General features: G+C 65.8%; 107 protein-coding genes (2 of these 107 running past the window's edge). 46 read left to right on the top strand and 61 right to left on the bottom strand.

The window, feature by feature from the left end:
- A protein-coding gene (locus FDN03_RS11100; RefSeq protein ID WP_171021222.1) for an Lrp/AsnC family transcriptional regulator crosses the window boundary here: on the top strand, positions 1–354 show its 3' portion. The gene continues 99 nt to the left of window position 1, outside the view; 354 of the gene's 453 nt are visible here — the last part of the coding sequence; its start codon lies beyond the left edge, outside the window; it ends in the stop codon at positions 352–354.
- 151 nt (positions 355–505) lie between these two features.
- On the opposite strand, the gene FDN03_RS11095 is transcribed toward FDN03_RS11100, so the two are convergent.
- From FDN03_RS11095 to FDN03_RS11060, 8 genes are all read right to left on the bottom strand, one after another.
- Positions 506–1,291, bottom strand: a complete 786-nt coding sequence (locus tag FDN03_RS11095; protein WP_138177005.1) for an enoyl-CoA hydratase/isomerase family protein — start codon at positions 1,289–1,291, stop codon at positions 506–508.
- Between the two features lie 10 nt (positions 1,292–1,301).
- Positions 1,302–2,462: a 1,2-phenylacetyl-CoA epoxidase subunit PaaE gene (paaE, locus tag FDN03_RS11090; protein WP_138177002.1), complete on the bottom strand. Its 1,161-nt coding sequence runs from the start codon at positions 2,460–2,462 to the stop codon at positions 1,302–1,304.
- A complete protein-coding gene (gene paaD, locus FDN03_RS11085; RefSeq protein ID WP_171021221.1) occupies positions 2,459–2,962 on the bottom strand; it encodes a 1,2-phenylacetyl-CoA epoxidase subunit PaaD in 504 nt (167 codons plus the stop codon). The genes paaE and paaD overlap by 4 nt, the downstream gene beginning before the upstream one ends.
- A 31-nt stretch (positions 2,963–2,993) precedes the next feature.
- Positions 2,994–3,854, bottom strand: a complete 861-nt coding sequence (paaC, locus tag FDN03_RS11080; RefSeq protein WP_138176999.1) for a 1,2-phenylacetyl-CoA epoxidase subunit PaaC — start codon at positions 3,852–3,854, stop codon at positions 2,994–2,996.
- The gene (paaB, locus tag FDN03_RS11075; protein WP_138176996.1) at positions 3,851–4,144 is read right to left on the bottom strand and encodes a 1,2-phenylacetyl-CoA epoxidase subunit PaaB; all 294 of its coding nucleotides are present in this window, start codon (positions 4,142–4,144) and stop codon (positions 3,851–3,853) included. The genes paaC and paaB overlap by 4 nt, the downstream gene beginning before the upstream one ends.
- 3 nt (positions 4,145–4,147) lie before the next feature.
- The gene (gene paaA, locus FDN03_RS11070; RefSeq protein WP_138176993.1) at positions 4,148–5,134 is read right to left on the bottom strand and encodes a 1,2-phenylacetyl-CoA epoxidase subunit PaaA; all 987 of its coding nucleotides are present in this window, start codon (positions 5,132–5,134) and stop codon (positions 4,148–4,150) included.
- A gap of 285 nt (positions 5,135–5,419) precedes the next feature.
- The gene (locus FDN03_RS11065) at positions 5,420–6,178 is read right to left on the bottom strand and encodes an amino acid ABC transporter ATP-binding protein (protein ID WP_138176990.1); all 759 of its coding nucleotides are present in this window, start codon (positions 6,176–6,178) and stop codon (positions 5,420–5,422) included.
- Complete coding sequence (locus FDN03_RS11060) at positions 6,175–7,572, bottom strand: amino acid ABC transporter substrate-binding protein/permease (protein WP_138177583.1); 1,398 nt, start codon at positions 7,570–7,572, stop codon at positions 6,175–6,177. Before FDN03_RS11060 ends, FDN03_RS11065 begins: the two co-directional genes overlap by 4 nt.
- 303 nt (positions 7,573–7,875) lie before the next feature.
- On the opposite strand from FDN03_RS11060, the gene FDN03_RS11055 reads away from it, so the two are divergent.
- From FDN03_RS11055 to FDN03_RS11030, 6 genes are all read left to right on the top strand, one after another.
- Positions 7,876–10,041 carry a S9 family peptidase gene (locus FDN03_RS11055; RefSeq protein WP_138176987.1) on the top strand — a complete coding sequence of 722 codons (2,166 nt, stop codon included), beginning with the start codon at positions 7,876–7,878 and terminating at the stop codon, positions 10,039–10,041.
- Positions 10,041–11,108, top strand: a complete 1,068-nt coding sequence (locus tag FDN03_RS11050; RefSeq protein WP_138176985.1) for a GNAT family N-acetyltransferase — start codon at positions 10,041–10,043, stop codon at positions 11,106–11,108. Before FDN03_RS11055 ends, FDN03_RS11050 begins: the two co-directional genes overlap by 1 nt.
- An 84-nt stretch (positions 11,109–11,192) precedes the next feature.
- Positions 11,193–11,633, top strand: a complete 441-nt coding sequence (paaI, locus tag FDN03_RS11045) for a hydroxyphenylacetyl-CoA thioesterase PaaI (protein WP_054821979.1) — start codon at positions 11,193–11,195, stop codon at positions 11,631–11,633.
- A gap of 130 nt (positions 11,634–11,763) precedes the next feature.
- The gene (locus FDN03_RS11040; protein WP_054821471.1) at positions 11,764–13,083 is read left to right on the top strand and encodes an AMP-binding protein; all 1,320 of its coding nucleotides are present in this window, start codon (positions 11,764–11,766) and stop codon (positions 13,081–13,083) included.
- 109 nt (positions 13,084–13,192) lie between these two features.
- Positions 13,193–13,810: a TetR/AcrR family transcriptional regulator gene (locus FDN03_RS11035; RefSeq protein WP_138176982.1), complete on the top strand. Its 618-nt coding sequence runs from the start codon at positions 13,193–13,195 to the stop codon at positions 13,808–13,810.
- A gap of 179 nt (positions 13,811–13,989) precedes the next feature.
- Positions 13,990–14,670 carry a nicotinamide mononucleotide transporter gene (locus tag FDN03_RS11030; RefSeq protein ID WP_138176979.1) on the top strand — a complete coding sequence of 227 codons (681 nt, stop codon included), beginning with the start codon at positions 13,990–13,992 and terminating at the stop codon, positions 14,668–14,670.
- Positions 14,671–14,873: 203 nt separating this feature from the next.
- On the opposite strand, the gene paaZ is transcribed toward FDN03_RS11030, so the two are convergent.
- Positions 14,874–16,997 carry a phenylacetic acid degradation bifunctional protein PaaZ gene (gene paaZ, locus FDN03_RS11025; RefSeq protein ID WP_171021220.1) on the bottom strand — a complete coding sequence of 708 codons (2,124 nt, stop codon included), beginning with the start codon at positions 16,995–16,997 and terminating at the stop codon, positions 14,874–14,876.
- A 186-nt stretch (positions 16,998–17,183) separates the two neighbouring features.
- Here paaZ and FDN03_RS11020 point away from each other — a divergent pair, with 186 nt between their 5' ends.
- Positions 17,184–17,540 carry a hotdog fold thioesterase gene (locus FDN03_RS11020; protein WP_249354546.1) on the top strand — a complete coding sequence of 119 codons (357 nt, stop codon included), beginning with the start codon at positions 17,184–17,186 and terminating at the stop codon, positions 17,538–17,540.
- Positions 17,541–17,575: 35 nt separating this feature from the next.
- On the opposite strand, the gene FDN03_RS11015 is transcribed toward FDN03_RS11020, so the two are convergent.
- A complete protein-coding gene (locus tag FDN03_RS11015; RefSeq protein ID WP_249354515.1) occupies positions 17,576–18,322 on the bottom strand; it encodes a tyrosine-protein phosphatase in 747 nt (248 codons plus the stop codon).
- Between the two features lie 141 nt (positions 18,323–18,463).
- On the opposite strand from FDN03_RS11015, the gene FDN03_RS11010 reads away from it, so the two are divergent.
- Positions 18,464–19,345: an RIO1 family regulatory kinase/ATPase gene (locus tag FDN03_RS11010; RefSeq protein ID WP_212743902.1), complete on the top strand. Its 882-nt coding sequence runs from the start codon at positions 18,464–18,466 to the stop codon at positions 19,343–19,345.
- 92 nt (positions 19,346–19,437) lie between these two features.
- Here FDN03_RS11010 and FDN03_RS11005 read toward each other — a convergent pair whose 3' ends face one another.
- Genes FDN03_RS11005 through FDN03_RS10995 form a run of 3 tightly spaced genes read right to left on the bottom strand, consistent with a single transcriptional unit; the run spans position 19,438 to position 22,328 of the window.
- Positions 19,438–20,298 (bottom strand): 3-hydroxyacyl-CoA dehydrogenase family protein, encoded by an 861-nt coding sequence (locus FDN03_RS11005; RefSeq protein WP_138176970.1) that lies wholly within the window; start codon positions 20,296–20,298, stop codon positions 19,438–19,440.
- Between the two features lie 6 nt (positions 20,299–20,304).
- A complete protein-coding gene (locus tag FDN03_RS11000; protein ID WP_138176967.1) occupies positions 20,305–21,099 on the bottom strand; it encodes an enoyl-CoA hydratase/isomerase family protein in 795 nt (264 codons plus the stop codon).
- A 5-nt stretch (positions 21,100–21,104) separates the two neighbouring features.
- Positions 21,105–22,328 (bottom strand): acetyl-CoA C-acyltransferase, encoded by a 1,224-nt coding sequence (locus FDN03_RS10995; RefSeq protein WP_138176964.1) that lies wholly within the window; start codon positions 22,326–22,328, stop codon positions 21,105–21,107.
- Between the two features lie 395 nt (positions 22,329–22,723).
- Here FDN03_RS10995 and FDN03_RS10990 point away from each other — a divergent pair, with 395 nt between their 5' ends.
- The 4 genes from FDN03_RS10990 to FDN03_RS10975 all read left to right on the top strand — a co-directional run bounded on the left by FDN03_RS10990 (position 22,724) and on the right by FDN03_RS10975 (position 27,419).
- Positions 22,724–24,151 (top strand): MFS transporter, encoded by a 1,428-nt coding sequence (locus FDN03_RS10990; protein ID WP_054821644.1) that lies wholly within the window; start codon positions 22,724–22,726, stop codon positions 24,149–24,151.
- 186 nt (positions 24,152–24,337) lie between these two features.
- Positions 24,338–25,309, top strand: a complete 972-nt coding sequence (locus FDN03_RS10985) for a 1,4-dihydroxy-2-naphthoyl-CoA synthase (protein ID WP_138176961.1) — start codon at positions 24,338–24,340, stop codon at positions 25,307–25,309.
- 14 nt (positions 25,310–25,323) lie between these two features.
- Positions 25,324–26,454 (top strand): AMP-binding protein, encoded by a 1,131-nt coding sequence (locus FDN03_RS10980; RefSeq protein WP_138176959.1) that lies wholly within the window; start codon positions 25,324–25,326, stop codon positions 26,452–26,454.
- Between the two features lie 80 nt (positions 26,455–26,534).
- Positions 26,535–27,419, top strand: coding sequence for a 1,4-dihydroxy-2-naphthoate polyprenyltransferase (locus FDN03_RS10975; RefSeq protein WP_138176956.1), 885 nt, complete (start codon positions 26,535–26,537; stop codon positions 27,417–27,419).
- A 24-nt stretch (positions 27,420–27,443) separates the two neighbouring features.
- On the opposite strand, the gene FDN03_RS10970 is transcribed toward FDN03_RS10975, so the two are convergent.
- Entirely contained in the window at positions 27,444–27,725 is a 282-nt protein-coding gene (locus FDN03_RS10970) for a DUF4229 domain-containing protein (RefSeq protein ID WP_138176953.1), read from the bottom strand.
- Between the two features lie 52 nt (positions 27,726–27,777).
- On the opposite strand from FDN03_RS10970, the gene FDN03_RS10965 reads away from it, so the two are divergent.
- Positions 27,778–28,188, top strand: a complete 411-nt coding sequence (locus FDN03_RS10965) for a PLDc N-terminal domain-containing protein (RefSeq protein ID WP_138176950.1) — start codon at positions 27,778–27,780, stop codon at positions 28,186–28,188.
- Positions 28,189–28,210: 22 nt separating this feature from the next.
- Here the strand turns inward: FDN03_RS10965 and FDN03_RS10960 are convergent, their stop codons facing one another.
- The 6 genes from FDN03_RS10960 to FDN03_RS10935 form a co-directional block, all read right to left on the bottom strand.
- The gene (locus tag FDN03_RS10960) at positions 28,211–28,681 is read right to left on the bottom strand and encodes a hemerythrin domain-containing protein (RefSeq protein WP_138176947.1); all 471 of its coding nucleotides are present in this window, start codon (positions 28,679–28,681) and stop codon (positions 28,211–28,213) included.
- Between the two features lie 228 nt (positions 28,682–28,909).
- Positions 28,910–29,947: a c-type cytochrome biogenesis protein CcsB gene (gene ccsB, locus FDN03_RS10955; protein WP_138177577.1), complete on the bottom strand. Its 1,038-nt coding sequence runs from the start codon at positions 29,945–29,947 to the stop codon at positions 28,910–28,912.
- A 7-nt stretch (positions 29,948–29,954) separates the two neighbouring features.
- A complete protein-coding gene (locus FDN03_RS10950) occupies positions 29,955–31,535 on the bottom strand; it encodes a cytochrome c biogenesis protein ResB (RefSeq protein ID WP_249354544.1) in 1,581 nt (526 codons plus the stop codon).
- A 164-nt stretch (positions 31,536–31,699) separates the two neighbouring features.
- Complete coding sequence (locus tag FDN03_RS10945) at positions 31,700–32,461, bottom strand: cytochrome c biogenesis protein CcdA (protein WP_138177575.1); 762 nt, start codon at positions 32,459–32,461, stop codon at positions 31,700–31,702.
- A 2-nt stretch (positions 32,462–32,463) separates the two neighbouring features.
- Positions 32,464–33,084: a TlpA disulfide reductase family protein gene (locus tag FDN03_RS10940; RefSeq protein ID WP_138176941.1), complete on the bottom strand. Its 621-nt coding sequence runs from the start codon at positions 33,082–33,084 to the stop codon at positions 32,464–32,466.
- Between the two features lie 5 nt (positions 33,085–33,089).
- Positions 33,090–33,752, bottom strand: coding sequence for a histidine phosphatase family protein (locus FDN03_RS10935; RefSeq protein ID WP_138176938.1), 663 nt, complete (start codon positions 33,750–33,752; stop codon positions 33,090–33,092).
- A 178-nt stretch (positions 33,753–33,930) separates the two neighbouring features.
- Here FDN03_RS10935 and FDN03_RS10930 point away from each other — a divergent pair, with 178 nt between their 5' ends.
- Both FDN03_RS10930 and FDN03_RS10925 read left to right on the top strand, forming a co-directional pair.
- Positions 33,931–34,695 (top strand): hypothetical protein, encoded by a 765-nt coding sequence (locus tag FDN03_RS10930; RefSeq protein WP_054821902.1) that lies wholly within the window; start codon positions 33,931–33,933, stop codon positions 34,693–34,695.
- A 155-nt stretch (positions 34,696–34,850) separates the two neighbouring features.
- On the top strand, positions 34,851–36,845 hold the full coding sequence (locus FDN03_RS10925; RefSeq protein WP_138176935.1) for a KUP/HAK/KT family potassium transporter: 1,995 nt from the start codon (positions 34,851–34,853) through the stop codon (positions 36,843–36,845).
- A 17-nt stretch (positions 36,846–36,862) separates the two neighbouring features.
- On the opposite strand, the gene FDN03_RS10920 is transcribed toward FDN03_RS10925, so the two are convergent.
- Positions 36,863–37,546 (bottom strand): redox-sensing transcriptional repressor Rex, encoded by a 684-nt coding sequence (locus tag FDN03_RS10920; RefSeq protein WP_283205485.1) that lies wholly within the window; start codon positions 37,544–37,546, stop codon positions 36,863–36,865.
- Positions 37,547–37,590: 44 nt separating this feature from the next.
- Entirely contained in the window at positions 37,591–37,839 is a 249-nt protein-coding gene (locus tag FDN03_RS10915) for a glutaredoxin family protein (RefSeq protein ID WP_246049548.1), read from the bottom strand.
- A gap of 115 nt (positions 37,840–37,954) precedes the next feature.
- Here FDN03_RS10915 and FDN03_RS10910 point away from each other — a divergent pair, with 115 nt between their 5' ends.
- Positions 37,955–38,773, top strand: coding sequence for an HAD-IB family hydrolase (locus FDN03_RS10910; RefSeq protein ID WP_138176933.1), 819 nt, complete (start codon positions 37,955–37,957; stop codon positions 38,771–38,773).
- Between the two features lie 190 nt (positions 38,774–38,963).
- Here FDN03_RS10910 and FDN03_RS10905 read toward each other — a convergent pair whose 3' ends face one another.
- The 5 genes from FDN03_RS10905 to FDN03_RS10885 all read right to left on the bottom strand — a co-directional run bounded on the left by FDN03_RS10905 (position 38,964) and on the right by FDN03_RS10885 (position 42,842).
- Positions 38,964–39,062: an AURKAIP1/COX24 domain-containing protein gene (locus tag FDN03_RS10905; RefSeq protein ID WP_019174583.1), complete on the bottom strand. Its 99-nt coding sequence runs from the start codon at positions 39,060–39,062 to the stop codon at positions 38,964–38,966.
- 149 nt (positions 39,063–39,211) lie between these two features.
- Positions 39,212–39,436: a helix-turn-helix domain-containing protein gene (locus FDN03_RS10900; RefSeq protein WP_054822018.1), complete on the bottom strand. Its 225-nt coding sequence runs from the start codon at positions 39,434–39,436 to the stop codon at positions 39,212–39,214.
- A 273-nt stretch (positions 39,437–39,709) separates the two neighbouring features.
- Positions 39,710–41,053: an NADP-specific glutamate dehydrogenase gene (gene gdhA, locus FDN03_RS10895; protein ID WP_138176930.1), complete on the bottom strand. Its 1,344-nt coding sequence runs from the start codon at positions 41,051–41,053 to the stop codon at positions 39,710–39,712.
- A 159-nt stretch (positions 41,054–41,212) separates the two neighbouring features.
- Positions 41,213–41,680 carry a metalloregulator ArsR/SmtB family transcription factor gene (locus FDN03_RS10890; RefSeq protein WP_249354513.1) on the bottom strand — a complete coding sequence of 156 codons (468 nt, stop codon included), beginning with the start codon at positions 41,678–41,680 and terminating at the stop codon, positions 41,213–41,215.
- Positions 41,681–41,726: 46 nt separating this feature from the next.
- Complete coding sequence (locus FDN03_RS10885; RefSeq protein WP_138177570.1) at positions 41,727–42,842, bottom strand: acetoin utilization protein AcuC; 1,116 nt, start codon at positions 42,840–42,842, stop codon at positions 41,727–41,729.
- 253 nt (positions 42,843–43,095) lie between these two features.
- Between FDN03_RS10885 and FDN03_RS10880 the strand changes: the two genes are divergently transcribed.
- Both FDN03_RS10880 and FDN03_RS10875 read left to right on the top strand, forming a co-directional pair.
- Positions 43,096–44,529, top strand: a complete 1,434-nt coding sequence (locus tag FDN03_RS10880; protein ID WP_138176924.1) for a potassium transporter TrkG — start codon at positions 43,096–43,098, stop codon at positions 44,527–44,529.
- Positions 44,522–45,193, top strand: a complete 672-nt coding sequence (locus FDN03_RS10875) for a TrkA family potassium uptake protein (protein ID WP_054821453.1) — start codon at positions 44,522–44,524, stop codon at positions 45,191–45,193. Before FDN03_RS10880 ends, FDN03_RS10875 begins: the two co-directional genes overlap by 8 nt.
- Positions 45,194–45,298: 105 nt before the next feature.
- Here the strand turns inward: FDN03_RS10875 and proC are convergent, their stop codons facing one another.
- From proC to FDN03_RS10845, 6 genes are all read right to left on the bottom strand, one after another.
- A complete protein-coding gene (gene proC, locus FDN03_RS10870; RefSeq protein WP_138176921.1) occupies positions 45,299–46,141 on the bottom strand; it encodes a pyrroline-5-carboxylate reductase in 843 nt (280 codons plus the stop codon).
- Positions 46,142–46,148: 7 nt separating this feature from the next.
- Complete coding sequence (locus FDN03_RS10865) at positions 46,149–46,967, bottom strand: sugar phosphate isomerase/epimerase (RefSeq protein ID WP_138176918.1); 819 nt, start codon at positions 46,965–46,967, stop codon at positions 46,149–46,151.
- A gap of 52 nt (positions 46,968–47,019) precedes the next feature.
- Positions 47,020–48,042: a Ppx/GppA phosphatase family protein gene (locus FDN03_RS10860; protein WP_138176915.1), complete on the bottom strand. Its 1,023-nt coding sequence runs from the start codon at positions 48,040–48,042 to the stop codon at positions 47,020–47,022.
- 29 nt (positions 48,043–48,071) lie between these two features.
- Complete coding sequence (topA, locus tag FDN03_RS10855; protein ID WP_138176912.1) at positions 48,072–50,879, bottom strand: type I DNA topoisomerase; 2,808 nt, start codon at positions 50,877–50,879, stop codon at positions 48,072–48,074.
- A 140-nt stretch (positions 50,880–51,019) separates the two neighbouring features.
- Positions 51,020–51,670, bottom strand: a complete 651-nt coding sequence (locus FDN03_RS10850) for a helix-turn-helix domain-containing protein (protein WP_138176910.1) — start codon at positions 51,668–51,670, stop codon at positions 51,020–51,022.
- A gap of 23 nt (positions 51,671–51,693) precedes the next feature.
- Positions 51,694–53,265 (bottom strand): class I SAM-dependent methyltransferase, encoded by a 1,572-nt coding sequence (locus FDN03_RS10845; RefSeq protein WP_138176907.1) that lies wholly within the window; start codon positions 53,263–53,265, stop codon positions 51,694–51,696.
- 60 nt (positions 53,266–53,325) lie between these two features.
- Here FDN03_RS10845 and FDN03_RS10840 point away from each other — a divergent pair, with 60 nt between their 5' ends.
- Entirely contained in the window at positions 53,326–53,907 is a 582-nt protein-coding gene (locus FDN03_RS10840; RefSeq protein WP_138176904.1) for a GNAT family N-acetyltransferase, read from the top strand.
- 66 nt (positions 53,908–53,973) lie between these two features.
- Here the strand turns inward: FDN03_RS10840 and FDN03_RS10835 are convergent, their stop codons facing one another.
- Entirely contained in the window at positions 53,974–54,879 is a 906-nt protein-coding gene (locus FDN03_RS10835) for a rhodanese-related sulfurtransferase (RefSeq protein ID WP_138176901.1), read from the bottom strand.
- Between the two features lie 138 nt (positions 54,880–55,017).
- Between FDN03_RS10835 and FDN03_RS10830 the strand changes: the two genes are divergently transcribed.
- Entirely contained in the window at positions 55,018–55,674 is a 657-nt protein-coding gene (locus FDN03_RS10830; protein ID WP_138176898.1) for a GNAT family N-acetyltransferase, read from the top strand.
- A 166-nt stretch (positions 55,675–55,840) separates the two neighbouring features.
- Complete coding sequence (locus FDN03_RS10825) at positions 55,841–58,174, top strand: DEAD/DEAH box helicase (RefSeq protein WP_138176895.1); 2,334 nt, start codon at positions 55,841–55,843, stop codon at positions 58,172–58,174.
- 138 nt (positions 58,175–58,312) lie between these two features.
- Here the strand turns inward: FDN03_RS10825 and FDN03_RS10820 are convergent, their stop codons facing one another.
- From FDN03_RS10820 to FDN03_RS16950, 3 genes are all read right to left on the bottom strand, one after another.
- Positions 58,313–58,513 (bottom strand): hypothetical protein, encoded by a 201-nt coding sequence (locus FDN03_RS10820; RefSeq protein ID WP_138176892.1) that lies wholly within the window; start codon positions 58,511–58,513, stop codon positions 58,313–58,315.
- A gap of 227 nt (positions 58,514–58,740) precedes the next feature.
- A complete protein-coding gene (locus FDN03_RS16955) occupies positions 58,741–59,082 on the bottom strand; it encodes an antirestriction protein ArdA (protein WP_283205484.1) in 342 nt (113 codons plus the stop codon).
- Positions 59,067–59,273 carry an antirestriction protein ArdA gene (locus tag FDN03_RS16950; protein ID WP_283205483.1) on the bottom strand — a complete coding sequence of 69 codons (207 nt, stop codon included), beginning with the start codon at positions 59,271–59,273 and terminating at the stop codon, positions 59,067–59,069. The genes FDN03_RS16955 and FDN03_RS16950 overlap by 16 nt, the downstream gene beginning before the upstream one ends.
- 233 nt (positions 59,274–59,506) lie before the next feature.
- On the opposite strand from FDN03_RS16950, the gene FDN03_RS10810 reads away from it, so the two are divergent.
- Genes FDN03_RS10810 through FDN03_RS10785 form a run of 6 tightly spaced genes read left to right on the top strand, consistent with a single transcriptional unit; the run spans position 59,507 to position 67,730 of the window.
- On the top strand, positions 59,507–61,072 hold the full coding sequence (locus tag FDN03_RS10810) for a class I SAM-dependent DNA methyltransferase (RefSeq protein WP_138176889.1): 1,566 nt from the start codon (positions 59,507–59,509) through the stop codon (positions 61,070–61,072).
- Complete coding sequence (locus FDN03_RS10805) at positions 61,069–62,199, top strand: restriction endonuclease subunit S (RefSeq protein WP_138176886.1); 1,131 nt, start codon at positions 61,069–61,071, stop codon at positions 62,197–62,199. Before FDN03_RS10810 ends, FDN03_RS10805 begins: the two co-directional genes overlap by 4 nt.
- A complete protein-coding gene (locus FDN03_RS10800; protein WP_138176883.1) occupies positions 62,196–62,930 on the top strand; it encodes a TIGR02391 family protein in 735 nt (244 codons plus the stop codon). The genes FDN03_RS10805 and FDN03_RS10800 overlap by 4 nt, the downstream gene beginning before the upstream one ends.
- Positions 62,927–66,061, top strand: a complete 3,135-nt coding sequence (locus FDN03_RS10795; protein ID WP_138176880.1) for a type I restriction endonuclease subunit R — start codon at positions 62,927–62,929, stop codon at positions 66,059–66,061. Before FDN03_RS10800 ends, FDN03_RS10795 begins: the two co-directional genes overlap by 4 nt.
- Before the next feature lie 11 nt (positions 66,062–66,072).
- Entirely contained in the window at positions 66,073–67,251 is a 1,179-nt protein-coding gene (locus tag FDN03_RS10790; RefSeq protein WP_138176877.1) for a hypothetical protein, read from the top strand.
- A complete protein-coding gene (locus FDN03_RS10785; protein ID WP_138176874.1) occupies positions 67,248–67,730 on the top strand; it encodes a hypothetical protein in 483 nt (160 codons plus the stop codon). Before FDN03_RS10790 ends, FDN03_RS10785 begins: the two co-directional genes overlap by 4 nt.
- Here the strand turns inward: FDN03_RS10785 and FDN03_RS10780 are convergent.
- From FDN03_RS10780 to FDN03_RS10755, 6 genes are all read right to left on the bottom strand, one after another.
- Positions 67,675–68,007: a hypothetical protein gene (locus FDN03_RS10780; RefSeq protein WP_138176871.1), complete on the bottom strand. Its 333-nt coding sequence runs from the start codon at positions 68,005–68,007 to the stop codon at positions 67,675–67,677. The genes FDN03_RS10785 and FDN03_RS10780 overlap by 56 nt on opposite strands.
- Before the next feature lie 232 nt (positions 68,008–68,239).
- Positions 68,240–69,760: a recombinase family protein gene (locus tag FDN03_RS10775; protein ID WP_138176868.1), complete on the bottom strand. Its 1,521-nt coding sequence runs from the start codon at positions 69,758–69,760 to the stop codon at positions 68,240–68,242.
- Positions 69,761–70,050: 290 nt separating this feature from the next.
- Positions 70,051–70,587, bottom strand: coding sequence for a type II secretion system F family protein (locus FDN03_RS10770; protein ID WP_138176865.1), 537 nt, complete (start codon positions 70,585–70,587; stop codon positions 70,051–70,053).
- Positions 70,584–71,363, bottom strand: a complete 780-nt coding sequence (locus FDN03_RS10765) for a type II secretion system F family protein (RefSeq protein WP_171021219.1) — start codon at positions 71,361–71,363, stop codon at positions 70,584–70,586. The genes FDN03_RS10770 and FDN03_RS10765 overlap by 4 nt, the downstream gene beginning before the upstream one ends.
- On the bottom strand, positions 71,360–72,601 hold the full coding sequence (locus tag FDN03_RS10760) for a TadA family conjugal transfer-associated ATPase (protein ID WP_138176859.1): 1,242 nt from the start codon (positions 72,599–72,601) through the stop codon (positions 71,360–71,362). Before FDN03_RS10760 ends, FDN03_RS10765 begins: the two co-directional genes overlap by 4 nt.
- Positions 72,598–73,572, bottom strand: coding sequence for a hypothetical protein (locus FDN03_RS10755; RefSeq protein ID WP_171021218.1), 975 nt, complete (start codon positions 73,570–73,572; stop codon positions 72,598–72,600). Before FDN03_RS10755 ends, FDN03_RS10760 begins: the two co-directional genes overlap by 4 nt.
- A gap of 314 nt (positions 73,573–73,886) precedes the next feature.
- Here FDN03_RS10755 and FDN03_RS10750 point away from each other — a divergent pair, with 314 nt between their 5' ends.
- A complete protein-coding gene (locus FDN03_RS10750; protein WP_138176853.1) occupies positions 73,887–75,539 on the top strand; it encodes a bifunctional 3'-5' exonuclease/DNA polymerase in 1,653 nt (550 codons plus the stop codon).
- Positions 75,540–75,555: 16 nt separating this feature from the next.
- Here FDN03_RS10750 and FDN03_RS10745 read toward each other — a convergent pair whose 3' ends face one another.
- Together FDN03_RS10745 and nth are read right to left on the bottom strand one after the other, a co-directional pair.
- Entirely contained in the window at positions 75,556–76,233 is a 678-nt protein-coding gene (locus tag FDN03_RS10745; protein ID WP_138176850.1) for a CoA pyrophosphatase, read from the bottom strand.
- Positions 76,230–77,018 carry an endonuclease III gene (gene nth, locus FDN03_RS10740; RefSeq protein WP_138176847.1) on the bottom strand — a complete coding sequence of 263 codons (789 nt, stop codon included), beginning with the start codon at positions 77,016–77,018 and terminating at the stop codon, positions 76,230–76,232. The genes FDN03_RS10745 and nth overlap by 4 nt, the downstream gene beginning before the upstream one ends.
- 200 nt (positions 77,019–77,218) lie before the next feature.
- On the opposite strand from nth, the gene acs reads away from it, so the two are divergent.
- Both acs and aroQ read left to right on the top strand, forming a co-directional pair.
- Positions 77,219–79,195 (top strand): acetate--CoA ligase, encoded by a 1,977-nt coding sequence (acs, locus tag FDN03_RS10735; protein ID WP_138176844.1) that lies wholly within the window; start codon positions 77,219–77,221, stop codon positions 79,193–79,195.
- Positions 79,196–79,358: 163 nt separating this feature from the next.
- Positions 79,359–79,811 carry a type II 3-dehydroquinate dehydratase gene (aroQ, locus tag FDN03_RS10730; protein WP_138176841.1) on the top strand — a complete coding sequence of 151 codons (453 nt, stop codon included), beginning with the start codon at positions 79,359–79,361 and terminating at the stop codon, positions 79,809–79,811.
- Positions 79,812–79,865: 54 nt separating this feature from the next.
- Here aroQ and FDN03_RS10725 read toward each other — a convergent pair whose 3' ends face one another.
- Positions 79,866–81,056: a MarP family serine protease gene (locus FDN03_RS10725; RefSeq protein ID WP_138176838.1), complete on the bottom strand. Its 1,191-nt coding sequence runs from the start codon at positions 81,054–81,056 to the stop codon at positions 79,866–79,868.
- 206 nt (positions 81,057–81,262) lie between these two features.
- On the opposite strand from FDN03_RS10725, the gene FDN03_RS10720 reads away from it, so the two are divergent.
- Positions 81,263–81,940, top strand: coding sequence for a Crp/Fnr family transcriptional regulator (locus FDN03_RS10720; protein WP_054820866.1), 678 nt, complete (start codon positions 81,263–81,265; stop codon positions 81,938–81,940).
- 97 nt (positions 81,941–82,037) lie between these two features.
- Here the strand turns inward: FDN03_RS10720 and FDN03_RS10715 are convergent, their stop codons facing one another.
- The 3 genes from FDN03_RS10715 to FDN03_RS16815 form a co-directional block, all read right to left on the bottom strand.
- Positions 82,038–82,934 carry an NUDIX hydrolase gene (locus FDN03_RS10715; RefSeq protein ID WP_138176835.1) on the bottom strand — a complete coding sequence of 299 codons (897 nt, stop codon included), beginning with the start codon at positions 82,932–82,934 and terminating at the stop codon, positions 82,038–82,040.
- A gap of 61 nt (positions 82,935–82,995) precedes the next feature.
- Positions 82,996–83,472, bottom strand: a complete 477-nt coding sequence (locus tag FDN03_RS10710) for a RidA family protein (RefSeq protein WP_138176832.1) — start codon at positions 83,470–83,472, stop codon at positions 82,996–82,998.
- A gap of 21 nt (positions 83,473–83,493) precedes the next feature.
- Positions 83,494–83,649, bottom strand: coding sequence for a DUF4177 domain-containing protein (locus FDN03_RS16815; RefSeq protein ID WP_246049554.1), 156 nt, complete (start codon positions 83,647–83,649; stop codon positions 83,494–83,496).
- Between the two features lie 175 nt (positions 83,650–83,824).
- Between FDN03_RS16815 and FDN03_RS10705 the strand changes: the two genes are divergently transcribed.
- From FDN03_RS10705 to FDN03_RS10690, 4 genes are all read left to right on the top strand, one after another.
- Positions 83,825–86,068, top strand: a complete 2,244-nt coding sequence (locus tag FDN03_RS10705; protein ID WP_249354511.1) for a transglycosylase domain-containing protein — start codon at positions 83,825–83,827, stop codon at positions 86,066–86,068.
- A gap of 109 nt (positions 86,069–86,177) precedes the next feature.
- Positions 86,178–87,128: a metallophosphoesterase gene (locus FDN03_RS10700; RefSeq protein WP_138176826.1), complete on the top strand. Its 951-nt coding sequence runs from the start codon at positions 86,178–86,180 to the stop codon at positions 87,126–87,128.
- A 289-nt stretch (positions 87,129–87,417) separates the two neighbouring features.
- Positions 87,418–89,154: an ABC transporter ATP-binding protein gene (locus FDN03_RS10695; RefSeq protein WP_138176823.1), complete on the top strand. Its 1,737-nt coding sequence runs from the start codon at positions 87,418–87,420 to the stop codon at positions 89,152–89,154.
- Positions 89,151–90,959 (top strand): ABC transporter ATP-binding protein, encoded by a 1,809-nt coding sequence (locus tag FDN03_RS10690; protein ID WP_138176820.1) that lies wholly within the window; start codon positions 89,151–89,153, stop codon positions 90,957–90,959. Before FDN03_RS10695 ends, FDN03_RS10690 begins: the two co-directional genes overlap by 4 nt.
- Positions 90,960–91,051: 92 nt before the next feature.
- On the opposite strand, the gene FDN03_RS10685 is transcribed toward FDN03_RS10690, so the two are convergent.
- Positions 91,052–91,957, bottom strand: a complete 906-nt coding sequence (locus FDN03_RS10685; protein WP_138176816.1) for a phosphoribosylaminoimidazolesuccinocarboxamide synthase — start codon at positions 91,955–91,957, stop codon at positions 91,052–91,054.
- Between the two features lie 2 nt (positions 91,958–91,959).
- Positions 91,960–93,246 (bottom strand): phosphoribosylamine--glycine ligase, encoded by a 1,287-nt coding sequence (gene purD / locus FDN03_RS10680; RefSeq protein WP_138176813.1) that lies wholly within the window; start codon positions 93,244–93,246, stop codon positions 91,960–91,962.
- A 142-nt stretch (positions 93,247–93,388) separates the two neighbouring features.
- Here purD and FDN03_RS10675 point away from each other — a divergent pair, with 142 nt between their 5' ends.
- From FDN03_RS10675 to purM, 4 genes are all read left to right on the top strand, one after another.
- Positions 93,389–93,796: a sterol carrier family protein gene (locus tag FDN03_RS10675; protein WP_138176810.1), complete on the top strand. Its 408-nt coding sequence runs from the start codon at positions 93,389–93,391 to the stop codon at positions 93,794–93,796.
- A gap of 4 nt (positions 93,797–93,800) precedes the next feature.
- Positions 93,801–94,154: a hypothetical protein gene (locus FDN03_RS10670; protein ID WP_138176807.1), complete on the top strand. Its 354-nt coding sequence runs from the start codon at positions 93,801–93,803 to the stop codon at positions 94,152–94,154.
- Between the two features lie 98 nt (positions 94,155–94,252).
- Entirely contained in the window at positions 94,253–95,776 is a 1,524-nt protein-coding gene (purF, locus tag FDN03_RS10665; RefSeq protein ID WP_138176804.1) for an amidophosphoribosyltransferase, read from the top strand.
- A 105-nt stretch (positions 95,777–95,881) separates the two neighbouring features.
- Positions 95,882–97,021: a phosphoribosylformylglycinamidine cyclo-ligase gene (gene purM / locus FDN03_RS10660; RefSeq protein ID WP_138176801.1), complete on the top strand. Its 1,140-nt coding sequence runs from the start codon at positions 95,882–95,884 to the stop codon at positions 97,019–97,021.
- A 35-nt stretch (positions 97,022–97,056) separates the two neighbouring features.
- On the opposite strand, the gene FDN03_RS10655 is transcribed toward purM, so the two are convergent.
- Entirely contained in the window at positions 97,057–97,977 is a 921-nt protein-coding gene (locus FDN03_RS10655) for a Sir2 family NAD-dependent protein deacetylase (protein WP_349291714.1), read from the bottom strand.
- A gap of 164 nt (positions 97,978–98,141) precedes the next feature.
- Positions 98,142–98,369, bottom strand: coding sequence for a DUF3073 family protein (locus tag FDN03_RS10650; RefSeq protein WP_054821086.1), 228 nt, complete (start codon positions 98,367–98,369; stop codon positions 98,142–98,144).
- Positions 98,370–98,580: 211 nt separating this feature from the next.
- Here FDN03_RS10650 and FDN03_RS10645 point away from each other — a divergent pair, with 211 nt between their 5' ends.
- Positions 98,581–99,165 carry a septum formation family protein gene (locus tag FDN03_RS10645; protein ID WP_138176797.1) on the top strand — a complete coding sequence of 195 codons (585 nt, stop codon included), beginning with the start codon at positions 98,581–98,583 and terminating at the stop codon, positions 99,163–99,165.
- Between the two features lie 90 nt (positions 99,166–99,255).
- On the opposite strand, the gene clpB is transcribed toward FDN03_RS10645, so the two are convergent.
- The gene (clpB, locus tag FDN03_RS10640) at positions 99,256–101,841 is read right to left on the bottom strand and encodes an ATP-dependent chaperone ClpB (RefSeq protein WP_138176794.1); all 2,586 of its coding nucleotides are present in this window, start codon (positions 101,839–101,841) and stop codon (positions 99,256–99,258) included.
- A gap of 228 nt (positions 101,842–102,069) precedes the next feature.
- Entirely contained in the window at positions 102,070–102,468 is a 399-nt protein-coding gene (locus FDN03_RS10635; protein ID WP_138177566.1) for a YccF domain-containing protein, read from the bottom strand.
- A 146-nt stretch (positions 102,469–102,614) separates the two neighbouring features.
- Between FDN03_RS10635 and trmB the strand changes: the two genes are divergently transcribed.
- Positions 102,615–103,469, top strand: coding sequence for a tRNA (guanosine(46)-N7)-methyltransferase TrmB (trmB, locus tag FDN03_RS10630; RefSeq protein ID WP_138176791.1), 855 nt, complete (start codon positions 102,615–102,617; stop codon positions 103,467–103,469).
- A gap of 91 nt (positions 103,470–103,560) precedes the next feature.
- Complete coding sequence (locus FDN03_RS10625; protein ID WP_138176788.1) at positions 103,561–104,166, top strand: GNAT family protein; 606 nt, start codon at positions 103,561–103,563, stop codon at positions 104,164–104,166.
- Here FDN03_RS10625 and FDN03_RS10620 read toward each other — a convergent pair.
- From FDN03_RS10620 to dnaK, 4 genes are all read right to left on the bottom strand, one after another.
- Positions 104,163–104,591, bottom strand: coding sequence for a MerR family transcriptional regulator (locus FDN03_RS10620; protein WP_138176785.1), 429 nt, complete (start codon positions 104,589–104,591; stop codon positions 104,163–104,165). The two genes, FDN03_RS10625 and FDN03_RS10620, sit on opposite strands and share 4 nt — an antisense overlap.
- A 98-nt stretch (positions 104,592–104,689) precedes the next feature.
- Complete coding sequence (locus FDN03_RS10615; RefSeq protein ID WP_138176782.1) at positions 104,690–105,670, bottom strand: DnaJ C-terminal domain-containing protein; 981 nt, start codon at positions 105,668–105,670, stop codon at positions 104,690–104,692.
- An 88-nt stretch (positions 105,671–105,758) separates the two neighbouring features.
- Positions 105,759–106,334 carry a nucleotide exchange factor GrpE gene (locus FDN03_RS10610; RefSeq protein ID WP_138176779.1) on the bottom strand — a complete coding sequence of 192 codons (576 nt, stop codon included), beginning with the start codon at positions 106,332–106,334 and terminating at the stop codon, positions 105,759–105,761.
- A 13-nt stretch (positions 106,335–106,347) separates the two neighbouring features.
- Positions 106,348–108,198, bottom strand: a complete 1,851-nt coding sequence (gene dnaK, locus FDN03_RS10605; RefSeq protein WP_138176776.1) for a molecular chaperone DnaK — start codon at positions 108,196–108,198, stop codon at positions 106,348–106,350.
- Between the two features lie 354 nt (positions 108,199–108,552).
- Here dnaK and FDN03_RS10600 point away from each other — a divergent pair, with 354 nt between their 5' ends.
- A complete protein-coding gene (locus tag FDN03_RS10600) occupies positions 108,553–108,774 on the top strand; it encodes a hypothetical protein (RefSeq protein ID WP_138176773.1) in 222 nt (73 codons plus the stop codon).
- 152 nt (positions 108,775–108,926) lie between these two features.
- On the opposite strand, the gene FDN03_RS10595 is transcribed toward FDN03_RS10600, so the two are convergent.
- Positions 108,927–110,390 (bottom strand): DEAD/DEAH box helicase, encoded by a 1,464-nt coding sequence (locus FDN03_RS10595; RefSeq protein ID WP_138176770.1) that lies wholly within the window; start codon positions 110,388–110,390, stop codon positions 108,927–108,929.
- A 337-nt stretch (positions 110,391–110,727) separates the two neighbouring features.
- Entirely contained in the window at positions 110,728–112,848 is a 2,121-nt protein-coding gene (locus tag FDN03_RS10590) for an MMPL family transporter (RefSeq protein ID WP_138176767.1), read from the bottom strand.
- Between the two features lie 111 nt (positions 112,849–112,959).
- On the opposite strand from FDN03_RS10590, the gene FDN03_RS10585 reads away from it, so the two are divergent.
- Entirely contained in the window at positions 112,960–113,445 is a 486-nt protein-coding gene (locus FDN03_RS10585; RefSeq protein ID WP_138176764.1) for a MarR family transcriptional regulator, read from the top strand.
- A 25-nt stretch (positions 113,446–113,470) separates the two neighbouring features.
- Positions 113,471–113,715 carry the start of a LysE family transporter gene (locus tag FDN03_RS10580; protein ID WP_138176761.1) on the top strand. It continues 373 nt past the right edge of the window, so only the first 245 of its 618 coding nucleotides appear in the window; it begins with the start codon at positions 113,471–113,473; the stop codon falls past the right edge of the window.

Below are 113,715 nucleotides of genomic sequence, written 5' to 3'. Positions count from 1 at the left end.
CGGGTGCACGTCTCGCGGGCCCACGCCTATTCACGCATTGCCCGCCTGCAGGACGCCGGGGTGATCACCCGGTACACGGCGGTCATCGACCCGGTCAAGGCGGGTCTGAAGGCCAGCGCCTATGTCACCCTGAAGCTGCGCCAGCATTCGTGGCGGGAGCTGCGGGACCATCTGGCCTCCATCCCGGAGGTGCACCACGTGGGCCTGGTGGGCGGGAACTTCGATGTGATCCTGCTGGTGCGGGCCAAGGACAACCTGGACCTGCGCCGGGTGGTCTTTGAACGCCTCCAATCCCTGCCCACCGTGCTTGACACCCAGACGCTGCTGATTTTCGAGGACGCCGACACCAGGTAGGTGGTGGCCCGCAGCCCCCTGGGCTGGCCGCTGTTCCGGCGCGTTGCCCCTCCGGCTGGGCGCGTGCCGGTCAACGCAGGCAGCCTCCGGGAAAAGACGGTGTCTTTTCCCGGAGGCTGCGTGCGGTCGGTGGCGGTGTTCGCCAGTGCTGTCAGCCGCGGCCGGTGAACCGCGGCGCGCGCTTTTCCTGGAAGGCCTTGAAGCCCTCGCCGTAGTCGGCGGTGTCACACAGGGCCGCCTGGGCCTTGTTCTCGGCGCGCATGGACGCCCACAGCCCCACCCGCTCGTCACGGATCTGGGCGACCAGTTCTTTGGAGGCCACGAACGCCTGGGTGGCGCCGTTGGCGACCCGGGCCACGATCTGCCCGGTCTGCTCCAGCAGCTGCTCCGCGGCGAAGGCCCGGGAGAACAGCCCGGAGCGCACCGCCTCGGTGCCGGAAATCAGTTCGGCGGTATAGATCAGATCCAGGGTCCGGTGGGCGCCGAGCCGTTCGGTGAACAACCAGTGTCCGCCCGAATCCAGGGTGGCGCCCAGATTGGCGAACGGGGAGCCGATCTTCGCGTTCTCGGCCACGTACACCACGTCGGTGGCTACGGCCAGGCCCAGCCCGACGCCCAGGCAGGCGCCGTGCACCGCGGCGAACGTCGGGGCGGGAAACGCCGACATCTTCTGCAGCAGCGGCTGCACCTTGCCGTCGAGGTAGCCCATGACGTCATCGTCTGCCGGGTTCACCCCGGAGATGTCCCGTCCGGCACAGAACCCGCGGCCCTCTCCGCGCAGCAGCAGGGCGCGCACCTGACCGGACTGCACCTGGGCGGCCGCCTGGTCATAGGCCTCGGACAGTTCGGCCAGGGCCGCCTCGTCCAGCGCGTTCATCTTCTGCGGTGCGTTCAGCACCACGGTGGCCACCGAATCGGCAATGTTCAGTTCGATCATCGGGCGGCTCCTAGGCGTCGAAGTCGACGGTGACTTTGTCACTGGTCGGATGGGACTGGCAGGTCAGCACGTAGCCGGCCTCGATCTCGTCCGGCTCCAGCGCGTAGTTTTCGGCCATCTTCACGCTGCCGCAGGTGACCTTCGCGCGGCAGGTGCCGCACACCCCGCCGGCGCAGGCGAACGGAACGTCCGGGCGGACCCGCAGCGCGGCGTTCAGCACGGTCTCATTGGTGCGCACCGGGGACTTGACCTCACCCTGCAGTCCATCGAGCTTGAAGGTGATTTCGTAGCTTTCCTCGTTCTCATCCACCTCGACCGGGCGGCCGATCTGGCCCTGCGGCCGGTTCGGCTCACCGGTGGTGAACAGTTCGAAGCGGACCTTGTCGGCCGGGACCTGCAGTTCGGAGAGCTGGTCGCGCACCAGCTGGACCAGTTCGAAGGGACCGCACAGGAACCATTCGTCCACATCGTCGTGCGGGATGACGGAGTTCAGCAGGGCGGTGAGCTTCTCGGCGTCAATGCGCCCGGAGAGCAGCGGGGAGATGCGCTGCTCCCGGCTGAGCACGTGGTGCAGGGCCATCCGTGAGGGGTAGCGGTCCTTCAGGTCCGCCAGCTCCTCCAGGAACATCACGTCCATGGCGGCCTTGTTCGCGTAGATCAGGTCAAAGCGCGTGTTCTCGTTGGCTTCCAGGATGGTGCGGGCAATGGCCAGCACCGGGGTGATCCCGCTGCCCGCGGCAACGGCTACGAAGTGGTCCTGGGTGAGCGTATCCACACTGGTCGGGTCGTTCATCCCGGTGAGCTTGTGCTTGGAGATGAAGGCGCCGGCCGGGCTCATCACATCGATCTGCTCGCCGGCCTCCAGTTCCTCGTTCGCCCAGGTGGAGAACACCCCGCCCAGGTCGCGCTTGATCGCGACCTTGATCTCGCTGCCGGTCGGTGCGGCACAGATCGAGTAGGAGCGGCGCACTTCCTGCAGCTCGCCCTCGGCGTTGGGCAGTTCCTTGCGCAGGGCCACGTACTGCCCGGCGACGTAGTCGTATTCCTCGGACAGCTCCGGCGGGATCGCGAAGGTCACCTCGATGGAGTCCTTGGTCAAGCGGCGGACCTCGGAGACGGTCAACCGGTGGAAGGTGGCCCGCCGGCGCGTCGGTGTGGTTTGTTCAGTCATGAAAGCACCTTGAAGTAGTCGAAAGGTTCCAAACAGTCGCTGCAGGTGTACAGCGCCTTGCACGCGGTCGAACCGAAGCGGGCGAGTTCACGGGTCTTCAGGGAGTGGCAGCGCGGGCATTTCACGCTCAGCCCCAGGGTCACCGGGCCGCGGTGGCCGGTGCCGGTGGGCGGGGCAATGCCGTATTCGCTGAGTTTGCGTTTGCCGTCCTCGCTCATCCAGTCGGTGGTCCAGGCCGGTGAGAGCACCAGCTTGACGTCCACCTTCTGGTAACCGGCGTCCTCGAAGGCGTGGTGCAGGTCCTGGGTGATCACGTCCATGGCCGGGCAGCCGGAGTAGGTCGGTGTGATGGTCACCTGGACGGTGCCATCCTCCAGCTGCTCGACCCCGCGCAGGATCCCCAGATCGGCGATGCTCAGCACGGGGATCTCCGGGTCATTGACCTTGGAGGCGATGTGCTGCAGCTTCTCGTGATCGGTGCTCATGCTTTGCTTCGTCATCTCTGCTCACCCATTCGGTTCGAAAAGATTGCTACCAGGTCGCGCCCGGGTGCTTGCGGGCCAGGACCTGCATTTCGGCCAGAATGTAGCCCAGGTATTCCGAGTGTTCGCCCTGGCGTCCGCGGCACATGGCCTGCGGCACCTGCGGGGCTTCCAGTCCGGCGGCGTCCAGGACGCGGGTGATTTCCGCATCCCAGGCTGCGCGCAGGGTGGAGGGGCGCACGGCGATGCCCTCAAGCTCATCGTGCAGCGGCTCGTCGGCGAACATCTCCGAGACGTAGGGCCACATGATTTCCAGTGCGTGGCGCATCTTGGCGGCCGATTCCTCGGTGCCAAGGCCCAGGCGGATGGTCCACTGCTCGGCGTGGTCGTGGTGGTAGTGCACTTCCTTCTCGGCCTTGGCGGCGATGGCCGCCAGGGTTTCATCCGAGGAGTTCATCAGCTCACGGTAGAGCAGCATCTGGAAGGTCGAGACGAACAGCATCCGGATGATCGTCACCCCGAAGTGCCCGTTGTCCTGCTCCACGATGTGCAGGGAGGTGAAGTCCTCTTCCTCACGGAAGTAGGCCAGCTCATCCTCGGTCTTGTCCCACGCCAGCCCGGCGTAGGTCAGGAACGAGCGGGCGTGGCCCAGCAGGTCCAGGGTGATGTTCCCCAGTGCCACGTCCTCTTCGAGTTCCGGGGCGCGTGAGACCCAGTGGGCCATGCGCTGGGAGAGGATCAGCGAGTCGTCCCCCAGGCGCAGCGCGTACTGGGCGACCGCCTCGGAGGGCTTGACCCCATCCTGGGCGATGTCCTCCGGACGCAGCGCGTTGCCTGGGGTAACCCGGGTGGCCGAGGCCAGCGCGTCGCCGAAGCTGTCCAGGGTGGCGTCCAGTTCATCGGACTTCACAGGTGCTTCACCCCTTCGCTGGCCTTGTAGTAGGTGGCGTGGCGGTAGTCCTTGCCCTTGGGCGATTCAAAGAATTCATCCTTCGCCCCCGGGTCGGAGGAGATGATGTCATCGGACTTCACGACCCACAGCGACACACCTTCGTTGCGCCGGGTGTACAGATCCCGTGCATTGCGCACGGCCATCTGGGCGTCCGGTGCGTGCAGCGATCCGGCATGTACGTGGGACAGGCCACGGGAGGAACGCACGAAGACTTCCCACAGCGGCCACTGGTTCTTCTGGGTGCTCATCGTTTAGGCGACCTCACTTTGTGCTTGCTTGTTGGCGTATGCGGCGGCGGCTTCGCGCACCCAGGCACCTTCGCGGTGGGCGGCGCGGCGGCGCTCCATGCGGTGGGCGTTCATCGGACCGCCACCCTTGATCACGCTCATGAACTCATCCCAGTTCAGATCCTTGTGAATCCACTTGCCCGACTCCTGATCGAAGCGCAGTTCCGGGTCCGGCAGGGTCAGGCCCAGCACCTTGACCTGTTCGGCGATCATGCCCACGAAACGCTGGCGCAGGTCGTCGTTGGAGAAGCGCTTGATCTTCCAGGCCATGGACTGCTTGGAGTTCGGGGACTGCTCATCCGGCGGACCGAACATCATCAGCGAGGGCTCGTAGAAGCGGTTGATTGCGTCCTGGGCCATCTTCTTCTGCGCCTCGGTGCCGCGGGAAAGGGCCAGCAGGATCTCGAACCCCTGACGCTGGTGGAAGGACTCTTCCTTGCAGATGCGCACCATGGCGCGGCCGTACGGGCCATAGGAGGCGCGGCACAGCGGCACCTGGTTGGCGATGGCCGCACCATCGACCAGCCAGCCGATGGCCCCCATGTCCGCCCAGGTTCGGGCCGGGTAGTTGAAGATCGAGGAGTACTTGGCCCGGCCGGTGAGCAGCTGCTCGTTCAGCTCATCGCGTGCGGTGCCCAGGGTCTCGGCCGCCGAGTACAGGTACAGGCCGTGGCCCGCCTCGTCCTGCACCTTGGCGATCAGGATGGCCTTGCGCTTCAGCGACGGGGCGCGGGTGATCCAGTTGGCTTCTGGCTGCATGCCGATGATTTCCGAGTGCGCGTGCTGCGAGACCTGGCGGGTCAGGGTCTTGCGGTAGGCCTCGGGCATCCAGTCGCGGGGCTCGATGCGCGAATCGTCGTCGATGATGGCATCGAAACGGGCCTGCGACTGCTGTTCCTCATAACTGGGAACGGCGCTAAGCTGCGAATCATTCTGTGTGGTTGCGGCCATGGTTCACCTCACTGATGTCAAAGATATTTACCGACCGTTCGTTCAGTATATTGGTGAGTCACGCATCACGTCAACATGAGTCGCCGCTTACAGCACAAGCTGCGCCGCACGGCCCGCTCCCCCGCCCAATGGCCGGAAGCGGCCGGCGAAATCCGCAGGTTCTTCCGGCCCCTTGCCCTCCCGCCGGCGGTAGTCGCCTCCCAACACGAAGGCGCCCGCCCCGGTCTCCGGCCCCAAGGGCCAGGACACCGGAACGGGCGCCGTCTGTGTGGCGGCAGCCAGCCGTTAGAGCACCTTGGACAGGAAGTCCTGGGTGCGGGCCTGCTGCGGGTTGCCGAACAGCTCGGAGGGGACGTTTTCCTCGCACACCACTCCGTCGGCCATGAACACCACCCGGTCGGCCACCTCGCGGGCAAAGCCCATCTCGTGGGTGACCAACACCATCGTCATGCCCTCATCGGCCAGTTCCTTGATCACCTGCAGCACCTCACCGACCATTTCCGGGTCCAGGGCGCTGGTGGCCTCGTCGAAGAGCATGATGCCCGGGCTCATCGCCAGCGCGCGGGCAATCGCCACACGCTGCTTCTGCCCACCGGAGAGGGAGGCGGGGCGGGCATCGGCCTTCTCCTCCAGCCCCACCCGGCGCAGCAGCTCCAGGGCGCGGGTGCGGGCCTCGGAACGCGACATCTTGCGCAGCTCCACGGGGGCGAGCATGATGTTCTGCGCCACCGACATGTGCGGGAACAGGTTGAAGTGCTGGAAGACCATGCCCACGTGGCGGCGGACCTCATTGATGTCCACCTTGGGGTCGGTGACGTCAAAGCCATCGACCACCACGGTGCCGCCGGTGATTTCCTCCAGCTTGTTCAGGCACCGCAGCAGCGTGGACTTGCCCGACCCGGAAGGCCCGATCACGCAGACCACCTCGCCCTCGGCCACCTGCAGGTCAATGCCCTGCAGCACCTCGTTGCTGCCAAAGGACTTGCGCAGCCCCTCGACCTGGATCTTCGGTTGGCGTGACCGCTTTTCGCTGACTTCACTCACTTGTTAAACCTCCGATCGGCGAAGTTCGCCAGTTTGGTCAGGGCCAGGATGGCCACCAGGTAGATCACGGCCACGATCAGCAGCGTCTCGGTGACCCGGAAGTTGGCCGCGTAGATCTGCTGGCCCTGGTAGAGCAGTTCGCCAAAGCCGATGGCCAGCAGCAGTGAGGAGTCCTTGAGCATGATGATCAGCTGGTTGATCAGTGACGGGGTCATGATCTTGAAGGCCTGCGGGATCACGACCTTCTGCATTGACTTGCCGTATCCCAGGCCCAGCGAGCGGGAGGCCTCCAGCTGTCCGGGGTCCACCGACTGCACGCCGCCGCGCACGATTTCGGCGATGTAGGCCGCGCCGTTCAGGGACAGGGTCAGCACGCCGGCCACCCAGATGTTCACGCTCTGCCCGATCAGCTGGGCCAGACCGAAGTAGAAGAAGAACGCCCACACCAGGATCGGGGTGCCGCGGAAGAGGTTGATGAAGCCGGTGGCCAGTCCGCGGGCGAAGATGTTGCGTGAGATCTTCAGGAATCCAAAGAGCAGACCCAGCGCCATCGCCACCACGAAGGAGATCCCGGTGACCACCAGGGTGTTCTTTAGACCCATCATCAGGGCCGGGAAGGACTGCTTGAGCAGATCGAAGAAGCCGCCGGAACTGGAGGCGGCCGGATCGGCCAGGTAGGAGTCCAGGATCTTGTCGTACTCCCCGCTGTCCTTCAGCTTGGCCAGCCCGTCATTGAAGGCGGCCAGCAGCGCGGAGTTCTTGCCCTTGTTCACCGCGAACCCGTAGGATCCGGCCGGCTCCTTCTCGGTCACGGTCTTCAGCCCGTTGCCCTGGGCGATGCCGTAGGCCAGCACCGGATAGTCATCGAAGACCGCCACCGCGGTGCCGGCCTTGACCGACTCATACATGGTGGCCGACTGGTCCAGCGACTTGACCTCGAACCCGTATTCGTCGGCGATCGACTTGGCGAAGGTTTCCCCCTCGGAGCCGGTCTTGGCGACCACGGTCTTGCCCTTGAGGTCCTCGTAGCCCTTGATGTCCTCGTTGCCGCGTTCGATGGCCATCTGGATGCCGGACTCGAAGTAGGGTTCGGAGAAGTCGTAGACTTCCTTGCGCTCGTCGGTGATCGACATGCCGGCGATCACGCCGTCGACCTGGTTTGAGCTCAGCGCCTGCAGGGCCGCGTTGAAGCCCAGAGAGCGGATCTCAACATTGAACCCCTCCTCCTCGGCGATGGCGCGCAGCAGGTCCATGTCGATGCCCACCAGATCCCCGCCCTGGCGGAACTCAAAGGGGGCGAAGGTGGTGTCGGTGCCGATGACGAAGGTTTTGCCCTCGACGCCGTCCTCGGGCTGGGCCACGGCGCCGGGGACGCCGATGACCAGGGCCAGCATGGCCAGTAGGGTGCTGGCCAGCCAGCGGCGCCACTGCCGCGGGCCGCTGGCCCGGCGCGGTCGCAGTTGCTCTGGCCGCGCAGAATTCTGTGTAGTTGTCACCAAGTTTCACTCTTTCTTCCAAGGTGCGGTTCCAAGGTGTTGTGCTTGTTAGCTGGGTCATACCTCCTTGCTTTAGCCTAAAGCCATCGGTGAGTAGAAGGTACCCGCCGCGCTTTGGCGTTCCTCCCGCCGGGGCGACGCGCCGGTTCGCGCAGGGCTAGATCCATCCCCGGCAGGGTGATGGTGGGTTTAGATGGGATCATGCATTCCGAATCGAAGATCCCGTACCCCCCGGTGGCCGCCAAGCGCCCCACCACCCGCACCCACCACGGTGATACCTTCACCGATGACTATGAATGGCTGCGCGAGAAGCAGAACCCGCAGGTCATCGAGCACCTCCAGGCCGAGAACCGCTACACCGAGGCGATCAGCGCAAACCAGGAGCAGCTGCGCCAGGAGATCTTCGATGAGATCAAGTCCCGCACGGTGGAAACCGACCTGTCGGTTCCCACCCGGCGCCGCGGCTGGTGGTACTTCACCCGCTCCGTGGAGGGCCAGCCCTACCTGATCCACAGTCGGGTCAAGGCCACGGACACCGGGGACCTGGAGGCGGACTGGACCCCGCCGGTGATTGACCCGGCCGCCGAGCTGCCCGGGGAGCAGGTGCTGGTGGACGGCAACCGGCTGGCCGAGGGCGAATCCTTCTTCGCCCTGGGCGGGATGGCCATCAATGAGACGAGCAACCTGCTGGCCTACTGCGTGGACACCACCGGGGATGAGCGTTTCACCCTCTACCTGAAGGACCTGCAGACCGGGCAGCTGCTGGCTGACACCATCGAGGGCGTGTTCTACGGGTTGGCCTTCTCCCCCGATTCGCGCCGCGTGTTCTACACCGTGGTGGATGAGACCTGGCGCCCCCACCAGATCCGGGCGCACGTGCTGGGCACCGACCCGAGTAAGGATGCGGTGATTTTCCAGGAAGATGACCCGGGCATGTGGCTGGGCTTTGAGCTCAGCGCCGACCGGGAGCACCTGCTGATCTCCAGCGGCAACTCCGAATACTCCGAGACCAGCGTGCTGGATCTGCGGGATCCGGCCGCCGAGGTCCAGCTGCTGGTGGACCGTTCCCTGCGCCTGCTGCACGCGGTGGACCTGCTGCCCGGCGAGCGCGCCGACGAGGTGCTGATTACCCACGACCACCAGGCACCGAACAACCGGATCTCCCTGGTGCCCCGCGATCAGCTCGGTGCCGCAGCCGATCCCGGGCAGTGGCCCGATGTGGTGCCGCACCGGCCCACCGTCAAATGCGAGGGCGCTCTGATCACCGCCACCCACCTGGTGCTCTCGGTGCGCCGGGACACCTGCGAGCGGGTGGAGCTGCTGCCGCTGCAGGGGCTGGGCACCGACGCCCAGCAGCCGGTGCTGGAGCCGCAGTTCGAGGAACAGCTGTTCACCGCCTCCCCGGTGTTCGCCTCCCTGGAATCCCCGGTCGCGCGCATCGCCTACACCTCGGACTTCACTCCGGCCCGGGTCTATGACCTGGTCCTGGAGGACCACCGGCTGCTGTTGCGCAAGCAGACCCCGGTGAACAACTATGACGCGGCCAACTACCGGGCCACCCGGCACTGGGCCAGCGCCGCGGACGGGACCCAGATCCCGCTGACCGTGATGCACCGGGTGGATGTGGATCTCTCCCGCCCGCAGCCCACCCTCATCTACGGGTACGGCTCCTATGAGATGTCCATGGACCCGGGCTTTGGCATCCCCCGGCTGAGCCTGCTGGACCGCGGGGTGGTGTTCGTGGTGGCCCACGTGCGCGGCGGCGGCGAACTGGGACGCGACTGGTACCTGCAGGGCAAGAAGCTGAACAAGAAGAACACGTTCACCGATTTCGTGGACGCCACCACCTACCTGATCGAGAAGGGCATCGCCGACCCGCAGCGGATCGTGGCGTTGGGCGGTTCGGCTGGCGGGCTGCTGATGGGCGCGGTCGCGAACCTCGCCCCGCAGCTGTACGCGGGCATCATCGCCCAGGTGCCGTTCGTGGATGCGCTGACCTCCATCCTGGATCCGGAGCTGCCGCTCTCGGCCCTGGAGTGGGAGGAATGGGGCAACCCGATCCAGGACCGCGAGGTGTACGAGTACATGAAGTCCTACTCCCCGTATGAGAACATCCGCCCGGTGCCCTACCCGCGCATCGCCGCGGTCACCTCCCTGCACGACACCCGCGTGCTGTATGTGGAGCCGGCCAAGTGGGTGGCGAAGCTGCGTGAGGTGGGCACCGGCACCAAGCCGATCGTGCTGAAGACCGAGATGGAAGGCGGGCACGGCGGTGCCTCCGGCCGCTACGAGGGCTGGAAGAACCGGGCGTGGGATTATGCGTTCGCCCTCGATGCCCTGGGGCTGAACCCGGCCGGGAACAGCTGATGAGCTCCCCGCGGCCGGTGGAACTGCAGTGGCTGGAGCATGCCCGGTGGTGCGCCGAACCGGCGTTCACCAGGCTGCTTGGACTGGCCGCGGACCCACCGGACGCGGCACGGCTGCAGGGCCTGGTGCAGCACTGCGCGCAGCTGCACCTGCTCGGGGCGTTTGCCTCCCCCGGAGAGTTGGTGGGCCTGGCCGCCTACCGGCGCCGTCCGGGGCAGTGTGTGGAACTGGAATACCTGGCGGTGCTGCCGCAGGCGCAGCACCGCCAGGTGGCTTCGGCCCTGGTGCAGGCGCTGCGCACGGCCGAGCAGGCCACGGTGGTGGCCGCCACGGATGATGACGCCATCGGCTTCTACCGGGCCCGCGGCTTTCTGGTTTCCCGGGCGCCGCGGGATCCGCGCTGGCCCGCGGCCACCCGCTACTGGTGCACGCTGGCGCACCCGGCCGCCCTGCGTCAGCGGCCCACCGGCGATCCGGGGCTTCAGTATCTTGACGGGGCACCGGCCCCGGGCAGCATCCAGGTGGTGCCCGCCGACCCGGGCTGGGCGCAGCACTTTGAGCAGCTGGCCGAGCGCCTGCGCCGGGCCCTGGGGGCCACCGCGCAGGTGGTTGAGCATGTGGGCTCGACCTCGGTGCCTGCGCTGGCGGCCAAGCCGGTCATTGACATCAACCTGCTGGTGGATGATCCGCGGGACGAGGATTCCTACGTGCCGCAGCTGCGCGCGGCCGGGCTGCTGTTCTGGTTGCGGGAGCCGGGCTGGCACCAGCACCGGTTGTTCAAGCAGCTGGCCACCGGCAGCACGCTGGAGGCCAATATCCACCTCTTCGCGCTGGGCAGCGCCGAGCACTGCCGGATGGTGCTGCTGCGTGACCGGTTGCGCTCCGACCCGGCCATGCGGCGGGCGTACGCTCGGGCCAAGCTCGACGCGGCCGGCCAACTCAATGAGCGCACCGCTCACCAGGGTCTGGTCATGGACTACAACCGGATCAAGGAGCCGTTCATCCTGGGCCTGCTGGAGCAAATCGTCCACGGATTCCCGGAAGACTCTTTGCCCACCACGGCGTGAAACAGTAGACACCCCGACTTGACTTGAGTCACAATTCATTATTACCTAATGATCGTTCGGTAAATAATTCCTGCAGGGGTGCCCATGAGCGAAACACAAGTCGAAAAGTCCCTCCCCCACGCCATCCTGGCCAATGACTACGCCACCGAATGGATGGGCATTGAAGTGCTGCAGCTGGGGGACGGCACCGCCACCATCACCATGCAACTGCGCAAGGAGATGCTCAACGGTTTCGGCATCGCCCACGGCGGGATGGTCTTCGCCCTGGCCGATACGGCCTTCGCCCTGAGCTGCAACCCGGCCGAGGGCAGCGACAAAACCATCACGGTGGCCTCCGGGGTGGACATCAACTTCCTCAAGCCAGGCATTCCCGGACGCACGCTGACCGCCCACGGACAGCGGGTCGCCCAACAGGGCCGCAGCGGCGTGTACGACATCCGAGTCACCCAGGACACCCCGCAGGGAGACGAGGAACTGCTGGCCGTCTTCCGCGGCCGTTCGCGCACCATCCCCAAGCCGGCCTGACACCGCGCCCGACCAGGCCCCGGGGCGTCCCACCCGAAGGCGGCGCAGCAAAAGCCCGGGCAGTCTGGCTCCCCCGCACCGGTCCGCCGGTGCGCACGGCCCCACCACATCACGAACGAAAGATTTGAGCATGACCCAGAACCCCGAACGCGAAGAGCTGCCCAACCCGCTGGATCCCGAGGAACTGATGAGCCGGGATGAGATCGAATCGATCCAGCTCACCCGGTTGCAGGAAACCATCGCCTACGCCTACCAGAATGTTCCGTACTACCGCCAGAAGTACGACGCGGCCGGTGTGCACCCGGGGGACATGAAGGAATTGTCCGACCTGGCCAAGTTCCCCTTCACCGAGAAGGAGGACCTGCGCAAGTCCTACCCGTTCGGGATGTTCGCGGTACCCCAGCACCAGATCGCCCGCCTGCACGCCTCCTCGGGCACCACCGGGCGGGCCACCGTGGTCGGCTACACCCAGAAGGACCTGGATGACTGGGCCCGACTCGGGGCCCGCTGCCTGCGCCTGTCCGGGGTCAAGCCGGGCTGGAAGGTGCACAACGCCTACGGCTACGGCCTGTTCACCGGCGGACTGGGCGCCCACGCGGCGGCCGAGAAGCTGGGCACCACGGTCATCCCGATGTCCGGGGGCCAGACCGAAAAGCAGATTACCCTGATCCACGACTTCCAGCCCGACGCCATCCTGTGCACCCCCACCTACCTGCTGACCATTGGCGATGCGATGCAGCGCATGGGCCTGGATCCGCGCGGCACCTCGCTGAAGGTGGCGGTGCTTGGCGCCGAGCCGTGGACCGAGGAGATGCGCCACGAGCTGGAGGAGATGTTCGGGCTAGACGCCTGCGACATCTATGGCCTCAGTGAGGTCATGGGTCCGGGAGTGGCCGGGGAATCCAATGAGCTCAAGGACGGCAGCCACATCTGGGAGGACTACTTCCGCCCGGAGATCCTGGACGCCTACGACGAAACCAAGGTGCTGCCCGACGGGCAGCACGGCGAACTGGTGTTCACCTCGCTGACCAAGCAGGCGCTGCCGATCATCCGCTACCGCACCCATGACCTGACCCGGCTGCTGCCCGGCACCGCCCGGCCCGGGCACCGCCGCATGGGCCGGATCACCGGGCGCAGCGATGACATGATCATCCTGCGCGGGGTGAACCTGTTCCCCAGCCAGATCGAGGAACTGATCCTGAAGGTCCCGGCCCTCTCCCCGCACTTCCAGCTGGTGCTCACCCGTCCCGGACGCATGGACCAGCTGGCGGTCAAGGTCGAGCGCCGCAGTGACGCGACCGCCCACGAGGTCTCCACCGCCGGGCAGGAACTGGCCTCGCTGATCAAGATCCACATTGGCTCCAGCTGCGCCATCGAGGTCGTTGAGCCCGAGACCCTGGAGCGCTCCATGGGCAAGCTCAAGCGCATCTACGACATGCGCAACCTGTAGCGTTCGCATCCGCCACCCGGCGGGTACGGCCACAACGGGGTGTGGGGGCAAACCGGTGTTTGCGCCCACACTCCGTTTTTGTCTTCCGTAATGGGATAATCGAGGAATCATGTCTGAAACCGAAACAGTTAACGTCTCCGCCCGTCGGGGCCGGCCCGGCTACGACCAGGACTCCGTGCTGGCGATCGCGGTGGAGCTTTTCAACCTCCACGGCTATGACGCCACCAGCATGGGCAAGCTCGCCGACCGGCTGGGGATCAGCAAGTCCGCGATTTACCATCACGTGCCCTCCAAGGAGGACCTGCTGCGCCTGGCCCTGGATGAGGCCCTGATCCCGCTGGAGGCGGTGGTCGAGGACGAGCACACCCACGGGCGCAGCGCCGACGAGCGCCTGGAATACTTCCTGCGCGCCACCGTGCGGATCCTGGTTGCCAAGCGCTCCTATGTCACCCTGCTGCTGCGCCTGCGCGGCAACACCGCCCTGGAACGCGCTGCCCTGGAGCGCCGCCGCGCGGTGGACCGCAAGCTGGCAGAACTGGTGACCCTGGCCCAGCAGGAAGGCTCCCTGCGCCAGGACCTGGAGCCACGCACCACCGCCCGCCTGCTGTTCGGCATGATCAACTCGGTCGTCGACTGGTACCGGGAGGATGGTGTGATCACCGCCGCAGGCCTGGAGCAGCACGCGATTTCCATGGTCTTTGACGGGCTGCACGTCCAGCGCCCCTAGCGCCCCGGGGTGCCAGCTCCCGGGTGGCCGGCTGAGATTGCTTCACAGGTTTCAGATATAGCATCGTGAAGGTGCATGGTGATGCGCTGGGCCCGGTCCCGGACCGGGTGATCCTCCGTGCCCCGCCGGCAGGCAGCGCCCGCCGACCCCTATCATTGCCGAACTAGCTAAGTAGTGTCGTGGAAGAACTATTCTTTAATCTTTTCTCGCAGCTGCCGGGCACCCAGTCCGGGACCCAGGTTGCCCTGTTTTCGCTCAGCGCCCTGCTCTCGGTGATTGCCTGCCTGCTGCTGGCGCACCGCAACGACCTGGGCTGGTGGGCACAGATGCTCTCGGTCTTCGCCGGGCCGCTGGTCATTGCCCTGCAGTACGACCTGAAGCTGCTGATCTACGCGCTGCCCTACTTCATCCTCGCGGCCTTCGGGCTGTGGCGCTTCTCCCGCTATGAATTCCAGGGAAAGTTCACCCGGAAGGTCACCCTGGGCACGTTTGGTCCCGGCGCCTGGGCGCTGAGCGTCGTCCTGGTGGCGGTGCTCACCGCGCTGCACCTGGGTGAGATGCTCACCAGCGGTTTTGCCTTTACCGCCGGCACCTCGGTGATCTGGGTCAGTTTCCTGGCCGAGGCGCTGGTGATCACCTCCTTCGTCCTGATCGCCTGCGGCTGGCGTCCGGGCTGGCTGCTCATGGCCCTTGGCTCGCTGGCCTACGTGGTGGCGATCTTCAGCAACAACCCGGCCCTAGCCCTGCTGGGTACCTGGGTGTTCATGGTCCTGGCCTCGCTCTACGGCTGGTGGGCATGGCGCAAGCTGCCGCGGCGCACCGACGCTGCCGCCGAGGCCGCGCTGGAGAGCCAACCCTAGCCGTTAGCGCCCAGGGAAAGAACTCCCCGTCGGAACCTGCTGCCCCTTGGGGGCGGCGGTTCTGGCGGGGAGTTCTTTGCATCAGCTCGTTGCGGATTCACCGCACCGCGGAAGACCAAAGCCCAGCGGCCCGCCACCGGCGCATGATGTGCCGGCGGCGGGCCACTGGGTGGCTGCCCCAGTTGGGCAGCCGGACCGGGGAACTAGTCGGTCCAGTTGGCGTAGGTGGAATTCTGCTTTTCGACCAGGGTCAGCACATCGTAGGTGGCCACGATCTCGTCATTCTGGTTGTGCAGCACCGCATCCCAGGCCACTTCCCCGTACTCGTCGGTGACGCGCGGGGTGATCCTCTTGGCGGTCAGGGTCACCCGAATCGAGTCCCCCGCCCCCACCGGGGTGATGAAGCGCAGGTTCTCCAACCCGTAGTTGGCCAGCACCGGCCCCGGCGCCGGTTCCACGAACAGTCCCGCGGCCCAGGAGACCAGCAGGTAGCCGTGGGCCACGATGCCCGGGAAGAACGGGTTGGCTTCGGCGGCCTTCTGGTTCGTGTGCGCGTAGAAGGTGTCCCCGGTTTCATTGGCGAAAGCGGTGATCTCCGCCAAGGTCACCTCCCGCAGGTCCGAGGCCAGCGCATCACCGATGCGCAGCTCGGCCAGCGACTTGCGGAACGGGTGCACATTGCCTGGCTGCGCCCCGTATTTGGCGCTGCCGGCGATCTGCCGGTCCGCCCCCGTGTGCCAGACCCCGGTCAGCGCGGTCAGCATGTTCGGCGAGCCCTGCACGGCGGTGCGCTGCATGTGGTGCATCACCGAGCGGATGCCGCCCAGCTCCTCGCCGCCGCCGGCGCGTCCCGGCCCGCCGTGGACCAGGTGCGGCACCGGGGATCCGTGTCCGGTGGAGGTGCGGGCGGTTTCCCGGTTCAGGATGTGCACGCGCCCGTGGTGGGCGGCGATGCCCAGGGTCAGGGCACGCATCGCCTCTGGGTCATTGGTGCACACCGTGGCCACCAGGCTGCCGGCGCCCTGCGCGGCCAGCTCCACCGCCTCATCCAGGCTGCGGTACCCGACCACGGAGGAGACCGGGCCGAACGCCTCACGCGAGTGCAGGATCGGGTTGGCCGGATCGGACCAGCGCAGCACCACCGGGGCCATGAACGCCCCGTCCTGAGCGATCTCGGTTCGTTCGCCGCTGGTGCGCACCCGCGGGGCATCCAGCGAGCCATAGGCCAGCTCGCCACCGGCGTCCAGCATGTCCTGCACCGCCTGGCGCACGTCGCGCAGCTGATCCAGGGAGGCCAGCGCGCCCATGGTCACGCCCTCCACGCGCGGATCGCCGATCACGGTGCGGGCCTCGATGCGCTCGCCGACGGCCTTGATGACGGCGTCAACCAGCTGCTCGGGCACGATGCTGCGGCGGATGGCGGTGCACTTCTGCCCGGCCTTGCTGGTCATCTCGCTGACCACGGCCTTGACGAAGGCGTTGAACTCCTCGGTGCCCTCGACCGCGTCCGGGCCGAGGATTGCGGCGTTCAGCGAGTCGGTTTCCGAGGTGAACTTCACCCCGCCATCCACCACGTTGCGGTGGGCCTTGAGCTTGTTGGCGGTCGCGGCCGACCCGGTGAAGGCCACCATGTCCCGGTAGTCCATGTGGTCCAGCAGATCCCGGGCCGAACCGGAAAGCAGCTGCAGCGAGCCGTCGGGCAGGAGTCCGGAGTCCAGCATCATGCGCACCACGGCCTCGGAGAGGTAACCGGTGGGGCTGGCGGGCTTGACTATGGTCGGGACCCCGGCGATGAAGGCCGGGGCGAACTTTTCCAGCATTCCCCAGACCGGGAAGTTGAACGCGTTGATCTGCACGGTCACCCCGGCCATGGGAGTGAAGATGTGGGTGCCGATGAAGGACCCGTCCTTGCTCAGCGGCTCGGTGGGCCCATCCAGGATCACATTGGAGTTGGGCAGTTCACGCCGCCCCTTGGAGGAGAAGGTGAACAGCACCCCGATGCCGCCATCGATGTCGACCATCGAGTCGATCTTCGTGGCACCGGTGCGGTAGGAGATCTCGTAGAGCTCTTCGCGGCGCTCGTTCAGGTAGAGCGCCAATTCCTTGAGCTTCAGGGCGCGCTGGTGCAGCGAGAGACCGGACAGTTCACGCTGTCCCACGGTGCGTCCGTAGTCCAGTGCGCCGGCCACGTCCAGCGCTCCGGCGCTGACGGTGGCAACGGGCTGGCCGGTGTTCGCATCGAGCACCTGCGTGCCGCCCTCGGCCTGCGGGCTGATCCATTCTCCGGCGATGAAACTAGGCACCACAGTGGCTTGGGCAGTCGACATCGACACAATTCCTTCCTGAACGATCGGTCAGTATTAGGATTAAGAGTAACAGTATTGCGTGATAGCCAACACTTTGAAAGGTCCGCCATGTCACAGAATGCGCCCCGCGCCACCCCTGCGCCCGGCTCGCCGCAACCCGAGGCGCAGGAGCCCTGGACGATCGAACTGGGCGAGCTGGATCAGAAGATGGGCGTGCGGATCATCGAGGAATCCGTGCAGCGCGTCGTGGGGCGCATGCCGGTGGCCGGCAACACCCAGTCCTTCGGCCTGCTGCACGGCGGGGCCTCGCTGGCCGTGGGCGAGGCGGTGGGCTCCTGGGCCGCCGTGAAGTTCGCCTCGACCTTCGGCAAGGTGGTGGTCGGCGTGGATGTCAATGCCACCCATCACCGCTCGGCCACCGGCGGCGAGGTGACCATCACCGCCACCCCGATCAAACTGGGGCGACGGCTCACCAGCCACGAGGTCATCATCACCGATGATCAGGACCGCCGGATCTGCACCCTGCGCATCACCAACCTGGTGGTGGACAGACCCGCCCACTAGACGCCTCTCGCCAATGGCCGGGGCGCCGGCGGCGGTTAGCGGCCAGGACGGGAGTCCGCCTGGGCCTGCGACACCACCTGGCGCAGCCGCTGCACCGTGGCTTCGGACAGGCCCAGGCGGAGCAGGAACTCCTGCGGATCACCCACCCAGCGCATGAACTCCTTGAGCGCCGCGGCCCGGCTGGCGAGGATCGGAGCCAGTTTTCCGTCGGGCAGGTGGCTTTCGTGCGGGTGGCGGTACCCGCTGACCCGGTGCCATTCATTGATGCCGCGGGTCGCCAGGGCGTCCTGCTCCAACACCTCATCGCCACGCCCGGCCAGGGCCAGCAGCAGGCTGGCCACCAATCCGGTGCGGTCCCGGCCCGCCGAGCAGTGCAACACCACCCCACCCTCGCCCGCGGCAAGCTCGGTGAAGACCTCCCGCAGCCGGTGGGGAAACTCCTCGCACACCAGGCGATACATCGACGGGTGGTTCATGTACGGAACGGCCACGGCCGCGAACCGCTCATTACCGGCATCCTCCAGGGGCAGGTTGACCACCCGGATGCCCTCCAGCGCATCGGGACGCACCCGCGGGTCCAGTGCCCGGGCCTTGTTTTCCCCGGGATTGCGCAGATCCAGCACCCGCCGCACGCCGGACTCCCGCAGCTGCCGCCAGCCGGCCTCGGTCAGCCATTCGCGCCGGCCCATCCGGTAGACCGAGCCGGCAATGCGCCGGGCATTGACCGATCCATCCCACGTTACATCCCCGGCGCCGCGCCGGTAGGTCCCTGGTTCCATCATGCTCCCATTGCACCACAACGCCGCCTCAGGCTACGCTATGAACTGATTGAGTTTCATCAATCGGTATTTGTTCCAAGGAGGGATCCCGATGGCTGTTCTGACTTCACCCCATGCCCCGTCCCGTCTTTCCAAGGACCGATTGTGTATCACTCTTCTGCCACAAACCGATTAGACCCCACCGCCGAACCTTTTGAACCCACCCGCCGCCGGCAGCGGCGCTGGGATGAATCCGGCCCGGAACCGCTGCCCGCCAGCCAACGCCACTCCACCTGGACCGGCATTGAGAAGGGTGCGCGCGGCCCGCGCCCGTATCCTTCCTGGCTGATCGAGGAGGCGGCCGCCATCGACACCGAGCTGGGCTTGATCAAGTCCGGCAAGGAGGCCGAGGTGCATCTGCTGGAACGCGCCACCGAGCAGCGGCGGGTCCTGCTGGCCGCCAAACGCTACCGCGCCAGCGAACACCGGCAGTTCACCCGCTCCCAGGCCTACAGCGAGGGCCGCGCCGCACGGCGTTCACGGGATAACCGCGCGGTGAGCAACAATTCCAGCTACGGCCGCCAGGTCGCCGCCGGACAATGGGCCGCCGCCGAATTCCACTACCTCACCCTTTGCCACCAGGCCGGGATCCCGGTTCCCTACCCGGTGCAGATCGATGGGACCGAGCTGCTGTTGGAATTCATCAGCGACCCGCAACACCCGCAGCTGGCGGCCCCGCGCCTGCAGCAGCTGCGCCGGGACGATGAGCGGCTGCCGCAGCTGTGGGACCAAGCCGTGCGGATCCTGGAGGGGTTCGCGGCGGCCGGCCTGGCCCATGGGGACCTGTCGGCCTACAACCTCCTGGTCGCCGGCCGGCGCCTGGTGGTGATCGACGTGCCGCAGTGCGTGGATTTGGCCGGCAACGCCAATGGCCTGGATTACCTGCACCGGGACTGCGTGAATCTGTGCGCCTGGTTCGCTTCGAAGAACCTGGAGCGTGATCCGGACGCGCTGTTCACCAGCCTGCTGGCGGTGATGTTCAGCTAAATCCGGCTCGCGGGCACCGGTTAAGCGCCGCAGGGGCGTGCCGCCGTAGGCAGCACGCCCCTGGTGGACCGTTTCCGGTGTCCTGGGCTCTTCTAGTCCTGGGACCAGTCGTAGAACCCCTGGCCGCTCTTGCGTCCCAGCTTGCCCTCGGCCACCAGCTCACGCAGGATCTGCGGCGGCTCGAAGCGCTCCCCCAGTTCCTGATGCAGGTATTCGGCAATGCCCAGGCGCACGTCCAGGCCGACAATGTCGGTGGTCTTCAGCGGCCCGGTCGGGTGCTTGTAGCCCAGCACCATGGCGTTGTCGATGTCCTCGGCGCTGGCCACGCCCTCCTGGACCATGCGCATCGCCTCCAGGGCGATGGCCACTCCCAGGCGGGAGGAGGCGAAGCCGGGGGCGTCATTGACCACCACTGCGGTCTTGCCCAGGGCGGCAACCCAGCCGCGGGCCTGGTCCACCAGTTCGGCGTCGGTCTGCTTGCCGATCACCACCTCGATCAGCGTCGAGGCCGGGACCGGGTTGAAGAAGTGCAGGCCCAGGAAGCGGGAGGGGCGGGACAGCTCTCCGGCCAGCCCGGAGACCGAAAGGCTGGAGGTGTTCGAGGCCAGCACCGCCGTGGGCGCCAGGACCTTTTCCACACCCTGCAGCGAGGAAACCTTCAGGTCCCAGATTTCCGGGACGGCCTCGACCACCAGCTGGCAGTCGGCAAACTGCTGGTAGTCGGTGCCCACGCTCAGCCGGGCCCCGAGCTGCTCACGGGTTTCGGACAGGGTGCCGCGGGCCAGTGACTTGTCCACCGAACCCATGACGCGTTCGCGGGCGGCGGCCGCCGAGGCCTCGTCGCGTTCAATGACGCGCACCTGGGCGCCGCTGATCAAAAATGCATGGGCGATGCCGGCGCCCATGCGCCCGCCGCCCAGCACGCCTACTGTTGCCGGAAGGGAATTGCTCATCGTCGCCTACTTCTTCTTTCGATCCAAAAACGCCTGCATGCGGTTAAACTTGGCCGGGGACTCAAAGAGCATCCCCTGGGCCAGGGTGTCGATCACCGGGTGCACCTCACGCGGGGTGTGGAACACGGCCTTGGTGATCCGCACCGCCAACGGGTCCTGGGCGCAAATCCTGTCGGCGAGCGCGTCCGCCGCGGCCTGCAGCTGCTGCGGGGCATGCAGTTCGGTGATCAGCCCGGCCTGCAGGCACTGGCTGCCGGTGAGCACCTTGCCGGCCAGCAGGATCTCCTTGGCCATCGGTTCACCTACCAGTTCCTTCAGCCGCCAGGTGGCCCCGGCGGCGGCCATGATTCCCAGGTTGGTTTCCGGGTTGCCCATGCGCAGCGCCTCGGTGCCGATGCGGAAGTCCGCCGCGTAGGCCAATTCCGCTCCCCCGCCCAGGGCGTAGCCATCCAGTGCCGCGATGACCGGCATCGGCAGCTTGGCGATCCGGTCAAAGATGGTGGAGTTGATCCCGGCCAGCGCATCATCACGCCGGCGTTCGCGCAGCTGGGCGATGTCTGCTCCGGAGGCGAAGATTCCCTTGACGCCCTTGGGGTGCTCTTCGCTGGGTTCCTGGCCGGGGGTACCGGCCAGGATCAGCACCTTCGGGGTGGCCTCCAGGTGGCTGCACACCGCGTGCAGCTCATCGACCATCACCTGGTCGATGGCGTTGCGCACCTTGGGTCGGTGCAGGCGCACCCACAGCCGGTCCTCGCGCTCGCTGATCTGTAAGGTGGTGAAGTCTGTGGCATTCAGGCTCACTGGGACTAGACCCCCTCAACCAAAAGCGCGGTGCCCTGTCCCACGCCCACGCACATCGTGGCCACGCCAAGCTTGCGCCCGGTTCCGCTCAGTTCGCGTTCCATGCGTCCCAGCAGGGTGATCACGATGCGCGAACCGCTGGAACCCAGCGGGTGGCCCAGGGCGATGGCCCCGCCGTCGTTGTTCACGATTCCGGCGTCCACGCCCAGTTCGCGCATGCTGGCCAGGGACTGGGAGGCGAAGGCCTCGTTGATTTCCATGGCTCCCAGCTCATCGATGCCGATTCCGGCGCGCTCGAGCACCTTGTTGGTGGCCGGCACCGGGCCCATGCCCATGATTTGTGGGGCCAGGCCGGCGGCCTGGCCGTCGATGATGCGGGCGCGCGGGGTCAGCCCGAAGCGTTCGATGGCCCGTTCGGAGACGACCAGGATCGCCGAGGCGCCGTCGTTCAGGGAGGAGGCGTTGCCGGCGGTGACCACGCTGCCGCCCTTGACCACCGGACGCAGCCCGGCCAGCGCGTCCAGGGAGGTTTCGGGGCGGGGCCCTTCGTCGGTGTCCACCACGTGTTCGCCCTTGCGGGTCTTGACGCTCACCGGCACGATTTCCTCGGCAAAGCGCCCGGCCTGGATCGCGGCGATGGCCTTCTGGTGGGACTGGTAGGCGAATTCGTCGCAGTCCTCGCGGGAGATGTTGTATACCCGGGCCACTTCCTCGGCCGTCTCGGGCATGGAGTAGGTGGCCTTGCCCTCGCGGGCCAGTTCCCCGGAGAGGAACCGCGGGTTGGTAAAGCGCCAGCCGATGGAGGTGTCGAAAGTGGCGCCGGGCTTGGCGAAGGCCTTGGTCGGCTTTTCCATGACCCACGGGGCGCGGGACATTGATTCCACCCCGCCGGCGACGACGATGTCCGCCGCACCGGCCTTGATCATGTGGCTGGCCATGGTGATGGCGCTCATGCCCGAGGCGCACAGCCGATTGACGGTGATGCCCGGTACGGTATCCGGGTACCCGGCCAGCAGCCAGGCCATGCGGGCCACGTTGCGGTTTTCCTCCCCGGCACCGTTGGCGTTGCCGTAGATGACCTCATCCACGGCCGAGGGGTCGATCCCGGCCTGTTCGATGACGCTGCGAATCGTCAGCGCCGCCATGTCATCCGGACGCACCGAACTCAGCGCTCCTCCGTAGCGGCCCACGGGCGTGCGCGCGCCACCGACCAAAAATGCCTCGGTCATGAAAACTCCTTTGTCTGCTGGCCCGATGCGCCCCGCCCGCCGTGCGGGCCGGACGCTGGGAATGCCGGACCGGACAGGGGCGGGAAACGCCCCTGAATACTTACCGACCATTCGTTCACTATTAGAATCCCATTGTGCCAATGTGGTGGTCAAGAACGCGAATGTGAACCAAGCAACAGTATAGGGCTAGTTAGTGAGGTCAGACGGGGTTTATCTGAATCCACAGGCAAAGAATTCCATGTCAAAGCCTTGATATCTTCCGCAACGCCAAGTAGTCTCTTCTGCTTGACCGACTCTGGACCTGATTCCAGATCGTGGACCGTTACCAAGGCCGTGCCGCGGGCACCGGTTTTGGGCATCCGGTCGACGGAAAGCTGAACGACGACGGAGCAGTAATGCCACCGGTAAGCAGCCAACCAGATAACTCCGATAATTCACCACATTTCACTCCCGATCTGGACCTGGACATTGGCCCAGACATGAACACTGCCGCCGGGCGCAGCGAGATCCGCAAGGCCACGGCCGCATCGGCGATGGGTAACCTGACCGAGTGGTTCGACTACGGCATCTACGCCGTGGCGGTCACCTACATTACTGCCCACTTCTTCCCCTCCGAGGGCGGCACCCTGATGGCCCTGGCCACCTTCGCCCTCTCCTTCCTGGTGCGCCCGCTGGGCGGGCTGGTGTGGGGCCCGCTGGGCGACAAGCTGGGCCGCAAGAAAATCCTGGCCCTGACCATCCTGATGATGTCCGGGGCAACCTTCCTGATCGGTGCGCTGCCGACCTTCCAGCAGGTGGGCGTGCTGGCACCGGTCCTGCTGGTGCTGCTGCGCATGATCCAGGGATTCTCCACCGGCGGCGAGTACGGCGGGGCGGCGACCTTCATGGCCGAATACGCCCCGGACCGCAAGCGCGGCTTCTTCGGCTCCTTCCTGGAATTCGGCACCCTGGGCGGCTTCGCCCTGGGTACTGCCGTGATGCTGGGCATGCAGCTGCTGCTGTCCGAGGACGCCATGATGGCATGGGGCTGGCGCATCCCGTTCTTCCTGGCCCTGCCCATGGGCCTGGTCGGGCTGTACCTGCGTAACAAGATCGAGGACACCCCGGTATTCCAGGAGCTGGAGGAGGCCGGCGAGGTCGAGCAGGGCAGCTCGCTGAAAGAACTGGTCAGCGAATACTGGCGCCCCATGCTGGTGATGACCGGCCTGGTCATCGCGCTGAACGTGGTCAACTACACCCTGCTGACCTACATGCCCACCTACCTGGAACAGCAGCTGGGGCTGAGCTCCAACGCCTCGCTGGCGGTCATCCTGATTGGTGAGGTCGCCATGATGGGCGTGATCCCGTTTGCCGGTTCCCTTTCCGACAAGGTGGGCCGCAAGCCGATGTGGTACACCTCGGTGATTGGCCTGTTCGTGTTGGCCCTGCCGATGTTCTGGCTGATGGGCCAAAGCTTCGCCTGGGCGATCGTGGCCTTCGCAGTGCTGGGCCTGCTCTACATCCCGCAGCTGGCCACCATCACCGCCACCTTCCCGGCGATGTTCCCCTCCCAGGTGCGCTTCGCCGGGTTCGCGATCACCTACAACGTGGCCACCGCCATCTTTGGCGGCACCGCGGCGATGGCCAACGAGGCGCTCATTGACGCCACCGGGTTCCTGCTGATTCCGGCGGTGTACATGATGGCCGCCTGTCTCATCGGCATGGTCGCCATCCGCTTCATGCCCGAAACCGCCGGCGCTTCGCTGCGCGGCACCGAGATCCCCGATGCCCTGGACACCGGCATCCTGGCCCAGGTGCCGCCGCGCACCGAAACCCAGGCCTAGGCGCCCACCGGGCCTCCGGCCCACTGGACGACCACGCCCCATGCAGGGCGAGCCGCGGGGTGGGAACACGACTGCTTGATCGTGTTCCCACCCCGCGGCTGTGTTGTTTGGCCCCGCCGCCCCGCACCGTGCGCGACACACGCCGAGCCCCGCGCGAGATGCCCGCGCGGCGGTGAAGGGACTAGCATGCATAGGGTGAGTAGCCATAATAATTCCGCCCTGCCCGAGCAGGTTTCCGACATCTTTGACGCCCAGCGCTGGCGTGAGGTTGAAGGGTTCGACTTCACCGACATCACCTATCACCGCCAGGTGGAGCGTGACGCCAATGCGGCGGTGGTCCGTGACCTGCCCACCGTGCGCATCGCCTTCAACCGCCCCGAGGTGCGCAACGCCTTCCGCCCGCATACCGTTGATGAGCTCTACCGGGCCATGGATCATGCGCGGATGACCAGTGACGTGGCAACGGTCCTGCTCACCGGCAACGGCCCCTCCCCCAAGGACGGCGGGCATTCCTTCTGCTCCGGCGGGGACCAGCGCATCCGCGGCCGCGACGGCTACCGCTACGCCGAAGGTGAGACCCGGGAATCCATCGACCCGGCCCGCGCCGGGCGGCTGCACATCCTTGAGGTCCAGCGCCTGATGCGCACCATGCCCAAGGTGGTCATTGCCGTGGTTAACGGCTGGGCGGCCGGTGGCGGGCATTCGCTGCACGTGGTCTCGGACCTGAGCATCGCCTCCAAGCAGCACGGCAAGTTCAAGCAGACCGACGCCACCGTGGGTTCCTTCGACGCCGGCTATGGTTCGGCGTTGCTGGCCCGCCAGGTGGGGCAGAAGGCGGCCCGCGAAATCTTCTTCCTGGCCCGCGAATACTCGGCCGAGGACATGGTGCGCATGGGCGCGGTCAACGAGGCGGTGGAGCACGAGCAGCTCGAAGAGGTGGCCCTGCAGTACGCCGCCGACATTGCCCGCCAGTCCCCGCAGGCCCTGCGCATGCTCAAGTTCGCCTTCAACCTGGCCGATGACGGGCTGGCCGGCCAACAGGTCTTCGCCGGGGAGGCGACCCGCATGGCCTACATGACCGATGAGGCGGTGGAGGGACGCGACGCCTTCCTGGGCAAGCGCGAACCGAACTGGGCCGACTACCCGTACTACTTCTAGGGCCGGACCAGGCAATGCAACCGAACTCGCTGCACGAGCAGGTGCACACCGCACTGTCCCGGGCCATCAATGAAGGCGGCCCGGCCATTGAGGTGGTCGCCGACGCCGGGACGCCCGAAGGCGCCCGCGTGGAGTACCTGCAGCCCCAGCAGCTGCCGGGATTCACCGATCCGCTGCTGGTGGTGCGCACCTCCGGCTCCACCGGGCGGGCCAAGCGCACGGTGCTGTCCACCGCGGCGATGGCCGCCAGTTCACAGGCCACCGCCGAGTTCCTGGGGCTGCAGGGCCAGTGGCTGCTGGCCCTGCCGGTGCACTACATCGCCGGGCTGAGCGTGCTGACCCGTTCCCTGTTTGCCGGCACCACCCCGGTGGCCATGGAAACGAACGGCGGGTTCAGCGCCCAGAAGTTCACCGAGGCCGCCGAGCAGCTCACCGAGGCCAACAAGCTCACCTCCCTGGTGCCCACCCAGTTGGCCCGGCTGCTGGATAACCCGGCGCCGCGCACCGTCGCGGCCCTGAAGTCCCTTGACGCGATCCTGCTCGGCGGGGCACGGGCCAGCCGTGACCTGCTCACCGCCGCCCGGCACCTGGGGCTGAAGATCTTCCAGACCTACGGGTCCTCGGAGACCGCCGGCGGGCTGGTCTACAACGGCACCGCCCTGCCCGGGGTGAGCCTGCGGGAGGAAAACGGGCGGATTCTGGTCAGCGGCCCGATGCTGGCCGACGGATATCTTTCCGATCCACAGGCCACCGCCCGGCACTTTGTGCTGCGCGAGGGCCGGCGCTGGTACCTGACCGATGACCTGGGCAGCATTGAGAACAACAAGCTGCAGATCCACGGCCGGGTGGATGACGTCATCAATACCGGTGGAATCAAGCTCTCGGCCGGGCAGGTGGAGGGGCTGCTGGATGAGTTCTTTGACCAGTGCCTGGTGGTTCCGGTGCCCGACGGGCAGTGGGGCCAGGCGGTGGGTCTGGCGTTCAGCGGCCCCAGCGACACCGCCCCGGCGTTCGAGGCGGTGCGGCGCACCTTCGGAGCCCCGGCCGTGCCCAAGCGGGTGCGCCACTACCCGCAGGGCCTGCCGCTGCTGCCCAACGGGAAGGTCAACCGCCGGCTGGTGATTGAGCAGCTCTCCGCCATGTGACCCAGCCCCATGGATTCGCGTCGAATGGGTTTTCGGGCGAGAATAGAGGGTCAGTCTTCCCTTCCCGAAAGGAATCCCCCGTGGCCTCCATCTCCCAGTGGGTTGCCGGAGCGCGTCTGCGCACCCTGCCGATCGTCATCGCCCCGGTGGTGATCGGAACGGCGGCCGCGGCCGGCGCTGCCGGTGAAGTGCACTGGGTTCGGGCCCTGCTGGCGCTGCTGGTCGGCCTGCTGCTGCAGGTCGGGGTGAACTATTCCAATGACTACTCCGACGGCATCCGCGGCACGGACGCGGACCGGGTCGGCCCGCTGCGGCTGACCGGCTCGGGGGCCGCCGAACCCCGGCAGGTGCGCAACGCGGCCTTCGGATGCTTCGGGCTGGCCGCCCTGGCCGGGCTGGTGCTGGTGATCATCTCCGCCTCCTGGCCGCTGCTGCTGGTCGGGGTGGCGGCGATTTTCGCCGCCTGGGGCTACACCGGTGGACGCAACCCCTACGGCTACCGCGGCTGGGGTGACGTGTACGTATTCATCTTCTTCGGCCTGGTGGCGACCATGGGCACCACCTACACCCAGATCGGGCGGATCACCGAAGCCTCACTGATCGGGGCGGTGGGCACCGGCCTGATCGGCACCGCCCTGCTGATGGCCAACAACGTGCGGGACATCGCCACCGACAAGCCGGCGGGCAAACTAACCCTGGCGGTGCGCCTGGGCGACCAGTTGGCCCGCATCAGCTATGTGGCCATGGTGGCGGTCGCCATCATCCTGCCGGTGCTGCTGACCACCACCTACCCGTGGATGTGGCTGATCCTGGCCACCGCATTGGTGGCCATCCGCCCGTGCTGGCTGATGCTGCGCCAGCCGGACGCGTCCCGGCTGGTCCCGGTGCTGAAACAGACCGGGATCCTGAACCTGGCCTACGCCCTGCTGTTCACCCTGGCCATCGTGCTGCAGCTGCTGGGCTAGCAGCACCGGGCGTGACGCCCTGGGCTACTGGCCGTCGTGGCGCTGCTGTTCGTCGAAGGCGTCCTCGACGTCCTCATCGGCCCGCTGCTTCGGGGTCTTGCGGCTGCTGGTGCGGGAAAAGAGCCGCTGCACATCCGCCCCGGCGGCCAGCCGAAGCTTGTTGAAGAACAGGTAGGTGACCGCAAAGGCGATGATCAGCCCGATCAGCGCGGCAACAAAGATCGGCCAGCCCATCAGCTGCCAGAGCGCGAAGAAAACGATGAGGAAGATCCCCAGGCGGAGCACGGAGTATTTTAGAAACTGCACATAGTCCAGTCTACCGAGCAATAAGCCGAGGTATTTTTACTAGACTAGGTATATGGTCCGCTTTATTATCTTCGCAGCACTCGTCGCGGTTGCGGTAACGATCTACACCCTGATCGACTGTGCCCGCACCGACCGCCATCAGGTGCGCTCGCTTCCCAAGGCGGCGTGGCTCGTGGTGATCCTGCTGCTGCCGCTGATCGGCGCCGGACTGTGGTACGTGCTGGGTCGTCCCGGCGTCTTCTCCGCCCCGGCCGCCGCCCCGCGCAGCAACGCGCCGGATGACGACGAGGACTTCCTGCGTCAGCTTGAGGTGTGGCGCCGCCAGCAGCAGCGTGAAGCCGAACTGAACCAGCGTGAGGCGGATCTCAAGCGCAAGGAAGCCGAATCCGGTGAGGATCATACCGATCCGGAGGACCACAACCACAACGGTTCTGCGGGCAATCCGAACTCCAAGGACAACTAGTCCCCACCCCGGCGGGCTGCTCCTAGGCGCTGGCCCGGGCGCCCCGCCACCCCTCGGGCATCTGCCCGGTGGCCAAGAACTCCCCCAGCCGGCGTGCCGCGGCATCCTCCAGCCCCTCATCGGCCTGCGGGTAGATGATGGGCTCTTCCTTCGCGTTGTGCTTCTCCAGCGTCTGCAGCAGCCGCTGACACAGCTGGCGGGCTTCTGCCCCGCCCCACTGCCCCTGGCGCTGATCCAGGGCGTCCAGCAGGTCCCACAGCCGCCCGTGCTCACGCTCCATCACAAACAGGGCCATATCCAGTGACCCGCCACGCAACGACGGGAAGAGGATCACCTCCTCCAGGTAAATGTGCCGCCGCAGGGCCGCCAGGGCGGCCCCCAGGGACTCCCTGGCCCGGGCACCGGTGGCTTGGCGGGCCAGGAAGTCCTCAATCCCCGAATCAATCCGGCGGTGTTCGGCCTCCAGCGCCGCCGCCAGCTGCTCTCCGCTCATGGTCGTTCCCCTTCCCGGCCCCAAGTCCGCCCACCGATAGGTGGCCAAGCCGCGTGCCTGCGGCAGCGTCGCCTGGGGCTTTCTTGTCTCCAGCGTCATCCCGGCCCGGGCGGAAGTCAACCAGAACAGGGAACGGTCAAGCCCGCGCCGATGATGCCACCGCGGAGGGTAAAGACAAAAAGGGCGCCGACGCAGTTGACCGCGTCGGCGCCCTGAGTACTGCCGGGACTAGATTCCGGCGTAGGAATGCAGGCCGTTGAAGTAGATGTTGACCACCGTAAAGTTGAAGATCACGCAACCGTAGCCGATGATCGACAGCCAAGCCGAACGCGGCCCGGTCCAGCCACCGGTGGCACGCGCGTGCAGGTAGCCGGCATAGACCACCCAGATCACGAATGACCATACTTCCTTCGGGTCCCAACCCCAGTAGCGTCCCCAGGCCGCCTCGGCCCAGATGGCGCCGGCCATCACGGTGAAGGTCCACATCACGAACGCGATGGTGTTGATCCGGTAGGCGAAGTTCTCCAGGGCACCGGCCCCGGGCACCAGACGCATGAACGGCAGCCGGTCGTTCTTGCCCTCGGCCAGGCGGTTCATCCGGGAGTGCTGCAGCAGCTGCAGCACGTTCATGGCGAAGCTGATGGAGAACAATGCCGAGGCCAGCACCGCGATGGACACGTGGATCACAATCCAGGGGCTCTGCAGCGCCGGCACCAGGTGGCCAACCGGGGTGGGGAAGCCGATGGTGGCCGCGCACAGCATCAGGGTCACCAGTCCGATGATGAAGGTGCCCATGAAGCGCAGGTCCTTCAGCAGCAGTGCCACCACGTACACGGCCGCGACCACGAACGCACCGGTGGTGAGGAACTCGTACATGTTGCCCCAGGGCACCCGGTTCGCGGCCAGCGCCCGGGAAACCACGGCGAAACCGTGCATCAGCACGCCCAGCCAGGTCAGCACGACGGCGATGCGGGCCATGCCGCGTTTGGCGGAGCTGGCGGTGTAGGTCATCTTGTCGTTGACCACGTGCTCGCCCATCAGATCGGCGCGCGCGTTCTTGGTCCGCCGCGGCTTTCCACCCGGGGCGCCGGCGGTCACCAACGACTTCTGGTCGCTTTGCAGGGCGGCGGCGTCCAGTTCGGCGATGGTCTTGTTCGACTGCACCAGATCCAGTGCGTAGAAGATGAACGCGACCGCGTACACCATGGCCGACAGCAGCATGAACAGCTGGCTGTACACCCCAAGGGTCTCGTTAATGGGTTCCAAGGCGCTGTTAGTGCCCACGGTCTTCTCCTAGTTCCTGCTCGTCCGAATCCGGCTCATCAGCCACCGGCCATGTTTTCTCAAAGATGCGCCGCAGTTCGCGGGCCTCGTTTTCCAGCCGCGGGTCCTCGCCGCGGGCCAGCAGCGCGAACTCGACGCCGCGCTGCCCACCCTCATCGGTGAGCTTGACCCACACGCGCCGGCGCGGGGTGAACAGCGAAACCGCCAGCCCCACCAGGGCCAGCCCGGCGAAGATCGCAATCGGCAGCTTGCCCGGGTCGGCGTTGATGTCCACCGCGATGTACCGCTTCAAGTCCTCGAAGGTGATGCTACCGGCATTGTCCGGCAATTCGTAGGTCTGCCCGGCTTCCAGGATGATGCCGCCGGCGTCCTGGGAACGCGAGTTCAGCTCGGTCATCTTCTCGGTGTCCAGTACGTACACGTTCTGCGGCACCCCGTCATCCACGCCCAAATCCCCGGCGTAGGAGTTCAGGTGCAGCTGCGGGTTGATGGCGTTGGGGTCCCCGGAGATGCCAAAGCCGTTCTCGTCCAGCATCGCGGTGGGCAGCAGGAATCCCTGGAAGCCCAGCTGTTCGGGCTTGGCGTCGGGGACCTTGGCCACCATCAGGGAGGTGTACACCGAGTCCTGCGGCACCGAAACCACCGGGCCGGAGAATGCCACATCCCCGTTGCCGTCACGCACCGTGACCACCGGGGCGTAGCCGTTACCCACCAGGTACACATCCGCGCCGTTGATGCGCAGCGGATGGTTGACCTTCAGCTCTTCCTTTTCCGGCTCCGCGTCCGGGGAGCGCCGGGTGGTCACGTGCGCGGTGAAGTCCAGCGGCTGGCCGAAGTGGGTTTCGGATTCCCGGTCGAAGAGGATGTCGAACTTGTCCAGGGTCACCGAATACGGTTCCAGGTTCTTGGCATCAAAATAGGTGCCCGGGGAGAAGGAGTCGTAGGAAACCAGCGAGTTCACGAACGTCTCGCCCTCCACGATGACCCGCTGCCCGCCGTAGCCGAAGGCCCCGCCCAGGGCCATGGACAACAGCACGCCGACCAGGGAGATGTGGAAGGTCAGGTTGCCGATTTCACGGGTGTAGCCGCGTTCGGCGGCCACCGAGGCCCCGGCCCCGCTCCCCCGGGCCTCGGCGCGGTAGCCGCGGCGCTTGAGGATCTTGTGGGCGGTGGCGATGACCTCGTCCTCGCCGGGCAGCTGCCCGGCGCTGGCGGCAAATTCCAGGCGGGTGTACTGCGGCAGCCGGTTCAAGCGCGCGGGGGTGCGCGGCGGCGGGGTGCGCAGCGCCTTGGCGTGCTTCTTGATGCGCGGGATGATGCAGCCGACCAGCGAAATGAACAGCAGAATGTAGATCGCGGAGAACCACGCCGAGGAGTACACGTCAAAGAGCTGGAAGCGGTCCAGCCACGGCGCGCTGTCCGGGTTGTCCACGAAGTACTGGTTCACCATTTCCGGGTTCACCCGACGCTGCGGGAAAATCGAGCCCGGCACCGCGGCGACCGCCAATAGCAGCAGCAGGAACAGCGCGGTGGGCATGGAGGTCAGCTGGGTCCAGATCCAGCGCAGCATGCCCAGCGGGCCCAGGGCCGGGGCATCGCCCCGGTAGTTTTTCCCGCCCTTGCCCTTGCGGGGCTTGGTGGCACCGCCGGTGCCGCGGCCGGCCGCGGTGCTCCCGGCGGTACCGGGTGCGTCGGCAGGTGCGGACGGGTGCGGGGTGTGATCGCGTTGTGCCATCAGATCGGCAACCTCACTTCATTGGCAAACCAGTTCTGCAATTCGGCCACCCAGCTGCCCCACAGGCCGGTGGCCATGACGATGCCCAGCGCAATCAGCAATCCGCCGCCAAAGCGCATGATCGCCAGTTGGTGCCGGCGGAAGAAGTCCAAGGTGCCCATGCCGCGGCGCATCCCCAGGGCGATCAGCACGAACGGCACGCCCAATCCCAGGCAGTAGAAGAAGGTCAGCAGCGCGCCGCGGGCCACGTTCGCGTCGGTGCCGGTGCTCATGATCAGCACCGCCGAGAGGGTCGGGCCAATGCACGGGGCCCAGCCCAGGCCGAAAGTCAGCCCGAGCACCGGGGCTCCCCACAACCCGGCCGGGGGCCGGCGGTGGATCTTGCGGTCGCGCTGCAGGAAGGAGATCCCGCCCATGAACACCACGCCCATGATGATCACCACCACGCCCAGCAGCTGGGTCACCCAGGCGCCGTTGAAGCGCATCCACGCGGTCACCTGGCTGAAGAGCACCCCGGCGGAGATGAACACCACCGAGAACCCCAGGATGAACAGCAGCACCCCGGCCAACACCCGGCCGCGACGGTGTTCACGCAGATCCGCCCCGGTCAGCCCGGTGACGTATCCCAGATACCCGGGCACCAGCGGCAGCACGCAGGGAGAGAGGAAGGAGACCAGCCCGGCCAGCAGGGCCACCGGTCCGGCAAGAAACAGCGACCCGTCCAGCGCGATCTGGGAAAACTGGTTGGTCGTCACGGCCAGGTTCACAGTTCCTCGTTCAGTCCAGACTTGATCAGGGCACGCAGGGTGGTTTCCTCCACGGCACCGATCACCCGGGCGCGCACCCGGCCCTGGCGGTCGAGCACCAGGGTGGTGGGCACCGCCTGCAGCGGCACGTACTGGGTCATGGCCAGCTGGATCTTCCCGTCGGTGTCCTGCACGGACTCATAGGGGATCTTAAAGGTGCGTTCGAAGGCCAGCGCCGCTTCCTTCTCATCACGCACGTTCACGCCCAAGAAATGGACCTTTTCCCCGAATTCCTCGCTGAGCTTGCGCAGGTGCGGGGCCTCGATGCGGCACGGGGCGCAGGCGGCGTACCAGAAGTTCATGACCACCGGGGCGCCCTGGAACTGGGCCAGGTCCACCTTGGTGCCCTGGTAGGTGCTGGCGCTGATCTGCACCGGGTCGGTGCGCTTTTCGACCGCGTATTCCTCCACCGCGCCGTCCCCGGCGATGTAGTTCTTGTTGTCCCCGCTGCGGGCCTGTTCGGCCAGCGGGTCATCGGTGGCGCAGGCGGCCAGCGGAATCACCGCGGCGGCCAGGAACGCCGAACGCAACAGGCTCCGCCGCCCGATGCGTGCTGCGGGATTCGACGAATCAGTCATGGGTGTCAGGCTCCAGGGATGTTTGCGGCACCGGCCAGCAGGTCGGCGCACGGTTCGTGGTACGACAGGTTCACCAACTGGTCGTCCGAGAATTCAAAACTGGTGATCGAGGTCAGCGTGCATTCGCGCTGGCGCGGATCATGCCACAGGCGCTGGCCCTGGGAGGCGCGGCGGGTCACCCAGATCGGCAGCTGATGGGAGACGATGACCACCTCGGCGCCGTCCCCGGCCTCGGCGACCGCGGCCCTGCGGTGCTCCTGCATGGCCAGGCGCATCCGATCGACCTGTTCGCTGTAGGGTTCGCCCCAGGAGGGCTTGAGCGGGTTGATGATGTAGGGCCAGTAGCGCGGCTCCCGCAGGCGGTTGGCAATGCGGGACAGACCCTCAAAACGGTTCCCGGCCTCGATGACCCGCTCATCGGTGAGGATCGGCAGTTCCAGGGCCGCGGCGGTGGGGGCAGCGGTTTGCTGGGCCCGCAGCAGCGGGGAGGCGACCAGGCGCACCAGTTTCGCGCCCTCCGCGGCCTGCTCGCCGAAGTACTTTCCGGCGCGTTCGGCCATTTCCATTCCCAGTTCGGATAACCCGTAACCGGGGATCCGCCCGTAGAGGATGCGATCGGGGTTCTGCACTTCCCCATGGCGCAGCAAATGGACGGTCGATTTAGGCATGGACTCATTCTCTCAAAGATTTTCGGGAAAACCGTCGGATTGTGGCCACACTCAAGTTTTCACAGCCTGCGCATGGGATTCGCATATACAAAAACCATCCTTTCGGAGGTGTCCGGCGCAAACCCCCATCCACTAGGGTTGTGGTAGATAATCCAGCAGTCGCATGAAGGAAGTTCCCATGAGTTCCACTGACCCGAACCAGCCCGGCGACCAGCCGCAGGGTTCCACGCCCTACAACCCCTACGGGGGTGCGGCGCCCCAACCCCCGGCGTACGGCTCCAACCCGTACGGGCAGCCGGATCCTTCGCAACAATCCAATCCCTATGCCCAGCCCCCGCAGTACGCCTACCCGCCAGCCGGCGGGTACGCTCCGGTGCAGCCCCCGGCAGAGCGTCCCCGCACCCTGCAGTTGGCGTTCTGGCTGATCCTGGCCGCCGGTGTGGTCTCGGCCCTGAGCAGCTGGCTGCTGGACCGCACCCAGTTCTTCGCCGGCATCATCCGTTCGGAGTGGGACCTGTTCCAGTCCGAACTGCGCCGCCAGATGGAAGCGGATCCGAGCCTGGGCAATGACCCGCAGCTGCAGCAGATGCTGGAGAACCCCGACCAGATGATGAACGCGATTTCCGGGGCGATGACCGCCTTCACCATGGTCTCGATTGTCCTGACCCTGATCGCCTACTTCCTGGTTGGCTTCTTCGTTGGCCGCGGCGTGAACGCCATGCGCATCATCGCCACCATCCTAGCCGCCCTGTCGCTGCTGGGCCTGCTGAGCGTGGTGCCGACCATCGCCATGTACGCCAATGCCGCGGACGTGGGAATGCTGACCACCGCCTACGTGGCCAGCGTGCTGCTGGGCATCGCCGGCGTCGTGTGCTCCTGGCTGCGTCCTTCCAGCCAGTACATTGCCCAGCGCCGCGCCGCCCGGCAGGCCGGCTACCGCTAGACCACACCCGCTCACCCAGCCTTCGAACCCCACCGGCACCGGCCTCACGGCCCGGAGCGCCGGTGGGGTTCGGTCGTTAACGCCTGGCCGGTTCCCGAGAAAAATATCCCCGGTCCACCGGTTCCTTTCCCCGTAAAGGGGCGCACAATAAGGTCATGGTTGCCCAGCACCGGACCAGCAGGCCGCACCACCGCCCGAACCGTTTTCCAAGGTCGGACCCGTCACCTCAGGCAAAGCGCGCCGCCGCCGGGCCCAACCGGGGCCGCGGCATCAGCTCCCAGGGCGCGGCCACGGCGGGGCTGGGGGCCCTGGGGGTGGTCTTTGGGGATATCGGCACCAGTCCGCTGTACGCGTTGCACACCGCCTTCAGCATGGAGCACAACGCGGTGCCCGTGGACGCCGAGAACCTCTACGGGGTGATCTCCATGGTGTTGTGGACACTGACCCTGATCGTCACGGTGAAGTATGTGCTGCTGGTGACCCGGGCGGACAACCATGGGCAGGGCGGGATCCTGGCGCTACTGGGGCTGCTGCGCTCCCGGCTGACCTCCGCCCGAGGCATGGTGCTGGTCACCGTGCTGGCGATGGCCGGGGCGGCGCTGTTCTTCGGCGACTCAGTGATCACCCCGGCAATCTCCGTGCTCAGCGCCGTGGAGGGGCTGGCCACCGTCTCCCCGGCCCTGGCCGGGCTCATCCTCCCGGCGGCCGTGGCCGTGCTGCTGGTTTTGTTCGCCATCCAGCCCTTCGGCACCGGCAGGGTCGCCCGCGCCCTGGGACCGATCATGCTCGGCTGGTTCCTCCTCCTGGCGGCGCTGGGGCTGCCGCAGATCGCCGCGCACCCGCAGATCCTGCTGGGATTGTCCCCACAGTGGGCCGGCCTGCTGCTGCTGAACCACCCGGTGCAGGGGTTCATCCTGTTTGGGGCGATCGTGCTGACGGTGACCGGGGCCGAGGCCCTGTACGCGGACATGGGCCTGTTCGGCGCCCGGGCGGTGCGCCGGGCATGGCTGTGGGTGGTGATGCCCGCCCTGCTGCTGGTGTACCTGGGGCAGGGCGCCCTGGTGCTGGGTACCCCGCAGGCGGTGGAAAACCCGATGTTCTACCTGGCCCCGCCGGTCCTGCGGGTGCCGCTGGTCATCTATGCCACGCTGGCCACCGTGATCGCCTCCCAGGCGGTGATTGCCGGGGCCTACTCGGTGACCCGCCAGGCGATGCGGCTGGGGTTGCTGCCCCGGCTGAGCGTGAAGTACACCTCCCGGCGCGACGAGGAACAAATCTACCTTCCCGGCGTGAACTGGGTACTGTTGGCAGCGGTGCTCACCGTGATGGTGGTCGCCGGGTCCTCGTCCGGGCTGGCCAACGCCTACGGCCTGGCGGTGACCGGGACCCTGTTGCTGGAATCGGTGATCTTCCTGATCTTCGCGGTGCTGGTGTGGCGCTGGCGCTGGTGGAAGGTCGGAGCCTACCTGCTGGCCATCGGACTGCTGGAAGTGGTGCTGCTGGCGGCGAACTCGGCCAAGCTGCTTTCCGGGGGCTGGGTGCCGCTGGCCCTGGCCGGGGGCATGCTGGTGGTGATGACCACCTGGCAGCGCGGGTTCCGCACCGTGGCGGCCTACCGGGCCGAGCTGGAGGGCTCATTCAGCGGCTTTGTGGAAGCACTGTCCGCCACCAACCTGCGCCGTACGGCCGGGGTGGCGGTCTTCCCGCACCCGAACCTGCACAGCACTCCCCTGTCGTTGCTGCTGTGCACCCGGATTTTCCGGATGCTGCACGAACAAGTGGTGATCGTGCGGATTGCCTACGCGCACCGCCCGCACGTACCGGTGCACTCGCGCTTTGAGGTGGACCAGCATTTGAGCGCCAGCCACGGCATCACCCGGATCACCATCCATACCGGCTACCTGGACCGGCAGAACATTCCGGCGAACCTGGCGCTGGTGCACGACCAGGTGCCCGAGTGCGACATCGATTTCAGCCAGGCGCTGTATTTCCTCTCGGTGCTCACCCTGCACAGCCCGCACCCGGAAAGCCTGCGCCGATGGCGGCGCAGGCTGTTTGTGGCATTGGAGAAGAACCAGGCCCCGCGCGCGGAAATGTTCCAGCTGCCGCCCGAACGCACCATCGTGCTCGGCTCCGAGGTGCGGCTCTGAGGTGGAGCCCAAGAATCCTAGGTTTCGGTCCCCAGCCCGGACAGTGGCCCCTGCCCGGTTTCCAGGTCGTTGCGCACCGCATGGTAGGCCAGGATCTGCAGTTCGGTGGACAGATCCACCCGGCGCACCTCCACCCCCCTGGGGGCACGGATGACGTGCGGGGCGAAGCTGAGGATGCTTTTCACCCCGGCATCGGCCAGCTGGTCCACCAGCGGCTGGGCCGCCGCGCCGGGCACCGCCAGCACCGCGATGTTGATCTGCTGCTCGGTGACCACGGCGCCCAGTTCGGCTGCGTCGCGCACCACCAGTTCCCCGACCCGATGCCCCACAAGGTCCGGGTCGCTGTCCAGAATGGCCTTGACGTGGAAGCCGCGGGAACGGAATCCGGCGTACCCGCTCAGGGCGCGCCCGAGGTTGCCGGCCCCGACGATCAGGACCCGCCAGTCCTGATCCAGGCCCAGGGTGCGGCTGATGTGGTCGGCCAGTTCGCGCACCACGTAGCCCACCCCGCGGGTGCCGTAGGAGCCCAGCAGCGACAGGTCCTTGCGCAGGATCGCCGGATTCACACCGGCCGCCTCGGCCAGGACCCCCGAACTGGTGCGTTCCACGCCCTGGGTGTCCAGGGCGTTCAAGGCCCGCAGGTACTGCGTTAGACGCATCAGCGTGGCCTCGGGCAGGATTCGCGGTTCGGATAGGGGCAAGGAGGGCTCTTTCGGTTGTGGTCAGCGGCGGAACGGGCTGCGGCCTAGTGCTCGCGCAGCAGGCGCTCGAGCCGTTGCGGGTCGATTCGCCAGAAGTCCCGGACCTGCCCGTCGATCAGCAGCACCGGCACCTCTTCATGGTGTTGCTCACGCAATTCTGGGCGGGTGTCGATGTCCACTTCACTGAAGCTCATTCCCAGGCGCGAGGTCACCTCGGCCACGGTCTGGCGGGCGGCAGCGCACAAATGGCATTCCTGGCGCACCAACAGTTGGATTTCGGGAGTCTGTTTCACCCTTCCATGTTCTCACGCCGCATCCCGGGCACGGGTGTTGGCGCCGCTTTGCGACGCCCCGCCCGGGGCCGGCCCCTCGGGAAGAAGCGCAGGGCCACCGGCTAAACTTGGGCTAATGGAAGCCAACGAAGTACGGGACACTGCGCAGCATCCTGCCCCCACCGAGGGGCGGATCGCGGCGTTCTTTGACGTTGACAACACCCTGGTGCGCGGAGCCTCGCTGTACGCGGTGGCCCGCAAGATGCACCAGCACAAGTTCTTCCACTTCCGCGAGGTGCTGTTCTTCGCGCTCAAGCAGCTCAGCTTCCTGGCCCGTGGGGAGCACCTGGGCGACATCACCGCCATCCGTGACCGCGCCCTGGACATGGTGCGCGGGGTGAAGGTCGAGCAGATGCGCGAGCTCGGGGATGAGATCTATGACGAATTCATTCACCCCAAGCTGTGGGGCGGGACCGTGGCCATTGCCCGCCAGCACCTGAACGTGGGGCGCGAGGTCTGGCTGGTCACCGCCACCCCCACCGAGGTGGCCGGGGTGATCGCCCGGCGCCTGGAACTGACCGGAGCCCTGGGAACCCGGGTGGAAAGCGAAAACGGGGAATACACCGGACGGCTGACCGGCCCCATCCTGCACGGCGCGGACAAGGCACAGGCTGTGCGGGAGCTGGCCCAGCAGCAGAACATCAACCTCGCCGGGTCCTGGGGATACTCGGATTCCTACAACGACGTGCCGTTGCTGGAGGTTGTCGGCCACCCGGTGGCCATCAACCCCGATGCCCGGCTGCGCGCCTACGCCAAGGAGCGCGGCTGGCAGGTTTATGACTTCCGCACCGGGCAGCGTGCGGCCCGGGTGAGCCTGAAGCTGGCCGGGGTCATTGGCGCCCTGTGGGCGGCCCGGCGCAGCCTGCAGCGGCTGCGGCACGGCGGCGGCCGCTAACCGGTCTCAGCGCCCAGCGCCTCCCCCATCGCCCATCGGGTAGCTGCTTGGTGGGGTGCCGGTGTCGAAGGCGGCCCGGTCCTGCGGCGGCACACCGTCGACAGCTTGGGGATACAACAATCGCCACCGCCAAGGGCAAAGCCTTCGGGCGATGGCGATCATCTCCAAGAACGTGTTTCGCGGTGCGAGACTACTTCTTGTTGCGGCGCTGGTGGCGAGTCTTGCGAAGCAGCTTGCGGTGCTTCTTCTTCGACATACGCTTGCGGCGCTTCTTAACAACTGAGCCCATAGTGGTTCCTCACAGACTAAATAAATGCATCGACCGCGTTACCATCAAGCCAACAAAGGCTTCACGCACGGCCGACCGGACGTTAAACGTTCCTTAATAGGTTACCCGCTCCATGGCCGGTTTCTGACCACGGTCATCCTATCTGCCGTCTACCTGCCGTACGATCCAGTTCCCCTGTGAGGATCGACACCTGCGGCCTGCAGGTAGGCTTCAACGGCGTTTTCCGGAACGCGATAGGAGCGGCCGAACTGCACGGCGGGTAAATCACCGGCGTGGATCAGACGATAAACGGTCATCTTTGAAACACGCATCATCTCGGCCACCTCGGCCACAGTCATGAATCGTGCTCCAGCAAAATTCTGTTTATCCGCCATAGGGGACTTTCTCCTGACGCTGATCTCTGTTTCGTCGCGCTGTCGGCATACATGAACTTCTTCGACTTGTGATCAACGTCGGTAACGTCACGTACACCTTCACCATAGTCTACTGGGTGGCGGACCGCTTTTCGAAGCATGAACACACGCGCACGCGCCAGTAGTTCGCGATCCGCAAGGTGCCGGACACGCCGCGGGCGCGGCCGTGGCTGTCGCCTGCGGCCGCGCCCGCGGTTCCAAGGCCGTGCCCGGCCCGAAGGCCGAAGCCCGGGCCTAGATCAGCCCCTGGGCGAGCATCGCGTCGGCGACCTTCACGAAACCGGCAATGTTCGCCCCGGCCACGTAGTTGCCCGGTACCCCGTATTCCTCGGCCGTGGCCGCGCACCGGTCGTGGATGCCGATCATGATTTCACTCAGGCGGCGCTCGGTGTGGGCGAAGGACCAGGAGTCACGGCTGGCGTTCTGCTGCATTTCCAGCGCGGAGGTGGCCACGCCACCGGCGTTGGCCGCCTTGCCCGGGCCGAAGAGCACCCCGGCGTCCTGGAACAGGGAAACCGCCTGGGCGGTGCAGGGCATGTTCGCGCCTTCGGCCACCGCGATCAGCCCACCGGAAATCATCTTCTTGGCCGAGCTGGCCCCCAACTCGTTCTGGGTGGCGCAGGGAAGGGCGACCGTGCACTTTTCGTCCCACACGTTCCCGTCCGCAACGTAGCGGGCCTTCTTGCTGCCGCGGCGCTTGGCGTATTCGCTGATCCGCTCGCGCTCAACTTCCTTGATCTGGCGCAGCAGCGGAACATCGATGCCGTTCTCATCCACGATGTAGCCGCCCGAATCCGAGGCCGCCACCACGTGGGCGCCGAACTGCTGGGCCTTTTCGATTGCGTGGATCGCCACGTTGCCCGACCCGGAGACCACCACACGCTGGCCCTCAAAGCTGGTGTTGCGGGTGGCGAGCATCTCCTGGGCGAAGAGGACCGCACCGTAGCCGGTGGCTTCCGGACGCACCAGGGACCCACCCCAGCTCAGCCCCTTGCCGGTGAGCACCCCGGACTCGTAGCGGTTGGTGATGCGCTTGTACTGGCCGAACAGGAAGCCGATCTCGCGCCCGCCCACGCCAATGTCCCCGGCCGGGACGTCCGTGTATTCGCCGATGTGCCGGTACAGCTCAGTCATGAAGGACTGGCAGAAGCGCATGACCTCCGCATCGGACTTGCCGCGCGGGTCGAAGTCCGAACCGCCCTTGCCGCCGCCGATGGGCATGCCGGTCAGCGAGTTCTTGAAGATCTGTTCAAAGCCCAGGAACTTTACGGTGCCCAGGTAGACCGAGGGGTGGAAGCGCAGTCCACCCTTGTAGGGGCCCAGCGCGGAGTTGAACTCGACGCGGAAGCCGCGGTTGATCTGAACCCGTCCGGCGTCATCGGTCCACGGCACACGGAAGATGATCTGGCGTTCCGGCTCGCACATGCGCTGCAGGATCGCGGCTTCGGCGTATTCCGGGTGCTTCTGGGAGACGGCTTCGAGGCTCTCGAAAACCTCGGTAACGGCCTGGTGGAATTCGGCTTCCCCGGGATTCCTGCGGAATACCTCATCGCGGATAGTCGCTAAATGCTGGTCCAAGTTACTCTCCTCATCACTTGGGGCAGGCGCTGGGGCAGAGTTCTACCGCAGAACCGGCGTCACTGCCCCACCGAAGAGAATGCCACGGTGGTGCGCGATGTCGGAAATTTTACGTCAATTTTTTTGTGCCGCACGTAACGTTCGGCGGTGGTGCGCAGCCTAGCGTTTGCGCCCGAAACGGGGGAAACGCTCAATCAGTTCATGGGCCCGGCCGGTGACGTGTTCCAGGCTGCGCCCCACGGTGCGTCCCAGCTGCTGGGCGGCGGTGGTGGCCGGGGTGCCGGCGTTCGCGGGCATCACCGCAGCGGTCGCGGCGGTGACCTCGGTGAGCTGCGCGGCGGGCTCCTCCGCCGGCTGCGGCTCGGGCAGGAAGTCCGCGCACCACTGGCCCAGGGTCTCAATGGCGGGCAGGTCCAGGGCATAGATGCGGCGCTGGCCCTGGGCGGTCATGCTCACCAGCGACGCCTCGCGCAGCACCTTCAGGTGCTTGGACACGGTGGGCTGGGAGATCTGCAGGCGCTCGACCAGCATCCCCACGGCCAGGGCCTCGTCCTTCAGTTCCTCCATGATGCGCCGCCGGGTCGGTTCGGCCAGCGCTGCGAACAGTTCATCAATAGCCACAGACATAACCCTAGCGGCATATAGGGCGTTTTGCCGGTAGCCGGTGCCGGGGCTAGTCGAACCAGGGGTCCAGTCCGTAGAGCGGGAAGACTTCCTTGCGGGTGGCGATGATGGAACGGTCCACCGGGTCGGCCGGGTCGTAGCCGATCTCCCAGTTGCGCCACCACAGCTCCGCGTCGTCCCCCATCAGGTACGGCATCGCCTTGCCGTAGGTTTCCAGCACGTAGCGCCGGAAGGTCTCGGGCACATAGGTGCGCAGCGGCACCGGCTTGTCCGCGGCAATCGCGATCAGGTGGCTCCAGGTGCGCGGCACCACGGCGGTGACGTTGTACCCGCCCCCACCGGTGGCGATCCACCGGCCCTCGCAGACCTCATCCGCCAGCTGGGAGATATCCAGCGCCACCTGGCGTTGGGCATCAACGGAGAGCTTCAGGTTGGTCAGGTCATCGTCCCGGTGCGAGTCGCAGCCGTGCTGGGAGACGATCACCTCGGGTTCAAAGGCCTTCACCAGCTGCGGCACCACCGCATGGTAGGCCCGCATCCAGCCGGCGTCCCCGGTCATCGCCGGCAGCGCCAGGTTCACCGCACTTCCACGCGCCCGCTCCCCGCCGATCTCGTTGGCGAACCCGGTGCCGGGAAACAGGCTCATCCCGGATTCGTGGATGGAGATGGTCAGCACCCGCTCGTCATCCCAGAACAGGGATTCGGTGCCGTCCCCGTGGTGCGCGTCCACGTCGATGTAGCACACCCGCTGCACCCCCTGATCCAGCAGGTACTGGATGGCGGCGGCCGCATCGTTGTAGATGCAAAACCCACTGGCCTTCTCCCGCGCCGCATGGTGCATCCCGCCGGCGAAGTTCACCGCCCGCACCGCCTTTTGCTGCACGATGGCCTCGGCGGCGACCAGCGAGCCGCCAAAGAGCCGGGCGCTGGCCTCGTGCATGCCGGCGAACGCCGGATCATCCTCCGTGCCCAGCCCATAGTCCGGGGCCTGGAGGGTGGGGTCCTGGCTGACCCTGCGCACCTGGTCCAGGTAGTCCTGCGAATGCACGGTGAGCAGTTCGCTGTCCGCGGCAACGGTGGGCGGTGCCACCTCCAGGTTCGCCCCGCGCATCACCCCCAGCTCCTGGCTCAGGCGCATGGTCAGCTCCAGGCGGGAGGGATGCATGGGGTGGTAGTCGCTGAACTTGTACTGCAGGTACTTTTCATCCCAGACCACCAGTGTCGGGCGCGGAGCACGTTGAGGTTGTAGCACGTCTTCTACGCTACCGGATTGTGACCGAACTCAATGCGTCGGCTCACATTTGTGCCCCAGTGCTACCTTGGCGCCACGTGCGCCTGCGCGCAGGCGGTGCGGGGCGTAGATTACTCTGAAGAGTCAGTACTTCTATCCCCACTTCTTTCCCGCAGGAGAGGCATCGATGAGCGACCCCATGCAGCAGCGCCCCAGCGGGCCCGCTGACAGCTTGTGGTTACGCAAACGCAAGCAGCTGTTGCGCGTCAAGGCGGCACTGTCCGACTTCACCGCCCGCTCCCCCGCCCGGCTGGCCCTGGGCGCGTTCCTGCTGGTGATCACGCTGTTCACCGCGCTGCTCTCCGCGCCCTTCGCCTCGGCCAGCGGCGAACCCACCGCGCTGCACGACGCGCTGTTCACTGCCGTCTCCGCGGTGTGCGTGACCGGTCTGACCACGGTGAGCACCGCGGTGCACTGGTCGTTCTTTGGCCAGCTGATTCTTCTGGTGGCGATGTTCATTGGCGGGTTGGGGATCCTCACGATCGCCTCCCTGCTCTCCCTGGCGGTGTCCAAGCGCCTGGGCGTGCGCGGCAAGCTGGTGGCGCAAAGTTCGATGAACACGGCCGCGACCTCCACCCTGGGTGAGGTTGGTTCGCTGCTGCGCGTGGTGATCCTGACCGCGATTACCCTGCAGGGTCTGCTCTCGCTGCTGTTGATTCCACGCTTCTACGTGCTGGGCGAAGGCCCGCTCTCGGCGATCTGGCACGGGGTGTTCTACGCCGTCTCGGCGTTTAACAATGTGGGCTTCACCCCGCACTCCAATGGGCTGGTGCCCTATGAGATGGACCTGTGGATCCTGATCCCGCTGATGCTCGGGGTGTTCGTCGGTTCGCTGGGCTTCCCGGTGATCATGGTGTTGGCCGCGCACCGGCTGAACCACCGGCGCTGGACGCTGCATGCGAAGCTGACGCTGCTGACCACCACGATCCTGTTGCTGAGCGGCACCGTGCTGTGGCTGCTCTTTGAATGGAACAACCAGCGCACCATCGGCGGGGAGGATGTCGGGGAGAAGATCGTCAATGCGCTCTTCGCCTCGGTGATGATGCGTTCGGGCGGGATGAACCTGGTGGAGCCCTCCGACATGCAGCCGGTGACGGTGCTGCTGACCGATGCGCTGATGTTCGCCGGCGGCGGCTCGGCCTCCACCGCCGGCGGCATCAAGGTCACCACCATTGCGGTGATGTTCCTGGCGATCTTCGCCGAGGTGCGCGGCGACAAGGAGGTGCGCGCCTTTGGCCGCCGCCTGCCCGAGAGCACCATGCGCGTGGCGATCTCGGTGGTCGTGCTCGGTGCCACGCTGGTGGCGGTGGCGGTGGGGGCGCTGCTGGTCATTGATGACACGCTCTCCTTCCAGCGGGCGCTGTTCGAATCAATCTCCGCTTTTGGCACCGTGGGGCTGAGCATGAATGTTTCGGCCGAACTGCCCCCGGAGGGCAAGTACGTGCTCTCGGCGCTGATGTTCGCCGGGCGCATCGGTAGCATTACCTTGGCAAGCGCGCTGACCATGCGCCAGCGCGATACCCTGTACCAGTTCCCGGAAGAGAGGCCGATCATTGGCTGATAGATCTATTTCGCACAATGCTCCGGTCCTGGTGATCGGGCTGGGCCGTTTCGGCATCGCGGTGGCCGAGCAGCTGGTCAAGCAGGGCCGTGAGGTCCTGGCCATTGAACGTGACCCCGAACTGGTGCAGAAGTGGGCCAGTTCGCTGACCCACGTGGTGGCCGCGGATGCCACGAACATCGACGCGCTTCGCCAGTTGGGCGCCCAGGAATTCTCCTCCGCCGTGGTCGGGGTGGGCACCTCCATCGAGTCCTCCGTGCTGATCACCGTGAACCTGGTGGATCTGGGGATCGAGCACCTGTGGGTCAAGGCGATCACCCCGGCCCACGGCAAGATCCTCACCCGCATCGGGGCGAACCACGTGATCTACCCGGAAGCGGACGCCGGGGTGCGCGCCGCCCACCTGGTGGGCGGGCGGATGCTGGACTTCATCGAATTCGATGACGGGTTCGCGATCGTGAAGATGTACCCGCCGAAGGAAACCCAGGGCTTCACCCTGGCCGAATCCAATGTGCGTTCCAAGTACGGGGTGACGATTGTGGGGGTGAAGTCCCCCGGCGAGGACTTCACCTACGCCGTGCCCGATACGGTGGTCACCCGCCGCGACGTGCTGATCGTCTCCGGCCACGTGGACCTGCTCGAGCGCTTCGCCTCCCGCCCCTAGCCGGGCCCGGACGCCCAAAGACCACGGCCGGCGGCCAGAACCCCGAAGGGTCCAGGCCGCCGGCCTTTGCGCGAGCGTGCTGCGCGTGTTCCCGGCTTGTGCCGGCTAGCCCAGTTCGCGGCTGATCTGGGCGGCGCGTTGGGCGGCAGCTGCGGCACCGTCGGCGATGAGCTGCTCCATGCCGCCCTTTTGGAAGGTGGCGATCGCCTGCTCGGTGGTGCCATTGGGGCTGGTGACCTTCTTGCGCAGCTGCCCGGGGTTCGCCTGCGGATCGGCCAGCATCTTCCCGGCCCCGGCGACGGTGGCCCGGGCCAGGTCGATGGCCAGCTGCTCGTCAAGGCCCAACTTCATCCCGGCCTTGGCCATCGCCTCGGCCAGGAAGAAGCCGTAGGCCGGCCCGGAGCCGGAGATCGCCGAGAGCGCGTCCTGCTGGGCCTCCTCGATCACGTGCACCTCACCGGAGCCGGCGAACAGGTCAATGACCTGCTGCAGCTGCTGTTCACTGACGGCCGGGGCCGGGCTAAGGCCCACCACCCCGGCCCCCACCTGCAGCGGGGTGTTGGGCATGGCGCGCACCAGGGGCTGGTCCTGCGGCAGGTGGGCGGCCATGGACTGCAGGGTGATGGCCGCGGCCACCGAAACCACCACGGTCTGCGGGCGCAGCGCTGCGGAGATCTGGTCGCACAGCTCGGTGATCCCCACCGGCTTGACCCCCAGGAAGACGACGTCCGCCTCGGCCGCGGCCCGCGCGTTCGCCTCGGGATCCTGCCCGGTCACCACCACGTTCACTCCCAGCTCGCGCAGCTCGGCCTCACGCGCGTCGCTGCGGATGGTCGTGGTGATCAGCTTCGGGTCGTGCCCGGCTCCCAGGATGCCGCGCAGGATCGCCCCGTTCATGGAGCCGGTGCCCAAAAAGGCCAAGGTCAACGAGTTGGTCAGTTCGCTCATGGTGTCCTTACTTCGTTCGATCTGCGGTATCCGGCAGCGCCAGGTGGGTGCGGGCGTATTCGAGGGTTTCCCCCAGCCACTGTTCCTTCTGCCCGGTGCCCTTGGCCTTGCGGGTGGAGACCTCCACCGCGATGACCCCGCCAAAGTCGGTGTCGCGCAGGTACTGCAGGGTTTCGGCCACCGGCTGGGTGCCGCGCCCGGGCACCAGGTGTTCGTCCTTGCCGTTGTTCAGCCCGTCGCACAGGTGCAGGTGCGCCAGGCGCTCCCCCAGCTGCTCCACGGCCTTGCGCGAATCCATCTCGGCGATCGCCGCGTGGGAGAAATCCCAGGTGACGTGCGGGTAGGACTGCGGTACCGGGTCCCAGTGCGGCAGGTACATCTTCGCTTCGCGTCCGCGGGCCCGCCACGGGTACATGTTCTCCACCGCGATCTTCATCCCGGTCGAGTCGGTCAGCCGCTGCACTCCCCCGGCGAACTCCAGGGCATAGTTCCCCTGCCAGCGGAACGGCGGGTGGGCCACGACGACCTCGGCCCCCACGGCCTGGGCCAGGATGACCGAGCGTTCGATTTTTGCCCACGCCGAGCCCCACACCTGCTGGGTGAGCAGCAGCGTCGGGGCGTGGATGGCCCGAATGGGCAGCTGGTACTTGTCCATCAGCGCCAGCAGGGCGGTGGCCGACTGGGTGGCCTGGTTGCCGGTGATCAGCACCTCCAGCCCGTCGTAGCCCACATCCTTGGCCACCGCGAACGCGTCGTGCACGGTCAGGGGGTAGACCGAGGCACTGGACAGCGTGATGGGGATTGACGTTGTTGCAGGCTCTTGCATGACTCAGCCCCTTCTTCCAAGCACTGGTGTGCCGATCAACCCCGAGCCGGGGCTAATTCGTTTCCGCGGGTGCGGGCAGTTGCCCCATCCCGGCACCGAGCGCTACCTCTCCAACTCCCACGCTACTACTTAGCGGAGTCGAAGAGTCAAACAAGACATGATCAAAACGGCGCAGCATCAGCCCTTCGCGCAGCGCCCACGGGCAAATGCGCAGGTGTTTGATCTTCAGTTTCTTCATGGCCTCGATCGCCACCAGCGCGCCGGCCAGCAGCTGCGGGGCGCGCACCTGGGAAACCCCGGGCAGTTCGGCGCGTTCCTCCCAGCTCATGGCCATCAGCCGGTTCGTCCACAGTTTCAGGCTTTCGCGTTCCAGCACCCGCTTCACATAGGGCCCCTCGGTGCTGGGGGCGGCCCCGGTAATCCGGGCCAGGGAGCGGAAGGTCTTGGAGGTGGCGGTGGCCAGGGACGGTTTGCCGTACTGGGCCAGCTCCGTGGTGGGGTCCGAGAGCACATCGCGCACATAGGTGCGCAGCTCCTTGACCTGCTTGGGGGTGGGCCGGTCATCGGGCAGCCATTCGCGGGTCAGCCGCCCGGCACCCAGCGGCACCGAGTAGGCCACCTGCGGGAATTCATCGTTGCCCAGGGCCAGTTCCAGCGACCCGCCGCCCATGTCCAGGTTCAGGATCGAGTCGTAGGCCCAGCCAAACCAGCGGCGCACCGCATAGAACGTCATGCCCGCTTCCTCTTCACCCGAAAGCTCCAGCAGCTTCACCCCGGTCTCGGCCTCCACGCGTTCCAGCACGTGGGCGCCGTTGGAGGATTCGCGGATCGCGGAGGTGCAGAACGCCATGAAGTCCTCCACCCGGTGGCTGCGCGCGAACCGGGAGGCCTCGGTGATGAAGCCGATCAGTTCGCGCTGCCCCTCCTCGGTGATGGCCCCGTACTCGTTCAGGTACTGAACCAGGGAGAGCGGGCGCTTGTGCGACGCGTAGGGGTTGGGCCGGGCGCCGGGGTAGGCGTCCACCAGCAGCAGGTGCACGGTGTTCGAACCGATGTCCAGTACGCCCAGCCTCATCAGATGTCCTTCGCGTCGGGTAGCCTGCGCTACTTCTCGGTTTTCTTCGCGGTGGTCTTGGCCGTGGTGGCCTTCTTTGCCGTGGAGGCCTTCGTGGTGCTCTTCTTGGTGGTCGTCGCCTTCTTGGCCGGGGCCTTCTTGGCGGCGCTCTTGCGCTTGACCGGGCCGCGGGCCCGCTTCTCGGCCAGCAGCTCGATGGCCTTTTCCCGGGTCAGCTCCTCGATCGCGGTGCCTCGCGGGACGGTGATGTTCGTTTCCCCGTCGGTGATGTACGGTCCGAAGCGTCCGTCCTTGACCACGATGTTCTTCTCACTGGTCGGGTCGGTGCCGAATTCGGCCAGCGGCGGCACCGCGGCACGCCGGCCGCGCTGCTTGGGCTGGGCGTAGATCGCCAGCGCCTCCTCCAGGGTGATGGTGAAGATCTGCTCCTCGGATTCAATGGAACGCGAGTCGCTGCCCTTCTTCAGGTACGGGCCGAAGCGCCCGTTCTGCACCGTGATTTCCTCACCCTCGGCATCGGTGCCCACCACGCGCGGCAGGCTCAGCAGCTGCAGCGCCTCCTCCAGCGTGACGGTCTCAATGCTCATTGACTTGAACAGCGAACCGGTGCGCGGCTTGATCTTGGCCGGCTTCTTCGGCGGCTTGGGCTTGCCGTTCTTGTAGTACTCCACCGGCTGGGCGGCCAGTTCCTCGGCGGTCGGCTCCGGGATCACCTCGGTGACGTAGGCCCCGTAGCGCCCGTCCTTGGCCAGGATGGTGCGCCCGGTCTGCGGATCCACCCCCAGCTCGCGTTCGGAAACCTGCGAGTTGGCGAACAGCTCCTCGGCCTTTTCCGCCGTCAGCTCATCCGGGGCCAGGTCCTCGGGCACGTTCGCGCGCTCCGGGGTGGCGTCCTCGGCCGCATCGGCGGGCAGGGCGCGTTCCAGGTAGGGGCCGAACTTGCCCACGCGCAGCACGATGTCATCGGTGATGGCAATGGAGTTGATGGCCCGGGCGTCAATGTCCCCCAGGTTTTCCACCACGTGCTTCAGCCCGCTGGCCGCGTCGCTGCCGAAGTAGAACAGGTTCAGCCAGTCGCTGCGGGCGCGCTGGCCCTTGGCGATCTCGTCCAGGTCATCTTCCAGCCGGGCGGTGAAGTCGTAGTCCACGTACTGGGCGAAGTGCTCCTCCAGCAGGCGGATCACCGAGAAAGCGATCCAGCTGGGCACCAGGGCGCCGCCGCGCTTGGTGACGTAGCCACGGTCCATGATGGTGGAAATGGTCGGCGCGTAGGTGGAGGGGCGCCCGATCTCCCGCTTTTCCAGTTCCGCCACGATCGAGGCTTCGGTGTAGCGGGCCGGCGGGGTGGTTTCGTGGCCCAGGGCCTCCAGCTCGGTGCCGTTCAGCCCGTCCCCGACCTTCAGCTGCGGCAGGCGGGCCTCGGCGGACTCGCTGGCCTCGGCCTCCGAGGTGGTGTCCTTGCCCTCCTCGTAGGCGGCCAGGAAGCCTCGGAAGGTGATCACGGTGCCGGAGGCGGAGAACTCGGCCACCCGCTGGTCGCTGGCGGTGCCGGCCAGCTTGATGGTGGCGGTAAAGCCCTTCGCGTCGGACATCTGGGAGGCGACGGTGCGCTTCCAGATCAGCTCGTACAGGGTGTACTCGTCCTTGCTCAGCGAGGCGCGCACATCCCTGGGCCGGCGGAACATGTCACCGGCCGGGCGGATGGCTTCGTGGGCCTCCTGCGCGGCGTCGGTCTTGGCCTTGTAGACGCGCGGACGCTCGGGCACCGAGTCCGCGCCGTACAGTTCGGTGGCCTGGGTGCGGGCCGCGTGCACGGCCTCGTTGGAGAGGAACACCGAGTCGGTACGCATATAGGTGATGTAGCCGTTTTCATACAGGCGCTGGGCGACCTGCATGGTGATCCGCGAGCTCCAGCGCAGCTTGCGCGAGGCTTCCTGCTGCAGCGTTGAGGTGGTGAACGGTGCGGCCGGGCGGCGGGTGTAGGGCTTGTCCTCCACCGAGGTGACCTTGAAATCGGCCTCGGCCAGGTTTTCCACCAGCGAGCGGGCGGCCGCCTCGTCAAGGTGGGTGACCGCGCTGCGCGAGCTCTTGAGCTGCCCACGGTCATCGAAGTCGCGGCCGGAGGCCACGCGGGCCCCGTCCACGGAGGAAAGCTTGGCGGCAAAGGATTCGGCGTTGCCGGTGGCGAAGACGCCCTTGATGTCCCAGTAGCCGGCGGAGATGAACGCCATGCGTTCGCGTTCACGCTCCACCACCAGGCGGGTGGCCACCGACTGAACACGGCCGGCGGAGAGCCCGCGGGCGATCTTGCGCCAGAGCACCGGGGAAATTTCATAGCCGTAGAGGCGGTCCAGCACGCGCCGGGTCTCCTGCGCGTCCACCAGGTCGGTGTCCAGTTCGCGCATGTTGCCCAGGGCGCGTTCGATGCCCTCCTTGGTGATCTCGGTGAAGGCCAGGCGGCGCACCGGCACCTTGGGCTTGAGCACCTGCAGCAAGTGCCACGCGATGGCTTCGCCCTCGCGGTCCGCATCTGTGGCCAGGTAGAGCTCGTCGGCTTCCTTCAGCTTGGCCTTCAGCTCGGAGACGCGCTTCTTCTTGTCCGGGTACACCACGTAGTAGGGCTCGAAGTCGTTGTCCAGGTCGACCGCAAACTTGCCCACCGAGGTCTTCTTCAGCTCGGTCGGCAGTTCCGAGGGCTGGGGAAGGTCACGGATGTGCCCCACCGAGGCGTCCACGTCGAAGCCTTCGCCCAGGTACTTGGCAATCGACTTCACTTTGGCAGGGGACTCGACGATGACGAGCTTCTTACCGGTTTTTTCCTTGGCCTTCGGGGGCACGGCTCTCCTTCACACGGTGTCGGCAACAACCCGACCCCGAAACTATCAGACCCGCTGTCGTTGTCGCCAAGATGCATCCATGGCTCCAGTGCTGAGCCACGATTCCCGATGATCATACATCGGGCAGCAGCCTGTCCTTGCTACGCCCCGGCCGGGGAAGGATGCGGGTACTCGGGCAACAACGATACCAAGTAGAACATCCGGGTGGAGTGGATACTGCGCTCCTCGGCTGTGGCCATGGCCTCATATTCGTAGATCAGGTCCATCAGCCGGCGGTTAAATTCCTTCTGCTTGTCCTCCGGGAGGAACACCAGCCCGCTGCTGAGCAGCGGCGGGCGGTCCGCAGGGGCCACGATGCCGGCCTTGGCCTCGGCCTCGCGGCGGGCCACCTCGGCGTTCAGCCGGGTGCGGAAGTTGTTCAGCTGCACGTTCAGGTAGGCGGTCTTGGCGTTGGCCGAACCGTCGTGGGTGTTCAGCTCCAGGCGTTCACCGGCCGCCTTCCACCGGCGTTCGCGCGCATCACCCTCATTGGCGGCGCGCACCACGTATCCGTACTTCTCCAGCGCCCGCAGGTGGTAGCTCATCGCACTGGGGGTCAGCGAGCACAAGGTGGCCAGTTCGGTGGCGGTGCGGGTGGCCTGGGAGGCAAAGAGTTCGTCGAGCACGATGAGCCGGGCGTCGTGGGCCAGCGCGCGAATCGCCTGGGGGTCGGTGATGGACACCAGTTTCGGGTCCGGCGCGGCCCCAGGGGCCTGGTGCTCGTCAGGCCTCTCGGATGTGTTCTGTGTCATACCGAAAAACTTTAGTCCTTGTTTCACACTTTGCGAAGAAAGCCATGCCGGATTAAGCGTTCCACCCCGTCACGCAGGCGTTCGGCGAAGGATTCATCCCCCTCCCCGATCAGCGCGTCCAGCGCATTGACCAGCTGGTCCACACTCAGTTCCCCGTCACTGGCGGACACGAACCCGGCCTGGGCGGTGTCCAGCACCTCGCTGCGGCGCAGCCCCGCGCCCTGGCGCAGCAGGATCACCCCGGGATGTTCGGCGCCCGGGCGCTGGTGGCGCTCCTCGGTCACGTCCTCGGCGACCTCCAGGTGCCACTGTCCCCATTGCCCGTTGGCGGCACGCAGCTCGGCGGCGGTGTGCAGGTCCCGCTGCAGGAAGGGCGCCAGCGGCTGCTGGACCGGGTGGGTGATGGATTCGAAACGCTGCTCGGGCCGATGCCCGTCCCGGGCCAGGCCAAGGTAGACGTAGCCGAACCCGATCCCGGCGACCGAACGGCCGGCAAAGTCATCCAGGTACGCCTGGTAGGCCTGCTGATACTGTTCGGGGTCCTGGTCCTGGGAGGCATCGCGCAGCCAGGTTTCGGCGTACAGGCTGGGGCTGGACTGCTCCCGCTGGATGACCCAGACATCCAATGCCGGATCAAACCACGGGCGGATCCGCTGATCCCAGGGCTGCTCGCCCAGCGGGATTTCCCAATTCGCCAGCATCTGTGCACTGCCCCCGGGCTCCAGGTAGCTGGGCAGCTGCGAAATCAGGGCCTGGACCAGGCTGTCCCCGGCCATCCCGCCATCACGGTAGGTGAAGATCGCTTCGTCCTCCGCGCGCGGGGTGATGACAAAGGGCGGGTTGGTGGCGATCAGGTCAAAGCGCTGCCCCTGCACCGGTTCAAACAGGCTGCCGCACCGCAGGCTCACCCGCTCCTCCAGCCGAGCCGGATCCACCTCCAGCTGCCGGTGGTTCAGCAGCAGGTTAAACCGGGTGAAGGCCAGGGCGCGCACGGAAAGGTCGGTAGCCGTGACATGCCGGCAGTGGGCCAGCAGGTGGAATGTCTGGATGCCGCACCCGGTGCCCAAATCCAGGGCCCGGTCCACCTGGGGACGCAGCGTGATCTGCGCCAGGGTCAAGGACGCCTGGCCGATGCCCAGCACATGGTCCGCCCGCAGGACCCCGGGGCGCTGGTGCGCGCCCAGGTCGTGCGCCACCCACAGTTCCGCGGAGCTGTCCGATGCGTGTGGGGTCAGGGCCACACTGGCCCGCAGCCCTGGACCATGCTGCTCAACCAATCCCAGCCGCAAAAGCCCCTGCACCCCGGTGCGGCTGAAGGCCGCATCGATCCGGTCGGCCGGGTAGCCCTGGCCCAGCTGGAACAACCCAATCACCGTGGCCAGCCCGGACTGCTTCGGGGTCGCCCGGCGCACCTGGCGCAATGCCGGCGGGATCTGGTCGCGGCCGAACGCCTCCACCGCTTCCTGCCCGAGCAGGGCCGTGATCGCATCGAACGTGAAGTCCAGTGCGGTTAGATCGAAATACAGGGAATCAAGCAGCGCCTGCTGGTCACTGCGTGGGGCGTCGTCAACGGCGGCAAAATCGGTGGAAGTCACAATTGCGATTCTAGCTAGTTGCGGCAGAAATGACCGGGGGCAGGCGCGTACGATGCGGTCATGGCCTTAGTCACCGTCACCTACCTGCAGCAAACCGATCCCTCCCAGCTGGTCCCCTCCTCGCGTCCCCTGCCCGAGGACGCGCGCATCGACTGGGTCCAGCAGATCACCCCGGAGTTCTCCCGCTTCCTGTACCTGGGGGTGGGCAGCGAACTGCACTGGGCCGATCGCCTGGTGCTCACCCGCCGACAGTGGCTGGAGCAGCTGCGGGCCCCGGGCTCCGAAACCCATGTGCTCTACCGCCATGGGGCTCCGCAGGGGTACATCGAGTTGGCCGCTGTGCCCGGCACCGCCGGGACCGAGGTGGAAATCTTCTACTTCGGCCTCTTCCCCCAGGCCATCGGCCAGGGGCTGGGTGGCGCCCTGCTCACCGAGGGGATCCGGCGGGCCTGGACTCTGGACGAACGCCATGCCGGGATGGCGCCGGTCAGCCGGGTGTGGCTGCACACCTGCTCCCTGGATGGGCAGCAGGCCCTGCCGAACTACCAGGCCCGCGGGTTCACGGTCTATGACGTGCAGGAAGAGCAGACCGAGGTGCGTGATCCCTCCAAGGACCTGTGGCCCGACGCTTCCCGGGTGTAGCCCGAAACGAAGCAAGGCCTGGAGATCCCCACCAGGGATCACCAGGCCTTCACACTGTAGCCGGGCCTAGGCGCTGAGCGCCGCCTGCTGGCACGCCGGGCAGCGGCGCAGCTGCTCGTCCTGGGCGCATTCGGTGCAGAACAGCCGCAGGTTGCGGCAGGAGAGCTCGGCGCAGTTCTCAAACTTGTTGGTCGGCGCCTGGCAGCCCACGCATTCGCCGATGGTCACCGCGTCCTCGGTGAATTCCATGTGCATGCGCTTGTCGAAAACGTACAGCGAACCCTCCCACAGGCCGGCATCCCCATACTTTTCTCCGTAGCGCACGATCCCTCCCTGCATCTGGTAGACCTCTTGGAAGCCACGGTTGATCATCAGCGCCGAGAGCACCTCACAGCGAATCCCACCGGTGCAGTAGGTGACGATCGGCTGGTCCTTGAGGTGGTCGTATTTACCGGAGTCGATCTCTTCCAGGAAGTCCCGGGTAGTGTCCACCTCGGGCACAATCGCGTTCTTGAACCGGCCAATCTGTGCCTCGAACGCGTTGCGCCCGTCGAAGAACTGAACCTGGGTTCCTTCCTTCTGCTTGGCCTCGACCAGTTCATGCAGCTCTTCCGGACGCAGGTGCGTACCGCCGCCAACGACGCCGTTCGCGTCGACCTGCAGCTCCCCCGGTGCCCCGAAGGTGACAATCTCATCGCGCACCTTCACCGAGATGCGCGGGAAGTCCTCGGCGGAGCCTTCGGACCACTTGATGTCCATCTTCTTGAAGGCCGGATATTCGCGGGTGGCCTTAACATACTGCTTCACCGCGGAGATCTCCCCGCCGACGGTTCCGTTGATGCCGTCCTTGGAGATGATGATGCGTCCTCGCAGACCCCACTGCTCCAAAAGGGAGCGCTGCCACAGGCGGATCGCCTCGGGGTCGTTCAGCGGTGTAAAAGCGTAATACAAGACAATGCGATGAATGGCCACAAGGTATAAGGGTAGTGGGTTTAGCGTCCATTCAGGTGCTACGTGGAGCAACGTCACATCAGTTTGACTATGATTTCAAGTAAGCAACGATTGGCCTTTGTCAGCGAGTTACTAGGAAAGACAGGGTAGGGTCAAAGCATGGCATCAAACGCAAGCGATGAACTAATTGGCACCTGGGTTGCAGGCTGGTCCGGCGCGCGCGGCTATGAAGCGCGCCATGAAGGCCGTGTCCATGCGGCGCTGCGGCACGACACCACCGAGGACTGGGAGTACGTCATCTACGACCCCTCCCGCGAGGAACTGCAGGCCGTTGCCGAGACCCTGAAAAAGCATCCGGCGCGACGACTGACCGCCTTTTCCGAAGACGTTCCGGGGCTGATTGAGCTGGCCAACGAGGTCGGTTTGCAGATCGCTGCCGATGACGAAGTTTTGATGGTTACCGAGTTGGCTGCCCACGACGTGGAAGTGCCGCTGCCCCCGGATGGCTTCGTGTTCCAGATTGAACGCGATGGCACCCACGCCTACGTCTCGCTGCACCCGGAGGATAACGAGGAAGTCGTTGCCGCCTCCGGCCACGTCTCGGCAGTAAATGGTTATGCCATCTTTGACCGCATCATCACCGGTCCCGAATTCCGCCGCCGCGGTCTGGGCACCCTGGCCATGCGCGCCCTGGCCTCCTTGGCACAGGAACACGATGTGGACGAAGGCCTGCTGATTGCCTCCGTTGACGGCCAGAAGCTCTACGCGTCACTGGGTTGGACGAATCTAGGCAGCGTTGTGGCCTTCAAAGGCTAACTCGCACGCGTCCGCCCCCTCGCCGCCGAGCCCGCTTCGGCGGCGAGTAGCATTTAACGGACCGGGCAGGCCCGCGTGCGCATCCCGGCTGTGAGCTTGGGGCTGCACCCCGCCGGCCCTGCCAATCATGCGTCCATCCCGCCAACCACCGAGGTGATCCCAGCCCATGGCCAAGACCGTCAACGCGCTGCTGGATCCATTCGAACGGCACAATGACCCGGACGCAGTAGTGCATCGCCGCGTGGTGCCGGCCAAGGATGAAATCACCGCACCGTGGCCCGAATGGCTTGACCCGCAGGTGCGCGGGATTTTCCAGGGGCTGGGGATCAACCAGCCCTGGCTGCACCAGGTTCAGGCGGCCGAGCTGATCCATCAGGGACGGCACACGATCGTGGCCACCGGCACCGCCTCGGGCAAATCCCTGACCTACCTGATGCCCGGACTGGACGCACTGTACCGGGCACGCCAGGCCTCCCCCAACGACTGGGACGCCCAAGCCACCATCTTGTACATTTGCCCGACCAAGGCGCTGGCCGCCGACCAGCTGGCCACCGTGCAGGCCCTGCAGGTGCCCGGGGTACGGGCCTCCAGCTATGACGGCGACACAGACCCGGCCAGCCGCTCATGGATCCGGCAGCACGCGAACTTCATCTTCACCAACCCGGACATGCTCCACCGCGGCATCCTGCCGAACCATCAGGGCTGGGACCGCTTCTTCAAGCGACTGCGCTATGTGGTCATTGATGAGGCGCACTCCTACCGCGGGGTCTTTGGTTCCCATGTGGCCAACTTGCTGCGCCGGCTGCGTCGGGTGTGCCAGCACTACCGGTCCGGCCCCGTCTTCATCGGCGCCTCGGCCACCAGCGCCGACCCGGCAGCGTCTTTCTCGCGGCTCATCGGCGCCCAGGCCGAAGCGGTGACCCATGACTTCTCCACCTCCGGCGAGCTGGTAATTGGGCTGTGGGAACCGCCCCTGACCGAACGCGTGGGAGAAAACGGGGCACCGGTTCGTCGCACCGCGATCGCCGAAAGCGCTTCCATCCTCACCGATTTGATGGCCGACCACACCCGCAGCATAGTCTTCATCAAGTCCCGTCGCGGCGCCGAAACGATTGCCACGCTCACCCGCCGTCACCTGGAACAGTTCGCCCCCGAGCTCAGCGTCCGCCTGGCTGCCTACCGCTCGGGCTATCTGCCCACCGAGCGCCGGGAGATCGAATCGGCTCTGCGCTCGGGCAAATTGCTGGCAGTCACATCCACCTCCGCGTTGGAACTGGGAATCGACATCGCCGGACTGGACGCAGTGGTGGTCGCCGGCTGGCCGGGCACCCGGGCCTCCTTCTTCCAGCAGATCGGCCGGGCCGGGCGGGCAGGGCAGGGTTCCCTGGCCATTTTTGTGGCCAGTGAAGATCCCCTGGACACCTACCTGGTGCACCACCCGGAGGCGATCTTTGACCTGGGCGTTGAGGCGACGGTGTTCGATCCGCAGAACAAGTACGTGCTCTCCGGTCACCTGTGTGCGGCAGCCCAGGAACTGCCGTTGCGCAGTGAAGAACTGGAAATGTTTGGCCCCACCTCGGAGGAGCTGCTCGATTCCCTGGTGGCCCGCGGTTACCTGCGCCGCCGCCCGGCAGGCTGGTTTTGGACCCACGCCCAGCACGCGGCGGCCATGTTCTCCATCCGTGCCGATGGCGGGGGCCCGGTAAACATCATCGACGCGGAATCCGGCGCGATCCTTGGCACCATGGACTCACCGCAAACCCACTACCAGGCCCACCCCGGCGCGATTTACGTCCACCAGGGTTCCAGCTACTTTGTTGAAGAGCTCGACGAACAGAACCATACCGTCGTTGTCACCCGCGTCAACCCGGACTATTACACCACCGCGCGGGACATCACCACGGTCGCCGTGCAGGGAACCGAGCGCAGCAGCGAGCACCGCGACCTGGCCATCCACTTTGGAGAAGTCATCGTCACCACCCAGGTGGTGTCCTTCCAGCGCAAGTCCGTCTCCTCCAACGAGGTACTCTCCGAGGAGCCGCTGGATCTGGAAGCACGCGAGCTGCACACCAAGTCCATCTGGTGCACGCTCACCGAACAGCGGCTGATCAATGCGGGAATCACCCCCGAATTTTTTCCCGGGGCCCTGCATGCGGCGGAGCACGCGATGATCGGTCTGCTGCCCTTGGTGGCCACCAGCGACCGGTGGGATATTGGAGGAGTCTCCACCGCCTTGCACGTGGACACTGGGCAGCCAACAATCTTCGTCTACGATGCCCAGCCCGGCGGTGCCGGATTCGCCGAGCGGGGCTTTGAACAATTCGTCCGTTGGGTGCGGGCCACCCGTGATGCCATCGACAGCTGCGAATGCACCAACGGCTGCCCCAGCTGCGTCCAGTCCCCCAAGTGCGGCAATAGGAACAATCCGCTGAACAAGGCCGGCGCAATCCTACTGCTCAGCGCAGTGCTGGATGACATCGAGCCGCGGCACTGGCGCTAGGAACTGATCAGTTCCACAGTGGCGGCGGCCCTGCCCGCGCGGTGTCCATTGCTGTCGGGGCGGCCTGCTGCACTCGAATTTGCTGCATGCCCACAACCCCGACGTTCCTCACCGGCGGCCCCTGGGATGAGGAGCCCGTCACGGGTCAGAGCTGATCCCCAGCTCCTCGTCGCTGTCGTAGTACCGGAGCAGGTCGCGCTGCTCGCGGATCAGTTCGACCTTCGCCCGGTGCAGCGTCAGCAGGTCGTGCAGGCGCGCCTCCTCATCAGAGAGCTCTGGGCAGCCCCGCCACCAGCTGAACGCCAGGGCGTGGCTGATCGCGTTGGACTCTGCACTCATGCGTCTCGCCTCCTCCGGGCTCGGATAGCGCGCATGTCCACCAGCACGGCGATCGACAGCGGACCGTGGACAGGGCAGTAGTAGACCCGGCTCACGCTCATGTCCCCTGCCATGACGAGCACCCGCTTGGCGATGCTCGGCATGTCGCACTCCACGCACACGTGCAGCTTCCCCTGGTCATCAGTTATCAGTTATCAGTTATCAGTTATCAGTGAATCTCCTTCCAGTCACAGATTGCGAAAGACGAACACGCCGTCTCCCGGCGCGTCCTCGACTGTGTAGTCGAACGCGAGATCCCGGGTCCACGCGGCCCAGTCGAAGTACCGAGCGACATCGTCCGGGACTCCCGACAACAACCCGGTGAGCCCCTCCGCGTACTCGCGGAACGACTCCCACTCGCCGCAGTAGCTGTCCTCGAAATCAAGCATGCTCGGCAGGTCACCCGTGCCCTCAGCCACGTAGTCACCGCTCCTCACCCACGCGCACAACGCCTCGCGATGGTGCTCCGGAACCGACTCCAGGGAGCTACCCCACTCGACCGCCTCGCTCGGACTCATCTCGCCGCGCACGGGCAGGTTCTCGTGGTCGAAGCACCACAGTTCCTCGCAATCGGCGCGGGCACCGCCCACTCCACGGTGCACGCGGTCAGGGTGACCTCGTCCGCATCGACGGCGTCGAACCACTCGCCTACGAGGCGTCCAGAGTTGTAGCAGTGCAGGCAGTCGACCCACACTCGCAGCGTGCTGTCCCGGTTGCTCATGTCTATAGATCTCCTTCTCGGTCCGAGGAGAGCGGCGAACGCGACAGGCAGTCAGGCTCTGATGAAATGACGCGCTTACGCCGCGTCAACCGCTCTCACACCGCCCCCGGGCGCCGCTCCGCGGCGCGCCCGTTGCTTGGAGACCCTCAGATGTCCGTGGTGCTCGGTATCCTGAGATGGAGCTAAAAAATTCAAACGTATGCGCGTTTCTCGCGCGGAGGAGTACAAACCAGATGGCGAGACGGGCCGCGAAGGCGAAGCCAGCCAAGACACTCGAACAGACCCTGTGGGATGCCGCAGACAAGCTCAGAGGCAACCAGGAGCCCAGCGAGTACAAGCACGTCGTGCTGGGCCTGGTGTTCCTCAAGTACGTCTCCGACCGGTTCGAGGAGCGTCGCGAGCAGCTCAAGGACGAGCTGGCGGCTGAAGGCATCAAGCCCGAGCGAATCGAGTCGTTCCTGGAGGATCGAGACGAGTACGCGAGCCAGAACGTCTTCTGGGTGCCATCCCTCGCGCGGTGGGGCTACGTACAGTCGGGGGCCAAGCAGCCGGAGATTGGCCAGCAGATCGACCAAGCGATGGACCTCATCGAGAAGGAGAACCCCTCCCTGCGCGGCGTGCTCCCACGCAACTACGGACGAGACGGGCTCGACAAGCGCCGCCTCGGCGAGCTGGTCGATCTCATCGGATCGATCGGCTTCACCGAAACCGACGACCACGGCGCAGACGACGTGCTCGGCCGCGTATACGAGTACTTCCTCGGGCAGTTCGCAGGCAAAGAAACCGGCAAGGACGCGGGAGCCTTCTACACGCCCCGCTCCGTGGTCAAGACACTTGTAGAGATGCTGGAGCCGTACAAGGGCCGCGTCTACGACCCCGCTGCGGGCTCGGGCGGCATGTTCGTCCAGTCAGCAGAGTTCGTCAAAGCTCACGGCGGCAAGCGCACCGACCTCTCCGTCTACGGGCAGGAGTTCACCGATACCACGTGGAAGCTCGCGAAGATGAACCTCGCACTGAGAGGCATTGAAGCTGACATGGGATCGCACTCGGCGGACTCCTTCACCGAGGATCTCCATCCCGATCTACGCGCTGACTACGTGATCGCAAATCCCCCGTTCAACGTCTCTGACTGGTGGGACGCGAAGCTAGCAGACGACCCCCGGTGGAAGTACGGTACGCCGCCGCAAGGCAACGCCAACTTCGCCTGGGTCCAGCACTTCATCTACCACCTCGCACCGAACGGGACTGCGGGCTTCGTTCTCGCTAACGGCTCGCTTTCCTCGAAAAGCAGCGGTGAAGGCGAGATCCGACGCAAGCTCGTCGAAGCCGGTCTCGTCGACTGCATCGTCGCGATGCCCGACAAACTGTTCTTCAACACCGGCATCCCAGTGTCGCTGTGGTTCGTGTCCAAGGGTCGCGACGGTAACGGGCATCGCGCGCGTAGCGGAGAGGTGCTGTTCATCGACGCCCGGAAGCTCGGGGACATGGAGTCGCGCCGCCTGCGTGTGCTTTCGGATGGTCACATCGCTCAAATCGCGGACACGTACCACGAGTGGCGAAACCACGACGGCAACTATGAGGACGTTCCCGGTTTCACGAAGTCGGCCACGATCGACGAGATCGAGAAACACGACTTCGTGCTTACGCCAGGCCGATATGTGGGTGCGGCCGAGGCCGAGGTCGACGACGAGCCGATCGATGAGAAGATCGAGCGATTGACGAGCGAGCTGTTCGCGGAGTTCGAGCGTGGGCGCGAGCTTGAAGGTGAGATCCGGCGTCGGTTAGGCGGTCTTCAGTGAGCCGCGTAACTCTTGGCGAAGCGTTCATTCTAAACCCAACAGTGAAACTGTCTAAGGGTACGCATGCTCCTTTTGTTGACATGGCGAGCCTTGTGCCCTTCACCAGGAATGTGTCCGCGACACAGGATAAGCCCTACGGCGGGGGCATGAAGTTCTGCGACGGTGATGTTCTGATGGCACGGATCACTCCGTCTCTGGAGAACGGAAAAACGTCGGTATATCGTGCGGCTGCCAACCAGCGAAATGCTCCGGCTTTCGGGTCCACGGAGTTCATCGTGATTCGTGGAAAAGAGGGAATCTCTAGTACTAGCTTTGCCTACTATTTGTTTACCTCGCCTGAGATTCGGGACTATGCAATCAGTTCGATGAATGGTAGTTCCGGCAGGCAAAGAGTGCAGCACGACTCTTTAGACTCATTCGAGATTGATCTTCCCGAGCTGGAGGAGCAGCGCGCGATCGCGGCGACGCTCGGCGCACTCGACGACAAGATCGAGTCGAACCGCCGGGAGATCGGGACACTTCAGCAGTTGGGGGATGCGATATTCGCCGCTTCCTCTAATGAGTCACGGCTACTCTCGGACGTCGCGGACATCACGATGGGAAGCTCGCCGAAGGGAGCAGATCTCAACGAGCACCGTGATGGTTTGCCCTTTTACCAGGGCACGCGCGACTTCGGCTTCCGATTCCCGACGCTGCGCGTCTGGACCACCGCTCCCGTCCGTACAGCTGCAAAGAACGACACGCTGATGTCAGTGCGCGCGCCAGTTGGGGAGCTGAACCGAGCGCACGCCGACTGTTGCATCGGCCGGGGTGTGGCGGCTATCCATAGCGAAACTCACCCGAGCACGCTCTATTACGCCATGCGGAACTCGACGAGTGCCTGGAACAAGTTCCAAGGTGAGGGGACCGTGTTTGCTTCGGTGAATAAGACCGATGTGCACAGTGCCGAGGTTCGTTGGGTCGGCGATGATGTAACTCTCGAACTCGAAGAGAGGCTCCATGCAATCGATGTTCGTATCGAGTCGCTAGAGGAAGAATCTCGACGGCTCGCCGCCCTCCGGGACACCCTGCTCCCCGAACTCCTCTCCGGTCGCGTTCGGGTCCCCATTGAAGGAGACCATGCATGACGAATATCAACGTCGATTGGGCCCAGAACGAACTTGACGAGTTTATTGCGGCCACGACAGTTTCATACGTATCGTCGCCGGCGGGGTCGGTTGGATTCCACGGCTACAAGACCGCAGCGTCGGAGGACGATATTGTCAGGAAGGCACAGGTCGTAGAGCAAATTCTCGACCGTATTGTGCCCGGCTGGCGCGAGAGCATCAAGAAGAAGGAGCGTCAGAAGTGGTCAATTCACTACGAAGCATCTATTCGAGCGCGGGAGGCCTTAGTCCGTGCCGATGAGGTCCGAAAAAATCTAGGTGAGGATGCCCCTGAGCTGTCTGCTGCGAAGCTGCACTCCTGGATCTGGGAGGGCGCGTCGTCATTGTGGCATTCCGGTCATTACCGCGAGGCGGTCGAGGGTGCGATCCGTAAGTTAAACGCCGAAACGCAAAACAAGCTCGGTCGTCGCGACGTGAGCGAAGCAGACCTGTTCAACCAGGCCTTTAGCGAGCATCCTGCCGCTGAGAAGAATCCGCGTCTTCATCGAATGGCGGATGATGGCAGCAAGACCTTCAAATCCGTTCAGCGCGGGGCTCGCATGTTTGCCGAAGGTGTCTTCGCCGGTATTCGGAATCCGCTTGCGCACGAAGCTGGACAGGAGATGCCCGAACAGCAAGCACTGGAGTACTTGGCTGCACTCAGTGTGCTCGCACGCTGGGTGCACGAATCCGTGCTGAGGAGCGCCGAATGAGCACCTTCAACGAGAACGTCGTGGAGCAGGCCGCTATGGAGTACTTCGCCGAGCTGGGCTATCGATGTGTGCATGGCCCTGAGATCGCACCGGGAGAGCCCGGCGCGGAGCGCGACTCGTACGAGGACGTCGTGCTGTGGGGGTGTCTGAGTGATGCGCTTCGGCGGATAAACCCCGGGACGGACGCCGCGCTGATCTCAGAGGCGGTGAAGACCGTGCAGCGTGCCGAGTCGCAGAGCCCTGTCGACGAGAACGCTCGCCTGCACAAGCTCATCACGGAGGGTGTACCGGTCGAGCATCGCGGTGATGATGGTCTACTACGGACGACGCGCTTGTGGCTCGTGGACTTCGAGAAGCCGGAGAACAACGACTGGATGGTAGTCAACCAGTTCACGATCGTTGAGAACGGCAAGAACCGCCGTCCTGACTTGATGGTGATGGTCAACGGGCTTCCGTTGGCGCTGTTGGAGTTGAAGAATCCGGCCGCTGGGCACGCGACGTTGAAGTCGGCGTGGAACCAAGTACAGACCTACCGGCACGACATCCCGTCGGTGTTCGTGCCGAACGCGGTGACGGTGATCTCCGACGGAACGTCGGCGGCGATGAGCAGCTACTCGGGCGCGTTCGAGCACTACGCTCCGTGGAAGACCATCGAAGGTCGTGAGGTCGTCAGTAATCGGCCAGCACTTGAGGTCCTCATCAAGGGTGTGTTCGAGCCGAAGCGGTTCCTGGACCTGGTGAAGAACTTCGTGGTGTTCAGTGACGAGACGGTCACCGACAAGTCGACAGGACAGCCCACGCGGGCGCTCGTGAAGCGTGTGGCCAAGTACCACCAGTACTGGGCGGTCAATGCTGCCGTCGAGTCCACGGTGCAAGCGTCAAGCCCTGATGGGGACCGTCGAGGCGGCGTGGTGTGGCATACCCAAGGCTCCGGTAAGAGCTTCGAAATGGTGTTCTACGCCGCGAAGATCATGCACGACCCGCGCATGGCGAACCCGACGCTGGTGTTCATCACTGACCGTAACGACTTGGACGATCAACTGTTCGGCGAGACTTTCGCCCCGGCCCGCATTCTTCCTGAAACGCCAGTACAGGCGGCAACGCGCTCGGATTTGCGAGCGAAGCTGAAGCGCGCTTCGGGTGGGATCGTATTCACCACCTTGCAGAAGTTCGCGCCGGGCGAGGACGGGGATACCAACCCCGTGCTCACTGACCGCCGGAATGTCATCGTGATCGCCGACGAGGCGCACAGGAGTCAGTACGGCTTCAGCGAGACGCTCGACAGGCAGGGGCGTCTCAAGTCCGGGCTGGCCAAGCACATGCGCGACGCGCTCCCTGGCGCGACGTACCTCGGTTTCACCGGCACTCCAATCGAGTCGAACGACAAGTCCACACGGGCCGTGTTCGGCGACTACGTCGACGTGTACGACCTCACAAGGGCAGTGGAGGATGGAGCGACTGTCCGGATCTTCTATGAGTCCAGGTTGGCCAAGATCGAGCTGTCGGAAGCTGACCTCGCTGCCCTGGACGACCTCGCCGACGAGATCACCGAGTCCGTCGAGGAAGACACAGCATCAGCTGCGAAGTCACGTTGGTCGCGCCTGGAGGCGATCGTCGGAGCGGAGGCACGACTCGACCTCGTAGCCCGCGACATCGTGGAGCACTGGGAGAAGCGCCGGGAGTCCCTGTTCGGCAAGGGCATGATCGTGACCATGAGCCGCCGGATCGCCGTGCGGTTGTACGAAAAGATCGTCGCACTGCGGCCCAACTGGCATTCGGATGACCCGGCTCAAGGCAAGATCAAGGTCGTCATGACAGGGTCGGCGTCCGATCCAGCCGAGTTCCAACCTCACATCCACTCGAAGGACGTGCGCAAGGACCTCAAGCTGCGGGCGAAGAATGCGGACGACCCGCTGGAACTGGTGATTGTCCGCGACATGTGGCTGACCGGTTTCGATGCCCCGGCGATGCACACGATGTACGTCGACAAGACCATGCAGGGCGCGGGGCTCATGCAGGCCATCGCTCGGGTGAACAGGACGTTCCGCGACAAGCCGGGCGGGTTGATCGTCGACTACATCGGTGTGTTCGCGAACCTTCAGAAGGCGTTGAGCGAGTACTCGCCATCCGACCGCGACCAGGCTGGCGTTCCCATCGACGAGATGGCCCAGGTCATGCTGGAGAAGCACGACATCGTGCGCGGGCTCCTACACGCAGTCCAGTACGATTCCTCACCTGAGCTGACAGCTTCTCAGCGGTTGAACGAGTACGCGAAGGTCCTCGACTTCGTCATGGCGGACCCGGACCGCACCTCGCGGTTCAACGACCAAGTGCTCGCTCTGGCGAAGGCGTTCGCTCTCGCGGGGGCGCGTGACGAAGCAGCCGCGATCCGGAACGACGTCCGACTGTTCACGGACGTCAGAGCAGCGATCTTGAAGATCCAGAACCCCGACTCAGGCAGAGGGGGTTTAGGTGCAGTCGAGATCGACACCGCGCTCGGCCAGCTTCTCAACGAGGCAGTAACCGCCGATCAGGTCGTTGACGTGTACAAGCTCGCCGGGATCGAGACGCCTGAGATCTCAATACTCAGCGATGAGTTCCTCGATTCGCTCTCGGAGAAGGACAAGCCAAACCTTCAGATGGGGTTGTTGCGGCGTCTGCTCAACGACCAGATCAGGACCGTGCAGCGAACGAACGTCGTCCAGGGGCGCAAGTACTCGGAGATGCTCGATGAGGCCGTGAACCGCTACACCAACCGATCGCTGACGACTGCTGAGATCATCGCTGAGCTGGTGAAGCTGGCGAAACAGATGCGCGACGCTCAGAAGCGACACGAGGAGCTCGGGCTGCGTGAGGACGAGGTCGCTTTCTATGACGCCGTTGTACAGAACGACTCCGCGGTGATGGAGCTCGGCGACGAGACACTCAAGGCGATCGCTCAAGAGCTCGTGAAATCAGTGAGGCAATCGGCAACGATCGACTGGAACCTGAAGGAGTCCGTGCTAGCTGCGATGCGATCCAAGGTCCGCCGCATCCTCGCCAAGTACGACTACCCACCTGATGCGGAGGCGAAGGCGATTGAGCTTGTGTTGGATCAGGCAGAAGTGTTCGCTGGCGGAGTTGCAAGGTGAGTGATACAGCCATGCCAATCGAGGTGCTCCTGGCCGGTTCCTCCATCGCGATCGACGATGAGGTGTTCAGAACGCTGCTTGACAATTCGGTCGCTGGCACTTACAAAGAATATGAGAATTCATTAGCCCGTGGGACCATTGCGTTCGGCGCACTGATCAGGCTGGCACGGCGGGGTGAAATTCCGTACCCGCTATTCTTCGCTCCGCTCGATGTCGTGGAGTCTCAAGTCGAGGCGAAGACAAGGAAGCTCTTGGAGGGTGTCAGTAAAGACACATTTTCTATCGGTTCCCGGGCACGCGTTGAACTTCACGAGGTCGAACTGATCGTCAAAGACCTCATGCGCAAACAGGAGTTGTTGAAGCGGCACGACAAGACTCTCGGCAAGAATAAGATCGTGGGTCTATTGCGTCGACCCGGTGCGACCCCGGACCACGACGCCGCCAGGCTGTCGGATTCGATCGGACTGCGGCACGACGAACTTCGCGCTTGCCGCACGAAGGAAAAGGCTCTCGACCTCCTGATAGACCGGCTAGAACGGAACCAGATTCTGGTATCGAGGAGCGTGCAGCATTACATGCCACAGAGACTCACGCACGTGAAATTCAGTGGGATGACCATCAGGGACACCAAGGTCCCATTCGTGTTCCTCGCTGGTGGGGATCACGGCGACGCTCAGGAGCCCGTCGGCAGGACGATCTTCACGCTGGCTTTGATGACCGTGCTCATCGGCAGAAGGATCTTCGCCCCGATGACATGGGATGGTGCCAGCATGGGTACCGACGTAGGGCGGGAGTACGACATCGCGGGCGCGTTGTTAATGCCGCGCGACCGTATGACGGAACTCGCACCGACCTCGCTCGAAGACATGAAAAAGGCTTCGGAACAATTCAAAGTGACCGCTAGCGCCGTCACCGTCCGAGCGATGCGACTCTCGCTTATCACGGGAGAAACCGCCGCGAAGTACCTCGATGAGCTGCGCGTCGAATACAACAAGCGGAAGCGATCGAAACCTATGAACCAGCCGCGCCCCGAGAACGCCGTCCGAAAGTACAACGGCCGCGAGTTGACCAGACGCATGCTAGATGTGCTCGACAGCAACCAGATCTCTACAGGCGATTTCTGCCGGTCTGTATGCCTTAACCGCATCAAGCCGTATCAGATTGAAGACCTCAGGAGAGCGATCTCGTGAGCGAATTCGGGACGAGGTACGTGGTCGACACAAACGCTCTCACTCGGCTGAGGAGAGACCACCGCGCGAGTGACTTCTTCAGGGAGAACGTTGTCATACCGGAAGAAGTGTTGCACGAGGCGAAAGGGTTTCCCGACTACGCGCAGCTTCGCGAGAACAGGTACCCGACGACGCCCAGAGTTCTCGAACTGCTCACGGAAATAATGGCGACTGTGACTGCTGGGGACATGCGTCTTGTCGATCTCTTTAAGAATCTCGGAGGTGCGGACCCGCTAGTCGTGGCATGCGCTCTAGCAGGGAAAGAAGATGACAGCCAGTATCTGGATGCGCCGGAATGGCTGGTCGTCACAGGGGATGCGGCAGTCGCGTCCAAGACCGTGGAGTTCGGCATCGAGGTTGTAGATGCGAGCACCCTCGCGGCGCTCATCGACGAAGCGCAGAGTTTGGATGCACCCGGACGCGATACGCGCGGGATGTAAACGGCCCCACAAAGACCTCCCCGACGATCTCGATAACTCCTGCCGCCTGCAACGCAGCAGCGAATCCGTGGTGTTTCGACCAGTCCTTTATGAAGATCTCCCCGGGAGCGGGCACATAGCCGTACTCAAAGAGATCGATGGAGAGAACCTCATCCTCTCCAGTTTCGGCGGCGACCTGAGCGAGCGCCGGCTGGGCCGGGTCCTGCTCGATGGAGCCGGTCATCGTGAACTGTGGGTAGCACACGGTCACGCTCTCATTGATGGTCTTCCAAGTCATGGCGGTACGTCCAGGTTATTCTGAGCTGTCAGCTCAACTCCCGGGTCTCCACAGGCGGCCACCGACCAGCAGCTACCTCAAGTCCTCGAACGGGTCGACGACGGTGTGAACACCGTGCGTGGGACAGCTGAAAGCGATGCGCATGCCCGCATCGGTCCGCACGGGTTCCGGCTCGCAGTCACCACCGCACTCGCCGCACGTACGGTACGCCTCGTCTTCGTGCCCGAACTTGTCATCCATGAGTGCCAGCCTTCTTCTTGCCGTCCGTCCACTCGTTCTCGACAGTGTCGGCTGCGGCTTCGAGGGTGGTGATCCGTTTGCCGTACCCGACTGGATGGATGACGACGGTCATCAACGCCTCCACGATCGAGCGACGACGTGCAAACGGCCACTCCTCTCTGTGCCACCAGGTGCGAACGTCCTTGACGCCCACCAGCTCGGCGAGTGAGTCAATGGCAACCCCACGAGCGATCTCGGCATCTACTGCTCGCAGCTGAGGTCGTCTAGCGCTTCCTCTGCATCTTCCTCGGTCGCCCTGCCGGATGCGAGCTGCTTGAGCACGCTCTTGCGCCTTCCCCCCCAGGGCTTCGCGCTGAGAGTGGAGTACCCGGACGTCCACGGTGCCCGGTTTCGGAGCCAGGAGGTCGAGCGTATCGGCCTTGGACAGGCGTGCGATGCACACCTCCGAGACGAACTCGTCGATGATCTCGCCCTTGCGCATGATGTGCCCATTCACGCACCGGTAGGTGTGGTAACGCTGGCTGGGGGTAGTGCCCGAGCCGTCTTTGCGAGGGGACGGGTGAGTCCGCCCTCGCGCTGAGCGGACCGGCTGGCGACATACGGCGCAGATGGCCAGCCCGGAGAGCAGCCACTTCCGGGCGGTTCCCTGGTGGTCGGGCTTGACGCCGGCGAGCTTGTCGCGAGCGGCGACGAGGTGGTCGCACTCGACGAGTGGCTCCCACGCGCCGGGCGTACAGGCCGCGAGGTCGATGATCGCCAGATCATGAGGCTGACTTCCCTGGGACGGCGGCAGGAGCGCTGCATACAAAGGGTTCATGACGATGCGGCGGACCGTCGACGTGTGCCAGCGCGCGCCCTTGCGGGTCTTCCTGCCAGCGGAGTTCAGATCGCGCGCGATCTGACCGAGGGGAGCACCGGAGAGGAACTCCGTGAAGATCTTTCTCACGTCTTGAGCCTCGTCGGCGTCGATGACATACCTCGTCCCCGCCTGGTCGCGGTTGGCGGCGGTAACCCACGTGTAGCCGTGCGATGCCTTGCCGGTTGAGGGGTGTCCGGCGGCGCGACGCTCGCGCGCGTAGCGCTGGGCTCTCTGCGCCTTGATTTTGACCTCGCGCTCGGCAAGAAGCACAAGCTGCTTCAGCTTGTAGTCATCGTCCTGCCTGTCGATACCCCCACGCACGGTCACGACACGGATGTCACGGCGCGGTGGGCGGATGCCGAGCACATCGGTGAGACTTCGGGTGAGGCCGTCGACCTCTGTGACCATCAGGACGTCGAACTGGCCAGCGTCGAACGCCTTGAGCATCCTCGCCCAGTACGTCTTTGATCCGCGTGCGGCGCTGCCGCTCACATCGTTGTCGGGATAGGGCTCGCCGACGACCAGCCAGCCGCGCCGCCTGACCTCCTCTTCGCAGTCAGCGATCTGCTGCGCGAAGCCCTGGTCTTCCTCGACGCTCTGCCGGGCGTAGATGGCGACGCTAGGGACGGCTCGCGAGGAGTGGTCGGTGTCCATGAATCAAGTATGCGCTATATCGTTCACAGTGACCAGGGTCACCATGGCGAATTCGGCGGTCGTACTGCCGCTCTCATCGTCCCATTCAATCCCGGCAGGTACCCCGGGACGCTGTCGTAAGCCCTTGGGACCCATTGCGTTCCTGATCCGTGATTTCATGTCGGTTCCTTTCGAGGGTATTTTTCCGAATCATTTCCGGTCGGTTGGACAAGGTTGGGGATCAACCCCGTCTGCCATCCACCATCACGGCATTACTCCCACCCCTGCAGGGGCGGGTGGCGGATTGGGGATTACCACTGGGGCAGCAACGCGACGATCAGCGGGATGACGCCCAAGGCGATGAACGCCGGCAAAGCGCACAAGCCCAGCGGCAGCACGAGTTTGGTCCCAAACTGGGCACCGACCCGCTGTGCGGTGGCGATCCGCTCGCGCCGTTGCAAGGCCGCCGAGTTGTGCAGCAGCTGGGCGGCGGACGCTCCGGAACTGCGGGTGAAATATAGCGCCCGGCGCAGCGGCGCCAGCCAGGAGGGTGTGCCGTTCCAGGCGTCGTTCCAGTCCATGTTCATCTCCAGGCAACGACACACGGCAAGCAACGGCGCACAATGCGGAATGTTGGTGGCCAGGATCTGCAGCACGCGGTTCAACGGCAGCCCCGATTCCAAGAGGCTGGCCGCCAGGTCCAGCACCAGTTCCACCGGCGGATCCTGGGCCGACGGTTTCGTTCTTCGTTTCCCTTCCCGCCCACTGCCGGGCCGCTGCTGGCGGGCTGGCGGACGGAAGGCCAGCATTACGCTGATGGCCAGGGACAGCAGGAACAACGCTCTCACCCCCGGACCGCCTCACGGGTGGAACGCGTTAACAGCAGCCGGCACCAGAGCCGGTTGGCCGCCCAGAGCCCAAGACCCAGCAGGACCGCCACCCGGGCCAGCGCGGATTCTGCCAGCACGGTGAAAACGTCAATGCCAAAGAGCGCCCCACTCAGCAAACCGAGCAGGGGCAGCCAGGTCAGCAGGCGGGTGGTGGCCCGGGGACCGGCCAGCGCGACATCCAGGGTTCGCCGTGCATCCTGCGCCGCCTCCAGGTCCTCGGCCAAACGCTCCAGCACTTCTGCCAGCGGGGCGCCGCTTTGCTCACAGATCTCAAAACACCAGTGCAGCCGGCGCAACAGGTGCCCGGCCTCCCCGTCCAGGCCGGCAACCGCGTCTGGGGGCTGTGTCCAGCGGGTCTGGCGTTGGACATACAGTGCCGATAGTGCCTGTGCTGCCGGGTTTGTCTCCCCTGCTTCGATCCGCAGCAGCAACTGCATGGCGGCGTCCAACTGTTTACCGCTGCGCAGCAGCCCTGCCAGTTCGCGCACCACCCGTACGCTGGACTCCGCATGCGCGTCCACCGCTGCACCCCGACCCGGGCCGATTCGTTGCCCCGGCCAGAAGCGCCGGTGGAGTGTATCCCCGGAATGAAAACTCGTTGCGTTGCGCAGCAGCGGCCGCTTTCCCAGGTTTGCATTGGGGCCGCCGCACTGCTGCCGCCGACGCGTAGGGGAACGCCACAGGGCGGCGGCCGCCACCAGCAGCAGCAGTCCGAAAACCGAGAGCAGGGTCATGTTGCGCTCCCCGGTCGGCGGTACAGCGCCTGGAGGATCGTCTCCACGGTGGCAGAATCGAACCGCTCCTCTAGCCATGATTCCGCGCCAGGCAGCAGCGGGTCGTGCAAGGAGGCGTCAATCAGCGGTTGGGTGCGCATCTGCTGGGTCTCCCCCAGGAACAGGCGACTCAGCTTCACCGGAGCCCGACTCCCGTCAGGACCGCGTGCCATGTGGATGAGCAGGTCCAGTGCGCTGCTGGCCTGCAGCGCGGTGGCCTGCGGATCCCAGCCGGCCAGGGCCCCGAGCGCCGCCAACCGTGCCGGAACTGCCCCGGGGTCGTTGGCATGGATCGTCCCGGCTGCCCCCTGGTGCCCGGTATTCATGGCCGCCAGGAAGTCCCGCACCTCCGCACCGCGGCATTCTCCGACGATAAGCCGGTCCGGGCGCATCCGCAGGGCCTGGATCACCAGGTCGCTTAATCGCACCTCACCACGGTGCTCCGCGTTTGGAAGGCGCGCCTGCAGCGACACCACATGCTCGTGCTCGACCTGCAATTCGTGGGTGTCCTCCACGATCACCAGCCGCTGGCCCGAATCCACCAGCCCAAGCATGGCCTGCAGCAGGGTCGTCTTGCCCGAGCCGGTGCCCCCGGTGACCAGGAAGTTCTGCTCGGTGCTCACCACCGCCTGAAGCAGCGGTTGCCACCACCGGTGGGCGGCCCCCAGCAATTGGTCCAGCCCACGCCCGGCGGCCTGCTTGACACGGATGGAGATCACCGGGCCCTGCACGGCAACAGGCGGCAGCACCGCGTGGATCCGGTACCCACGCACCGAGACATCAACGAAGGGCATCGCCTCGTCCAGACGTTTGCCGGCCAGGGACGCGAAGTGCACGGCCAGCCGGCGCACCTGCTCGGCGGAGCTGAAGCTGAACCCGGTGAGGCGCAGTCCCTGCGCTGAATCGGTCCACACCTGGCCCCGCCCATCCACCAGCACGTCGCTGACACCGGGCAGGGTGGCAAACTGTTCCAGTACCGACAAGCCCTGCACCTCATCACGCAGGTTCTGTAGGGTTTGTGCCGAACCGGTCGAACCCCAGGCCGTACCGGCTTCGGTGACCGCTTCAGCCAGCGCGATCGGGTCCAGGTTCCCTCCGCTTTGGATCGCCTTGCGCCGCACCGACTCCAGGATCCTTTGGTCCACCAGCCCCTGCCGGTAGCTGCCGCCCGGCCGCTGGGCGTGCCGCCCGCCGTTCACGATCCACTCTCCTTGAGCGGCAGCAGTGCGCAGTCGGCAATCGCCTGCCGCAGCCTACGTGAGCGCAGTGCCTGCAGCAGTTCACCGCGTTCCGCACAGCGCTGCACACCCCCGTGCTGGGGAAAGAACCCCAGCAGCCCCTCGGGCTGCCCCAGTGGACTCCTGCCGGTGCCGGCACACAGCACGTACCCGTATCCGGTTGCACGGTGGCGGCTTTGCCCCGAACCGGTGAGCACCATGCGGTCCTGAAACTGGCCCAACACCGGGGCCAACGGGTGGATGAATCGACCAGTGTCAATGACGACCAGGTCAAAGGCCTGTCGGGCGGCCGCCAGGACCCGTGCCGCCAGCGGCTCATCAATCACGAACGCTCCGGGATCCTGCCGCCAGGACAGCACGGCGGTGCTCTCACAGCGCGGCAGCATTTCCCTGAATTGGTGCGGGGCCAGGTGTCCGCGGGATTCGCGCAGCTGCTCCCAGCCAATCCCGCTGACCGGTTGCCAGCTGAGCATTGGCCACAGCGACCCGGAGTGGGGATCCAGGTCCAGCACCACCGATTCCAGTCCGCTCAGCGTGCCGGCATGCGCGCTGAGGCACGCCAGCGAACTGGTGCCGATCCCTCCGGCGAGCGCGGCGAGGGCCAGGGTGTGCCCGTGCCCGGCCCGCAGCGCCCACTGTCCCAGATACTCCCCCAGCCATCCGGCCGCCTGCGGCAGCACCGCCACCCGGGTTTGCGGCCACGCGCTGGCCGCCAGCCACAGCTGCTGCGCGTGTTCATCCCTTCCCACCAGCACCTGGCCGGTCCCCGGCGCGTGCTGCCCAAGCCAACCGCACTGGTCCGCTCCCCACAGCACCGGTCCGTCCACCTTCATCTCCGGCAGCTGCTGCGGGTCTGGACAGTGGCGCAGACGCACGGCGCAGCTCAGGGCAATCATCGCCATCGCATCTATCAGTTCGCGGTCGTTGGTCACCAGCCAACAGCTTGGCTCCCCGGCAACGCTGGCCGCCGGCGCCACCGCTGAGCGGCCGGGTGCGGCAGCGTCCCGGACCTGCACCTGCCCGGGGCCGGGGTTCGGAAACATTTGGGGCGCCGCGATTGGCACAGCGCGGTCGGTGGCCAGCGGCGGGGGCGGGACCGCCACAAAACGCTGATCCACACCAGCCGGTTCACACCGTCGGAGGTTCTCTAGCCATTTCATGCCCCAACCGTGACCGGCCACGCCTGGCCTGGAGGGTCGAAGGCGGCCGAATGGGGAAATCTCGGGCACCAAGGCACAATTAAGCCATGCCCACACTCGCCTTCCTCGCCACCGGCACCGATGAGGCCTTCGCCGTCATTTTGCTGCGCGAGGAAGCCGATGGAAAGCAACTGGCTCCACCGATCACGGTGTCCCGGCAGGACTTTGCCGCCACCGTCCAGCGCCTGGAAGACCGGTACAGCCCACGCTGGGTCATCTCCCGCACCGCGAACTGGATGCCTGCGCTGCTGGAGGCCGACGTGCACCTGGCCAAGGCCCATGTCCTGGACCTGGCCCAGCGGATCCTGCACCGCAGCCCCTTCGTCTCCCAGCGACTACCCGATGTGGAGCTGGACGAACGTGCCGCCCGCCCCGCCCAGCCGGGCCAGGACACGCTGTTCGCCGAACCCTCCCAGGGTGAGGACCTGCCCGGACTGGAGGCCCGCTACCTGCAGCAGCGCCAGGCCCTGCCCAACGACGCGCAACAGCGTCACCGCCTGCAACTGCTGCTGCGTGCCGAGAGCATCGGCGCGGTCATTGCCGCGGAGATGGAGCACGCGGGGTTGGCCTGGGATGCGAACGCGCACCGGGCCCTGCTGCGAGAACAGCTGGGCGCCCGGGTCCCGGAGGGGATGCGAGAACCGAAACTGGCGGAACTGGCCATCGAACTCGGCCAGGCGCTGCACAGCCCGGGACTGAATCCGGATTCGCCCCAGGAGCTGCTGCGCGCCCTGCAGCGGGCCGGGTACCCGGTGGGTTCGGTGCGCGCCTGGGAACTGGAGCAGCACCGTGATCCGGTGATCAACCTGGTGCTGCACTACAAGCACCTCTCCCGGCTGGCCAGCACCCACGGGGATGCCTGGCTGGATCAATGGGTGCGCGACGCGCGCTTCCACCCGCATTACGTGTTGGGCACTGTCGCCTCCGGGCGCTGGGCCGCCACCGGCGGCGGGGCCCTGCAGCTGCCGCACGATATCCGCCAGGTGATCACCGCCCCTGCCGGACGGGTGTTCGTGGTGGCCGACGGACGCCAGCTGGAACCGCGGATCCTCGCAGCCATTTCCGGGGACGCTGCACTGCAGCAAGCCGGGCAGGACGCTGACCTGTACCAGGCGTTCGTGGACGTCGGGGTCGCCGCCAGCCGGGCGGATGCGAAGCTGGGCATGCTTTCGGCAATCTACGGGGGAAGCTCGGCAATGGCCGCCGGGGTGGTCTCCGCACTGGAGCGCAACTTCCCGCGCGCCATGGAGTATGTCAGCCAGGCCGCCCGGGCCGGGGAACAGGGCCAGGGGGTGCACAGCTGGCTGGGCCGTGGCTGCCCACCGGCCTCCGAGGAATGGGTGAACGCCCAGCGCCACACCGCCGACGCGGCCGCCCAGGCCGCCGCGGATGCCGCTGCCCGCTCCCGGGGCCGGTTCACCCGCAACTTCGTGGTGCAGTCCACCGCCGCCGAATGGGCGCTGGTATGGATGGCGCACACCCGGCATTTGATCTACTCAGCCGGGCTGCACACCCGCTGCCGGCAGGTCTTCTTCGTCCACGATGAGCTGGTCTTCGAGACCGAAGAGGCGCTCGCCGAAGGCTTGGCCCACGCGATCCGCCAGGGCGCCCGGCAGGCCGGACAAACCCTCTTCGGGCAGCATTCCCCGGACTTCCCGGTCAGCGTGGCAACCGTCAAAAGCTACGCGGACGCCAAATAGGCGGTCCTTGGGGCGCTTAGGCCATCTTGATTTCGCGCGCGGTATCCCAGTGCCGGGTCCAACCCAGTTCATTGAACAGGCGGTCCAGCACGATCGCGGTGAACCCCCAGATGATGCGCCCCTCATAGTCGAACGCGGGGGCGCTGAAGCGCTGCCGGCCACGGCTGACCACGGCGCTGAGCCGGTTGTGCGGGTTGAGCAGTTCGGCCACCGGGGCGCGGAACACGTCCTGGGACTCCCCCGGGTCCACCGGGTAGACCTCACTCTCCTGCTGCCACCAGCCGATGACGGGGGTGACCAAAAAATTGGTGATCGGCAGTTCGGCGTCCGACAGCTGGCCGAGCACCTGGATCCCGTCGGTGCGCACCCCGGTCTCCTCCTCGGCCTCACGCAGCGCGGCGGCTGCCGGCGAATCGTCTTCCGGGTCGATGCCGCCGCCGGGGAAGGCGATCTGCCCGGCATGGTTGCGCAATGTCGCGGCGCGGGTGACAAACAGCAGGTCCAGTTCATCGGCCGGGCTGTCGTCGCGCAGCGGACCGGAATCGTGGTGCCCAAAGAGCATCAGCACCGCCGCGCGGCGGGCGGTCGGCGCGTCCACCTGCTGCATCACCCAGTCCCGGGGCATCGACTGCGGGGCCCCGGCCCGGGTGCGGTGCGTCTTGATGATGGCTTCCAGTTCAGTGCGTGCGCTCATGCTCCCAATCCATATCCCTGGCTGCGCAGTTCGCGGCGGGTAGCTCCTGCCCGCATCTTCTCCAGCAGGTCTTCGCGTCCCGGCGCCAGCTCATACTTAAGTAACTTGCGCGCCTTGGCAGGTATTTCCTCCCCGATTCCGTAGGAGGGACACAGCTTGGCCAGCGGGCAGGCCCCGCAGGCGGGGGTGCGGGCGTGGCAGACGCGTCGGCCGTGGAACACCACGTGGTGGCTGAGCATGGTCCAGTCACGCTTTTCAAACAGCGCCCCCACCGCGTGCTCCAGTTTTACCGGGTCGGTTTCGCTGCTCCACCCAAAACGGTTGGCCAGCCTGATGAAGTGGGTGTCCACGGTGATCCCCGGGATCCCGAACGCGTTGCCCAACACCACGTTGGCGGTCTTGCGGCCCACCCCGGGCAGCTTGACCAGCTCCGCCAGCTTGCCCGGCACCTGCCCGTCATGCTGGTCCACCAAGGCGGTGGAAAGCCCCAGCAGGGATTCGGCCTTGGCCCTGAAAAACCCGGTGGGGCGGATCAGTTCCTCCAGTTCGGGCCGCTCGGCCTGGCTCATGGCCTCGGCATCCGGGTAGCGGGCGAACAGTGCCGGGGTGATGGAGTTGACCCGCACGTCGGTGGTCTGCGCGGAGAGCACCGTGGCCACCAGCAGCTCGAAGGGGTTCTCGAAATCAAGTTCCGCGACCGCGTACGGGTAGGTTTCGGCCAGGATCCGGTTCATCTTCCGCGCCCGGCGCTTCAGGGCCAGCGAAGACTCGGTGATACTTTTCATCGACACCCCCTGATCGTGTCACGGCCGGGCTGTTTTTCTGAAGATTACGCACGCTTCGGCGCAGGGCTACGACCGTTCGGCGCACTTTTCGGGCCTCTGGCGTCCCAAATGGTGGCGCAGTTCACTTTAGCGGCCGCGAAAGGGGTAACTTGGATCACAGGAAACTTTTGTGAATGCCAAGCCGGAAGGGAAGCACACTGATGAGCGAAGCCAAGACCCTGGACAACCTCTCGAACGAGACCCGGTCCTTTGCCCCGAGTGTTGAGTTCGCCGCCAACGCCGTGGCCAACGCCGAACAGTACAAGAGCGCGGACGCGGACCGCCTGGGCTACTGGGCGGACCAGGCGCGCAAGGTGCTGACCTGGGACACCGACTTCACCGAGACCCTGGACTGGTCCGAGGCGCCGGTGGCCAAGTGGTTCGTGGGCGGGAAGCTGAACGCCGCCTACAACGCGCTGGACCGGCACGTGGAGAACGGCCTGGGCGACCGGGTTGCCATCTACTTCGAGGGCGAGCCGGGTGACACCCGCGCCTACACCTATGCGCAGCTGACCGAGGAAGTGAAGAAGGCCGCCAACGCATTTGAATCCCTGGGCGTGGCCAAGGGCGACCGGGTGGCGGTCTACCTGCCGATGATCCCCGAAGCCGTGATCACCATGCTGGCCTGCGCCCGTATCGGCGCGATCCATTCGGTGGTCTTCGGCGGCTTCTCCGCCGACGCGCTGCGCAGCCGCATCGATGATGCTGAGGCCAAGCTGGTGGTCACCGCCGACGGCACCTGGCGCCGCGGCAAGCCCAGCCCGCTGAAGCCGGCCGTGGACGAGGCCCTGGCCGCGCCGGGACACACCGTGCAGAACGTGCTGGTGGTCAAGCGCAACGGCGAGGACGTGGCCTTCGGCGAACTGGACAAGTGGTGGGATGACGTCGTGGGCGCCGCCAGCACCGAGCACACCGCCCAGGCGCACGACGCCGAGCACCCGCTGTTCGTGCTGTACACCTCCGGCACCACCGGCAAGCCCAAGGGCATTGTGCACACCACCGGCGGCTACCTGGTCCAGGGAGCGGTCACCCACCGTGACACCTTTGACCTGCACCCCGAATCGGACGTGTTCTGGTGCACCGCCGACATCGGCTGGGTGACCGGGCACAGCTACGTCACCTACGCCCCACTGGTCAACGGCGCCACCCAGGTGATGTACGAGGGCACCCCGGACACCCCGCACCAGGGCCGCTGGTGGGAACTGGTGGAAAAGTACGGGGTCACGATCCTGTACACCGCCCCCACCGCGATCCGCACCTTCATGAAGTGGGGCCGGGAAATCCCGGACGGCTACGACCTGTCCTCGCTGCGCGTGCTCGGCTCGGTGGGCGAACCGATCAACCCCGAGGCCTGGATGTGGTACCGGGACGTGATCGGATCAAACAACGGCAAGAACGGGGAGAAGAAGGAACACCCCACCCCGATCGTGGACACCTGGTGGCAGACCGAGACCGGCGCGCACATGATCGCCCCGCTGCCCGGGGTGACCTCCACCAAGCCGGGTTCCGCCCAGGTGGCGGTGCCGGGCATCAGCGTGGACGTGGTCGATGAGGAAGGCAAGTCCGTCGGCAACGGGCAGGGCGGCTTCCTGGTCATTCGTGATCCGTGGCCGGCCATGCTGCGCGGCATCTGGGGCGACATGCAGCGCTACAAGGACACCTACTGGTCGCGCTTCCAGGACATGTACTTCGCCGGGGACGGGGCCAAGAAGGACGATGACGGGGATATTTGGCTGCTGGGCCGCGTGGATGACGTGATGAACGTGTCCGGCCACCGCCTGTCCACCACCGAAATCGAGTCCTCGCTGGTCGCCCACCCGCTGGTGGCCGAGGCTGCGGTGGTTGGCGCGAAGGATGACACCACCGGGGAGGCCGTGGTCGCGTTCGTGATCCTGCAGCGCGAACCGGAGGAGGGCCAGGACGTGGTGGCCACGCTGCGTGACCACGTGGGCAAGGACATCGGCCCGATCGCCAAGCCGCGCCACGTGCTGGTGGTCCCGGAACTGCCCAAGACCCGTTCGGGCAAGATCATGCGCCGCCTGCTCAAGGATGTGGCCGAGGGCCGTGAGGTCGGAGACGCCACCACGCTCTCCGATGCGACGGTGATGACCCAGATCGCGCAGTCAATGCGCAAGTAGCAGCCGAGTCCGGCGCCGCCTGGCGCCGGTGACCTGCCCGGCCCGGAAAGCCAGGAGGAGACATCCTTCCGGTTTTCCGGGCCGGGCGCTTTTTAACGCCGGGTGACCGCTCTTTGACGCCGCCGCAGGCTGGGCGGGACGCCGGTGCAGTAAATTTGGCTCCATGAGCGCAACCGAGAAGAACACCATCCTGCTGGTCAACGGCCCGAACCTGAACCTGTTGGGCACCCGGGAGCCGGCCATCTACGGCCATGACACGCTGGCCGACGTCGAGGCCCTGGCCCGCGACACGGCCGCGGCCCACCAGCTGGAGGTCAAGGCCGTGCAATCCAACCATGAGGGCGTGCTGATCGATGCGATCCACGAGGCCCGGACGCAGGCAGCCGGGATCGTAATCAACCCGGGGGCCTTCACCCACACCTCGGTGGCCATCGCGGATGCGCTGGCGGGGGTGGATTTGCCGGTGATCGAGGTGCACATCTCCAACGTGCACCAGCGTGAAGCGTTCCGCCACCACTCCTATGTTTCCCCGGTGGCCAGCTCCATCATCATTGGTGCCGGGATCAACGGCTACCGGCTGGCCGTTGAGCAGCTCGCGCACCTGCTCGGCCACTGACCCCGCGACGCTCCCACGGGGCCTGCACCGGATGGGGCACCGCGTGCGGCGGTGTTAGTCCTGCAGGCAGCCGCCGGTCTTAATCGACTTGGTGCGGCCGGCCGCTTTGGCCATGGCCTCTTCCAGCTCGTCCAGGCTCTGGGCGAAACCGACCTCCTCGTCGCTGCGCGACTTGGCGAACACCATGCCCACGGCCTGCCCGTCCTCGTTGACCAACGGCCCGCCCGAGTTGCCCTGGGACACTTCGGCGGTGAGCTGGTAGACGGACAGCGACCCGGTCTTCTGCTCGTAGATGTCGGCAATGGTCACGGTCGCCTCGGAGGCGACCACCGCGCCACGGATCTGCAGCGGACCGCCGGCCGGGTGGCCAATGAAGGCCGCCTCGTCCCCGCGCACCAGATCCTGGCCGGCCATCGGCAGCGTCTCGGCCTGCAGTCCGGGAACGTTGAGCACCGCGATGTCCGCGGCCGGGTCAAAGTACACCACCTTGGCGCGCAGCAGCTCCTGGTCCGGCACCTCGACGGTCGCGGCGCTGACCCCGGCCACCACGTGGGCGTTGGTCATCACCATTTCCGGGGCCACCACGAAGCCGGAACCGGTCAGGTTCACGCCGCATTGGGCGGCGGTGCCGGAGATCTTCGCCACCGAATCCTCGACATCCAGCTGTGCCTGGCTGGGGGCCCAACCGGTTTCCTCCACCGGCTCCACGACCGGGGCGAAGGGTTCCATGATGGCTGGAAGGGTTTGGGCCATGACCGCTGAACGTGCCGAGGAGATGGCCGAGGTGACGAACTGCGGGGTGGCGTTGCGGATCGTGGCGATCATCGAGGACTGGGCGATCTCGGTGGACAGGCGCGGGATACCCATTGAGGAGGTGGAAAAGGCCAGCGCGCCGATGACGGTCGCGGTGATCAGCACCGACAATGCGCCGCCCATGAGGCGGTCAAAGACCCGCACCACATCAAAGTTCAGCCGCCGCCGGATGCCGGTGGCAATCACCCGACCCAGTGCCTGGCCCAGCAGGATCAGCACCGCGGCCGCGCCAACCATCAGGCCGACCCGGCCCCACGGGTTGGACACCCAGGTGGACACCAGCGGGATGGCGAAGAACGCGGCAATACCGCCGGCCACCAGCCCCAGCATGTCCCCGACGGTGAGCATGAAACCGCGCCGAACCCCGGCAATGAAAAAAGAAAGGAGAACGATGCAGATGGCAATGTCTAGCCAGTTGAAAGCTGCGAGCAACGAGACTCCACTTCGTTCTAATGATCCTTCGGCCTTTCCAAGGTACCCTTTTTACCTGATGGATTTCTGCGAGTTCTTTTGCTCCCTCAGCCGTATTCGGCGTGATTAATAGCATTTTCTCGGCAAAACCACGTGTGGAAACTGTCACATTGTTACCGGATGCGGCACAATGAAATTAGCGCTCACTACTGTTGACAGGAGATTTAATGGATATCGAGGTTTTGCGCCGCGCGCCGCTATTCGCATCTTTGGGTGATGACGTCTTCACCACCCTGACCGAAGAGCTGACCGAAGTTGATCTCTCTCGCGGTGCATCAGTGTTCCGTGAGGGCGACCAGGGCGACCAGCTGTACTTCATCGTTTCCGGCAAGATCAAGCTGGGGCGCACCTCGGCTGACGGCCGCGAGAACCTGATTGCAGTGCTCGGCCCGGGTGAACTCTTCGGCGAAATGGCCCTATTCGACCCCCACCCGCGCAACGCCACCGCCACCGCAGTCTCCGAGACCCGCCTGGCTGGTCTGCGCCACGAGAACCTGCGCAAGGCGATCCTGAACTCCCCCGAGGTTTCCATCCAGCTGCTCCAGGCCCTGGCTGCCCGCCTGCGCCGCACCAACGAGTCGCTGGCGGACCTGGTCTTCTCGGACGTTCCGGGTCGTGTTGCCAAGGCCCTGCTGGACCTGGCTGACCGTTTCGGCCGCCCGGCCACCGACGGCATCCTGGTCGCCCACGAGTTGACCCAGGAAGAGCTGGCCCAGCTGGTTGGCGCTTCGCGTGAGACCGTGAACAAGGCCCTGGCCGAGTTCGTGCAGCGTGGCTGGCTGCGCCTGGAAGCACGCGCCGTCGTGATTCTGGACATCCAGCGCCTGCGCCAGCGTTCGCGCTAAAACTGCGAAGCCCCGGACGGCCGGCCTCCACCGTGTGTGAAGACCGGCAGTCCGGGGCTTTTTGCTGTCCGAAATTAGTCGGGGCAGGATCCAGCGCCTAGCGCCAGTCGTCCAGGTCCCCGTCATCGCTGGTGACCACTTCCAGCAGGTAGCGTTCCTCACGCTCCAGCAGGTTCGGGTGCTGGGCCTGCAGGGAACGCAGCCTTGCCAGGTAGGCGATCGCCCCGTTCGATTCGGCCAGCTGCTCCATGATCATTTCCACGGCCGGGTAGGTGATCTGGCTGAACGGCAGCTCGCGGGTGTCGGGCTGGTCCACCAGGTCCCCCAACCAGCTGCCGTGGCGCTGGGCGATGACCTCCCGCGCATTGCACCATTGGGCCCACCGGCCCTTGGCCCGCAGCAGGCTGGTGCTCTGGCCTTGGGGCACGGCGGCACTGAAGTACCAGGTGTCAAAGCGGCGCAGCGCAAAGTTCGGGCTGACCCAGTGCGCGACCGGACGCAGCAGGTCGGTGCGCACCCCCAGGCCGCGACGGGCCAGGAAGCTGCTGAACTGCAGGTCCTGTCCGGCAATGGCCTCGCGCGCCGCCATCCATTCCTCGGGTTCGCCGGCCTCGGCCACCGTTTGTTCATCGGCGCCAGCCAGCAGGATCCCGGTTTCCTCAAAAAGTTCACGAATCGCGCACACCACGTGCGAGCGGACCAGCCGCTGGTCCAGGACCCCCATCTTCGCCGACCAGGCACCCAGCGAGGGGCCAAACCACTGCAGCTCGCTGAAGTCATCGGCTTCAACACTGCCACCGGGGAACGCGACGGTTCCCAGGGGCGACTCCCCCGCACGGTAGCTGAGGTAGGTTTGCAGCCCGTCGTTGTCGTCGCGGACCAGGCACACCGAGGAGGCGCGCCTGGCCTTGCGCGGGGTGCGGGAGCCGAAGGTCACCCAGTTCTCGGCCGCCGAGACCTGGGATGGCGGCAACGGGAAAACGCGTCGTTGCACGCCGGTGCGCGGGACGGGAGGAATCTTTCCCCCGACCCGCGCACCACGTTCCGGAATCCGGCTACTCAAATTCGGCGATAACCTCGACCTCGACCGGGGCATCCAGTGGCAAGGCGGCGACGCCGACCGCCGAGCGGGCGTGCAGCCCGGCATCCCCGAAGACCTCACCGAAGAATTCCGAGGCACCGTTGATGACGCCCGGCTGAGCGGTGAAGGTCGGGTCCGAGGACACGAAACCCACGACCTTCACGATGCGCTTGATGCGATCCAGGTCACCAATTTCAGCTTTGATGGCCGCCAATGCGTTCAGCGCGCAGACCTGTGCCTGCTGGGCAGCGACCTCGGTGGAAACCTCGGCGCCGACCTTTCCAGCAACTGTGAGTTCTCCCTTAATTAGCGGAAGCTGCCCTGAGGTGTAGACGTAGTTGTCGGAGGTCACAGCCGGCAGGTAAGCGGCTACCGGCTTGGCGACGGCGGGAAGCTCATGGCCCAGCTCGGCCAGCCGTGCTTCGACACGCGAAGAATTCGCTTCTTGCATGGGGTTTTGCTCCTTTATCGTTTAGGCTTTCGGACGCTTCATGTAGGCGACCGGAGAGGTTCCGTTGGGGCCTGGCACAACGGCGACCAGCTCCCAGCCGTCATCTCCCCACTGGTCCAAGATCTGCTTGGTCGCGTGGATTACTAGTGGCAATGTTGCGTACTCCCATTTAGTCATACTCGCTACGTTAGCGCGTCCTTGTAAACTAGTACGCATGGCAGCTAAGAAGTCCCCCTTTTTTGACACAGCTACCACTCTTGGCAAGATCGTTGCATTCCTTGGAATCAGTGCCTTGTGTGGTGTGCTCGCGGCCGGCATGTTGGTGCCCGCTGCGGCAATCGCGAAAACCGGTATGACCACCGGATCCAACATCGTTAACTCGCTTCCGGCGTCGTTTGAAAAGCTGCCGATTCCGCAGCCCTCCCAGATGTTGGACCGCAAGGGGAAGGTCATTGCCACCTTCTACGAGCAGAACCGTGACCCGGTGAAGCTTGAGGACATCTCCCCATACATGCGCAAGGCCATCGTCTCGGTTGAGGATGAGCGCTTCTACGAGCACAACGGTGTTGACCCCAAGGGCATGCTGCGCGCTGCTGTCTCGAACCTGACTTCTTCTTCGCGCCAGGGTGCCTCGACCCTGACCCAGCAGTACGTGAACAACCTGCTGGTGAACAACCAGTACCTGACCGGTGACAAAGACACCACCGTGTCGGGCCAGAAGGACTACGCGGACAAGATCCGCGAAGTCCGTTACTCGGTGGCAATCGAGAACGAGATGTCCAAGGACGAAATCCTCGAAGGCTACCTGAACCTGGTGCTCTTCTCCGGGCGTGAATACGGTGTGCAGGCTGCCGCACAGCGTTTCTTCTCGGTGGATGCCAAGGACCTGAACCTGCAGCAGTCCGCGATGCTCGCGGGTATGGTGCAGCTGCCTAACGTGTACAACCCGATTGACAATCCGGAACGGGCCAAGGACCGCCGCGACAAGGTCCTGGGCAACATGTACCGCACTGGGGCGATCACCAAGAAGGAATACGACAAGGCCGTGGCCTCCAAGCTGGAGACCAACCCGAGCCAATCACGTTCCGGCTGCATGGCCGCCGGCGACAACGCCTACTTCTGCGACTACGCGACCCGTTTGATCACCCGAGATGAGGCCTTCGGCAAGACCAAGGAAGACCGCACCAATCTGCTGTACCGCGGTGGCCTGACCATCAAGACCACCATTGACTCCAGTCTGAACAAGAAGGCCGCGAAGGATACCCGCAAGGCCATCATCCCGGACATGAAGGGCAATGAAGACATTGGTGCCTCGCTCGTCTCGGTAGAACCGGGCAGTGGCAACATCGTCACCATGGCGCAGAACTCGACCTACGCTCCTGACAACGAAAAAATGGAGAACAGCGTTCTCAACTACTCTGTGGAACGTTCCCTGGGCGGTGCTGGCGGTTTCCAGGGTGGCTCGACCATGAAGCCGTACACCACTCTGGCCTGGCTGCATGAGGGTCACCACATGTACGACAAGATCAATGCGAAGCGGCAAACCTTCATGCCCGGCGACAAGTGGCAGGCTTCGTGTCTGCCCGGCGGAACCACTACCGTCGGTGAAAAGTGGACTCCTAAGAACGCCTCCTACGGCTTCTACAAGAACATGACCGTGGACTACGGACTGTATTGGTCGGTCAACGCAGCGACCGTTCAAGAGGCCCGGCAGGTTGATCTGTGCACCATCACCGACTACACCACTAAACTGGGCGTGCTCAACCAGAACGGTGGAGAAAACGGTGCCCCCGCGCCGATCAGCCCGAAGAATCCATCGTTTGTTATCGGCTCGGTTAGCATTACCCCGCTGTCCCAGGCTGCTGCTTTCGCCGCGTTTGCCAACAAGGGCGAATACTGTGAGCCACGTGCCCTGACCTCCGTGGTGGACGGTGAAGGCAACAAATACAACGTGCCGCAGCCGGACTGCAAGCAGGTCATTGACGAGCAGAACGTGGCCGATCTAAACGGGACTTTGCAGAAGATCGCAACGAAGCGCGTGTCCAAGGGGCAGGTATCCGGACCAATCGCGGGCAAGACCGGTACCAATAACTGGTCGACCTCCACCTGGTTCGTCGGCTACTCGACCGGCATCTCGACCGCTGCCTGGGTTGGTCGCGTGGACGCCCAGGCTGCTGAGAAGAAAAACACTCTGCAGAACAAGGTCGTGAACGGTCGCAGGTACGGCAGCATTGTGGACTCCTCAACGTTCGCTTCCCCGCTGTGGGTCGACTTCATGGAGGAAGCAGTCCACGAGTTCGACCAGGGCTCCTTCGGCTCGGCTCGTTCGGCTCCCAAGCCGAAGCCGCAGCCCAAGGAGGATTCGGATTCCAGCGATTCGAGCGACTCCAGCGACTCGAGCGACTCCAGCGATTCGAGTGACTCGAACAAGTCGGATTCGGAAGATTCCAAGGATTCGAAGGACAAGAAGGAAAAGAGCGAGAACAAGTCCAAGGGCGAAAATAAGTCCAAGGACAAGGGCGAAGACAAGAAGGAAAAGAAGTCCAAGCCTGAACCGACAAAGTCGGGTTCGCCGAACGACTCCGACGAGGACTAAACTGAAGGCCGCGGCCACCTTGGTGGCCGCGGCCTTCCTTTATCCGCAACTACGATGGTTTCGCATTCCAACCAGCACTTTTCGTTGAAAGGACACTGACGGTCTACCTATGACTTCACAGAAGGATTTTTCAACGGCCTTGGCCTCAGCCGCTCGCCGCACCGCCTTGCTGGCAGGCGGCGCCCTGGCCCTGGGCACGGCGGCCATCGGTTATGGAATGTATGAAACCCAGCAGTTCCAGCTGCGCCGCGAAACCCTTCCGGTCCTGCCGGTGGGCGCCCCCGACATTCGGATCCTGCATCTGTCGGACATCCACATGGTGCCTGGCCAGCAGCTCAAGCGGCGCTGGCTGCACCAGTTGGCCGAGTTGCGCCCCGACTTCGTGATCAACACCGGCGATAACCTGTCGCACCAGAATGGCGTGCCGGCCCTGATCGACGCGCTGGAGCCGCTGATGCAGTTCCCCGGCGCCTTCGTTCCCGGGTCCAACTGCTACTTTGCCCCGCAACTGAAAAACCCCCTGCGCTACCTCAAGCGCAGCCGCGGCGTGCCGAACAACTCCAGCCGCAACGCGCTGCCGCACGAGGAGATGCACCGGCACTTCGGCGCCGCTGGTTGGCTGAATATGGCCAACCGCAACCAGTCGGTTCCCATGAAGGGGATCCGCATGGATCTAAGCGGTGTGGATGACGCGCACATCAACCGCGACACCTTCGCCGGGTGGCCGGCCGGCTCGGTGAACTCGGCGCGCTCCCCGCACGTGAAGATCGCGTTGGCCCACGCGCCCTACCAGCGGGTGCTGGATGAGTTCACGCGCACCGGCGCCGACGTCATCTTCGCCGGGCACACCCACGGCGGCCAGATCTGCATTCCCGGTTACGGTGCCCTGGTGACCAACTGCGATTTGCCTACCTGGCGCGCCCGGGGACTGACCAACTGGGAGCTGAACGGACGCAGCGTCCCGCTGAATGTGTCCGCCGGTATCGGCAATTCCCGCTTCGTCCCGGTACGCATCGCCTGCCGGCCCGAAGCCGTGCTGGTGACCCTGACCTCCAAGTAGGCATCGGCCCGCACCGATACTGCTAACGCTTCGCCTCCCGCGCCACCGGTGCGGGAGGCGAAGTTGTTCTTGCCACCGCACCGCCATGATTTGGAAGTCCGCCCTTCAAGCCGGGCCGCAGGACGATTGAATATTCTCAACCACAACCGGTAGCCTGTGTGGTGGATCAAATCACACTTCCCAGAACGAAGGTAAAACGGTGCCGCGGCAAAGCAAAACATCAGGCGACAGCCCGGATACTTCCCTTCGAGCCACGCTGCGGCGTCTGGCCCCCTTCGTCCAACCCATCATGCCCCGGCTTATCGCCGGGTTCTTCTGTGCCCTGGGCGCCGGCATTGTCGCCCTGGTAATCCCCCAGGTCCTGGCCTGGCTGGTCAACAACGTGCTGGGCAGCGACGCGTCCTCCTCCCAGATCTGGGTGGCGGTGGCCATTGTGGCCGGGCTGGGCTTCCTGGAGGCGTTCTTCATCTTCCTGCGCCGCCAGTTCGTTCTCACCCCGGCCGCCGGGCTGGAGAACCAGATGCGCGTGCGCTTCTACAAGCACCTGCAGCGCCTGCCGGTCGCCTTCCATGAGCGCTGGGGCTCGGGACAGCTGCTCTCGCGGTCCATGTCGGACCTGTCGCTGCTGCGCCGCTGGCTGGCGTTCGGCGCCATGATGCTGGTGGTGGAGACCGTCACCGTCATCACCGGCCTGATCCTGATGTTCACCCACTCCTGGATTCTGGGCCTGCTCTATCTGGCCGGCTCGGTGCCGATCATGATCAAGGCCTACCGCTTCCGCAACGACTACCGCGCGGCCAGCCGGCTTAGCCAGGACCAGGCCGGTGACCTGGCCACCGCCGTGGAGGAATCGGTGCACGGCATCCGGGTCATCAAGGCCTTCGGCCGCGGGCCGGACATGTACGACGGCTTCAACGAGCAGGCCAAGTCCCTGCAGGAGACCGAGATCAGCAAGGCGAATACGCTGGCCAGCTTCCTGCTGGCCGTGGTCGCCATTCCCGAAACCATTCTCGGCGTGGGCCTGATCATCGGCGTTTCCCTGGTGGCCAGCGGCAACCTCAGCGTCGGCTCGCTGGTCGCCTACTTCGCGATTGCCGCGGTCATTGCCGGGCCCGTGGAGGGCATGGGCATGCTGCTGGGCATGACCCTGAGCACCAAGACCGCACTGGACCGCCACTTCGAGGTCATGGACACCGTCAATGACCTGACTTCCCCGCCGCACCCCTCCCGCCCGGAAACACTCAGCGGAGAGGTGGAGCTGCGCCATGTGCGCTTCACCTACCCCGGCGCCGGCGGGCAGGCCCGCCCCATCCTGGCCGGGATCGACCTGAAGATCCGGCCCGGGGAGACCATGGCCCTGGTGGGGATCACCGGTTCGGGCAAGTCGACCTTGTTGAACCTGGTGCCGCGGCTGCACGACGTGGATGCCGGGCAGGTGCTGGTGCACGGCCAGGACGTGCGCGAATGGGACTTGCAACAGCTGCGCACCGAGGTCGCGGTGGCGTTCGAGGACACCACACTGTTCTCCACCTCGGTCCGTGAAAACGTGCTGCTCGGCGCGCCGGAGGGCCTGGACGAGCGGCAGCTGGAGGCACTGCTGGCCGAGTCCCTGGAGGTGGCCCAGGCGCACTTCGCCTACGAGCTGCCCGAGGGGGTGGACACCCTGATCGGCGAGGAGGGCCTGTCCCTGTCCGGCGGCCAGCGCCAACGCCTGGCCCTGGCCCGCGCGATCGCCGCCCGGCCGCGGATCCTGGTGCTTGATGACCCGCTCTCGGCCCTGGATGTGCGCACCGAGGAGGCGGTGACCGCCAGGCTGCGCCAGGTGCTGGAGGGCACCACCACGCTGGTGGTGGCCCACCGCCCCTCCACGGTGATGCTCGCCGACCGGGTGGCGCTGCTGCGCGATGGCCACATTGACGCCGTGGGCAGCCACACCCACCTGCTCAGCACCAATGAACACTACCGTTTCGTGATCGCCAGCCTGGATGATGACGAGACCCTGATCAGCGCGGAGGCCGGCCAGTGAGCATCCAGTCAGGTGTGGCGAACGAAGACGCCATCAAGCTCAGCGCCGCCGAACGCAAGGTCGTTCGCCAGCGCTCCTTCAGGCTGCTGGCCGCCCTGGCGGTCCCGCAGAAGAAGCTGTTCACCCTCACCGTGGTGCTGGTGCTGGTTTCCAATGCGGCCCGCGTGGCGCTGCCGATGATCATCGCCCTGGCGATCGACTGGACCCTGCCGCAGGTGCGCCAGGGCAACTGGTCCTCGCTGGGGGTCTCCGGCGGTGCGTACATCGTCTGTGCGCTGCTGGCCGGGTTCCTGCTGGCCTGGTACATCCGCTGCGCCGCCCGGATCTCCCAGGCGATGCTGCTGGATCTGCGCCAGCAGGTCTTCCGCCACACCCAGCGCCTGAGCCTGGAATTCCATGAGCACTACACCTCCGGGCGCATCATCTCCCGGCAGACCTCGGACCTGGAGACGCTGCGCGAGCTGCTGGACCAGGGGGTTTCGGAACTGGCCTCCTCCTTCGTGTTCGTGGTGTTCACCCTGATTTCAATCTTCGTGCTGGACTGGCGCAGCGGCCTGGTGGTCTGCGTGGCGGCCATCCCGGTGGGGATCCTCTTCTTCTGGTACCAGCGCCGCTCCGAGGTGCTCTACCGGGAATCACGGGTCGTCTCGGCTCGGGTGATCTCCACGTTCGTGGAGACCATGACCGGCATCCGGGCGGTCAAGGCGTTCCGCCGGGAGAAGGCCAACGACCAGAACTATGCGGCCGTTGCCGCCCAGTACCGGGACAACTCGGTGCGTTCCTTCAACCTGTTCGGTGTGCTGCAGCCGGGTCTGGTGATGATCGGTAACCTGACCGTGGCCGCGCTGCTGGCCTACGGCGGGTTCCGCATCATTGACGGCTCCCTGGCGGTGGGCGTGATGGTCGCGCTGCTGTTGGCCTCCAAGCGGGTTTTCCAGCCGGTGCAGCAGATCGCCATGTTCTACTCCTCGTTGCAGTCCGCCACCGCCGCCCTGGAGAAGGTGTCCGGGCTGCTGGAGGAGGAGCCCACGGTGCGTGAACCGCAGCAGCCGCGCAGCATCGAGCGGGTCAAGGGCGAGATCGGCTTCAGTGACGCGGTGTTCGGCTATGGCCAGGGCCCGGTGGTGATGGACAAGTTCGACCTGCACATCCCGGCCGGCCAGGTCGTCGCGGTGGTGGGGCAGACCGGGGCGGGCAAGTCCACGCTGGCCAAGCTGATCGCCCGCTTCTATGACCTGCGCTCGGGCAGCCTGGAGCTGGACGGGGTGCCGATCAAGGAGCTGTCCAACAAGGAGCTGCGCCGTCACGTGGTGATGGTGACCCAGGAGGCGTTCCTGTTCTCCGGCTCGGTGGCCGAGAACATCGCGTTGGGCCGGCCCGGCGCCTCCCTGGCCGAAATCCAGGACGCGGCCCGCGCCGTGGGCGCCCACGACTTCATCCTGGGGTTGCCCGAGGGCTATGACACGGATGTGAACAAGCGCGGCGGCCGGGTGTCGGCCGGGCAGCGCCAGCTGATTTCCTTTGCCCGCGCCTTCCTGGCCGACCCGGCGGTGCTGATCCTGGATGAGGCGACCAGTTCCATGGACATCCCCTCGGAGCGGGCGGTGCAGCGGGGCCTGCAGAAGCTCTTGGGCGACCGCACCGCGTTGATCATTGCCCACCGCCTGTCCACGGTGCAGATCGCCGACCGGGTGCTGGTGGTGCACGATGGGAAGATCATCGAGGACGGTTCCCCGCAGGAACTGATCGCCGCCAATGGACGCTTCGCCGCCCTGCATCGGGCCTGGAGGGATTCGCTGGTCTAACCGGGCGCACGGCATCGCTGCCCACGACGGCGAGGAGCCCCGAACCAGCAGGCTGGTTCGGGGCTCCTTGCCGTCGTCGGTCTGCCGGGAAGCTAGGCGCTGAAGTCCTGCCCGGTCAGCCGCTCATAGGCCTCGATGTAGCGGGCGCGGGTCTTGGCGACAATGTCCTCGGGCAGCGCCGGGGGCTGCTGGCCGGAGGCCTTGTCCCACCCGGAGGCGTTGGAGGTCAGCCAGTCGCGCACGAACTGCTTGTCGAAGCTGGCCTGGGACTTGCCCGGGGCGTAGTCCTTGGCGTCCCAGAAACGGGAGGAGTCCGGGGTGAGCACCTCATCGCCCAGGGTGATCTGCCCGTTGGACGGGTCCGCGCCGAATTCGACCTTCGTGTCGGCCAGGATGATCCCGCGCTCGCGGGCAATCTTTTCGGCCTGCTCGTAGAGCGCCACCGTCTTCTGCCGCAGCGCCTCGGCGACCTCCAGTCCGACCCGTTCCACGGTTTGTTCGAAGGAGATGTTCTCGTCGTGCTCCCCCACCTCGGCCTTCGCCGAGGGGGTGAACAGTGCCGGGCTCAGCCGGGACCCGTCGACCAGGCCCTCGGGCAGTGGCAGTTCGCATACGGTGCCCGAGGCCTTGTACTCAACCAGCCCGGAGCCGGTCAGGTAGCCGCGGGCGATGCACTCGATCGGGTACATGTCCAGCTTCTTGCACACCATCGCGCGCCCAGCCACCTGCTCGGGCACCTCGGTGGAGATCACGTGGTTGGCGAAGTCGCCCAGCTGTTCAAACCACCACAGGCTCAGCTGGGTGAGCACCTTGCCCTTGTCCGGGATTTCGGTGGAGAGCACAAAGTCGTAGGCGCTGATCCTGTCGGAGGCGACCACCAGCACGCGGTCGGTGTCCGCGAAGGACACCCCGGCCGGGACGTAGAGGTCGCGCACCTTGCCGGAGTAGAAGTGGTCCCAGCCGGGAAGCTGCAGCACTTCGGTCTTGAATCCTGCCATGCCTACTTAGCCTCCGTGTTCACGATGATCTGTCCCCGCTCGGCCTTCAGGCCGATGTCGGTGCGGTACTGGGCGCCGGGCCAGGAGATCTTGGCGACCCCCTGGTAGGCGGCCTTCCGGGCGGCGGCCAGGTCATCGCCCAGGGCCACCACGGCCAGCACCCGGCCGCCGGCGACCACGGTGTTGCCCGCGGCATCCAGCGCGGTGCCAGCGTGCACCACGTGCACCTGCTCCACCGCGTTGGCCTCCTCCAGGCCCTGGATGACGGCACCCTTGACCGGGGTGTCCGGATAGTTCTCGGCGGCGATCACCACGTCCACGGCGGTGGCGTGGTGCCAGTGCAGCTGTTCGGCGTCATCCAGTTCGCCCTTCGCCGCGGCCAGCAGCAGTGCCCCCAGCGGGCTCTTCAGCCGGGCCAGCACGGCCTGGGTCTCCGGGTCGCCGAAGCGGGCGTTGAACTCAATGACCCGCATGCCGCGGCTGGTCAGGGCCAGGCCGCAGTACAGCACGCCGGTGAAGGGGGTGCCGCGGCGTTCCATTTCGCGCAGGGTCGGGTAGGCGACGCGCTGCATGACTTCCTCGGTAAATCCCTCCGGCAGCCACGGCAACGGCGAATAGGCGCCCATGCCCCCGGTGTTCGGGCCCTGGTCTCCGTCGAAGATGCGCTTGAAGTCCTGGGCCGGCGAGAGCGGCACCGCATGCTTGCCGTCGCAAATCACGAACAGGGAAACTTCCGGGCCGTCCAGGAACTCCTCGATGACCACGCTGCCGCCGGCGGCGAAGCAGGCCTCGGCGTGGGCCAGGGCCTCTTCGCGGTCGGAGGTGACCACCACGCCCTTGCCGGCGGCCAGGCCGTCGTCCTTGACCACGTGCGGGGCGCCGAACGCGTCCAGGGCGGCTTCCGCCTCCTGCCGGTTGGTGGCCACCCGCGCCATCGCGGTGGGCACCTCGGCCTCGGCCATCACGTCCTTGGCGAAGGCCTTGGAGGCCTCCAGCTGGGCGGCGGCCCGGCTGGGGCCAAAGACCGGGATCCCGGCCTCGGTGAGCACATCGGCCACCCCTGCGGCCAGTGGGGCCTCTGGACCGATCACCACCAGGTCGCTGACCAGTTCCCGGGCCAGGGCCAGGACCGCTTCCGGGTCCTGGGCGTCGATGGCGTGCACCGGCACCTCACCGGCAATGCCGGCGTTGCCGGGGGCGCAATGCACCTGTTCAACGTAGGGGTCTTCGTTCAGTGCACGGACAATTGCATGTTCACGGCCGCCGGGGCCAATAACCAGTACCTTCACAGGCCTAGAGTTTACCGGACGGGGCAACGCCGCCGGGGGTGTGTGACCCGCTAATGAAACCGGCCGATCGCGGCGCTAGACTTGGCTCTGCGCGGCGGGCGGCGGCCCGCGGCGCGGTGGAAGGCACGGCGAAAGGCGGCAGATGGCCATCAAGCGCAGGATCGATCCGGTCAACGGCAGGCAGGCGCTGAACCAGTGGGTGGCGGCCCAGCCGGAGGCGACGGATGCCGCCCAGACCGCCCAGCAGCCCCCGCTGCCCCGCCCGGTCCGGGCAATGGCGGTGCGCTTTGCGCTAGAGGAACTGGCCAGCCGGGCGGAGGGGAACTCGGTGGAAGTGCGGGTTCCGCCCTTTGGTGTGACCCAATGCATCCCCGGCCCCCGACACACCCGCGGCACTCCCCCGAATGTGGTGCAAATGGACGCCGAGGCGTTCTTATCCCTAGTCACGGGGCGGCTTTCCTGGCAGCAGGCGGTGGCCGACGCCCGGGTGGAGGCTTCCGGGCTGCGCGCGGACCTGTCTGCGCATCTACCGCTCTTTGAGTACGCTTAAGGGCATGGAGCAAAACCCCTCTCGTCCCCACGGCTCGGCGCAGCGCCCGGGGAAGTCCTTTGAAGTCGAAGTGAAGTCCTCCCCCAAGTTGTGGCCGATCCTCGCCACCGGCGGGGTCGCCGGCGCCCTGGCCGGCACCATCATCGCCCTGCTGGGAGATCCCTCCCCGAACTACACCGTGGCCGCCACCGTCGGTTTCTTCGCCGCCTTCTGTGCCGCCATCGGCCTGGCCGTGGCCGCCGTTGTCTACCTCGTGCTGGACCGGGTCAGCGCCCGCCACACGGTCCGCCGCCTGGCCGTGCCCGTGCAGCAGGACGAACCGTCCCACACCGAGACCCCACACCGCGAACACCCCTAGAACACCGGGCAGATCCGGTGAACTGCGTAGATCCGGGCAGCCTGTAACGAACCACACTTTTGGCCGACCCCGGCCCGGATACATGAGAGAATACTGACATGGCGCGTGGCGATGGAAAACTGAATCATGACCTCCTTTCAAGCGACAAGGGACCGCAGGACGAGTGCGGTGTCTTTGGTGTGTGGGCACCGGGCGAGGAAGTAGCGAAACTGACCTACTACGGTCTGTACTCACTGCAGCACCGTGGGCAGGAGTCCGCGGGCATCGCCACCTCCGACGGGGAACGCATCAACGTCTACAAGGACATGGGCCTGGTCTCCCAGGTCTTTGACGAGAACACCCTGAACTCCATGAGCGGGCACCTGGCCATCGGCCACTGCCGCTACTCCACCACCGGCTCCAGCCACTGGGCCAACGCCCAGCCGACCCTGGGCCCGACCAAGTCCGGCACCGTGGCCCTGGCCCACAACGGCAACCTGACCAACTCAGCGGACCTGGCCGACATGGTGCGCGCCAAGATCGACGCCGAGGGCGGGAAGATCACCGGCGAAATCGCCCAGGGCAACACCACCGACACCGCGCTGGTCACCTCCCTGCTGGGCGGCTCCGAGGGCCAGACCCTGGAGGAAACCGCGCTGGGGCTGCTGCCGAAGATCGAGGGCGCGTTCTGCTTCGTGTTCATGGACGAAAACACGCTCTATGCGGCCCGCGACCCGCACGGCGTGCGCCCGCTGGTGCTCGGGCGCCTGGACCGCGGCTGGGTGGTGGCCTCCGAGCAGCCGGCCCTGGCCACCGTAGGCGCGTCCTTCATCCGTGAAATCGAACCGGGTGAGCTGATCGCCATCGACGAGGCCGGGGTCCGTTCCCAGCGCTTCGCCCAGGCCAACCCGAAGGGCTGCGTATTCGAATACGTCTACCTGGCCCGCCCCGACGCCTCCATCGCCGGGCGCTCGGTCTACGAATCCCGCGTGGAGATGGGCCGCCAGCTGGCCCGCGAGAACACCGCGGTGGCCGACATCGTGATCCCGGTTCCCGAATCCGGCACCCCGGCGGCCATCGGCTACGCCGAGGAATCCGGGATCCCCTTCACCCACGGCTTCGTGAAGAACTCCTATGTGGGGCGCACCTTCATCCAGCCCAGCCAGACCCTGCGCCAGCTGGGGATCAAGCTCAAGCTCAACGCCCTGGAATCGGTGCTCAAGGGCAAGCGCGTGGTGGTGGTGGACGACTCGATCGTGCGCGGCAACACCCAGCGCGCCGTGGTGCGCATGCTGCGTGAGGCCGGCGCCGCCGAGGTGCATGTGAAGATCTCCTCCCCGCCGGTGAAGTGGCCGTGCTTCTACGGCATCGACTTCGCCACCCGCGCCGAGCTGATCGCCAACGGCGCCGCCGTGGATGAGATCGCCAAGTCGATTGGCGCGGACTCCCTGGCCTACATCTCCGAGGACGGGATGATCTCGGCCACGAACCAGCCGCGCGAACGGCTGTGCACCGCCTGCTTCACCGGCGAGTACCCGATCAAGCTGCCGGACTCCTCCCGGCGCGGCAAGAACCTGCTGGAGCGCACCGCCCAGGCCGGCTGCGAGCCGGGCCCGGACGCCGAGTTCGACGCCGTCAGCTAGTCCCCCGCGGCGCGGGCACCCGCCGCTGCGCCGCCACGTTCCACGTTCCCGATTCTTCCGCGCGCAGCTGCGCGGGTGTTCACGACAGAAAAGGACCGATCTGCCATGAGCGGCAAAGAGCAGCCCACCTCCATCACCTATGCCGGCGCCGGCGTCGACGTCGAGGCCGGTGACCGCGCCGTCGAGCTGATGAAGGGTGCGATCAAGGCCACCCACACCCAGAACGTGATCGGCGGGGTCGGCGGCTTTGCCGGGCTGTTCGACGTCTCCTTCCTCACCGGGTACCGCAAGCCCTACCTGGCCACCTCCACCGACGGGGTGGGCACCAAGGTCGCCATCGCCCAGGCCCTGGACATCCACCACACCATCGGCCAGGATCTGGTGGGCATGGTCGTGGACGACATTGTGGTGGTGGGCGCCAAGCCGCTGTTCATGACCGACTACATCGCCTGCGGGAAGGTCATCCCCGAGCGCATCGCCGACATTGTTCGCGGCATCGCCGAGGGCTGCAAGCTGGCCGGCACCGCACTGGTCGGCGGGGAAACCGCCGAGCACCCGGGCCTGCTGGGCGAGGACGAATACGACGTGGCCGGCGCGGCCACCGGGGTCATCGAGGCCGACGCGCTGCTCGGCCCGGAGCGCGTGCAGGCCGGTGACGTGGTCATCGGCATGGCCTCCTCCGGCATCCACTCCAACGGCTACTCACTGGTGCGCCGGGTGATTGCGCACGCCAAGTGGGAACTGACCCGCGAGGTGCCCGAATTCGGACGCACCCTGGGCGAGGAGCTGCTGGAGCCCACCCGCATCTACACCTCCGCCTGTCTTGACCTGGTCAACGAACTGAACGGCGCGGACCGCTTCGGCGTGCACGGCTTCAGCCACGTGACCGGAGGCGGGCTGGCCGCCAACCTGGCCCGCGTGCTGCCCCAGGGCCTGATGGCCCGTGTGGATCGCTCCACCTGGGCGCTGCCGGCCGTGTTCCGCACCATCGGCGAACTGGGCAACGTCCCGCAGGCGGACCTGGAGCGCACCTTGAACCTGGGCGTGGGCATGGTCGCGGTGGTGGACGCCGCAGTGGCCGACCGGGCCGTGGAGCTGCTGAACGCATTGAACATGGGCGCCTGGGTCATGGGCGAGGTTGAGAAACTGGATGAGTCGGCCTCCGCCGCCGGCGCCGACTTCGTACAGGGCGCCAAAGGCGTGGACGGCGGCGCCGTGCTGCTGACCGGCGCCTACGCCTCCTAGTCCCCGGTACACCGGCAACGGCCGCGGCCGGCGAACTAGGAAAGCCGCTCCAGGGAGTCGCTCAGCGGCGCCTGCCAGCGCCAGGTCGCCTTCTGCTCGCCGCGCACGTGCCCATTGGTCAGCAGCGCCACCGGCAGCTGGCGCTGCACGAAGTTCAGCAGGATTCGGTAGCCGCTCATCACCGCCAGCGAGGAGCCCAACACCAGCAGGGAGCTGGAACGGTGCTCCATGTCGTTGATGGCCTGCTTGCGGGCGGCGGGCACGCTCTCACCGAAGTACACCACGTCCGGCTTCAAGGCCATGGAACCGCAGCGCAGGCAGGGAACCATCACAAATTCCTTGACCAGGTACTCGGGCAGCTGCACGTCCCCGTCCGGGTTCACGGCCGAAGGTTCCAGGTCGACCTTCTGCGCGTAGCCCGGGTTCGCCTTTTGCAGGCGGGCATCCAGGTGTTCGCGGTCCTCCCGGTAGCCGCAGTCCAGGCAGATGACCACGGACAGGTCCCCGTGCACCGGCACCACGTTGTGTGACCCGGCCTCCTGGTGCAGGCCATCCACGTTCTGGGTGACTATCCCGCTGATCCGGCCCTCCTGTTCCCAGCGGACCAGGCGGCGGTGGATCTGGTTGGGCTGGGCCTTGAACATGTGGCGCCAGCCAATGTAGCTGCGCGCCCAGTAGCGCTGCCGGGCGTCGGGGCGGTAGCGGAATTCCTGGTAGGTCATGGGCCGGTGGCGCTGCAGCGAGCCGTTGGGGCCGCGGTAGTCCGGGATGCCGGAATCGGTGGAAACTCCGGCCCCGGTGACCACCATGACATTGCCCTGATCCAGCATCCGCTGCACCCCGGCGGCCGCTTCGGCCGGGTCGCTGGGTGGTGCGGTCTGCTCCACGATGCGCTGCATGGAACGGATCGCCGAACGGTGGGCCATGTTGATTGACAGCGCGTGGTTTTCTTCCAAAATCGGCCTTCCGCTAGGGGTTGCGGACACGACAAACGCCGCAACGAGCTAGGGCTAAATTTAGCCTAGTTGTTGCGGCTTGTCGTGTGATGTGTACTGATAGAGTCGGACTCCTCCAACGACTGTCGTGAAACCGGGGCCATCACTTCCCGGTACCGCCGGGCCTAATGCCGGGCGTCGCTCTCTTCGTCGTCAGAGTATTTCTTGGCCAAATCGTCATAGTCCGAATAGTCGTCACTATAGGACGATTCGGCATGCTCAGGTGCCTGGGTATGGCGCTCACGGCGCACGCCCAGTTCACGCTCCAGTGCGGTCAGATCAGTGGCGGGCGAGTAGTACTTGATGTCTCGCGCCTGACGCTGTGCTTTAGCCTTTTGACGGCCGCGCCCCATGGCGTGACCCCCTCTTTTCAGTAGAGTCGGGAGGTGGTCCACCAATTAGCCGGTGGAGGCCCCCGAATATGTGATCAGTTCTTTCGTAATTCAAGGTTAACATGATTCCCCGGCGAGCGCTCATCGCAACACGTGCGCAAACCGTTAGACTAACGACAAGTGCCGTGATCATTTGGCCCAACGCCAAATCCATGTGAAGGAGTTCACATCGGTGATCGATGATAACCTGCCCGAGCCCCAGGCGGCCCTGCCGCCCCTGCGGCCCGAACCCGAGCCAGAAAAGAAGCGCACGGGACAGTGGATCCTGCTGGTGATCGCCTTCCTTGCCCTGGCCGCGGCGGCTGTCTTCGTGGTGTTGCGTTTCATCTCCCCCACCCAGGCTCCGCTGCAGGCCGAGGTTGACCGCAACCCGGATCCGGGGCTGGACGGGGTCATCGCCGAGGCGATGCCCCCGGAGCAGCTGAAGGTCGGCGAGTGCCTGCGCGGCTTCACCTCCCCGCTGGAACCGCAGACCGTGGTGACCTGCGAGTCGGCGCACAACGCCCAGCTGATCGGCACCTTCGAGGTGGAAGGCAGCGAGTTCCCGGGGGCCTCGCAGCTGCTGACCGAGGCCGAGGACCTGTGCAAGTCGGTTCCGCTGGATCCGACCTCCCCACTGGACTCAAGCTGGACCTACCATTTCTCCCGCCCCAGCCAGGGCACCTGGAACCAGGGCGACCGGCTGATCTCCTGCTTCCTGTCACTGAGCGAGGGCAGCGTGCGCAGCTCGCTGCTGCCGCCGGACACCGCCAGCTAGGCCGGCCCCGTTCACCCGCCAGCGCGGCGCACCATCACTGGGATGGTGCGCCGCGCTGCTGGTTTCACCGGGCTGTCGCTGCCGCCGGGCCTAGGCCGGGCTGAGGGTCAGCCCGTTGGCCTCCACGTCCACGCCCACCTTGACGGTGTCCCCGTCGTGGATCGTGCCGGCCAGCAGTTCGCGGGCCAGCTTGTCCCCGATCTCGCGCTGCACCAGCCGGCGCAGCGGGCGGGCACCGTAGGCCGGGTCGTACCCGGTCAGGGCCAGCCAATCGCGGGCTGCGGAGTCCACCTCCAGGGTGAGCCGGCGCTCTGCCAGCCGTTCGGCCAGGTTCGCGATCTGCAGCTCGACAATGTGGCCCAGCTGCTGGACGCTGAGGGCGTCGAACATGATCACGTCATCCAGCCGGTTCAGGAACTCCGGCTTGAACGAGGCATTGACCACGTTCATGACCGCCTCGTGCCGTGCGGCCAGATCCATCTCCTGGTCGACCAGGAACTGGCTGCCCAGGTTGGAGGTCAGGATCAGGATCGTGTTGCGGAAGTCCACGGTGCGTCCCTGCCCGTCGGTCAACCGCCCGTCATCGAGCACCTGCAGCAGGATGTCGAACACTTCCGGGTGCGCCTTCTCGACCTCGTCGAGCAGGATCACCGAGTAGGGCCGGCGGCGCACCGCTTCGGTAAGCTGGCCGCCCTCCTCGTAGCCGACGTAGCCCGGAGGGGCACCGACCAGCCGGGCCACCGCATGCTTCTCCGAGTACTCGGACATGTCGATGCGCACCATGGCCCGGGCGTCATCGAACAGGAAGTCCGCCAACGCCTTTGCCAGCTCGGTCTTGCCCACGCCGGTGGGGCCCAGGAACAGGAACGAACCGGTGGGCCGGTCCGGGTCCGCGATCCCGGCCCGGGAACGGCGTACCGCATCGGAGACGGCGGCCACCGCCTGGGTCTGGCCGATCAGCCGCTGGCCGATCACCTTTTCCATGTCCAGCAGCTTCTGGCTTTCACCCTGCAGCATCCGCCCGGCCGGGATCCCGGTCCAGGCCGAGATCACCTCGGCGATGTCATCGGCGGTGACCTCCTCGGCGACCATCAGCTCCCGATCCGCGTCGCTGGCCTCGGCCGCGGCGGCCGCGTCCAGCTCCTGCTGCAGCGCCGGGATCTCCCCGTAGAGCAGCCGCGAGGCCTTCTCCAGGTCGCCTTCGCGCTGGTACTTCTCCGCCTGGCTGCGCAGCTCGTCAAGCTGGGCCTTCAGGTCACCGACCCGGTTCAGCCCGGCCTTCTCCGCCTCCCAGCGGGAGTTCAGCGCGTCAAGCTGCTCCTTCTTGTCCGCCATGTCCTTGCGCAGCGCCTCCAGACGCTCCACCGAGGCCGGGTCGGTCTCCGTGGACAGGGCCAACTCCTCCATGGTCAGCCGGTCCACCTCACGGCGCAGCTCGTCGATCTCCTCGGGGGCCGAGTCGATCTCCATGCGCAGCCGGCTGGCGGCCTCGTCGACCAGGTCGATGGCCTTGTCCGGCAGCTGGCGTCCGGAGATGTAGCGGTTGGACAGGGCGGCGGCGGCCACCAAGGCACTGTCGGCGATGGCAACCTTGTGGTGCGCCTCGTAGCGTTCCTTCAGCCCACGCAGGATCGCGATGGTGTCATCAACGCTCGGCTCGCCCACGTACACCTGGGCGAAGCGGCGTTCCAGGGCCGGGTCCTTCTCAATGTTCTCGCGGTACTCATCCAGTGTGGTGGCGCCGATCAGGCGCAGTTCCCCGCGGGCGAGCATCGGCTTGAGCATGTTTCCGGCGTCCATTGCGCCTTCCGAGGCACCGGCACCCACGACGGTGTGGATCTCGTCAATGAAGGTCACGATCTGCCCGTCGGAGGCCTTGATCTCCTCTAGGACGGCCTTCAGGCGCTCCTCAAACTCACCGCGGTACTTCGCACCGGCCACCATGGCACCCAGGTCCAGGGAAATCAGGGTCTTGCCGCGCAGCGATTCGGGTACGTCCCCGGCGACCATGCGCTGGGCCAGGCCCTCCACCACGGCGGTCTTGCCGACGCCCGGGTCACCGATGAGCACCGGGTTGTTCTTGGTGCGCCGCGAAAGCACCTGCACCACACGCCGGATTTCCTTGTCGCGCCCGATCACCGGGTCGAGCTTGCCGGAGCGGGCCAGTGCGGTCATGTCGGTGCCGAACTTCTCCAGCGACTGGAACGTGCCTTCCGGATCCGGGCTGTCGACCTTGCGGTCCCCGCGGATGGAGGGCAGGGTGGCGCTGAGCAGTTCGCGCGTCGCTCCAACCTCGCGCATCGCTTCCCCGGCCTTGGTGACATCCGAGGCCAGTCCGATGAGCAGGTGTTCGGTGGAGACATAGGTGTCCCCCAGTTCACCGGCCAGTTCCTGGGCCGCGTTAACAGTCTGCAGCAGCTGGCGCGAGAACTGGGCCTGCGCCACGGAGGAGCCCGAGCCGGCGGGCAGAGCCTTGATGACCGAGCTGGTTTTGACCGAGAGCCCATCGACGTCGATGCCTGCGGTCTTCAGCAGCGCCACGGCCACCGAGTCACGCTGGTCAAGCAGCGCCTTGAGCAGGTGCGCCGGTTCAATCTGCGGGTTGCCCGCGGTCGAGGCATTCATCCCGGCCGCGGAGAGAGCCTCCTGGCTCTTGGTGGTGAGTTTGGTGTCCATTCGAGTCCTTCCTCTCAGACCTACACCTCATAAACTTGAGTCTACTTAACTCAACTTACTTTGGGGAGATCCTATTCCGGACTTTACGGAAAATTTTCGTTGTTTTCCCGGCCCTTCCACGCCTCGGCGGCCGGCGCCGCCCGCGCGGGCTTCGGCGTCCCCTTAAACGCAAAAGGCGAGCACTTCACCAAGAAGCACTCGCGTTTCGCGGCAGCGGTTCGGGCCGGGTCAGCGGCGGATGGAACCGATGAAGTAGTCCGAGGGAACGATCGCCTTGCCCAGCGGCATCAGCGAAATCGGGATCATCTTCAGGTTGGCAATGCCCAGCGGGATTCCAACGATCGAGATGAACATCGGGATGGCCGTCAGCACATGGCCGATCGCGATCCAGATCCCGGCCACAATCACCCAGATGATATTGCCCAGGGTCGAGAACGCGCCGACCGGTCCGCGGTCAACGACGGTACGCCCAAAGGGCCACAACGCATACCCCGCAATCCGGAAGGAAGCGATGCCAAAGGGAATGGTGACGATCAGCAGGCAGCAAATGATGCCGGCCAGCACGTAGCCCAGCGCCAGCCACAGCCCGCCGCAGACCAGCCAAATGATATTCAGTACCGCACGCAATAGACTCATGGCTTTATTCTGCCCCAACCCGGCCCGCTGGGACATCGGGGAAAACCCGGATCAGCCCCGGATTCCTGCCGAACGTGCGCAATCTCCCGGTCTTCCTGCTCCCGGTGCGGCCGGCGGCTCCGATAGGATTAGGCATCATGAGCGACCGTAGCGCAGATTCGATTCCCTCCCCCGAAACCGGCACCCGCGACCCGGAACTGTTCCGCAAGGAACCGTTTTCCTTCGTGCGCCGTGGGAACCGCCTGCAGGGACGTCGCGCCCGAGCCTGGGAACGCAATGCCGACCGCTACGTGATCGAACCGGAACGTAAGCAGACCGACACCTCCGTTGCCGAGGATCAGCAGCTGGACCTGCAGCAAACCTTCGAACGCACCGCTCCGCTGATCGTGGAGATCGGCACCGGGTTGGGCGAATGCATCGCCAACGCGGCCAAGGACGACGCGGAGCGCAACTATCTGGCGGTGGAGGTCTACCGCCCCGGCTTGGCCCAGCTGATGCTGAAGGTCGAGTCCTTTGGGCTGCAGAATGTACGCGCGATTCAGGCCAACGCGCCCGAGGTGCTCGATGTCATGCTGCCTGCGTCCAGCGCCGATGAAATCTGGATCTTCTTCTCCGATCCCTGGCACAAGACCCGCCACCACAAGCGCCGCCTGATCAAGACCGAATTCCTGGACAAGGTCGCGCGCGTGCTCAAGCCCGGCGGCACCCTGCGACTGGCCACCGACTGGTCCAACTACGCGGAACAGATGCGCGAGCTGCTGGAGGCACACCCTCAGTTCACCAACCAGCATCCGGGCAATCTGGCCGGCGAGCACAGCGAACTGACCAGGGTGCGTCGTGAGGGGCTGGAAGGCCATGACTCCGAGCCAACCTTTACCGATGAGCTGGGCGGCTGGGCCCCGCGCTTTGAGCGTCGCATCCTGACCAGTTTTGAAAGCAAGGCGTTGAAGGCCGGGCGCCGCGTGTTTGACCTGGCCTACACGCGCAACTAGGCGCTGGGTGCCCGGCGGCGCGGCGGAAGTATTTTCGCCCTCGTCCCACCCGGATGGGGCAGCCGGAGGGCTGTGGCGCTAAGGTTCAACCATGGATTTGTCGTCGTGTCCCACCCTGGAGTTTGCCCAGACCCGCTTGGAGCAGCTGGCTCCATCCCACGTGAACGATCTGGCCGCGGTCGTCGCCGAAGAGGGCATGCAGGAGTTGTGGTTTACCTCGATCCCGGCCCCCACCGCAGTGGGTTCTGAGATTGAACGACGTCTGGAACTCCAGGATCAGGGGCTGATGGCACCGTACGCGATCATCGATGCCCGTTCGGGACGCGCCGTGGGCGCCACAACGTTGATGAATATTGATGCGGTGAACCGACGGGTCGAAATCGGTTCCACGTTCCTGGCACCCTCGGCCCAGGGAACGGGAATCAACCCGGCGGCCAAGTTCATGCTGCTGAGCCGGGCGTTCGAGGATCTGAAGTGCATCGCGGTTGAATTCCGCGCGCATTGGCACAATCAGGCCAGCCGGGCCGCCATCTCCCGGCTGGGCGCAAAGCAGGACGGTGTGCTGCGCAGCCACATGTTTGACCCGGCAACCCAGTCGCTGCGCGACACCGTGGTCTTCTCGATCCTGCCCCACGAGTGGCCGGCGGTGCGCGCCAACCTTCTGGCCCGCCTGCGCAGGCACGGGCTGATCGGTTAGGGACCGATCGCGCGCCGGGTAGTGAACAGTGTGACCTGTGGTTCGCGGCGCTGCGGGCGGGTGCCGCGGCTGAGCGTGACAATGTCCCCGGCCATGGTGCCTGCGGCAAACACGCGGCTCTGGTTGCTGCGCAACTCATAGACCTCCGCCTGCAGGGATCCAACCTGCCGGCGCAGCTGGTCCACCTTGGCCTCAAGCTGCAGAATGCGCCGGATGCCTTCGAGCGAAACGCCTTCCTTGCTCAGCTGCTGGACCTGGCGCAGCAGCTGCACATCGCGCTGCGAGTAGCGCCGCTGCTTGCCGGCCTGCCTGCTGGGAGAGACCAGGCCCATGCGGTCGTACTGGCGCAGGGTCTGTGGATGCATGTCAGCCAGCTGCGCGGCAACCGAAATGACAAATACCGGTCGTATGTAATCCCCGGTCACTTTCACCTACCACCTTTTCGGTTCGGGCAGCCCCACTCGGTGCCCGAACATGTACGTGCGGCCGGCAACCCGTCAGCGGATGGGTTGCCGGCCCCTTGCTATAGCCGTGCCCGGGCCGCCAGATCGGCCCGCGGGTCATCCCCGGCCGTGGCCGCGGCGAACTGCTCGATGGCCTTCTTGGCTTCATCGCTCAGGTTCTGCGGCACCATCACGTCCAGGACGATCATCAGGTCACCGGAGGCCTTGGAAGTTTTCACTCCCCGGCCCTTCAGGCGCAGCGTTCGTCCCGAGCTGGAACCGGCGGGCACCTTGACGGTGACTTCTTCGCCGTTCAGCGTCGGCACCTGGATCTTGGCCCCCAGGGCAGCTTCATCGAAGCTGACCGGAACGTGGATGCGGATGTTGTTCCCGTCGCGCTTGAAGAACGGGTGTTCACTGACCTTGACCTTCACCAGCAGGTCCCCGTTGCCCGCCGGGCCGGGCTGCCCCTTGCCGCGCACGCGCACGGACTGCCCGTCGCGGATGCCGGCGGGAATGCGCACGTCGATCACTTCGCCGCTGGGTTCACGCAGCCCGATGGTCGTGCCGTTGATCGAGCCGGCGAAGGAGATGGTGGTGCTGGCGTTGCGGTCCGCGCCCTTGCGCGGCGGTGCCTGCCGGCCGAAGCCGCCGCCAAATCCGCCGCCGCCGAAACCGCCGCCACCGCCAAAGAGGTCCGCGAACTCCGGGGGAACCTGTCCACCGCCGCGTGCCCCGCCGCCGCCCCCGAAGAGGTTGGAGAAGATGTCCTCGAAACCTGCCCCCTGGGCGCCGGCGCCGGCGCCGGAGGTGAAGCGTGCCCCGGACCCCATGGCGCGGATGGCATCGTACTGCTGGCGCTGTTCCGGGTCGGACAGTACCGAGTTCGCCTCGGAGATGTCCTTGAATTTTTGTTCGGCCGCCGCGTCCCCGGGGTTCGTATCCGGGTGGTACTTGCGTGCCAGCTTGCGGTAGGCCTTCTTGATTTCCGCGTCGTCGGCATCCTTCGAGACGCCGAGGATCGCGTAAAAGTCCTTTTCGATCCAATCCTGACTTGCCATCAGGCCTCCAACCTTTCGTCAGCCGGTTCGACACTGCCCACTGTCGATTCTCGGCAGTGGGCAGTGTCGATGTGTTATTTGTCGGCGACTACTCGCCGGTGGATACCATCACCTGGGCGGCGCGCAGGATGCGCTCCCCCTTCTTGTATCCAATACGCAGGATCTGTCCCACATGGTCGGCGTCGATCCCCTCAACCGGCTGACGCAGCAGCGCCTCGTGGACGTTCGGGTCGAACTCCACACCCGCCTGGTCGATACGCTCCAGTCCGTGAGACTGCAGTACCGCATCGAGCTTGTTCGCGATGGCCGCGAACGGCCCATCGGTCAAGTCCCCGTGCTTGCGTGCGGCGTCCACGTCGTCGAGCACGGGCAACAGGGTTGCCAGCACCGACTGCACCGCCTGGTCGCGCACGGCTTCACGGTCGCGCTCCACGCGCTTGCGGTAGTTCACGTACTCGGCCTGCAGCCGCAGCAGGTCGTTGCGCAGCTCGGTGACAACCTCGCCCACTTCGTCCTGCTCCGACTGTTCAGCCGATACGCCTGCCTCGTTCAGGATCGCCTCGGCCTGACCCAAAGCGTCGGCGTTCGGCTGCGCCTCGGCAGCCTCCTGCTGGTTCTCCGGCTGCTGGCCGGAGTTGGCGTTCTGGTCCTGTGCCTCCGACATGTTCCCTTACTCCCTACTTCTTGTCGTCTTCGTCTTCGTCAATGACCTCGGCGTCGACGATGTCTTCCTCGGCGTTGGGAGCTTCGCCCTCGCCTGCGGCTGCGGACTCGGCCTGGGTGTTGGCGTAGATGGCCTCGCCCAGCTTGGTCTGCGAAGCCTGCAGCTTCTCAAACGCGGTCTTGACCTCTTCGTCGTTGTCCTGCTTCTCCAGGGCGGCCTTCAGTGCATCCACATCGGCCTGGACTTCGGTCTTGACCTCTTCGGGCAGCTTGTCCTCGTTGTCCTTGATCAGCTTGTCCACCGAGTAGGCGGCCTGCTCGGCGGCGTTGCGGGTCTCGGCAGCTTCACGACGCTTCTTGTCCTCGGCTGCGTGCTCCTCGGCTTCGCGCACCATGCGCTCGATGTCATCCTTGGACAGCGAGGTGCCGCCGGTGATGGTCATCGACTGCTCGGTGCCGGTGCCCTTGTCCTTCGCCGAAACGTGCACGATGCCGTTGGCGTCGATGTCGAAGGTGACCTCAACCTGCGGGATGCCGCGCGGAGCCGGGGCGATGCCGGTCAGCTCGAAGGTACCCAGTGCCTGGTTGTCGCGGGTGAACTCGCGTTCGCCCTGGAACACCTGGATGGACACCGAAGGCTGGTTGTCCTCGGCGGTGGTGAAGGTTTCCGAGCGCTTGGTCGGGATCGCGGTGTTGCGTTCGATGAGCTTGGTCATCACGCCACCCTTGGTCTCGATGCCCAGCGACAGCGGGGTCACGTCGATCAGCAGCACGTCCTTGCGTTCGCCCTTGAGCACGCCGGCCTGCAGGGCGGCGCCCACGGCCACGACCTCATCCGGGTTCACACCCTTGTTGGCTTCCTTGCCGGCCATTTCCTTGACCAGTTCTGCCACGGCTGGCATACGGGTCGAACCACCCACCAGGATCACGTGGGCAATGTCCGACACCTTCACGCCGGCCTCGCGGATGACGTCCTGGAACGGCTTCTTGGTGCGCTCCAGCAGGTCCGCGGTCAGTTCCTGGAACTTGGCGCGCGAGAGGTGCTCATCCAGGTGCACCGGACCGTCGGCGGTCACCGACAGGTACTGCAGCGAGATGTTGGTACTGGTGGCCGAGGACAGCTCCTTCTTGGCCTGCTCAGCGGCTTCCTTCAGGCGCTGCAGGGCGATCTTGTCCTTGGACAGGTCAGCACCCTTGCTCTTGGCCTGGGCCAGCAGCCAGTCAACGATGCGCTGGTCCCAGTCGTCGCCGCCCAGGCGGTTGTCACCGGCGGTGGCGCGAACCTGAATGGTCGAGAAGTCGTCTTCGTCCTTGCCAACTTCCAGCAGCGAGACGTCGAAGGTACCGCCACCCAGGTCGAAGACCAGGATCAGTTCATCTTCCTTGCCCTTGTCCAGGCCGTAGGCCAGGGCCGCGGCGGTCGGCTCGTTGACGATGCGCAGCACGTTCAGGCCAGCGATTTCGCCGGCTTCCTTGGTGGCCTGGCGCTCGGCGTCGTTGAAGTAGGCCGGAACGGTGATGACCGCGTCGGTCACCTTTTCACCCAGGTAGGACTCGGCGTCGTTCTTCAGCTTCATCAGCGTACGGGCCGAGATTTCCTGCGGGGTGTACTTCTTGTCATCGATCTCGATGGTCCAGTCGGTGCCCATGTGGCGCTTGACCGAGGCGATGGTGCGATCGATGTTGTTCACGGCCTGGCGCTTGGCGATGTCACCGACCAGGACTTCGCCGCTCTTGGAGAAGGCGACGATTGAGGGGGTGGTGCGGTTGCCTTCAGCGTTGGCGATAACGGTCGGCTCGCCGCCTTCCAAAACGGAAACGACGGAGTTGGTGGTTCCGAGGTCGATACCTACGGCACGCGACATAATGGCTCTCCTTTGCCTTGGTTAAAACTGACTAACGCTGGGGCGTTTTACCCCGGTTGAGCGTTCCGCACTCAAGTTTACTCTCGAGCGTTTCGCTGTCAAATCAAACTTGAGTGATGGTGACTCAACTTTGCGTTCTGTCATGTTCAACGGGTCCGGAGCCACAATCATTCCCCGTGGCGAAAGATTTTTTGGAAAATTTTTTTGCCAGGCCCGTCCCCGTCTCGTTGCTCCGCCCAGCCTGCCGCCTGCCCACCTACCGGCGGGTCGTGGGACCCAGCACTGCACGGGACAATGGAGGGCAGGGCATTGGACAATGCGATTGAGCACGAAAACCAAGAAGGGAAGCCACCGATGAAATCGAAGAACCGCTGGAAGGACCTCTCCCCCGCCCGGCGTGCGGTGCTGGTTGGCCTGGCCGCCGTACAGCTGCTGCTCCAGGGAATCGCGTTGAGCGACCTGGCCGCGCGCGGTCAGCACCGGATCAACGGCTCGAAGAAGCTGTGGGTGGCCGCAACCTTTATCAACTTCGCCGGCCCGCTCGCATACCTGCGCTGGGGGCGCAAGCAGCCCTGAGCCGCCCGGCGGCCCAATCCGGCTCCTGCGGGGATGGCAAAGCCCGGCAACGCGATGGCGTTGCCGGGCTTTGTCGGCTGTGGTCCCAGCCGTGGATCTTCAGTTGTGCGCTGCGCCGGACCCATCTGGACCTGGCGCGTGCGGCCGGTGAACTACCGGGAATTAGTGGCCGGGCTGGTGGCGCGACGGGGACGACGTGAGCGACTGCGGTTCGCCCCGGCGGCCGGGCGGGATTCGCTGGCCCCGCGGGTGTTGCGGTTGCGCCCGCCGTCCTTGGGTGCGGACTTCTCACGGTTCGCACCGGCTTCGGGGCGTCCGGCGCCGGAGCGGCGGGTGCCCGAGGCGCGGGAGGACTCGGTCTTGCCGCGGCGGTTGCCGCCGCGGGCGCCCTGCGCCGTCTTGGGGCTCTGGCGCTTGGGCTGCTGCTTCACCGGCGCCTCGTAGGCCACCAGTTCGGCCACTTCCCCAACGACCTCGGCCACGGCCGGCGAATTGCGGTCCACCTTCTCAAAGGGAACCTTCAGTCCGGCCTGCTTGAGCAGCTGGGCCACATCCCCCTGCTGGTCGGTGGTGGCGATGGTGACCACGGTGCCGTCGGAGCCGGCACGGGCGGTGCGTCCCGAGCGGTGCAGGTAGGCCTTGTGCTCTGCCGGCGGGTCAATGTGCACCACCAGCTCCACCCCGTCCACGTGCACGCCGCGGGCGGCGACGTCGGTGGCCACCAGCACCTTGGCCGAGCCGTCGGAGAACGCGGCCAGGTTGCGGTCACGGGCGTTCTGGCTCAGGTTGCCGTGCAGGTCCACGGCCGGGATGCCGGCCTTGGAAAGCCACAGCGCCATCTTCTTGGCGTGGTGCTTGGTGCGCATGAACATGATGCGCCGGCCCACACCGCTGGCCAGGGTACGCACCGTCTCCTTCTTTTCCTCCGGATCCACCACGAAGACGCGGTGCTCCATGGTGTTCACGGCGGCCTTCGGCGCATCGACCGAATGCACGGTGGGGTTGTGCAGGTAGCGCTTGACCACCTTGTCCACCCCGTTGTCCAGGGTGGCGGAGAACAGCAGGTGCTGGATGCCCTGCGGGGTGCGGTCCAGGATGCGGCGCACCACCGGCAGGAAACCCATGTCGGCCATGTGGTCGGCCTCGTCGAGCACCGAGACCTCGACCTCGGACAGGTCCACGATCTTCTGCCCCATCAGGTCATCAAGGCGTCCGGGGCAGGCGATGACAATGTCCACGCCCTCATTCATGGCCTTTTCCTGGCGCGACTGGGCGACCCCTCCGTAGATGACGGTGGTGCGCAGCCCGGCGGCGGCGGCCAGCGGGTCAATGGTCTTGGAAATCTGGGTGGCCAGCTCGCGGGTGGGGGCCATGATCAGGGCGCGCGGGAAACGCGCGCGGCGGCGGCGCGGCTGGGCGGCCAGGCGGGCCACCACCGGCAGGGAGAAGGCCAGGGTCTTGCCCGAACCGGTCTGTCCGCGGCCCAGCACGTCCCCACCGGCCAGGGTGGAGGGCAGGGTGGCTTCCTGGATCGGGAACGGGGAGTCGATGCCCTGCTGCTGCAGGACCGAAACCAGGTTCTGGGGCACACCAAGGGCGCTGAAGGATGCTGTCATGAGACGAACTTTCTCTAGAACTCGCTGATGCGCCGCCTGTGCGGCGCACGGGATCGCCGAAAGCAGGAGAAAGTCCGCAGCCGCGAGGTGCAAAGCCGGCGGAGGGCCGGGTTCACGACGCGTGGCCGCGCGGGCGGATTCGCCCCGGGACCAGTGGGAAATCTAATCAATCGACGCATGCGCCGCGCAGGGCAACCCGGACGATTTCCGGGGCCGGCCGCCAGGGGCGCACAACGCTCAATCCTACCAGCGCCGCCTCGCCCAGACCGTGGTCTACGGCATACCACCGGCTTCCAGGACCGAGATGTGTACCACGTCGGCCCCGGAAGCCGGGCGCCTACTTCGCCCCGTGGCGCAGCCGGCTGGGCCACCAGATGACGCGCCCGAACTCGTGGACCAGCGCCGGGACGAGCAGGGAACGCACCACCAGGGTGTCCAGCAGCACGCCGAAGGCCACGATGAAGCCCAGCTGGGCCAGGAACATGATCGGGATGACCCCCAGTGCTGCGAAGGTGGCGGCCAGCACCACTCCGGCGGAGGTGATCACCCCGCCGGTCACGGTCAGTCCGCGGCGCACGCCCTCCAGGGTGCCGTGGTGCAGGGCCTCTTCACGCACTCGGGTCATCAGGAAGATGTTGTAGTCCACGCCCAGGGCCACCAGGAACACAAAGCCGAACAGCGGCACCGCCGGGTCGGCCCCGGAGAAGTTGAACACGTGGTTGAACACCAGGGCGCTGACGCCCATGGCCGTGCCGTAGGAGAGCACCGTGGTGAGGATCAGCAGCACCGGGGCGATGATCGAGCGCAGCAGCAGCATCAGGATCACCAGGATCGCGGCCAGGATCAGCGGGATGATCTTGAACAGGTCCGCGGTGGCGGTCGCGTTCGTGTCCATCTGGGTGGCGGTGGTGCCGCCAACCAGCCCGTCCGGGTCCTGCTGGTGCACGGTGTCGCGCACCAGCTGCACGGTGTCCTTGGCCTGATCGGAGTCCGCCGCGTCGGCCAGGGTGATGGAGATCAGGGAGCGGCCCTCAACCACCTGCGGCTCGGCGCCGCGCTCGGCCATGGCCGGGCCGCCGTCCTCGGCCTGCAGGTAGGCCGAATCCACGCCGTCCAGGGCGCTCACATCCTTCAGGATGGCCTCGGCATCGGCTTCGTCCACGATGGCCACCGCCGGGGAGCCGCTGCCGCCCGGGAAGTGCCGGCCGAGCACCTCCTGGCCGTCACGGGCCTCGGACTGGGAGGTGACCAGGTCACTTTGCGGCACCCCGCTGGCCTGGAGCTGGGTCATGCCCAACGCGCCGGCCAGCAGCACCACGCTGGTCACGATCCACACAATGCGGCTGTGCCGGTCAACGAAGGAAGCGATGCGCGCCCATAGTCCGCCGCTGGTCTTGGCGTGCTGGGCGTGGCCGGCCGGCTTGGGGGCGAAGGGCCAGTAGGCGGCCCGGCCCAGCAGGCCCAGGGCCGCGGGCAGGAAGCTGAGGGCGGCAATGATGGAGAAGATGATGCCGCTGGCGGCGATCGGCCCCAGCGCCTTGTTGGAGTTCAGGTCGGAGAACAGCAGGCACAGCAGGCCCACGGTCACTGTACCGCCGGAGGCGATGATCGGTTCCAGGCAGCCGCGCCAGGCGGTGGCCACCGCCTGCCAGCGCGACTGGCCCTGGCTCAGCGCTTCCTTGTGCCGCGCCACCAGCAGCAGCGAGTAGTCGGTGGCCGCGCCGATCACCAGGATGGAGAGGATGCCCTGGGACTGACCATCCAGCCGAATCCAGCCGGCGTCGGCCATGTAGTAGACCACCACAATCGCCGCGCACAGGGCGACCATGGCGGTCAGCAGCACGATGAAGGGCAGCAGCACGGACCGATAGACCAGCAGCAGGATCACCAGCACCGCGCTGAGCGCCACGCCCAGCAGCACGCCGTCGATCCCGCCGAACGCCTCGATCAGGTCGGCATTGAACCCGGCCGGGCCGGTGACGTAGCCCTCGGCGCCCTTGGGCAGGTGCTCGTTGAGCAGCGCCCGCAGGCTCTCCACCCCGTTATCGGCCTTGACCTCACTGGAGATCGGCACCAGCAGTTCCACCGCCTTGCCGTCCTCGGCCAGGAACGGCCCGGTCACCTCCCCGTCGAGGTATTCAAAGGACTTCAGCTCATCGGCCAGGGCCGCGCCCTCCTTGGCGTCCAGCCCGTCCTGGTTGGCCACGACCACCACGGCCGGGATGGCGTCACTGGTGCGGAACTTCTCCTGCCATTCCAGGGCCCGGGTGGCCTCCGCGCTGGCCGGCAGGAATGCGGCCTGGTCGTTGCTTTGCACGTCGGACAGCTTGCCAAAGGTCGGCCCGCCGATGCCGGCGACGGCCAGCCAGATAATGACCAGCACCGCGGCCAGCAGGGCGCGCAGTCCGTTTTTGGGTTTGCCGTTTGCAGGTGGTGCGCCGGTTGTCGAGGATGCCATGGCCGGTTTCCTTCGGGTCGAGGCCGCGCCGCGCCCTGTGCGCGGGGCGTGTGCCGTAGGGGTCAAACTAATTCCATCATCGAACTATATCATTGGTTATAGAATGTGCCTATGGACCCCACCCCCTCCTATGAACTCGTCCTGCAGCTGCAGCAGTTCGCCCAGGCCTCGGACCGCTACGTGGAGTCCACCGCCAGCGCCCACAGCTCGCACCGCACCGACATGAACGCGCTGGGCGTGATCATGCGCTACCAGCGCGCCGGGTCGCTGCCCTCACCCCGGGATCTGTCCCGGGAGCTACAGCTGAGCGCACCGGCCACGACCGCCATGCTCGACCGGCTGGAGCGGCTGGGCTACATTGAGCGCCGGCGCACCGATGCCGACCGGCGGGTGATCCGCATCGCCATGACCGAGCTCGCCCAATCCAGCGGGCAGGAAATGTTCGCCCCGCTGGCCCGCAAGCTGCACCAGGTCATCCAGGGATATCCCAGCGAGCAGGTCGAACTGATCACCCAATTCCTGCGCGAGGCCACCGCCGGGGTGGACGAGGTGCGCGAGGCTACCGCGTCACAAATCCCCACACGAAAACGCGCCTAGTCGCTCCGGCGATTATGCTGTTTCGGTGACTCTTCCCCTCTGGTTCTCCCTACTGGGTGCCGCGGTGGTCATCAGCTTCACCCCGGGCGCCGGGGCCATCAACACCATGAGCAACTCGATTCGGGTGGGCTGGCGCCGCTCGCTGTGGGGCATCATCGGCCAACAGCTGGCCCTGCTGATCCACGTGGCCATCGTGGCGGCCGGGGTGGGGCTGCTGGTCAGCCGTTCTCCGGTGCTCTTTGAGGTCATCCGCTATGCCGGTGCCGGCTA

It is taken from the genome of Glutamicibacter sp. V16R2B1, from assembly GCF_005774635.1.
GTDB classification, from domain to species: domain Bacteria; phylum Actinomycetota; class Actinomycetes; order Actinomycetales; family Micrococcaceae; genus Glutamicibacter; species Glutamicibacter creatinolyticus.
This window is presented reverse-complemented; position numbering and strand designations above follow the sequence as displayed.

Coding starts and splice junctions, on each gene's coding strand:
- FDN03_RS10780 (WP_138176871.1), bottom strand. CDS start 68,007: ATGACTTGGAAGACCATCAATGAGAGCGTGACCGTGTGCTACCCACAG.
- paaB (WP_138176996.1), bottom strand. CDS start 4,144: ATGAGCACCCAGAAGAACCAGTGGCCGCTGTGGGAAGTCTTCGTGCGT.
- FDN03_RS10840 (WP_138176904.1), top strand. CDS start 53,326: ATGGCCTTAGTCACCGTCACCTACCTGCAGCAAACCGATCCCTCCCAG.
- FDN03_RS10710 (WP_138176832.1), bottom strand. CDS start 83,472: ATGCAAGAAGCGAATTCTTCGCGTGTCGAAGCACGGCTGGCCGAGCTG.
- dnaK (WP_138176776.1), bottom strand. CDS start 108,198: ATGTCGCGTGCCGTAGGTATCGACCTCGGAACCACCAACTCCGTCGTT.
- FDN03_RS10900 (WP_054822018.1), bottom strand. CDS start 39,436: ATGGCGGATAAACAGAATTTTGCTGGAGCACGATTCATGACTGTGGCC.
- aroQ (WP_138176841.1), top strand. CDS start 79,359: ATGAGCGCAACCGAGAAGAACACCATCCTGCTGGTCAACGGCCCGAAC.
- FDN03_RS10695 (WP_138176823.1), top strand. CDS start 87,418: ATGCCCCGGCTTATCGCCGGGTTCTTCTGTGCCCTGGGCGCCGGCATT.
- FDN03_RS10905 (WP_019174583.1), bottom strand. CDS start 39,062: ATGGGCTCAGTTGTTAAGAAGCGCCGCAAGCGTATGTCGAAGAAGAAG.
- FDN03_RS10820 (WP_138176892.1), bottom strand. CDS start 58,513: ATGAGTGCAGAGTCCAACGCGATCAGCCACGCCCTGGCGTTCAGCTGG.
- FDN03_RS10825 (WP_138176895.1), top strand. CDS start 55,841: ATGGCCAAGACCGTCAACGCGCTGCTGGATCCATTCGAACGGCACAAT.
- FDN03_RS10650 (WP_054821086.1), bottom strand. CDS start 98,369: ATGGGGCGCGGCCGTCAAAAGGCTAAAGCACAGCGTCAGGCGCGAGAC.
- FDN03_RS11060 (WP_138177583.1), bottom strand. CDS start 7,572: ATGCTGGCCCTGGTCATCGGCGTCCCCGGCGCCGTGGCCCAGCCCGAG.
- trmB (WP_138176791.1), top strand. CDS start 102,615: ATGAGCGACCGTAGCGCAGATTCGATTCCCTCCCCCGAAACCGGCACC.
- FDN03_RS10610 (WP_138176779.1), bottom strand. CDS start 106,334: ATGTCGGAGGCACAGGACCAGAACGCCAACTCCGGCCAGCAGCCGGAG.
- FDN03_RS10925 (WP_138176935.1), top strand. CDS start 34,851: ATGGTTGCCCAGCACCGGACCAGCAGGCCGCACCACCGCCCGAACCGT.
- FDN03_RS11050 (WP_138176985.1), top strand. CDS start 10,041: ATGAGCTCCCCGCGGCCGGTGGAACTGCAGTGGCTGGAGCATGCCCGG.
- FDN03_RS10880 (WP_138176924.1), top strand. CDS start 43,096: ATGAGCGACCCCATGCAGCAGCGCCCCAGCGGGCCCGCTGACAGCTTG.
- FDN03_RS10980 (WP_138176959.1), top strand. CDS start 25,324: ATGCAACCGAACTCGCTGCACGAGCAGGTGCACACCGCACTGTCCCGG.
- clpB (WP_138176794.1), bottom strand. CDS start 101,841: ATGGACACCAAACTCACCACCAAGAGCCAGGAGGCTCTCTCCGCGGCC.
- FDN03_RS11040 (WP_054821471.1), top strand. CDS start 11,764: ATGACCCAGAACCCCGAACGCGAAGAGCTGCCCAACCCGCTGGATCCC.
- FDN03_RS10830 (WP_138176898.1), top strand. CDS start 55,018: ATGGCATCAAACGCAAGCGATGAACTAATTGGCACCTGGGTTGCAGGC.
- FDN03_RS10705 (WP_249354511.1), top strand. CDS start 83,825: ATGACCACCGGATCCAACATCGTTAACTCGCTTCCGGCGTCGTTTGAA.
- paaA (WP_138176993.1), bottom strand. CDS start 5,134: ATGGCCGCAACCACACAGAATGATTCGCAGCTTAGCGCCGTTCCCAGT.
- paaI (WP_054821979.1), top strand. CDS start 11,193: ATGAGCGAAACACAAGTCGAAAAGTCCCTCCCCCACGCCATCCTGGCC.
- paaZ (WP_171021220.1), bottom strand. CDS start 16,997: ATGTCGACTGCCCAAGCCACTGTGGTGCCTAGTTTCATCGCCGGAGAA.
- FDN03_RS10700 (WP_138176826.1), top strand. CDS start 86,178: ATGACTTCACAGAAGGATTTTTCAACGGCCTTGGCCTCAGCCGCTCGC.
- nth (WP_138176847.1), bottom strand. CDS start 77,018: ATGAAAAGTATCACCGAGTCTTCGCTGGCCCTGAAGCGCCGGGCGCGG.
- FDN03_RS10960 (WP_138176947.1), bottom strand. CDS start 28,681: ATGAGCGGAGAGCAGCTGGCGGCGGCGCTGGAGGCCGAACACCGCCGG.
- FDN03_RS10940 (WP_138176941.1), bottom strand. CDS start 33,084: ATGACTGATTCGTCGAATCCCGCAGCACGCATCGGGCGGCGGAGCCTG.
- FDN03_RS10595 (WP_138176770.1), bottom strand. CDS start 110,390: ATGACAGCATCCTTCAGCGCCCTTGGTGTGCCCCAGAACCTGGTTTCG.
- FDN03_RS11055 (WP_138176987.1), top strand. CDS start 7,876: ATGCATTCCGAATCGAAGATCCCGTACCCCCCGGTGGCCGCCAAGCGC.
- FDN03_RS10890 (WP_249354513.1), bottom strand. CDS start 41,680: ATGTCTGTGGCTATTGATGAACTGTTCGCAGCGCTGGCCGAACCGACC.
- acs (WP_138176844.1), top strand. CDS start 77,219: ATGAGCGAAGCCAAGACCCTGGACAACCTCTCGAACGAGACCCGGTCC.
- FDN03_RS10860 (WP_138176915.1), bottom strand. CDS start 48,042: ATGAGGCTGGGCGTACTGGACATCGGTTCGAACACCGTGCACCTGCTG.
- FDN03_RS10720 (WP_054820866.1), top strand. CDS start 81,263: ATGGATATCGAGGTTTTGCGCCGCGCGCCGCTATTCGCATCTTTGGGT.
- purM (WP_138176801.1), top strand. CDS start 95,882: ATGAGCGGCAAAGAGCAGCCCACCTCCATCACCTATGCCGGCGCCGGC.
- FDN03_RS11015 (WP_249354515.1), bottom strand. CDS start 18,322: ATGATGGAACCAGGGACCTACCGGCGCGGCGCCGGGGATGTAACGTGG.
- FDN03_RS10790 (WP_138176877.1), top strand. CDS start 66,073: ATGCCAATCGAGGTGCTCCTGGCCGGTTCCTCCATCGCGATCGACGAT.
- paaE (WP_138177002.1), bottom strand. CDS start 2,462: ATGACTGAACAAACCACACCGACGCGCCGGCGGGCCACCTTCCACCGG.
- FDN03_RS10800 (WP_138176883.1), top strand. CDS start 62,196: ATGACGAATATCAACGTCGATTGGGCCCAGAACGAACTTGACGAGTTT.
- FDN03_RS10795 (WP_138176880.1), top strand. CDS start 62,927: ATGAGCACCTTCAACGAGAACGTCGTGGAGCAGGCCGCTATGGAGTAC.
- FDN03_RS10670 (WP_138176807.1), top strand. CDS start 93,801: ATGGAGCAAAACCCCTCTCGTCCCCACGGCTCGGCGCAGCGCCCGGGG.
- FDN03_RS10885 (WP_138177570.1), bottom strand. CDS start 42,842: ATGCATCCCTCCCGCCTGGAGCTGACCATGCGCCTGAGCCAGGAGCTG.
- purF (WP_138176804.1), top strand. CDS start 94,253: ATGGCGCGTGGCGATGGAAAACTGAATCATGACCTCCTTTCAAGCGAC.
- FDN03_RS10615 (WP_138176782.1), bottom strand. CDS start 105,670: ATGGCAAGTCAGGATTGGATCGAAAAGGACTTTTACGCGATCCTCGGC.
- FDN03_RS10995 (WP_138176964.1), bottom strand. CDS start 22,328: ATGACCGAGGCATTTTTGGTCGGTGGCGCGCGCACGCCCGTGGGCCGC.
- FDN03_RS10775 (WP_138176868.1), bottom strand. CDS start 69,760: ATGGACACCGACCACTCCTCGCGAGCCGTCCCTAGCGTCGCCATCTAC.
- FDN03_RS10600 (WP_138176773.1), top strand. CDS start 108,553: ATGAAATCGAAGAACCGCTGGAAGGACCTCTCCCCCGCCCGGCGTGCG.
- FDN03_RS10990 (WP_054821644.1), top strand. CDS start 22,724: ATGCCACCGGTAAGCAGCCAACCAGATAACTCCGATAATTCACCACAT.
- FDN03_RS10685 (WP_138176816.1), bottom strand. CDS start 91,957: ATGGCAGGATTCAAGACCGAAGTGCTGCAGCTTCCCGGCTGGGACCAC.
- FDN03_RS10750 (WP_138176853.1), top strand. CDS start 73,887: ATGCCCACACTCGCCTTCCTCGCCACCGGCACCGATGAGGCCTTCGCC.
- FDN03_RS10910 (WP_138176933.1), top strand. CDS start 37,955: ATGGAAGCCAACGAAGTACGGGACACTGCGCAGCATCCTGCCCCCACC.
- FDN03_RS11005 (WP_138176970.1), bottom strand. CDS start 20,298: ATGAGCAATTCCCTTCCGGCAACAGTAGGCGTGCTGGGCGGCGGGCGC.
- FDN03_RS11095 (WP_138177005.1), bottom strand. CDS start 1,291: ATGATCGAACTGAACATTGCCGATTCGGTGGCCACCGTGGTGCTGAAC.
- FDN03_RS10625 (WP_138176788.1), top strand. CDS start 103,561: ATGGATTTGTCGTCGTGTCCCACCCTGGAGTTTGCCCAGACCCGCTTG.
- FDN03_RS10765 (WP_171021219.1), bottom strand. CDS start 71,363: ATGACCCTGCTCTCGGTTTTCGGACTGCTGCTGCTGGTGGCGGCCGCC.
- FDN03_RS10935 (WP_138176938.1), bottom strand. CDS start 33,752: ATGCCTAAATCGACCGTCCATTTGCTGCGCCATGGGGAAGTGCAGAAC.
- FDN03_RS10965 (WP_138176950.1), top strand. CDS start 27,778: ATGGTCCGCTTTATTATCTTCGCAGCACTCGTCGCGGTTGCGGTAACG.
- paaD (WP_171021221.1), bottom strand. CDS start 2,962: ATGACGAAGCAAAGCATGAGCACCGATCACGAGAAGCTGCAGCACATC.
- FDN03_RS16815 (WP_246049554.1), bottom strand. CDS start 83,649: ATGACTAAATGGGAGTACGCAACATTGCCACTAGTAATCCACGCGACC.
- FDN03_RS10745 (WP_138176850.1), bottom strand. CDS start 76,233: ATGAGCGCACGCACTGAACTGGAAGCCATCATCAAGACGCACCGCACC.
- FDN03_RS10590 (WP_138176767.1), bottom strand. CDS start 112,848: ATGGCATCCTCGACAACCGGCGCACCACCTGCAAACGGCAAACCCAAA.
- FDN03_RS10675 (WP_138176810.1), top strand. CDS start 93,389: ATGGCCATCAAGCGCAGGATCGATCCGGTCAACGGCAGGCAGGCGCTG.
- FDN03_RS10585 (WP_138176764.1), top strand. CDS start 112,960: ATGGACCCCACCCCCTCCTATGAACTCGTCCTGCAGCTGCAGCAGTTC.
- FDN03_RS10985 (WP_138176961.1), top strand. CDS start 24,338: ATGCATAGGGTGAGTAGCCATAATAATTCCGCCCTGCCCGAGCAGGTT.
- FDN03_RS10850 (WP_138176910.1), bottom strand. CDS start 51,670: ATGACACAGAACACATCCGAGAGGCCTGACGAGCACCAGGCCCCTGGG.
- FDN03_RS10810 (WP_138176889.1), top strand. CDS start 59,507: ATGGCGAGACGGGCCGCGAAGGCGAAGCCAGCCAAGACACTCGAACAG.
- proC (WP_138176921.1), bottom strand. CDS start 46,141: ATGAGCGAACTGACCAACTCGTTGACCTTGGCCTTTTTGGGCACCGGC.
- FDN03_RS11035 (WP_138176982.1), top strand. CDS start 13,193: ATGTCTGAAACCGAAACAGTTAACGTCTCCGCCCGTCGGGGCCGGCCC.
- FDN03_RS11020 (WP_249354546.1), top strand. CDS start 17,184: ATGGGCGTGCGGATCATCGAGGAATCCGTGCAGCGCGTCGTGGGGCGC.
- FDN03_RS16950 (WP_283205483.1), bottom strand. CDS start 59,273: ATGAGCAACCGGGACAGCACGCTGCGAGTGTGGGTCGACTGCCTGCAC.
- FDN03_RS10865 (WP_138176918.1), bottom strand. CDS start 46,967: ATGCAAGAGCCTGCAACAACGTCAATCCCCATCACGCTGTCCAGTGCC.
- FDN03_RS10930 (WP_054821902.1), top strand. CDS start 33,931: ATGAGTTCCACTGACCCGAACCAGCCCGGCGACCAGCCGCAGGGTTCC.
- FDN03_RS10950 (WP_249354544.1), bottom strand. CDS start 31,535: ATGCTGCGCTGGATCTGGACCCAGCTGACCTCCATGCCCACCGCGCTG.